Below are 93884 nucleotides of genomic sequence, written 5' to 3'. Positions count from 1 at the left end.
TCGCCGCCGCCGGCAGGGACCGGCGCACCGCCGGACGGCGGCTCGCCTCGGCCAGCCGCTCCTTCGTGGAACCGGCGACCCGCGCGGTGGTCTCACCGGCCGCGGCGAGCCGGCGCCGGGCCTGCACCGCGGTCTCGCTGACCGCCTGCTTCGCCCGCCCGGTGACGTCGGTCCGGGCGGCCGCTTCCGTCACGGTGTCACCGAGATCGGCGCGGGTCCGCTGGATGTCGTCGGCCAGGTGCTCCCGGCCGGTGGGCCTGCTCACTGCAGTCATGATCGCCGTCCTCGGTGTGCTGCGTTCGTCACGGTCTCGATGTCGGCCTCCAGGCTCGCGATGGCGCCTCGGGGTCGACCCGGCCGACTGTCTCCTGCCCGGCAGCGCGGCGCCGACGGGTCGGCTGTGGACCCGGCGGCCACGATTCGCACCTCCTTGCTGCCATGCAACTGTTCTGCCCGTCCCATGAACAGGCGAAACCCCCCCTTACGGCTGTCGTCGCAGGCGTATGGCCGCGAGTTTGAACATCGGCTGCTTCGACACCGGGTCCCAGGTGGTCAGGGTCAGTTCGTTGGCGGCCTGCCGTGCGAAGTGGAACGGGAGGAACACCGTCCCGGGCCGGATGTCCCGGATCCGGACCGGTGCCTCGACCGCGCCGCGCGCCGACTCGATGAGAGCCACCGAACCGTCGGCCAGCGCGTACTCCGTGGCGTCGGCCTGGCTCACCTCGACCCACACGTGCGGGGCGGCCGCGTTCAGTTCCCGGACCCGGCCGGTCTTCGTGCGGGTGTGGAACTGGCTGAGCGTGCGCCCGGTGATCAGCCGCAACGGGTAGTCGGCGCTGGGCTCCTCCGGCGCGGGCTCGTACGGGGTGGCGAGCAGGAACGCCCGCCCGTCCGGGTGCTGCGCCCGGTGCTCGCCGGCGGTGCGCGGCGCACCCGTCACGAGGTCGTGGCCGTAGGTCTCGCAGTACCCGGTGCCGGTGTTGAACACCCCGCCGGTGTAGAGCCGTTCGCCACCCCACTGGACGCCCGACTCGCCGCGCAGGTCGTCGTACCCGATGGTCGTGTAGTCGCACGGGCGCCCGGCGGAGCAGCGCTGCCAGGCGGCGTACGCCGAAGGGGGGTCCGTCCAGGAGATCAAGGGTGACCCGTCCCGGTCGCGGAAGTCCCGGCGGGCGGCGTAGTCGAGGAAGATGTCCAGGTCGGGGCGGGCCTCACCGGGCGGGTCGACGGCCTTCTCGGACAGGTGCACGGTCCGGTCGGCGTTGGTGAACGTGCCGGTCTTCTCACCCCAGGTGGCGGCGGGCAGCACCACGTCGGCGAACTCGGCGGTCTCGGTACGGAAGATGTCCTGCACGACCACGAACAGGTCCGGCCGTGCCAGGGTGCGGCGGACACGGGCCAGGTCCGGCAAGGAGACCGCCGGGTTGGTGCCACTGATCCACAGGAAGGTGATCGCGCCCTTGCCGGCGAGCTCCCAGATCGTCATGGCCGGAGTCGGGTCCGTGTCGTGCGGGATCGTGGCCTCGTCGACGTTCCACAGGGCGGCGAGGTCGCGTACATGCGCGGGGTTCGCCCGGTTGCGGAAACCCGGAAGGTCGCCGTCGGCGCCGGTCTCGCGGGTGTTCTGCGCGGTCGGCTGGCCGTTCATCTGCAGCACCCCGGCGCCGGGCCGCCCGATCATGCCGCGCAGCAGGTGCAGGTCGTTGACGGCGACGGCCGAGGCCGTCGCCTGATGCGACTGATAGAAGCCCTGGAGTACGGTCGACAGCAGCCGCCCGGCGGTGCCCACCAGTTCGCCGGCCCGTTCGATGTCGGCCGGCCGCAGGTCGCAGATCTCGGCGACCCGCCGCACCGGGTAGGCGTCGACCACCTTCGCCAGCTCCTCGAACCCGACGGTGTGCGCCGCGAGGTACGCCTCGTCGGTCCACCCGTGGTCGATGACCAGCCGGAGCAGCCCGTTCATCAGCGCCAGGTTGGTGCCCGGCCGGATCGGCAGATGCACGTCGGCCTCGCGGGCGACCGGGGTGCGGCGCGGGTCGACGGCGAGCATGGCCGGCGGGTTCGTGCCGTGCCGGCGGTCGAGCATCCGCATCCACAGCACGGTCTGCGTCTCGGCGACGTTGTGGCCCCACAGCGCGATCGCGTCGCAGTGGTCGACGTCGGTGTAGGAGCCGGGCTGCCCGTCGGTGCCGAAGCTGGCCTTGAGCGCCGCCGCCGACGTCGCGGTGCACAGCCGGGTGTTGCCGTCCAGATGCGGAGTGCCGATCCCGGCCTTCGCGATCACGGCCAGCGTGTAGTACTCCTCGAGGAACAGCTGCCCGGAGGTGTAGAAGCCGGTCTGCTCCGGCGTCCGGGCCCGGGAGGCGCCGACGACCCGCCGCATCGCGTCGTCCCAGGTCGTCGGGGTCAGTTCGCCGTCCACCCGGACGAGTGGCCTGGTCAGCCGGTCGGGGTGCGCGCCGGCCCGCCAGCCGTAGACGTCCTTCGGGTCGAGCCGGCCGTGGTTGACCCGGTCACCGGCCCGCCCACGGACGCCGACGATCCGCCCGTCGCGGACCCCGATGTCGATCGCGTCGCCGTTGGAGTGCAGCAGCGACGCCGACCGTACCCAATGATCGGGGGTTTCGATGGTGTGCTCGTCGACCCGGACCGGCCACGCCCCGCCGGGGGAGTAGGGGGTGCGATCTCCCCACGGGTCGGTGATCCGGTCACGCATCGTAGGGGCTCGCCGACAGCAGCCGGGCCAGGTGAGCGGTGTTCGCGGCGAGCGCCGCGGTGGCCTTGCCGGTGGTGTCCGGTTTCGGGCCGGCGTCCCGGTAGTCGACCTTGCCCATCGCCTCGCCGACCCAGTAGGTGGCGCCCGCCGCCGCGACGCTGAACCCGACGTCGTTGAGTGCCTGGAGAACCTCGGCGGTGACGTGGTGGGCACCGTCCTCGTTGCCGACCACCGCCACCGCGGCGACCTTGCCGTACATCGACGGCCGGCCCCGCTCGTCGGTCTCCGACAGTTCCGCGTCGAGGCGTTCCAGGACCATCTTGCACACACTGGACGGCTGGCCCATCCAGATCGGCGTCGCGATCACCAGGATCTGCGCGGCCAGGACCTTCTCCCGGATGCCCGGCCAGGCGTCACCGTCACCCTCGTCGGTGGAGACCCCGAAACGAACCTCATGATCGACCACGCGTACGAGCTCCCCGTCGACGTCGTGGTCGGCGAGGGCCGCGAGGATCTCACGGCCGAGCAGTTCCGAACTCGACGGGGCCGGGGACTTCTTCAGCGAACAGCCGAGGACCAGCGCCTTCAGTGTCGTCACCGTCATTCTCCCGATCCGGGCTCGGCCATCCGGCGGTGCATCTCGGCGTTGACGCGGTCCGGCATGACCTTGCCGGCCATCGCCTTGGCGCGGGTGGCGACCGATCCGGCGAGGACCTTCTCGTCACCGGCGAACAGTGCCCGGACGCCCTGCGCGGCGACCTGCGCCGGGTCGTCCTTGCGGCTCGCACCGACGCGGGTGTCGTCCATCCCGGCACGGTGGAAGAAGTTCGTGTCGGTCGGCCCGGGCATCAACGCGGTCACCGTGACACCGGTGTCCTTCAATTCGGCCCGTATCGCCTCGGCGAACGACTGGGTGAACGACTTGGACGCGTTGTAGATCGCCTGGTAGGTGCCGGGCATCATCGACGCGATCGACGAGGTGACCAGCACCCGCCCCGACCCGCGCCCGACCATGCCCGGCAGGGCCCGCTTGGCCAGGTGCACCGTCGACGTCACGTTCACCGCGATCACATTCAGCTCGTCGGCCAGATCGGTGCCGCCGACGAACGCCCCACCGATCCCGCGTCCGGCGTTGAGCACGAGGACGTCGACGTCGCGGCCGGTCGCCGCGATCGCGGCCCAGGCCTGCTCCACCCCGCTGTAGACGGCCAGGTCGGCGCGCACCGCCGTCACCTGGTTGACGCCGTCCCGCCGGAGATCGCCGGCGGCCTCCTCGATGCCCTCGTCCTCGGCGATCAGCAGCAGGTCGTGCCCGCGTCCGGCCAGCTCCCGGGCCAGTTCGTAGCCGATGCCACTGGACGCGCCGGTGACCACGGCCAAGGGGTTCCCGGTAGTAGATGTCGTCATGCTCCGCTGCATGCCCCCGTCCGGGCGGTTCAATCGCGTGAGGACACCCACGCCAGGGCGACCGCCGCGGCGTCCTCGGCCACCGCACCCGGGACCGCGAAGTCGTGTGCCTCGGCGTACGCCCGCCACCGGGCCCCGGCGTAGCTGGCCCCGGCCGCGGCGAGCCCCGCGGCGATCGCCGGCCCGGCGATTCCCGCGCCGCGGCGGCGGGCGAACGTCGCCCCGGCCACGGCGCCGAGCACGACCCGTCCGGCCAGCGGGCCGGGCTTCAGGCGGCTCGGCGCCCGGCGCGACTTGTCGAAGGCCATCTCACCGAGCGCCGCGGCACCCGCGGCCACCCGGATCCAGCCGCGCCTGCGCAGCGCCAGCCTCGCCAGCGGAGTCATGCTGCGCGCCCCGGCCGAGGCGCCGAGGATCGCGGAACGAACCAGAACTCTGTCGGTCATGGCCGGCGAATGCCCGCCGGACCGCGGGTCAAACAGCGGCCTCCCGTTCCAGGGCCGGGCCGGCTGGTGACGGCTGTCCATGCTGACGGCGACGTCACCGTCGTCCTGCCTCCATCCACGCGGCTACGTCGCGACCGGTCCGACGGGCCGGGTGGGCCGGACGGCGGTGACGGGGTGCACCGTCTCGAAAAAAGCGGTGACAAGAGGTTTAAACGTCACACATCGGGAATCACATGACTCTGGTATGAACCGGGGCGTTCCGGACGTCGAAGTGGCGGATCCTCGAAAGAGTGAGGTCTAAAGTCCCGACTTCCACGGTTCATCGTGACGGTGAACGGCCGGGTGTGATCAGCTAACGCACGTCGCGGCGCGGCGGTTCCGGTTGGTTGCTTGATCCGCCAGTGAGAGCGCTCAGATGGTGCTCGCCGTGACCACCGCGAGGCGGTGTCGGCAGGGGGCGGGAAGGGAAGATCCGCCCAAGCCGGCACCGCCTCCCCACGTTTCCGATTCGGTCGCGGTGCGGGCTGGGCGCTGTCCCGGGCTGCGATGATCGTGTTTGTGACCTTCACCGATGACGAGGCGGCCGCGCTCACGGCTGTGGATGAGCGGGCCGTCGCCCGGGAACTCCTGGAACTGCTCACTGTCCCCAGCGTCACCGGGAGTGCGGCCGAGAGCGAACTCCAGCATCTGCTGGCCGGGCGGCTCGAGCGGCTCGGGCTCGACGTCGACCTGTGGTCCATGGATCTGCCCGCCCTGCGTGCCCACCCGGACTTTCCCGGCACCGAGGCTCCGCGTGACGACGCTTGGGGACTGGTCGGGACGACCACGGGCGGCGACGGGCCGGCCGTCATCCTGCAGGGGCACGTGGACGTCGTACCGCCGGGGGATCGGAGGCAGTGGGGGAGCGACCCGTTCGCCCCGCGGGTCGACGGTGACGTCATCCATGCCCGCGGCGCCTGCGACATGAAAGCGGGACTCGCCGCCAACCTGGCCGCCCTCGCGGCGATCCGCGCTGCCGGGATCCGGCTGCCGGGGCGGGTCGCCGCCCACTTCGTCGTCAGCGAGGAGGACGGCGGCCTCGGCGCCTTCGGGACGCTCCGGCGCGGGCACACCGGTGACGCCTGCATCATCACCGAACCGACCGGCGGCACGGTCATCACCGCCAACGGCGGGGCGCTGACCTTCCGGATCGAGGTGCCCGGGAAGGCCACGCACGCCAGCACCCGTTACAGCGGTGTCAGCGCCATCGACGCCTACCTTCCCCTGCACGCGGCGCTGGCCCGGCTGGAGACCGTCCGCAACGTCGGCCCGGATCCGCTGATGGCCGACTACCCGATTCCGTATCCGCTGGCCGTCGGGATCGTCCGCGCCGGTGACTGGGCCAGCACCGTCCCGGACCTGCTCGTCGCCGAAGGGCGGCTCGGTGTGCGGCTCGGCGAGGATCCGGCCGCCGCCCGCGCCGAACTCGAACGGTGTGTCGCCGACGCGGCGGCCGCCGATCCCTGGCTGCGTGACCACCCGCCGACGGTCGCCTGGACCGGTGGCCAGTTCGCCAGCGGGCGCCTGCCCGCCGGGCACCCGTTGCGGGACCTGGTCAGCGACGCCCACCGCGATGTCACCGGCGAACCCGGGCTGCGCGAGCGGGGTGCGCCGTACGGCAGCGACCTCCGGCTGTACGCGGGCGCCGGGGTGCCGACGCTCCAGTACGGGCCGGGTGACGTCCGGGTCGCGCACAGCCCGTACGAGAAGGTGTCGGTCAGTGAGACGGTCCGGGTCGCCCGCACGCTGGTCCTGGCCGTGCTCCGCGCGATGTCGTGAGCATCGTCAGGCCGCGGTCAGCTCGGCGGCCCCGAACGAGACGGCGAAACGCTTGCACCAGATGGTGACGCTGCGGAACGCCGCCGGGTCGGTGCCGGCGTCCAGCCGGTACACCTGATCGCCCCGGTTGCCTTTGAGTTTGCCCAGCTCGGTGAACTCGCCGTCGTCGAAGACCCGCCAGCCGGCGGTGCCGGTGCGCACCTCCTGATCGGTCAGCCAGACCCGCAGGTCGGGGCCGTCGCTGGTGTCGAGTCCGGCGATCTCCAGCTGGTGGCTGCCGTCGGGGTTGCGCACCATCCGGGCGGTGCCGCTGGTGTCGTGCTCGTGGGTGATGAAGGTGCCCTCGGCGACCACCACCGGCGAGGCCGGCGGCTGCCCGGTCGCGGACACGGCGGGGGCGCCGGACGGTACGGCCGGCAGCGGAACGGCCGACAGCGGCTCGGCCACGACGGTGTCGGTGAACAACCGCCACGGCGCGAACCAGTAGAGTGCGCCGGCGCCACCGATGCCGAGAACGGCGACGACGATCCAGGTGACAGGTTTACGGAGAAGGCGACGAATCACGGATTCGAGTCAAGCCGTCCCGTTCCATGATCACCAGGCCGGTCATCTTACGATCCGCTTATGCGTGCCAAGGCCGCGGCCAGGGCCGTCGCGACGTCGCCGGGACCCGGAGCCGAGGACGACCGTGACCACGGCAGGAGCGGTAGTGTGACTGCCGACACGCAGGGGGTGCTCGATGGCGCTGGTGAGTTTCAGCACGGCGGGGCTGCCGGCGGCGCAGCGGGTCGCGCTCTGGGAGGACCACAACACCAGTGCGCTGATCGGCTTGCGGTGTCGCATGCTCGGCGAGACGTCGTTCGACGGGACCGAGCTCAACCTCCAGCTCGACCGGATGCATCTGGCCCGGGTCCGTGGCAACGCGCACGTCGTCGAGCGGCCGGCGGAGGTGATCCGCCGGAGCCCGGCCGACGCGATCGCCGTCTACCTGGCCGTGGCCGGTGAGGCGTTCTTCTACCACGAGGACGGGGTGCTGACGCTGCGTCCGGGGCAGGCGCTGGTCTGCGACGCCGACCGGCCGTTCATGCGTGGGTTCTCCCGCGGTCTGGAGGAGCTGGCGATCAAGGTGCCGCGCGCGACGTTCCGGGAGATCACCGGGCTCGACGAGCTGCGGGCGCCGCTCGTGCGTGACTTCGCCCGGGGTGACGCGTCCGCCCGTACGCTGGCCAGGCTCGTCGATCGGGCCGTGCGCCCGGACGGCGGTGAGCCGATCGACGAGGAGACCGTCCTGCATCTTCTCGCCGGGATGACCGGGCGCTCCGCTGCCGATCCGGGCCGGGTGCATCTGGCCAACGCCCGCGCTTTCATCGAGGATCATCTGTCCGATCCGGGTCTCAACGCCGCCCGGGTGGCCGCCGGCATCGCGATCAGCGAGCGGCACCTGTCGCGGGCGTTCGCCGCCGCCGGGGCCAGCCTGCCGAGATATGTGCTGGTCCGCCGTCTGGAACGCGCCCGCGCCGTGCTCCTGGCCGAGGAACGGGTGACGGTCGCCGAGGCCGCCGCCCGCTGTGGGTTCGGCTCCACCAAGTACTTCGCGCAGACGTTCCGCGCCCACTTCGGTTTCCGCGCGAGCGACCTGCGACGCGCGAGCGACCCGCGACGCGCGAGCGACCTGCGACGCCCGAGCGACCTGCGACGCGCCGGCGACCTGCGACGCGCCTGACGGGCGCCGATTCCGCCACGCCGCCGCATTTCCGCCGTGTCACCGGCCGATGTCTTTCCGGCCGCGGGTCCCGTCGCGACACTGGCGGGCACCACACGGCAGGGAGCGAGGACACCCCATGGCGCAGATCAGCACCGACGTCGTCATCGTCGGGTCGGGGCCGGCGGGAGCGGCGGCGGCACTGCTGCTCTCCACCCTCGGCATCCCCAACATGATGATCACGAAGTACCGGTGGACGGCGAACACGCCACGGGCGCACATCACCAACCAGCGGGCCATGGAGGTGTTCCGGGACGCCGGCATCGAGGAGCAGGTCCTCGCCGACGCCACCCCGCACCATCTGATGGGCGACACCGTCTTCTGCACGTCGATCGCCGGTGAGGAGATCGGCCGGATCCTCACCTGGGGCACCCACCCGGGCCGGCACGGCGACTACGAGCTGGCCTCGCCCTGCCTTCCGGTCGACATCCCGCAGACCTATCTCGAGCCGATCCTGGTTCGCAACGCCACCGAACGCGGCACCCAGACCCGTTTCTCCACCGAGTACCTGTCGCACGTGCAGGACGCCGACGGCGTGGATGTCCTGGTCCGGGACCGGATCACCGGCCACGAGCACACGATCCGCGCGAAATACCTGATCGGTGCGGACGGTGCCCGGTCCCAGGTGGCCGAGGACCTGGGTCTGCCGATGGAAGGCGCCATGGACATCGCGGGGTCGATGAACATCACCTTCAGAGCAGACCTTTCGCCGTACGTCGGGAATCGCCCCTCGGTTCTGTATTGGGTGATCCAGCCCGGCTCGAACGTGGGCGGGATCGGCGCCGGTCTGGTCCGCATGGTCCGGCCGTGGAACGAATGGCTGATCGTCTGGGGCTACGACATCAGTCAGCCGGCCCCCGTGGTCGACGAGGCGGCGGCGGTCGCGATCGTGCGCAGCCTGCTCGGCCTGCCCGGCATCGACGTCGAGATCACCGGCACATCCCTCTGGGGCAACAACGAGATGTACGCGACCCGCCTGCACGACCGCCGTGTCTTCTGTGCCGGCGACGCCGTGCACCGGCACCCGCCGTCCAACGGGCTAGGCTCCAACACCTCGATCCAGGACTCCTACAACCTGGCCTGGAAGATCGCCGCCGTGCTCCGCGGGCAGGCCGGCCCGTCGCTGCTGGACACCTACACCACCGAGCGTGCCCCGGTCGCCCGGCAGATCGTGCTGCGGGCCAACCGGTCGAGCCGTGAGTTCGTCCAGTTCTTCGAGGTCCTCGGCCTGCTCGACGCGAAGGACGAGGCGGAGATGGCAGCCCGCATCGAGGAGCGCAAGGCCAACACACCGGCCGGCGCCGCGAAACGGGCCGCGCTGGTCACCGCGATGGAGCTCAAGCACTACGAGTTCAACGCGCACGGTGTCGAGCTGGGGCAGTTCTACGAGTCGGCGGCGATCGCCGGTGACGGCACCCGGCCCGTGAAGACGAAGGACCCGGAGCTCTACTACGAGCCCTCCACGGTTCCCGGCTCACGGCTGCCGCACGTGTGGGTCGGCACCACCGAGCAGCGCCTGTCCACCCTCGATCTGGCCCCGATGACCAGGTTCACCCTGTTCACCGGCATCACCGGCGAACCGTGGGCGGCCGCCGCCGGCAAGGTCGCCCAGGACCTCGGTGTGCCGCTGGAAACCGTGATCATCGGGCCCGGCCGGGCGGTCACCGACCTGTACTACGACTGGGCCCGGGTGCGGGAGGTCGCCGAGGACGGGGCGATCCTGGTCCGTCCGGACAAGCACATCGCCTGGCGGTCGGCGTCGCTTCCGGCGGATCCTGAGCAGATGTTGCATGACGCGCTGACGGCGGTGCTCGGACGATGAGCCTGACGTTCACCCACGAGACGCTGCCGCAGCGGGTGGTCTTCGCCGCCCACGAGATGCGCGAGCGCCTGCCGGCCGAGGTCGCCCGCCTCGGTTCACGGCCGATGGTGATCAGCACGCGGGACGACGTCCTGCCCGGGGCCGCGCACTTCCGGGAGGTGGTCATGCACGTACCCGCCGACGTCGCCGGACGGGCCCGTGGAGCGGCCGCCGCCGAGGACGTCGACGTGCTGGTCAGCGTGGGTGGCGGGTCGGCCACCGGGCTCGCCAAGGCGGTCGCTCTCACCACCGGGCTGCCGATCGTCGCGGTACCCACCACCTATGCCGGCTCCGAGGCCACCGACGTGTGGGGCATGACCGAGAACGGTCACAAGACCACCGGCTCCGACCGGCGAGTCCTGCCGCGCACCGTCGTCTACGACCCGAGCCTCACCCTCACCCTGCCGGTCGACCTGAGCGTGGCCTCCGGCCTCAACGCGCTCGCGCACTGCGTCGACTCGATGTGGGCGCCCCGGGCCGACCCCATCAACCAGGCCCTGGCCGTCGAGGGCGTGCGCGCCCTGAGCGGCGGACTTCCCGCGATCGTCCGGCAACCCCAGGACCTTCACGGGCGGGAGCTGACGCTGTACGGCGCACACCTGGCCGCCGTGGCCTTCGCGTCCGCGGGCTCCGGCCTTCACCACAAGATCTGTCACGTGCTCGGCGGCATGTTCGGCCTGCCTCATGCACAGACACATGCGGTCGTTCTGCCGTACGTCATGGAATTGAACGCCCGTGGTGTCCCGGACCGGCTCGCCGACGCTTTCGGGCCGGGCGGTCTGGCGCGCCTGCGCGCCGAGGTCGGTGCCCCGCGCGCCCTGCGTGACCACGGGTTCCGTGAGCAGGACATCCCGGCCGCCGTCGAGGCGATCCTGCCCGTCGTGCCGGCCGGCAACCCGGTCCCGGTGACCGCCGGCAATCTGACCGCACTGCTGCGCCGCGCCTGGGCGGGGGAGGAACCGAGATGAGCACCGAACAGGACGACCGCGAGCGGCAGCTCACCGACCGGGTCGTCGCGTCCTTCGACGACACCCCCGACCCGCGGCTGAAGGAGGTGATGCAGGCGCTCACCCGGCACCTGCACGCCTTCGTCCGCGAGGTGCGCCTGACCGAGAGCGAATGGCAGCGGGCGATCGCCTTCCTCACCGCCACCGGCCACGCCACCGACGACCGCAGGCAGGAGTTCATCCTGCTCTCCGACGTGCTCGGCGCCTCCATGCAGACCGTCACGGTGAACAACCGGGCCGACGCCGACGCGACCGAGGCGACCGTTTTCGGCCCGTTCTTCGTCGAGGGCTCACCGCGGATCGAGCACGGCGGCGACATCTCGTTCGGGGCGTCCGGCCGGCCGTGCTGGGTCGAGGGCACCGTCACCGGCACCGGTGGCCAGCCGGTGGCCGGCGCGCGCATCGAGGTGTGGGAGGCCGACGACGACGGCTTCTACGACGTCCAGTACGGCGACGACCGCACCGCCGCCCGTGGGCACCTGTTCAGCGACGACGACGGCCGGTACCGGTTCTGGGCGATCGAGCCGACCCCGTACCCGATCCCGCACGACGGACCCGTCGGCGAGCTGCTGCGAGCCACCGGGCGGTCCCCGATGCGCGCCTCCCACCTGCACTTCATGGTCGAGGCGCCCGGGTGGCGCACGCTGGTCACCCACATCTTCGTGCGCGGCGACGCACTGCTCGGCTCCGACAGCGTCTTCGGCGTACGCGACTCGCTGGTCAAGGATTTCGAGCCGCAGGCGCCCGGCACCGCCACACCGGACGGTCGCGACCTGTCCGGGCAGGCCTGGTCCCGGGTGCGGTTCGACATCGTGCTGGCGCCGGGGAGTTGAGGCGCTCCGCTACGGTGTGACCTCCGCAGGTCGTCGATGCGGACCGTCGAGGTGGGGGAGAGCATGTCGCGCCGTGCTTCCGGGATTCTGCTGTTCGTGCTGAGCGTTCCACTGCTCCTGCTCGGCATCACCGCCTGGAAGGACGCCGACCGCGAGACGGGTGTCCGTGACTGGCAGCTGTCGCAGGCCGCCACCGATCCGGACGCCGACGAGCGCGAGCGGTTCACCGACTATGCGGAGAGCACGCAGCGACGTATCGACGACGCCGAGTACAACCGGAACGCGCTGCTGGCGGCGGCCGCGGCCGGGGTGATCGGCGGCATCCTGGTGTTCGCCACCGGCGGGCGCTCCTCCTCCACGCCCGCCGCGGCGTCCCCGTTCACCACCTGTGCGGCCTGCCGGCGGCGGATCTCGGTGGCGGCGCACGCCTGCCCACAGTGCGGCCACCCGCACGAGCCGGTCGCCGCCCCGGCACCTCCGGTGCTGACCGCCGCCCCGCCCGGCCGCGCGCCGCGGGTCTTCTACGGCACGCTGATCACCCTGGGCCTCGGCTCGGCCGCGGTGATCTACACGGTCATGTTCGACAGCCTGTCCGAGACCGAGCTGGTCCGGGTCTCGCCGTTCTGGATCTTCCCGGTCGTGTTCGGCTACTACGGCCTGGTCGCCCAGCGGATGGAGGCACGGCTGCAGGAGAGCCACCTGGACACCGTCTCCGACCAGCTGCTGCAGGTCATCAAGGAGACCGGCGCGCTCGGGCAGGCGTTCGCGTTCCTGATCCACGCCCCGTTCCTGCTGGTCAAGAGCCGTCAGCCGTGGGTCACGGCCCTCGTCGGCTCACTGATCTGGGCGATCGCGCTGACCATCTTCTTCGGCGTGGTCTTCCCGACGCTGTGACCACCCGTCACCACCAGCCGGCCCGGCGCAGCGACCAGTGGAGGGCGGCCACGCTCATCACCATGAACAGGGCGACGCTCGGGCAGCCGTACCGCCAGTGCAGCTCCGGCATGTGCGCGAAGTTCCTCCCGTAGACACCGGCGACCGTGGTGACCAGTGCGGCGATCGCCGCCCAGGGACCCTTGTCCAGCCGCTGCGGGGCGGTGCTCAGAGCGCACGACGGTCCCTGACCTGCTCCGTACCGCGGCTTGCGCCGTCCTTGAGGTTCGCCGGTCAGGATCGTTCCCGTCCGCCGTGCTGTCCCTGAACCGGAAGGTACGTTTTGTCGAAAGTCTCCAAGGCCGCCGTCGCGCTGCTCCCGATGCTCACCGTGCCGCTGGTCGCGAGCGGGCCCGCCGCCGCTGCGGCCGCGTCCCCGCCGGTCTACTCCCTGGCGGCGACGGTGGCCCCGGCGCCGATGACCCTCGCCGAGTGCAACGCCCCGTCCTGCGTCGTCGCCCCGGCCCCGACCGGCGGCGACGACTGGGCGAACCTGACCGATGCCGTCACTGTCGCGACCGCGCGGGCCACACCGGCCCAGCCGGTCACGGTCCTGCTCGACCAGGGCACCTACCGCCTGGGCAAGAGCCTCAAGCTGCCACCGGACGTCAACCTGCGCGGCCGCGGGATCACCGCCACCACGGTCTCGATGATCACCGCGAACTGGGCCAACTTCAACTACGGCTTCCTGATCAGCTGGGACTTCCAGCACCGGGCCGCGGGCGCCAGCAGCAACCTGGTCTCCGACCTGACCGTCAACGGCAACTGCCGGGAGGGCGCCGGGCTGCCGACGCCGTCGGACATGCCGGGCCGCCCGGGCGAGTTCTGCGACTTCCGCGGGGCCGACGGCAAGCTCGCGCCGACGAACGCCGGCGGTGGCATCTCGGTCGGTGACAACTGGACCGTGCGGCAGGTGCGGTTCACCAACCTCGAATACTTCAAGATCTGGGCCGGTGACGCCGTCACGAACGTGCGGATCACCGACAACCGGTTCGACAACTGGGGCGGCGCCGAGTCGGGCGACGAGGACAACGTCGGCGGCGGGAGCAAGAACGACGGTGTGATCGTCGAGTACAACCAGTTCGACCGGACGATCCGCGGCAACAGCTTCGACTTCACCAACGCCATCCGCACCACGGTGCGCAACAACGTCGTCCGCTCCGACGGCACGATCGCCGCGGCGCGCAAGGAGAAGTCGCTCTACGGCAACATGTACCTGGAGGGCATCCAGCAGGCCGTCGTCGCCGACAACGTGCTGTGGGGCGCACAGATCACCCTCAAGACCAACAGTGGGTACGCCCACAGCGGCGAGAACAAGGACATCACCAACCCGCGCGACTCGATCGTGTCCGGCAACCGGGTCAGCTACTCCGGTGAGACCGGCATCAGCATCAACTACGACGACTACAAGGAGGGCGGCAGTCTCGGCCGTCCGGGCGTCTGGGGCGTCGACAGCGCGGCCGGCGAGGTCCACTACGTTCGCGCGGGTGGCAACAACGTGATCCGTGACAACGTGGTCGAGTACTCGGGCCGCTCCGGGATCCTCGTCTACGGCACGTACGCCGCCGCCAAGACCGCCGGCGACGTCATCTCCGGCAACACCGTCACCAACTCCGGCTGGGGCGGCTCGACCGTATACGACACCGGCGCGGGTCTCTTCGACACCGCCGGCATCGGCCTGTCCATCGGCACCGGCGACCAGATCTACGGCAACACGATCGCCGACGACCCGGCGAAGAAGACCACGTGGTACGGCATCGACCTCGGCGCCCGGCGCGCGTCCACCAGCCCGTCGGCCTACTCCCTGACCGGCCCGGCGGGCGAGGTCAACACCGTCACGAACGTCATCGGTACGGCGTACCACGAGCAGACCAAGATCTCCGAGCCGGTCACCGGTCTCGTGGCCACCGGGAAGACCCTGACCTGGGACGAGGCGTACGCCTTGGAGAACCGTGCGATCCGTGGCTACCGGATCTACCGGGACGGCAACGTCGTCGGTGACCTGTCGGTCGGCAGTGTCTCCGTTCCCGGCAACCTGCTGACCGCCGACGAGTCGAGCTTCGAGAACGCGGCCGCCGGCACCACCGGCTGGACCGCCGGCAACCGGACCACCCTGGCCCGGGTCACCGGCAACGGCTCCCGCGGCACCGCCTCGATGACCCTGACCTCCAGCGGTACGGGCGAGGTCAGCGTCGCCGGCCGCAAGATCAACGCTACGCCCGGTCAGGTCTACACCTCGGTCATCTCGGCCCGGGCGATGGCCGCCGCGGGGTCCGGCCGGCAGGTCCGGGCCGGTCTGAAGATCACCACCGCCAGTGGTCAGGTCCTCAACCTGGCGACGAACAACCGGTCCACCGTCGACGCCACCAACAGCTGGATCACCAGCAGCTACTCGTACACGGCGCCGGCCGACGCGGTGTCGGTGCAGGCGTGGTACCTGATCGAGGGCACGGTCGCGGGGGAGGCCCACATGGTCGACCGTCTCGGCCTGGTCGCCGGCACCCGCACCGAGCAGTTCACCGAGACCGGCGCCCCGGCCAACGCGGTCTACCACGTCGTCTCCTACACGGCGAACGACAACTCGATGCCGCAGTCGGTCATCGTCCCCTGACCCGCACGTCCTTACGTCTCCTGCCGAAGCCGGCCGGGTCTCGTGTTCCGGGACCCGGCCGGCGTCACCTATGGTGGATCCGTCAACTTTCGCAGCGCCGGTCGGTGGTGGAGCGCGCTGGTCGACCCCGGACCTCACGGGGCCTGCCCCGCGTCGTCCTGATCCGGAAGGACCACCACCATGAGTGACGCCACCACGGCGTTCGACCCGACCCACTGGACCCCGATCATCGAGGGGGCCTTCTTCGCCCGCCTGCGGGAGACCACCGACCGGCCCGTCGAGGAGCTGGTCCGCGACCGGCTCGCCGCCGTCGACACCCGGTTCGCACCGCTGGTCGCCAACCCGATGGACGCCGCCAACGCCCGGTTCACGGCCCTGGCCGTCGCGGCGTACGACGTCCTCAAACCCGGGCACGGCCCCACCGCCGCGGCCGCCATCGTCGAGGACTGCCTCAACAGCCCGCTGCGCGCCGACATCCTGGCCGGCACCCGGGGCATGCTCGACCACGCCGGCGACGCCTTCACCGCCCTGGTCGACGCCAGCCGGGACCGCGAACGGTCCTACTTCGGCCCGTCGTTCCACTTCGAGCGTCCGCTCGACGACCAGCAGACCTACATCCTGGACGTACGCCGCTGCCTGTTCCACGAACTCCTGGTCGCGGCCGGGCGTGCCCACCTGCAGCCGATCCTGTGCCGATTCGACCTCAACTGGGCCGACGCCATCGACCCGGCCCGCCACCACCTCAGGTTCGTCCGCCCGGTCACCTACGCGACCGGGCCCACCTGCCGCATGCTGTTCACCCGCGAGGAACCTTCGAGCTGATGTTGGCGGGCGGCTGACGCGGGTATCAGTCGCCCATGTTCGAGGGATTCACCGACGAGCGGGTCGACGTCGGGGAGGTGGAGCTCCGTGTCCGGCACGCCGGGACGGGGCTTCCCGTCCTGCTCGTCCACGGCCATCCGCGTACCGGAGCGACGTGGCACCGGGTCGCACCGCAACTGGTCGACCGCGGCTTCACCGTGGTCTGCCCGGACATGCGCGGCTACGGCGCGTCCGGCAAGGCCGCGATCCGTCCGGACCACTCCCAGCAGTCCAAGCGGGCGGTGGCGGGTGACCTGGTGCGGCTGATGGCGACGCTGGGCCATCCGGCGTTCGCGGTGGCCGGGCACGACCGCGGTTCGTACGTCGCCCTGCGCCTGGCGCTCGATCACCCCGATCTGGTGAACCGGCTGGTGGTCATGGACGGCGTGCCCATCAGCGAAGCCCTCGCCCGGTGCGGGGCGACGTTCGCCCACGACTGGTATCACTGGTTCTTCTTCGCCCAGCCGGACAAGCCGGAGCGTGCCATCAACGCCGATCCGGACGCCTGGTACGACGGCGCGCGCCCGGACAGCATGGGAGTGGAGAACCACCGGGAGTTCCGGCAGGCCGTCCACGACCCGGCCACCGTCCGGGCGATGCTGGAGGACTATCGCGCCGGCCTCGGCGTCGACCGTGACCATGAGGAGGCCGATCGCCGGGCCGGCCGGACCGTGCGGTGCCCGACCCTGGTGCTGTGGTCCACCCGCGACGACATGGAGAAGCTCTACGGCGACCCGGTGTCGGTGTGGCGGCCGTGGGCCCCCGACCTCCGGGGCCGGCCGATCGACTCGGGCCACCACATCGCCGAGGAGAACCCCGGCGACCTGGTGACGGCCTTGCACGACTTCCTCGGCACCTCTCTCGGGCCCGGCTGAGCGGATCAGACCGGCTCGGCCATCGGGAACGGGACGTTCAGCAGGCCCGCCTTGGTCTGCACCTGGTATCGGGACCGGCCCCGTTTCACGATGGTGCCGTCCAGGCCGCCGTATTTGCCGCGGCCCTTCAGCCGGATCCGGGCGCCGACCGCGAACTCGACCACGGGCGCGACCGTGGACGGGCCGGACCCGAGCCGGGCCAGCTCCTGCGCGTACCGCGGATGCATCGGGGCGGCCGCGCCGTTCAGCGTCCAGGAGAAGAGCGCGGACCGGCTGAACGACGGCGAGCAGCGCGAGCACGACCGGACCCGGATCGGCCGGCGGTGCACCGTCGTCCGGTGGCCGGCCGGGCAGACGCCCTCCCAGGCGCCCTGCACCCGGGGCACGTCCTCCGGCACACATCGGGTGCCGGAGCAGCCTATGCGCACCGCGATCGCCCGCCACACCCGGTCGTGGCCGTGCCCGGGGCCGGCCAGGGCATGCGCGATCTCGTGCAGCACCGTCTCGGTCACCTGTTCCGGCGAATACAGCCGGATCAGAGGGCGGGACAGCCCGATCTCCTTGACCTCCAGCCGGCAGATCCCCGCCCTGGTCTTCGCGTCGTCGAAGACCAGGCGCCAGTCCGAAACGCCGTGTCGGGTCATCAGGTCGTCCGCGAGTTCTCGCGCCTCGATCAGGTCCACGGCGCGTCGCTCCTCGTCGTCACCCTCCTATCATGACGTGCCGGGCCGGAGGCCGCTCTCATGGCTTCCCGATCTCCCTCACCCTGGTCGATCCCGCTGCGACGATGCCCAGCAGACACGCCCGGTCGATACCGGTGGTAGCCGTCGGGCAGGTCCTCGGCCTCGATCATCCCGCGACAGCGGTTTCGCCGGTGTCGGTACCGGCGCCCCAGCACTGCCAGGAGTACGGGTTGTGGAAGTCCGCGACCCGGTCGATGACGTCGGCCGTGCCGTACTGCCATCGGCAGGCGTCAGTCATCGAGATGTGGTCGCGCTCGTTCTCGTCGGCCTCGCACCGCCAGTCGTAGGCGGTGTCGCCCTGGAGTACCTCCCGCTCGTAGCCCTTCGCCACGCAGTACGCCCGGAGGTCGACCCCGCCGAGCAGCCTGGTCCCGGGCGAGCCGCCGGTGGCCGCGCCGCGTACGTTCACCACGGCGATCCGGATGTTGTCGTCCTCGTCGGACTCTGCGACGTGCCCGTCGGCATCCACGGTGAATTCGACATAGTGCAGTCCGGGAGAGTCGAACGTCCACGCGAACCGGCTGTTCCCGTCCATCATGACCGCGTTGCGGGGTACGCCCTCGTGGCTGCCGTAAGCGCCGACCTCACGCGAATCGACGCGCCACTTGACGTTGAAGCCGCCGGTGGCGGTGTCGCCGTCGTTCGTCACGCCGGAGTCGAATTCGACGCGATGGCCGACCGTGGCCGCGCTCGCGTCGAAGGTGATCGCGGTGGGGGCCAGATCGGGGCCGGGGTTGCCGGCCGGTGACGGTGTCAGGGCCAGGGCGGCCGCCGCGACGCCGGATACACGAGTTGGCATCATGACATCGCAGGATATGCGGGCGAAACGGATTTGGTTGCTCATTCAGCCGGGTTGAGCATGGGGGCCAGGAAGCGGCGGGCGATGTCGCGTAGCTGGGCGTCGTCGTCGAGGTCGACGATCTGGCTCGGGACAGCCAGGAACGAGGCGGACAGCCGGGTCCACACCTCGGCCACCAGGTCGACGTCGACCGACGGGGAGATGTGGCCGTCCTGCTGGTCGAGGCGCAGGCGGCCGGCCACGAACTGCTGGACCACGGCCATCGTCTGGCCGCCGTCGTTGATCAGGGACGGGACGAGCAGGTCGGGCTCGGCGGTCATCAGGCCGCCGATCAGCGGATTGTCGCGGAAGGCGCGCAGCGACGTGGCGAAGCCGACGATCACCCGGTCGGCGGCGGTGCGGGCCTCGGCGATGTCCACGACGAACCGGTCGAAGTAGCGCCGGAACTCGCGGCGGACCACATGCTCGACCAGGGCGTCCTTGGTGGCGAACCGGCGGTAGGCGGTGATCCGGGAGACGCCGGCGCGGCGGGCCACATCCTCCATCGTGGTGCGGCGGATACCCATGCGGCAGAACTGTTCGTAGGCGGCGTCGAGCAGGCGCGTGGTGACCTCGTCGGCCGGGCCGTCGGGTGTGAACGCGTCGGCGAGTGCCCGGCCCAGCAGCGACGAGCCGGGTGAAGCGGGTCCGGTCATGGTGCCCCCGAGATGTGTTTACGCCATCTGTATCAGCGTACCAATCTGCCCTTCCCGACCTGGGTCGACGCTTGTGTCGTATCGATGTCCGTAGAAATTCATGCTTGTGAACGGCGACGTGTCGTGCTCTCATCGCTGATACACGGAAGCACTTCGTGTTTCACCGTATCAGCGGAGGAGCGAAGCGTGGAACCAGTCAGCAGACGCAACATTCTCAAAGCAGGCGCGATCGGAGCGGCCGCGGCGTGGACCTGGCCGGCCAGCGCCTCGGTCGCCGGCACCGGCGCCGGCGCCGACCCGCGCTGGGTGTGGGACCCGGAGGCCGACCCGCTGGTCGCCGACCTCATCGAGCGCGGCGACGTCCCCCAGGTCAACGCGCTCCTGCGCACCTGGAAGAAGAACGGCCAGGCGCTGCCCGCCGGCCTGCCGTCCGACCTGCGTGACTTCATCGAGTACGCCCGGCAGCTCCCGTCCTGGGCCGACCCCGCCAAACTCGACCTGGCCGTCGAGTTCAACGAGAAACGCGGCCTCTACCTGGGCGTCCTCTACGGCCTGGCCAGCGGCATGATGAGCACCGTCATCCCCAAGGAGGCCCTGGCCGTCTACTACTCCCAGGGCGGCGCGGACATGAAGGACCGCATCTCCAAGACCGCCAAACTGGGGTACGACATCGGCTCGACCAACGCCTACAAGCCCGACGGCGAGATGATCGTGACGGCGGTGAAGACCCGCCTGGTGCACGCCGCGGTCCGGCACCTGCTGCCCCAGTCGCCGTACTGGACCCAGGTCGCCGACGAGGACATCCCGATCAGCCAGCGCGACATCATGGTCACCTGGCACAGCCTGCCGACCACGGTGATGCGCAAACTCACCGACTGGAAGGTGCCGATCCCGGCCGCCGAGTCCGCCGCGTTCCTGCACTCGTGGCAGGTGGGCGCGCACATGCTGGGCGTGAAGGACGAGTACATCCCGAACTCGTGGGCCGAGGCGGACGCGCAGGCCGACCAGGTCCTCGACCCGGTGCTGCGGGCCACCCCGGAGGGCGTCAAGCTGGCCGACATCCTGCTCAACCTCGGGTCGAGCGTGGACGCCGGGATCCTCAGCAAGCCGATCCTCGGCGCGTTCACCCGGTTCATGCTCGGCGACGAGATCGCGGGATGGCTGAAGATCCCGCGCGAGATCGTCTGGGACCCGCTGCTCCGGACGGCGTGGGGACCCTTTGTGGCCGTACGCGAAGGATTGTTGCCCTTCCCTCTGGCGCCGAAGGCGTATTGGCTCTTCGACGAGTTCCTGCGCAAGGCCGCCCTGCTGTTCCTGTCGGAGGCCCGGCCGATCAGCATCGAGATCCCCGTCACCAACCGGCCGACCTGAGAGGAGGCACCCGATCATGGCGGAACTGAGCAGACGCGACATGCTGCGAGCGAGCGCGGCGGCCGCGGCGATCTTCGCCGTCCCCTCCGCGAAGGCGCAGGCGGCGGCCCTGCCGTGGAGTACCCAGTGGGACCCGGAGGCCGACCCGGTCTCGGCCGAGCTGCTGGACAGCGGTGTGGTTCCCGAGGTGAACCGGCTGCTGTGGAACTGGACCCGCAACGACCAGCCGCTGCCCGACGGGCTGCCCGGTTATCTGCACGACTTCATCGAGAAGGCGCGGCAGGTGCCGGCGTGGGCGGACACCGCGAAACTGGAGCGGGCGGCCCAGTTCAACAAGTCCCGCGGCCTCTATCTGAACCTGCTCAACGGTGTCGGCGGCGGCATGCTGAGCACGGCGATCCCGAAGGAGGCGTGGTCGGTCTACTACTCCAAGGGCGGCGCCGACATGGAGGACCGGGTCGCCAAGACCAGCCTCCTCGGCTTCTCGGTCGGCTCGCTGAAGGCGTACCGGCCGGACGGCGACTGCATCGTGCAGGCGGTCAAGACGCGACTGGTCCACGCAGCGGTGCGGCACCTGCTGCAGCAGTCGCCGCACTGGAAGTGGAGTGTCCCGATCACCCAGGAGGACATCCTGGTCACGTGGCACACCCTGCCCACGTACGCGATGCGCAAGCTGCGGGAGTGGCAGGTCCCGATCAGCGCCGCCGACTCGCAGGCCTACCTGCACGTGTGGCAGGTGACCGCGCACATGCTCGGCGTCCGTGACGAGTACATCCCGCAGACCTGGGCGGCCGCGAACACGCAGTCCGACCAGGTGCTGCCGCCGAACATGGGCCCGACCCGGGAGGGCGTCGAGCTCACCGACATCCTGCTCGGGCAGCTCGCCGAGCAGACCAGCCCGGCCAGTGTGAGCCGGCCGCTGGTCAACGCGCTGGCCCGATACCTGGTCGGCGATCAGGTGTCGGACTGGGACCAGATCAGGCGGGAACCGCTGTGGGAGCCGCTGATCGCGACCGCCTGGCCGCTGCTGGTGCGTTTCCGGGAGGGGCTGATCCCGCTGCCGCTAGTGCCGGAGATCGCCTGGACTCTGGACGAGGCGGCCCGCCAGTACATCCTGCTGTTCCTCACCAAGGCACGGGAGACCAGGATCGAGATCCCGGTGACCAACCGGCCCGAGACGTCATGACGGTGCCCGTCCGCCGGCGGACGCTGCTCGGATTCGTGCTGGCAGCCCCCGTCCTGGTGGCTGCCGCCGATCCGGCGGCGTCGGCCGACATCACGTCACTGCTCGACCTCAACGACATCATGACGGCGGCGGCGCTGCCCACGTCCGGCCTCATCTCGGTCGAGATCAACACGGACGGTACGGTCTCCTTCGCGCTGCCCCGGGCCGAGGTCGGTCAGGGGATCACCACGTCGACGGCCATGCTGATCGCCGAGGAACTGGGCGTACCGGTGCGGAAGGTCCGGGTCGGTCTGGCCGACGCCCGCCCGGAACTGCTGTTCAACCAGCTCACCGGCGCCTCCAACACGACCGTCGCCACGTTCACGCCGATCCGGGTCGCGGCGGCCGTCGCCCGGCGGCGGCTGCTGGACGCGGCCGCGGCGAGACTGGGCGTGCCCGCCGGCGACCTGACGATCAGGGACGGGATGGTGGGCGGCATCGGCATCGGCGAGCTGTCGGCCGCCGCGGCCAGCCCCCGCACCCTGGCCGTCCCGGTGGAACTCACCGCCCGCGAGGACTTCACCGTCATCGGCAGGCCGCAACGCCGGATCGACGCGCTCGACGCGGTCACTGGCCGCAAGAGGTTCACGATGGACCTCGCCGTGCCGGACGCCTGGCCGACGATGCTGTGCCGCCCGCCGACCATCAACGGCAGACCCGGGCCGGTCGCCAACCTGGCCCGGGTGCTGGCCATGCCCGGCGTCAGCGACGTGGTGACGATCTCGACCGGCGTCGCCGTGCGGGCACGGACGTTCGGCCAGTGCATCGACGCGGTCCGGGCCCTCGAGGTGTCCTGGAAACCGGGGACCGCCGAGGGCCAGTCCGACGACACGGTCCTGCGGCAGCTCGCCGGCGCCGAGCTGCCGCTCGGGCCACGGCCGATCACCCCGTTCGTCGAGGGCCGGTTCACGTTCCACTTCCGCAGCAACAGTGCCCTGGAGACCAACTGCGCGATTGCGGATGTACGGCCGGACCGCGCCGAGATCTGGTCGGCGCTGAAGTCGCCGATCGTGGCGCAGCAGACCATCGCCGCCCGGCTGGGCCTGCCGGTCACCCGGGTCACGGTGCACGTCACCGAGGGCGGCGGCTCGTTCGGCCGCAAACTGTTCTTCGACGCCGCGCTGGAAGCCGCCGAGGTGTCGCAGAAGATCGGCAAACCGGTGAAACTGATGTGGCACCGGGCCGACGACTCCCGGCAGGGCCGCACCCATCCGATGGCCACGTCCCGGGTCCGGATCGCCTACGCCGGGGGACTCGTGCTCGGCTTCGAGCAGCGGCACACCAGCGTCAAGACCGATCTCGGGCACGGGCTGGGGGAGCTGCTCACCGCGATGGCCGCGCAACTGCCGATCGGGGATGCCGCGTTCGCGCAGACGTTCTTCCAGTTCAGCCACACCTCGCCGTACCGTTTCGGGATCCACAGCCGGCTCCTCAACGAGACCGGCGACGGATTCAACACCGGCAGCATGCGCAACGTCTACTCACCGGACACCACCTGCGCACGGGAGCTGATGGTCGACCAGCTCGGGTCACGGATGGGGCTCGACCCGTACCGGATCAGGGAGAACCTGCTGACCGACGACCGTGCCCGCGCCGTCCTGCGCAAGGCCGGAGAGGTAGGCGGATGGGGCCGGCGGATGCCGGCCGGCACCGCGCAGGGCATCGCGTTCCACTCCGAGTACAAAGGTTTCAGCGCCTGCCTCGTCGAGATCGACTGCCGGCCGGAGACGGTGAACCGGCCGATCCGCGACGGTGTCGGCGGCCCGCGGGTCACCAGGGTGGTCTTCGTCGTCGACGTCGGTCTCGCGGTCAACCCGCTCGGGCTGCAGGCGCAGATGATGGGCTGCGTGATGGACGGCATCGCGCTGGCCCTGACGTCGAGCCTGCACCTGCGCGACGGCTACTTCCTCGAGGCGAGCTGGGACAACTACTTCTACACCCGGCAGTGGAACACCCCGCCGGACCTGCGGATCGTCGTCATGCCGAGCACGTCGGACCAGCCCGGCGGCGCCGGTGAGCTGGGTGTGGCGGCGGCGACGGCGGCGGTCGCCTGCGCCTACGGCCGCGCGACCGGCACGATGCCGACCCGGTTCCCGATCAACCACGGCACCCTGTCGTTCACCCCCAAGCCGACGATTCCGCCGGTCCCGGCTTCACCCATGATCGGAGGTACGGGTGCCTGAGCACACTTTCCGGGTCAACGGGGCGCCGGTGACCGTGGACGTCGAGAGTGACGTGCGGCTGCTGTGGGTGCTGCGTGACCTGCTCGGCGTCACCGGCCCGAAGTACGGCTGCGGCATCAACGTCTGCAAGGCCTGCACCAGCCACCTCAACGGGGCGGCGTTCAACCCGTGCGCGGTGGCGGTCGGTGCGCTCGGGCCGGACGACGAGGTGGTGACCATCGAGGGGCTGGCCGCGACCGTGGGGGCCGACCTGCACCCGATGCAGCAGGCGTGGCTCGATGCCGACGTGGTGCAGTGCGGCTACTGCCAGCCCGGTCAGATCATGGCGGCGGTCGATCTGGTGCGGCGGGTGGCCGCCGAGGGGCGCGCGATCATCGACGACGACCTGGACGGGCTGCGCAACATCTGCCGCTGCGGGACCTACTTCCGTATCCGGGAGGCGATCCGGGTCGCGGCCGAGAACATGTAATTTGCCCTTATGGGGCGCACCTTCCGCGATGACGAGGGCGCGATCGTGATCATCGCGGCCATGATGAGCGCCGTGCTCATCCTCGGGATGGGGGCCATCGTCATCGACGTCGGCCTGCTCTACGGCGAGAAGGAGCAGCTGCAGAGCGGCGCCGACTTCGCGTCCTGGAAGGTGGCGCAGGCCTGCATCGCCGCGCCCGCCGCGTGCACCAGCGCCGGGCAGGCCGACAACGCCCGCGTCTACGCCGAGAAGAACGCCAAGGACACCCGGGCCGACGCCCAGGTCTGCGTCAACAACCTCAACTGCCCGGTCTGGGGGACGACGGCGACCTGCCCGGCGCCGCCGGCGATCACCGGCAACTACGACACCGCGGAGGTACGCACCAGCACCCGCAACACCGACAACACCCGGCTCATGCCCCCGGTGTTCGGCAGGGCCCTCACCAACGGTGTCTACCAGGGCAAACAGGTCGGCGCGTGTGCCCGTGTGGTGTGGGGGGTGCCGGTCGCCGAGAACGCCCTGGCGATGGGCGTCTCCAAGTGCGACTGGGACCGGATGACCAACGGCGGCAAGAAGTTCTACGCACTACCGGGCCTCGACCCGCTGATGCAGCAGACCGGCCTCTACTCGCTGCTCGGCCTGGAGGCGCCGGTCGACAACGCGATCGCGATCAGCAATCCGCTGCTGTCGTTCTGCAACAACCCACTCGACCACACGTCGTCCAGTGGCTACGCCTGGCTGACCTCGGCGTCCAACTGCCACATCGACGTGACCACCTCGACCACCGGCGTGCAGACCTGGGTGACCGCGCCAGCGCTCAACCTGCTCGCGGCCATCAACTGCACCAGCGAACTGGCGGCCGCCCGCGCCTCCGGCAAGCCGGTGCTCGTGCCGATCTACGACAGCGCGGTGGGCGCCACGAACATCCTGCCGGCCGCCTACCGGATCATCGGGTTCGCGCCGTTCGTGGTCACCGGCTACACCACGCTGCTGGGCACCCTGACCAACGTCCCGTCGATCCTGACGAACACCGTTCCAGGCATCGCCTCGACCCTGTGTGGCCTGCAACGATGCGTCTACGGGTACTTCACCAAGTCGATCATCCCGGAGCACCTGCCGACGAAGTTCGGCACCACCCAGAACTTCGGCCTGACGGTGATCGGCCGCACCGGCTGAGTGCCCGGCCGTGTGGTGGGCCGTGCCGGACTGTCGCTCATGATTCCTCCGCGAGCGTGTGCAGGAAGAAGCCGATGCGCTCGGTGAGCTGATCGGCCAGCCGGTCGAAGTCGGGACGCTCGACCGGCTCGGGGATGCTCCAGTGCGCCCGGCGTGGGCCGTCGAACGCGGGACACGCCTCCTTCGCCCGGTCGCACAGCGTGATCACGTGGTCGAAGGTGGCGCCGGACAACTGGGACACATGGGTGGGACCGGTCACCGGAGGATCGATCCCTCGTGCGGTGAGAGCACGTACGGCGTACCGATGCAGGGGTTTGGGGTTGATCCCCGCACTGCGGACCTCGGCCGTCGCGGCGCTGTGGCGCCGCAGGATGGCCTCGGCCATCGGTGATCGCGCGCTGTTGCCGGTGCACAGGAAGAGCACTCGGGCCCGGCCGGGACGCGCGGAGGAGGGTGGGCGCAGGCGCAGTGCCGGGTGCAGGGCCGCGCCGGCGTCGGTCAGCAGCGCCGAGCAGCGGGACAGGTGCAGCGAGTAGTAGGTGTCGCGGCCGTCGGCACTGCTGCGCCGCGCGGTGACCAGGCCGGCCCGGCGGAGTCTGCCCAGGTGGTAGGAGACCAGGTTCTGTGGCTGGCCGAGCCGGGCGGTCAGCTCGTGGACGGCCAGGTCGCTGCCGGTGAGCTCGCTCAGCAGCCGCCAGCGCACCGGATGCCCGGCCGCGGCGAAAAGCTCAGGAGGGCCCATGCCCGCACGATACATCAAATCCATTTGATGTATCGTGCGGGAGTGTCATTGGTGAGGTCGGCGGGCCTGCAGGGGTTCCGGCGGACCGTGGAGTCGCTCGGCGGTGACGCGGATCTGTTCGCCCGCCAGGCCGGGCTGCCGCCGGAGGCGCTCGACGCCGACGATCTGCTGGTGGAGGACACCGCGATCGCCGCCGTCCTGGAGACAGCGGCGGCCGCGCTGCGCTGCCCCGACCTGGGCCTGCGGGTCGCCTCGGTGCAGGAGATGAGCCTGCTCGGGCCGCTGGCCGTGGCGATCCAGAATTCGCCGTCGGTGGCCGACGCGATCGAGTGCACGTCGCGCTACATGTTCGTGCACGCCCGTGACCTCTACCTGTCGGTGGTGCCCGATCCGGACCGGGTGGCCGGGGTGACCGGGCTGCGCTACACGTTCGGCGCGTGGGACCGGCCGTTGCCGCAGGCCACCGAGATGACCATGCTGTTCCTGCACCGGGCCGTCGGGTTCCTGGTCGGCGGCGGCTACGGGCTGCGGTCGGTGGACCTGCCGCACCGGCCGGTCGCATCGACGGCCCTCTACCGGGAGGCGTTCGGGGCGGCCGTGCGGTTCGGCCGGCCGGCGGCGGTGCTGCGGGTGCCGACCAGTCTGATGCGGCAGCCGCTTGCCGGTGTCGACGCGACCCTGCGCGGGCTGGCGCTGGCCTTCCTGTCCCGGCAGTCGCCGGGTCCGCGGACCGGGCCGGCCGCCCGGGTCCGCGCGGTCGTGTCGCAGTCGCTGGGCACCGGGCCGACCGAGCTGGCCGACGTGGCCCGGGCGCTGGCCGTGCACCCGCGGACCCTGCAGCGGCAGCTCGTCGAGGAGGGGCAGGGGTTCACCGAGATCCTCGACGACGTGCGACGGGTGCGGGCCCGCGCCTATCTGACCACCACCGACATGCCGTTGACGCAGGTCAGCCGGCTGCTCGGGTTCGCCGAGCAGGCCGTGCTGAGCCGGTGTGCCCGTCGCTGGTGGGGGATGAGCCCGACCGCGTTGCGCAGGCAGGCCGCTCAGCGGTAGGTGAGCAGGCGCCGGTCGGCCTCGACGTGGGTGTGCTCGTTGAAGGTGGACAGCGACAGGCCGCGGCTCCCGGCGATCACCTTCGTGACGCCGGTGTTGACCGAGACCCGGTTGAGGGCCGCCCAGGCCGCCGCCGATCCGGTGGTGAGCAGGCTGGCCGCCATCGCGATCGGGCCGCCCGAGCTGACCACCGCGATGTCCTGTCCGGTGTCCAGCCGGTCCAGCGCCGCCGTGACACGCTCCCGGAAGGTGGTGAACGACTCGGCGTACTCGGCGTCGTGCTCGCCGGAGAACCAGCGGGCCGTGGCCGCCTCGAAGATCTCCTGGAACGCCCGGGGCGTCGTCGCGGTCCTCGCGGTCCCGAAATCGGGCTGGTGGACCGCCACGACGTGCTGGAAGTCGAACTCGTTCCACCCCGCGTCGACGACCGTCCCGACCGGCTCCTTCAGGCCCTCGACGATGCCGGCCGCGGTCTCGTCGTGGCGGCGCATGTCGCCGCGCACGATCAGAGCGGGCCGGATGCCACGCTCCGCGAAGGACCTTCCGAGGGTACGGGCCTGCTCGTGCCCGATCTCCGACAGCGCGTCGTAGTCGTCGGCACCGAACGACGCCTGGCCGTGCCGGATCAGCAGGAGACGGGCCACCTCAGTCCTTTCCGCGGATGATCTTCAGGCAGCGGCGTTCCAGCATCAGGCTGGCGATCCAGAAGTGCCGGAACGCCGGGTTGCGGGTCTGCCGGTGGTGGTAGCGGTAATAGATCTGCTGCACGATACCGGCCAGCCGGAACAGCCCGAACACCTCGTGGAACGCGGTCATCCGCAGCCCCGTCCGCGCGTGGTAGTGCTCGACCACCTCGCGGCGCGTCAGCATGCCCGGTGTGTGCGTCGGCTGGCGGCGGAAAGCCCTGAACACCGGGCCGTCGTCGGCCTGCACCCAGTAGGCCAGCGCGCTGCCCAGGTCCATCAGCGGATCACCGAGCGTGGCCATCTCCCAGTCGAGCAGCGCCACCGGCCGGGCCGGGTCGTCCGGGTCGAAGACCACGTTGTCGAACCGGAAGTCGTTGTGGATCAGGCAGATCCGCTGTTCGGCGGGCTGGTTGGCCTCCAGCCAGGCGATGACCTCCGCAAAAGAGCCGACATTCCGGGTACGGGCCGCCCGGTAACGCTCCGACCATCCGGCCACCTGCCGCCCCACATAGCCGGTGCCCTTGCCCAGGTCGTCCAGACCGGCCGCGGCCGGGTCGATGCCGTGCAGGCCGACGAGCAGGTCGATCACGCCGGTGCAGAGCCGGCGGACCTGCTCCGGCGGCAGGTCCACGCCGAGTTCCCGGCGCGGGATGTGACCGTGCACCCGCTCCATCACGTAGAACGGGGAACCGATCACCGACTCGTCCTCGCAGAGCGCGACCATCGCCGGCACGTACGGGAAGACCGGGGCCAGGGCGGACTGGATCCGGTACTCCCGCGACATGTCGTGGGCGGTCGCGGCCTTCCGGCCCTTCGGCGGGCGGCGCAGGATCAGGTCCCTGCCGTCCACGCTGAGGAGATAGGTCAGGTTCGACGCACCGCCGGAGAACTGTCGTACCTCCGGCGTGGTTTCCAGACCGAGCCAGGCGGCCACCGCACCGACGTCGAAGGCGTCCTCCGCGCGGACCGGCCCGGTCACACCATCCGCCGCACGACGGAGAGGGGGAGCAGCCGCATCGCCGCGCCGATCGGCACCCACGGCCACGCCGGGACGTAGGCCTTGGCCTTACGTTTCTCGATCGCCGCGACCATCGCCCGGACACCCGTGGCGGTGTCCACCATGAAGGGGGTCTGCTGTTGCACGTGCTCGTTCATCTCCGACCGGATGTAACCGGGGTAGATCACCGACACGTCGACTCCGGGGATCCGCTCCGACCGCAGTCCCTCGGCCATCGCCGCGACACCGGCCTTGGTGGCGGCGTAGGTGGTCATCGACCTCCGCATGCCACGCAGCGCCGACATCGACGAGATGATCACCAGGTGGCCGCGTCCCTGGGCGCGGAAGATCTCCAGCGCCGCCTCGGCCTGGGCCAGCGCCCCGAGGAAGTTGACCCGTGCGGTGGCCCGGTTGGCGTCGGGCCGCCCGGTGCCGAGCGGGGCGCCCTTGCCCAGCCCGGCGTTGACGATCACCCGGTCGATCCGGCCGAAATCGGCGGCGAAGTCGTGGAACACCGTGAAAACGGCGTCGTCGTCGGTCACGTCGAGCTGCTTCACGATCACCTTCACCGGCAGCTCGGCGGCCAGCTTCGCCAGCCGGTCCACACGGCGGGCACACAGCGCCAGGTCGTAACCGAGGGCCGCGAACTGCCGGGCCATCTCCTCACCCAGGCCCGCGCTGGCCCCGGTGATCAGGACGACACCCTTACTCATGCGGGACCTCGGCTCGCTCGTCCCGGCGGATCTTCGCGCCCAGGGCGAACATCTTCCGGTCGTAGAGGAACCGGGCGAACCGCTTGGCCCGGTAGGCGACCCGTCCGTCCGAGTCCGGCAGGATCAGGAACCTACGGGCGTCCACGTCGCGTACCACCCGGGCGGCGATCTCGTCGGCACCCCGGCGGGCCCCGTTGATCAGCCGGACCGCGCCCTGCTCCATCTGCGGGTCGTCACCGGAAAGCGACTGCGCCAGGTTGGTGCGGAAGAAGGACGGGCACACCACCGACACCGCCACACCCCAGGCGCCCAGCTCGTAACGCAGCGACTCGGACAGCGCGACCACCGCCGCCTTGCTCGCGTTGTAGCTGCTCATCGACGGCGGGTGCATCAGGCCGGCGGCCGACGCCACGTTCACGATGTGACCGGAGCCCTGCTCCTTGAACAGGGGAGTGAAGGTGCGGCACCCGGTGACCGCACCCAGCACGTTCACCGTCAGCACCCGCTGCCAGTGCTCGGCGCTGAGCCGGTCGATGCGCCCACCGGCGGCGATGCCCGCGTTGTTGACCAGGATGTCCAGGCCGCCCAGCTCGTCACGGACCCGTTCCAGGGCGGCCGCCCAGTCGGATTCGGAGGTGATGTCGAGCCGGTCCGGCGCCTGCAGGTTCACGTCGGTGACGAGCACCCGGTCGCCGCGGGCGGTGAAGCGGGCGGCCAGCGCGGCACCCAGGCCGGAGGCGCCGCCAGTGATCAGGACACGTTTCATCGGGATGCTCCATGGTGGGCGAGTTCGAGTCGGGCTATCAGACCACGGTGCACCTCGTCCGGGCCGTCCGCGATCCGCACCGCGCGGGCCGCCGTCCACGCCGAGGCGAGCGGGAAGTCACTGGACAGGCCGGCGCCGCCGTGGATCTGCATGGCGAAGTCGATCACCTGCTGTGCGACGTTCGGCGCGGCCACCTTGATCTGGCTGACCTCCGACAGCGCGGCCATCGGACCACCGGTGTCCAGTTTCCAGGCCGCGTGCTGGATCAGCAGCCGCGTCGAGTTGATCGCGATCCGGGCGTCGGCGACGCGTTCCCGGTTACCGCCCAGATTCATGATCGGCTTGCCGAAGGCGTTACGGGCCAGGCCACGCTCGCACGCCAGGTGCAGGGCCCGCTCGGCCAGCCCGATCATCCGCATCGCGTGATGCACCCGCCCCGGCCCGAGCCGGCCCTGCGCGATCGCGAACGCCTGCCCCGGACCGGCGATGATGTTCGCCGCCGGGACGCGGACGCCGGTGAACGACACCTCGCCGTGCCCGAACGGCTCGTCCAGGAAACCCATGGTGTCCAGCATCCGCTCGACCTTCACCCCCGGCGTGCCGATCGGCACCAGGACCATCGAGTGCCGGGCGTGGCGGTGCGCGCCCGGATCGGTCAGGCCCATCACGATCAGCACCCGGCAGTCCGGGTGGCCGACACCGGTGGTCCACCACTTGCGGCCGTCCAGCACCACGTCGTCACCGTCGAGCACTGCGGTGAGCTGCATGTTCGTGGCGTCCGACGACGCGACGCCGGGCTCGGTCATGGCGAAACCGCTGCGGATCGTGCCGTCCAGCAGCGGGGCCAGCCAGCGTTCCCGCTGCTCCGGCGAGCCGTACTTCTCGAGGACCTCCATGTTCCCGGTGTCGGGCGCGTTGCAGTTGAACACGTACGGCGCCAGGAACGACCAGCCGGTGGCCTCGGCGATCGGCGCGTAGTCGACGTTGCTCAGCGCCGCGAACAGGTTCCACAGGCCACGCTCGCGGGCCCGTCGCTGCAGCTCCCGCACCTCGTCCGGCACGGCCCACGACACCGGCTCACCGGCCCGGCGCGCCCGCGCGGCACGTTCCTGCAGGTCCTGCTCGACCGGCGCGACCTCGGCGTCGATGAAGTCCCGCACCGCCCCGGTCAGTTCCGCGGCCCGCGCGGAGGGGGAGAAGTCCATGCCCACACGCTAAGACCCGGCCTCCGGCCGGACTTGATCCAAAGCGACAAACATTTGATGCTGTACGACACCAGGCGCCCCGTTCGCACGCAAGAGGCATCGTCGCGTCCCGTATCTCATGGACGGCGACCGATGAGGCGGCGCATCATCGGTCCCGTGACCGGCGCCGACCCTCCCGCCTCCTCGTTCACCGCGTCCTTCGCCGCCTACTTCCACGCGCCGTCGCCCTTTTCCGGCTCGGTCGGAGAGTCGCCTGCTGCTTCGGTCCTCATCTCGGCGTCTGCTTCGGTCTTCGACTCGTTGTTCGGCCCGGACGAGCGGGCGCTGCTGCGCTGGCTGGCCCCGCAGGTCGACGGGGCCGCGCTCGACGAGATCGCTGCCGGGGACTACGGCTTCCACACCTCGGAGTACCGGGAGGAATTGTCCGAGCTGACCCACAGCCCGTGGCTGCCGGACACACTCCCGTGGAATCCCGGCGAGGTCCTGACTCTGCGCCGGTCGAGGCAACCGGCTGACTCTCGCGATCACGTGATCCGGATGTTCGTGTGCATGTTCCTGGTCCGTGCGTCGACGGCCAACGCGGACCCGGCCGACTCCCTGGCCCCGTTGGTCGACTCGGCGTTCGCATTCGGCGAACCTGCCCACGATGTCACCGTCAGCTTCGTGGCCTGGTGCCGTCTGAACCTGCCGGGCGACTGGCCGGACGACCCGTCCTCGCCGATGTTCCTCACTCTGGCGCTGCTCCTGATGTCAGCCCCGACCGAGGCCGCCCCGGCGCTGGCGGCTGTCCTCCTGGCCGAACTCGACACGGTGCTGACCGACCCGGACCTGCCGTGGCGCCGCCGCCCCCGTTCACCCCTGTTCACCCGCCGAACCTCCGACGACAGCGCCACCCGCCGCCTGTGGTCCGACCTCGTCACCCGCCACCTGCTCGTCAACCCCGCGGTGACCGATCCGCGCTTGACGGAGGTGGGCCGTTACCTGTCCGGCGAGTCCACCACCCCGATCGCCGACCTGCGTGCCCTGTTCCCCGGAGCAGCCTCCGCCGTCTCGCCCGACGGCGAGAGCCTCCGACAGCCGTGACTGTCGACGTCTGCCGGGTCGCCCCGCCCGGATCTTGACCGTTTTGCCACCGTTTTCGGTGGTCAGGCGGTCAAGATCGGCCCGTGGTGCAGGCGTCCGTGACGATCGTGGTCCACACCTCGGGGTGGGCGGACCAGAAGTCGTGCGGCACGCCCGGGACCGTGGAGAACCGGCCGTTGCGGACCACCGCGGCGACCTGCGCCAGCGGCCACGACGGCCGGATGTCGTCGCCGGCGGCGATCAGGTGGATCGGGACCTCGCAGTCGGCCAGGCCACGCCACAGGCCCGGACCGTGGATCCAGTCACCGAACGAGGCACTCAGCGCCGCATGCACGTCCCGCGCACATTCGATGTCGACGCCCGGATCGACAGCGCGGCCCGCCTGGTACGCCTCCGACCAGGTGCGGTCCCGCTGCGGACCCCGCCCGGCCACCCCGACCAGCCCCGCCACCGACGATGGGTGCGAGACCGCATACCGCAGGCCCAGGTCGCTGCCCCACGAATGCCCCAGCACGATCCACCGGGCCACACCGGCCGCCACACGGATGCCCTCCAGATCGGCGATGGCCTGCTCCATCGTGTGCGGGCCGCCACCGGAACGGCCGACTCCCCGCGGCTCCGGGAACCAGGCACGATGGCCGCGTGGTGCGAGCTCGTCCCGCTCCAGGTACTGCACGCAGCCGGGCCCGCCGCTCAGGACGACCACATCGGGGCCACTGCCGGTCACACCGACGTGAAGCGACACCGTTCCGGCCGGGATCATGCGGGACTCCATCGTTGTCAACCTACGCCGTGCAACCTCGGTGGCGGGTGTTTCCGTCGTGCCCGCGGAGACCTGTGGGAGGAGGGCCGTGAAAGGGTCCGAGGAGGACGAGTTCCGGGAGTTCGTCGGCATCCGGATGGAACGGTGGCGGCGTGCCGCGTTCCTGCTGTGCCACGACTGGCATCTGGCCGACGACCTGGTCGGGACCGTCGTGGGCAAGCTCTACGAGAACTGGCGGCGGGTGTCGGCCGCCGACAACCCGGAGGCGTACGCCCAGCGCGTACTGACCCGGGCCTGGATCGACGAGCGCCGCCGGCCGTGGCGTCGTGAACACCCGGCCGAGGATGTGCCCGACCCGGGATGGACCCCACCGGACCAGGTCGGCGACCGGGAGCAGCTGATCGGTCTGCTGTCGCGGCTGGGCCGGAGGCAGCGGGCCGTCGTCGTCCTGCGCTTCTACCTCGACCGGTCGGTGGAGGAGACCGCGGAGCTGCTCGGAGTGTCCGCGGGAACGGTCAAGAGCCAGTCGGCGCGGGCTCTGGAGGCTCTGCGCGCGGTCAGTTACGCAACGGGGAGGCACCAGTGAACCAGGATCTGCTCGACCAGCTCATCGGCGCGGCACCACCGTCCACCGTCGACGTGGAGCGGGTCGTACGGCGTACCCGCAGGCGCCGTCGTCTCCGTCATCTGGCGGTCGGCGGGTCCACTGCGGTGGCCGTCGTCGCCACGATCGCCGTCGCCGCGAGCCTCCTGCCGGGCCCCGAGCCCGTGCCCGCACCGCCGGCTGCCGCCGCGTCGCCGTCGGTTCCGGTGTCGCCCAGTCCGTCGGTGATGGCGCTGGAGTCGGCGACCGAGGCCGGCCGGCAGCGGATCCTCGACCGGTTGCGGACCGTCCTGGAGCAGTCGGCGGCCGAACACGCCCCGGGCGTCCGGTGGATCTACATGCCGGACGAACCGGGGGAGAAGCGTGTCCCGGACGGGCATCCGGTGATGTTCGCGCTGGACGACGACACGTTCCGGGCCCGGTCGGGTGTCACCGCCGACGGGCGCAAAGGCGGGTTCTACCTGTCGCTGCGGGCCACCGGCTGTGCGGCGGGACAGTCGTGCGAGCCGTTCTACGAGTGTGCGCCACCGATCGTGGACTGCCGGGAGACCCGGACCGCGTCCGGTCTGCGACTGGTCCGGTACGTCGACGAGCCCGGCAAGGGCTGGCGGTTCTACGGCGTCGACGTCGAACTCGCCGACCGGAAACACGCCGTGCGGCTGAGCGCCGTCAACTACTTCGGTGGCGACGGCAGCGAACCGTCGGCCCCGGCGCCGGTGTTCACCCGCACGCAGCTGGACGCGATCGCCACCGCCATCGCCGAGACGATCACCGGCTGAGCGCGGTCAGGGATGGTGGTGCAGGCGGCGCAGGACCAGGGCCAGGTGGGCGCGGAACAGGCCCTCCGGGTCGCGCAGACTCCAGCCGATCAGGTGCTCGGCCTGCACGACCCGGTCCTGCAGCGTCGAATGGTGCAGCCGTAGCCGGGCGGCGGCGGCACGGAGGCTCGGCGCGGACGTGACCGCGTGCAGGGTCGCCAGCAGCCACGGGGCGGCCGCCTGCTCCAGGACCCGGACGTCTGGTACAGCACCGGGTTCGGGAATCCGCGTCAACGCCGCCAGCGAGCCCAGCCGATCGTACGAAATGGTGGGGTCTCCGGGGTCGTCGTCAGTGCCGGCGGCGGTGAACCGGACCGCGACGCGTGCCCTCTCGTGCGAGACCGGAAGGTCGAGGACCGGCAGGGCCGGGCCGATACCGGCCCGCAGCGGCGGCGGATCCGCGTCACCTTTCAGAACACGGATCCCACCGCCGAAGAGCGCCATCGCGTACGCCGTACCGTCCACCGCCAGACCGAGGAGCCGGGCGGCCCGCAGCCGGGCGTCCGCCGGAGCCGACGCGTCGACGAGCAGCTCGACCATCGCCGGCTGGTCGGCGGCCGGCGCGCGCCCCCGGGTCCGGTCGAGCACCGTCCGGGCGGCCGCCGCGGCCCGTTCCAGCACCATCGCGTCGACCGGCCCGGCCGCACCGGCACGCTCCAGCCGCAGCGTGGCCGTGCCCGCCTCGGCGCCCGGCCAGCCGTCGTCGACGCGCCCGTCGGGTTCGGCGGCACCGTCCGGCAGCATCCGGATGTGCACCCGCCGGGCCGTGTCGTCGAGCCGGGCCGGACAGCCGGCCAGCACCGCCGCGCCGCGCACGATGCTCGGCAGCCCGGCGCCGGCCTCGACCAGCCCGTCGAAGTAGGCGATCACCCGGACGGCCGCGCTGGCGTCGGCGTCCAGCGCGGCCAGACGTACCGCCAGGTCCTTCATGCCGCAACGCTAGGCGTTCAGCAGGCGGTTCAGCCACCGGAACCGGGCCTGGCGCGCGTCCTGGGAGAGCACCGCGGCCGGCGCCATCATGTCGAACCCGTGGAACGCGCCCGGCCACACGTGCAGTTCGGCGCGCCCACCGGCCTGCCAGATCCGGCTCGCATACGCCACGTCCTCGTCCCGGAACGTCTCCGCGCTACCCACGTCGATGAACGCGGGCGGCAGGTTCCCCAGGTCCGCGGCCCGCGCCGGCGCCGCGTACGGCGACACGTCCGGACCACCCGCCGCCGCACCGAGCAGCGCACCCCATCCGGTCCGATTCGCCGTGCGGTCCCACACCCCCAGACCCTCCATCTGTACGGCGGACAGGCTCTCGTTCCGGTCGTCGAGCATCGGGCAGATCAGCAGCTGTCCGAGCAGCTCCGGCCCACCCCGATCGCGCGCCATCAGTGCCAGTGCCGCCGCGAGCCCGCCGCCGGCACTGCCACCCGCGACGATCAGCCGTGCCGGGTCGAAGCCGAGTTCCGCGGCGTGCTCCGCGGTCCACAGCAGGCCCGCGTAGCAGTCGTCCACCGGGCCGGGGTGCGGGGTCTCGGGGGCGAGCCGGTACTCCACCGACACCACGACCAGGGCGAACTGTTCGGCGAAGTCCAGCATCAGGTCGATGCCGGCCCGGTTGTCGCCGAGGATCATCCCGCCGCCGTGGGTGTGGTACAGGCACCCGGTGATCGGGGTGGCCGCCGCCGGCCGGCAGATCAGCAGCGAGACGTCCGGGTCACCGCCGAGGCCGGGAACCGACCGTTCCTCGACCGTGAACTTCCCGTCGCGCCGCAGGTCGTCGTCGGTGATGGTGCCCATGACGGCGGAGCCCTGCCGCATCAGCGGGATCATCTCCGGGGTCAGCGAGGGCGGCAGCTGCTCCCCGAGGACGGCCAGGGCAGCGCCGAGCTCGGCATCGAACGGGGGAGGAGAGGGCACGACAGCGGTCACGAACGGCCTCCTTGATGAACAACCGGTCACCACCGTGTGACCGGTGTCACCAGCATGGTCCGCACCCGGGCCCCGATCGAGCGCCATCCGGCGGATTCGCCCCGCCATCCGGCGGGTCGAATTTTCCGCGCCGCGCCACCCATGGGGGTCGTCCGAGTGGTTGAGGCATTGGTCCCGAACAACCACTACTGTCTATCTGATTCCTCACTCATGATCCTTGACCGAATTGGTGCGATCTATGGAACCGGCAACGATTGATGTGCGGATCGTCTGTTCGGACACCGACGACGAAGACATTCACGAGCTCGCGCAGAACCTCCGTGAGGCCCTTCTCGACACCGACGTCGACGACGTCCGCCAGGGCACATCCGGCCCGGCACCGGCCGGCGCCAAGTCCGGTGAGGTCCTCGCCGTCGGCGCCCTCCTGGTGACGCTGGCCCCGCCCGTGGTCGAGAACCTGATGGTCGTCATCGCGTCGTGGCTCAGCCGCCAGCCCAACGATGTCGAACTCGAGATCGACGGCCAGCGCTTCCGCGGGCAGGTCACCCGACCACAGAGAGACCAGCTGGTCTCCGCCTACCTGCGGCGCCTCGAACGCGAGTCGTGACCGGCTCCTCCCCGCGGCGGCGAGCTCTCCTCCTCGGATGCGGCACCTTCGCCGACCCGACGCTGGCCCCGCTGCGCTCGCCGCGACAGGACGTGAACGAGCTGGCCGGAGTGCTGCGTGACCCCGACCGGTGCCGCTACGCCGTGACCGCCAGGGTCGACTGCACGAGTCAGGACGCTCGGCGCGAGATCGAGGGGTTCTTCGCCGCCGCCCGGCCCACGGACACCATGAGCCTGCTTTACCTGTCCTGCCACGGTGTGCAGGACCGGCAGGGCCGGCTCTACTTCGCCTTCACCGACACCGAACGCGACCTCCTCGGGTCGACCGCGGTGTCGGCCGAGTGGGTCCGCGACTGCATCCACTCCAGCCGGTCGAAAGCGACGCTCGTCCTCGTCGACTGCTGCTTCAGCGGCGGTTTCATCAAAGGCATGCGCAGCCGGTCGTCCGGTGCCAACGTCGAGTCGCTTGTGCAGGAGGTGCCGCCCGGCACCGGCGTCGCGGTCCTCACCGCGTCGGGCGACACCGAGGCGAGCTTCGAGGACGCGCAGTCGCCGGTCGTCGGCCCGTCCTACTTCACCGGGGCGCTGATCAGCGGCATCACCTCCGGGCAGGCCGACCGCAACCGTGACGGGCGGATCACCGCCGACGAACTCTATGACTACGTGTACGACGAGATCCGTCGCGGGCCGTCACCGCAGCGGCCACGCCGCCTCGGGTCGGGCGAGGGCGCTCTCGTCGTAGCCGACGCCGCCTTGTCCACGCCGCCGCCCGTCCCGGTCACGACCGCCGTGCCTCGGGCACGCACCCTGATCGCGCAGGGGGTCCTGGGCTGGGTCTCGTTCGACGGTCAGTGGCTGGTACTCGGCAAGAACGGCGTCGGCCACATCTACAAGGGTGAGCGCCGTTACCACGTCCGCGAGCTGTCCGGGGTGGCGATGAAGGCCGCCACCCGGCTGCACCACGGATACCTCCAGGCGATCCTTCCCGGGGTCACACCCGCGCCGGTCGTCCGCTTCGGCCCGAACGCGGGCCGGCCTCCCCTGACCGACGACGACACGATCTCGTTCGCCCACTCCGCCAACGACGCGATCATCAAGATCCGCGACGCGCTGCAGGACGCCATCAGTGGCGTCACCCGGCCACCCCCGGTGAGCTTTTCCCGGGGCCCGTCGGCGGACGTCAGCCGATCCACGCCGGCCCGGGCGGACACCGACCCGGGCCACGTCGGCCGCGAGGCCGACCACCACCGTGGGACCCGCGAGGGTGCCCGCATGGCCGCCACACTGCCGTTGGCGGCGCTCGCTGATCTGAGCCTGCGCCATTTCGACGTCGTCCTGTGGCTCACGCCGTGGCGGCAGCGGTCCTCCGGCCCTGTGCCGCCCTGGCTCGTCGAACTCGCCGGATACCTCGGCGGCCACGCCGCGCCGGCCGGTTCGACGAACTCGGGCTTCACCCCGAGCCCCGCCTACCTCAGCGGCTTCTGCGCGGGGCTGCGCGACACGTGGAACGACGCGGTCTCGGGCGGCCTGCTTCCGGCGGACCGGACCGCCCTGAGCTGGTGGATGGCCCAACCCGCCGGGTGGCTGCGAGCGGGATCGGTCAACGCCGACGCCACCATCGCGGACCTGACCAGGGCCCGCCGCGGGGCGAAGCGGATCGCGGCCACCAAGCAGGCAGCACGAATCGTCCTGTGGGTGACCACCGGCATCTTCGCGCTCATGGAGATCGCCGCCATCGCCATCAGCATCGAGGGAGGCTGGACCGACGAGACCGGCAACGTCGCGGCCGACCAGCGGACGAACACGATCGGCGCCAACCTCGCCTGCTCGATCCCGCTGCTCATCCTGTGCACGATGGTGGTCGTCGACCTGCGACGCTCCCGCCGGACCGTACCGCCGCCGGCCGATCAGTAACGGATCAGTCCAGGACGACCACGCCGTCGTCGTCGCTGAAGACCTGGGCGCCCGGGGTGAACGTGCAGTTGCCGAACTGCAGGGGCACGTCGCGCTCGCCGGAGCCGGTCTTGCCGCTCTTGCGCGGGTTGGAGCCGAGCGCCTTGATGCCGACCGGCAGCTCCCGCAGCGCGGCCACGTCACGGACCGCGCCGTTGATGATCACGCCGGACCAGCCGTTGGCGACGGCCAGCCCGGCGATGATGTCGCCCATCAGTGCCGTGTGCACCGAACCGCCGCCGTCGACGACCAGCACCCGGCCGTCGCCCGGCTCGGACAGCACCGACTTGAGCAGGGCGTTGTCCTGGAAGCAGTACACGGTCACGGCCCGGCCACTGAACACGGCCACCCCGCCGTACTGCCGGAACTGGGTGTCGCAGGAGCCGAGCTTGTCGCCGTGCTCGTCGTACAGGTCCGCGGTGCTCGTCATGGTTTGTCCTTTCCGGTGTGGCTTCGTAAGGAGCATAGGTACCGTGACGCACCGAGGCGGTCGCGGCCGGGCCCGGTCCGGACGTCAGAGGTTGTTGATCCGGGCCAGGAGCTCCGCCTCGGTCAGGTTCTCCAGGACGGCGTCCTGCTTGCGGCCCAGGACCGCCAGCAGCTTCTCCTTCTCCAGCTTCTTGGCCGCCGCCGCCTTCGCCGCCTCGTCCTCGGCGAGCCGGAAGGCGATGACGTGCTTGACGACTTCCAGCTTGGTCTCCAGGGTCGTCTTGGCCGGATTGGTCTCGGTGGCCACGAACGACTCGGTGTCGATGGCCTTGAGCTCGGCGTTCACCGCCTTGGCCACGTCGTCGAGGCTGAAGCCGGACTTGGCGGTGAGCGGAAGCTCCCAGAGCTGTTCGGTGTTCAGCAGGCCCTTGGCCGACGGGTAGCGGAACTTCTCCCGCGTGGCCTTCTCGAAAATGGTCACGATCGCCTCTCGGATGTCGGGTCGGGAATCAGAACTGGATGCTGACGAGGCGGCGCCGCCCGCCGGTCATGGTCACCTTGGCGACCACCGAGTTGCGGACCGTGGAGCTGAAGCCGAGGCCGGACAGCTGATCCGGGGACGGCTCGCACTTGGTGCGGTCGCCGAGAACCTCGAACACCTTGCGGTGGGGCTGCAGGTCGCCGCGGAGGAACTCGTTGTAGATCCCCCGGGCCGGCTGGTCGTTCTCGCAGCCTTTGAGCATGAAGAAGTAGTGCCGGTTGCCGACCTCGTTGTCGTCGAAATGGTTCGGCGAGTACATGACGGTGGACACCGGCACGAACTGTTCGGTGGTGACACCCCACACGTCCTTGGCCGCGTTGCCGTGCCGCATGTCGGTTCCCGGCCGGAAAGCGGTGATCACCTCGCCGGCGACCGTCATCCTGCCCACCTCGACGGTCTCCTTCTGGCCGACCGCACGGTCGTGGCGGTAATGCTCGATCCGCCCGTTGCTCTCGGTCTCGATCACGAAGCCGCCGTCGCCGGTGTCCCGCTTGCGGAACTGGTTCACCTCGATCCGGTACTCGCCGTCGGCGATCCGGCCGGCCCAGGTGACGTTCTCCACCGGCTCGCGGGACAGGGGCGAGGACGCGTTCATGTCGACGTCCAGCTTGTCGCGCTTGTCCTGGTACCAGATGTGGGTGCCGTCGGGCTCGTACACGTGCAGGTCGAGGTCGTCGTGGTTGAACCAGGACAGGCTCACCCGCACCTTGCCGGTCACGTTGCCGCCGGCACGCTTGACCCGCTCCCTGATCGAGTCGGTGACGTTGCCGCCGTACGACCAGCCGAAGTCGTTGTTCCAGCGGAACAGTCGCGGGGCATCCGGGTTCCGGCCGGTGGTGAGACTGACGAAGTGCGGTTCGTGGCTGTTGGCGACCCACAGGTCGATGCTCGCGGCCCCGGGCAGGATGTCCTTCATGAAGGTGATCACCGGGATCTCCTCCGGCTTCGCGTCCCGGAGGCGCGCACCGGGCGACGTGGTGGCAGCCTGCATGAGCAGCCCTTCGAGGCCGTCCTTCATCCGCGACTGGGTGTCGTTGTCGACCCACAGCACGTTGGTGACCGACACGTCGGACAGCCGGGCGAACCGCCGCTGCAGCGACTCCTCGATGCCCAGCTCGTCGATGGTCCGCATGGCCGCCTTGACCATGGCCGGGGTGATCAGCGCCGTGGGGCGCTGGTAGTTCTGCGGCGCCACCTTCGTCTCGAACGCGCGGACCGCCTGCTCCAGGTCGACGCCCGCGGAGAGGTCCTGAACGAGGGTGCCGATGACCGTGTTGCGGAACCGGGCCGCCGGGTTCACGGCGTTGGCGAACACGAAGGCCCGCCCGTCGGCCGCCTCCGTCCACCGGTTCCGCAGCGACCGGAACTCGGTCACCGCCCGGTGGTGCTCCTCGCCGCGGTAGAGGGCGTTGTCGTCGATCAGGTCGATGACGGTGTCCAGAGCGTCCAGGGTCAGCTCGGCCAGACCGCGCTGGAACACCTGCACCGCGGCGTCGAAGGTGCCCCGTGCCGCGCCGACGTCCGGGGTGCGGTACCGCTTCTCCACCTGTCCGTGCAGGTGGTCCCACACCTCGACCTTGCCGTCGCGCAGCGCCCGGGTCGTCTTCGCGCCGTACTGCGCCTCGGCGGAGCGGAAAATACCGGACAACGGAAGCGTGCCCACGAATTCGTCCATTGCCGCGGCGACGACGGAGAAGACCGGATCAGAGGCGGAGACCCCCGACCAGACGGTACGCACGTGCCCGTCGCGGATCTCGACGACGTTTCCGAGGTTCTTCACGAATCCGCGGCAGGTCGAGCAGTCGTACGCGGACCGCTCACGGAACCGCGGATTCGTGCCGGCGGGAAAGGATTCGAGAAAGGTGAGCCAGAGCGAATCCCGGTCGAGCCCGTCGCCGACGACGTACAACTCGCCCTTGGACATCGCGGACAGACGCGACGCCACGTCCGCCGTGAACTGCTGGAAATCGTCCACCGTGTCACCCTCCTGGATCACCGGAGATCCTATGGACCCCCGGCGATCGGAGAAACGCATTTTGATCGGCCGGCCGTCACCGCCCCGCGGGAACAGCTCCCCGGAAGACCAGACCGTCGTCGTCGTGGTCGACGACGACTGTCTGGCCCGGGCGCAGCTCGTTGAACAGGATCTGCTCCGACAGGGCGTCCTCCAGCTCCCGCTGGATGGTCCGGCGCAGCGGCCGCGCCCCCAGCAGCGGGTCGAAACCCTTCGCCGCCAGGTGCCGGCGGGCCGCATCGGTGAGTTCCAGGGTGATGTCCCGGTTCCTCAGCTGTGCCTGGATGCGGGCGGTGAACACGTCGACGATGGTGAGGATCTCCGGCTCGCGCAGCTGGTGGAAGACGATCGTGTCGTCGATGCGGTTGAGGAACTCGGGCCGGAAGTGCTGCTTCAGCTCGTCGGTGACCCGCGCCTTCATCACCTCGTAGGCCGACTCGGGTGCCGAGGCCTGGAAGCCCAGGGTCCGGCCCACCTGCCGGGTGCCGAGGTTGCTGGTCAGGATGATCACGGTGTTCTTGAAGTCGACGATCCGGCCCTGACCGTCGGTGAGGCGCCCGTCCTCGAGGATCTGCAGCAGCGTGTTGAACACGTCCGGATGAGCCTTCTCGATCTCGTCGAACAGCACCACCGAGAACGGCTTGCGGCGGACCTTCTCGGTGACCTGACCGCCCTCGTCGTAGCCGACGTACCCGGGCGGGGCGCCGACCAGCCGCGACATCGTGTGCCGGTCGTGGAATTCGGACATGTCGAGCTGGATCAGCGCGTCCTCGGAGCCGAACAGGAACTCCGCGAGCGCACGGCACAGTTCGGTCTTCCCGACGCCCGACGGGCCGGCGAAGATGAACGACCCGGCCGGTCGTTTCGGATCCTTCAACCCCGCGCGGGTACGCCGGATCGCGCGCGCCACCCCACGAACGGCATCGTCCTGCGCGACGACCCGGCGATGCAGCTCGTCCTCCATGTGCAGCAGCCGGGCCGTCTCCTCCTCGGTGAGCCGGTGCACCGGGATCCCCGTCCAGTGGCCCAGCACCTCGGCGATCTGCTCGTCACCGATCTCCTCCGGTGGCGTGTCCCCGCCGCCGGGGCGCAGCTGTGTCCGCGCACCGGCCTCGTCGATCAGGTCGATCGCCTTGTCCGGCAGGAACCGGTCGGCGATGTACCGGTCGGCCAGTGTCGCCGCCGCCACGAGTGCCGCGTCGGTGTAGGTGACCCGGTGGTGCGCCTCGTAGTGGTCGCGCAGCCCGCGCAGGATCTCGATGGTGTGCGCCAGCGTCGGCTCGCCGACCTCGATCGGCTGGAGACGACGTTCCAGTGGCTTGTCCTTGGCGACGAACTTGCGGTACTCGTCCACGGTGGTCGCGCCGACCAGCTGGAACTCGGAACGGGCCAGCGGCGGTTTGAGGATGCTGGCGGCGTCGACGGCCCCCTCGGCGGCACCGGCCCCGACCAGGGTGTGCACCTCGTCGACGAACAGGATCACGTCGCCTCTGGTCCGTACCTCCTTGAGAATCTTCTTCAGACGCTCCTCGAAGTCGCCGCGGTAGCGGGAGCCGGCGACCAGCGAACTCATGTCGAGGGTGTAGAGCTCCTTGCCCCGCAGCGTGTCCGGGACGGCGCCGCTGACGATCGCCTGCGCCAGGCCTTCGACGGCGGCGGTCTTGCCGACGCCCGGCTCACCGATCAGGACCGGGTTGTTCTTGCGGCGGCGCGACAGCACCTGCACCACCCGTTCGATCTCCAGGTCCCGGCCGATCACCGGGTCGAGCCGGCCCTCACGGGCGTCCTGGGTGAGGTTGCGGCCGTACTGGTCGAGGACGGTGTCCCGGACCGGGGCCGGCGGGGGTGCCGCCGCGGGGCTTCCGGCGAGCAGCTGGATCACCTGCCGGCGCACCCTGTCGCGGTCGGCGCCCAGCTTGACCAGGACCTGCGCGGCGACACCCTCGCCTTCGCGGAGCAGGCCGAGCAGGATGTGCTCGGTGCCGATGTAGTCGTGGCCCAGCCGGAGGGCTTCCCGCAGCGACAGTTCGAGGACCTTCTTGGCCCGCGGGGTGAACGGGATGTGGCCGCCGGCGACCTCCGGGCCCTGGCCGATGATCTCCTCGACCTGCCGGCGGACGGCCTCCAGCGAGGCTCCCAGGGCCTCCAGCGACTTCGCGGCCACCCCCTCGCCCTCGTGGATCAGGCCGAGCAGCAGGTGTTCCGTACCGATGTAGTGGTGGTTGAGCGTCCGGGCCTCTTCCTGGGCCAGGACGACGACACGGCGGGCGCGGTCGGTGAAGCGTTCGAACACGGCACTCACGTCCTCAACGCGAAGCCCCACGCACTCCGCCGGAGAAGACAGGCTGAAGTCGTGTGCGCTGAGTCTGAGCCTCTTGGCGTGGGGCGGCGCCCGCGTGGGGGGCATCGCTACGCTCGTGCAGGCGCGCTGCTCCCCGAGAGTACAACGGAATCAGACCCACGAAGAGTCAGGGAGGCCACCCATGACCGGTACCCGCACCCGCCGGCCCGTTCCTGACCGCGCCCGCAAAAGGGCCATCCGGGCGCTCGCCGCCCAGCTCGGCGTGTCCTACTCGGTGGCCGCCCGGCTGATCGCCGACGAGCATCGCGCCTGGATTTTCGCTGCTCGCGAACAACGCACCTTCCACGCCCGGGTGACCGACACCCGACTCGCGGTGGATCTTCCGCTCGGCCGGGCTGCGCACCTGGTCCGCCGGTTCCCTCCGATGCGGGCGTTCGGCCCGCTCTACACCGGCGAGGCCCGCGAGACCGTCCTCGGCGTGCTGTTCGCGGTGATCCTGCACGAGTCGCCCGAGCTGCTGCCACCCGCCGATGAGCTGGCGTGGGCGGCCGAGCTGGGGGAGGAGTCGGCCGTCGACATCACCTGCGCGGCCGTCGACCGGGCCGCTCGGCTGCTGCTCGACGGCGACCGGTGGCGGCTGTGGGCCCGCGTCGACGCCGCCCTCGCCTCCTGGGAGTCCGGCAGCGACCGGCGGCTGCGCGACGCGGCGATCACGCTCGGCCGGGTGCTGCGGTCGACCAGCCTGCGCGCCTCGGTCGACGGGGCACGGCAGATCCTCGACGCGGTGCTCGTCGAGCCCTACGAGGGGGATCCGCCCGGCGCCCGCATCGTCGTCGACGACCGCACCCGCACGGTAACCGGGGTCCGCTGGGAGCACACCGGCCCGCCCACCGGTTACGACGTGCGCTAGGCCAGACCCGCGTCGTGGGCCAGCAGGGCGATCTGGGTGCGGTTGTCCAGGTCCAGCTTGGTCAGGATGTGCGACACGTGGCTCTTCACCGTGGCCAGGGTCATGTCCAGCGCGGCGCCGATCTCCGCGTTGCCGTGGCCCTGCCCGATCGCCACGACCACATCCCGCTCGCGGGGACTGAGCGCCGCCAGCGTGGCACGGGCCTCCGCATACGCCCCCGCCTGCACCGCGACCCGGTCCATCAGGCGCCGGGCGACCCGTGGGGACAGGATCGGCTCACCGGCCGCGACCTGCCGCACCGCCTCGGCGATCCGGGCCGGTGGGGTGTCCTTCAGCAGGAAGCCGCTGGCCCCGGCGCGCAGCGCGTGCAGGATGTTCTCGTCGGTGTCGAAGGTCGTCAGCATGATCACCTCCGGTGGCCGCGGCCGGGCCCGGAGCCGTCTCGTCGCGGTGATCCCGTCGACCCGGGGCATCCGCACATCCATCAGCACCACGTCCGGCGCGTGCGCGTCGGCGGCGGCCTGCACCTGGTCGCCGTCGGACGCCTCACCCACCACCACGATGCCGGGAGCGCCGTCGAGCATCATCGTCAGCCCGGCACGGACCAGCGCGTCGTCGTCGACGACGAGCACCCGCACCGGCCGGTCGGTCACGCCGGCCATGGTATCGACGCGTGCAGCCGGAACTCGCCGCCGGTCTCCTGATGGTCGAGGGTGCCGCCGGCCAGGTGCACCCGCTCGGTCAGCCCGACCAGTCCGGCCCCACCCGGCGGCAGGTCACCCTTCACCGCCAGCGGATTGCGCACGTCGACCTGCAGGCCCACTCCCGGCCCGCCACTGACCGTCACCCGGACCGTCTGCCCGGCGGCGTGCTTACGGGCGTTCGTCAGACCCTCCTGCACCACCCGGTACGCGGTCCGCGCCACCGCCGGTGGGGCCTGCGCCGGATCGTCCACCGTCTCCCGCAGCAGCACCTCGGCGCCCGCCTCCCGCGACTCCGCCACCAGCCGCGGCACGTCGGCCAGCACCGGCTGCGGATGCCGCCCGTCCCCGGTGTCGTCCTCCCGCAGCAGGCTGATCACCTCGCGCAGCTCCTCCAGGGCCTGGTGGACACCGCCGCGCACCACACCGGCCGCCCGCGACATCTGCTCCGGCGGCGCGTCCGGGCGGAACTCCATCGCCCCCGCGAACGTCGCCAGCAGCGACAGCCGGTGCGCCAGCACGTCGTGCATCTCCCGGGCGATCCGGCGGCGCTCCGACATGCGCGCCTCGGCGACCCGGCGGCCCTGCTCGGCCTCGGCACGCTGCGCCCGCTCCTCCAGCGAGCGGATCAGCGCCTCCCGGGCCCGCGCCCACAGGCCCCAGCCGAGCAGCGCGCCGTAGGCGATCGTCACCAGGGCCAGCCACCAGCCGTACGACATCCCGCCGTTGACCCGCCAGGCACCTTGAACCGCATGCGCGGCGATCCCGCCGGCCGAGACGGCGATCGCGGCCGTCCGGTCCCGTTGCCGGGCCACCTGGAGCGCGCCCATCGTCGCCGGCGGGGTCGCCGCGGGCGACAGCACGGCCAGGACGGTCAGCGCCGCCGTCGCCCCGATCGGCCGCCACACCAGCAGCGGCGTCAGCAGCCAGGCCAGCACACCGACGGCGACGTCGAGCCCCAGCAGCGGATCCGCCGGGTCGCTGCTCCACCGCCCGGCGACGGTGGCCACGATCAACAGGCCGGATCCGCCCAGCAGGCCCGCGAATCCCCATGTCCTTCTCACCGCCCGAGGCTAACCAGCGGACCACCGAAGCCGACACCATCCAAAGTCGGTGGTGCACCGACTCCGGCCGGATGTGGCCGGCCGCCACCGGCCGCCACGCTGACGGGCATGACGAACACCCGAACCACCGGCCGCGCGGTCACCGTCGTGATCGGCGCCGCCGGCGCCCTGCTCCTCTGGGCCGTCGACACCTGGAGCGGCACCGTACCGGCCGTCCGCCAGGGCGACACGGTCCAGCACATCGGCCCGGCCGCCGTGCTCACCGCCGCCCTCGTCGCCGGCGCCGCCGCCTGGGCGCTGCTCGCCCTGCTGGAACGCGGAACCCGCCACCCGGTCCGCAACTTCCGGATCATCGCGGCGGCGGCACTGCTGATCTCGCTCGCCGGCCCGATGGCCGGCATCGGCCTCGGCAGCCGCCTCGCCCTGCTCGGCCTGCACCTGACCGTCGGCGCCGCGTTGATCCTCGGCTTGCCGGGCCGGCACCGCTGCTGATCCCGCGACGGTACGGCCACCTGCCCCGCATCCCCGCAAAAGGTGTCGTCGGTCGACGTCTCCCGCGGCATTCCGCTGCGTCGCGTCAGGTGACGCTCACGGCCACATCTCCTTGACCAGCGTGGCGGCCTGGGCCTCGGTCAGCGGGATGAGGAAGACCGAGTCACCACCGGGTGACTCCTCGACCTGTGGCGCCGACACCACCCGGTCGCCGACCCGGTAGGCGATCCGGCTCCCGACGGCAGCGTCCATCCACGTGGCGAGCATGACCGCATCCTCCGGCACCAGCTTCACGTTCACGGCGAAGTCGCCGCTCGCGTCGAGGCCCATCTCCACCTTCTCGGCCCGGGTCACGTGGAAGCCGGGCCCGAGCAGGTAACACTCCGGCCCGCGGAGAGCCGGCACCCCCGCCGAGCCGACGCCGCACGCCGTCTCGTCGATCCCCTCGACCACGTGCACCGACACCGGAGTGTTGAGATCCCGCGCCTCGGACAGGGACTCCGGCACGCCGGACCTCGAACTCGAACGGATCGCCGCGATCGACACCGCCGCAGCCAGCACCACCACCAGGCCGATGCCGGCACCGACCGTCCAACCCCGGTGCATTACTGCCATGTTTCGTCCCATCGAAAGATGTCGCCGGATCCGCAGGAATCCGATCATGCCATCCGCCCGCACCCGACGGCCGGACGGCGACCTCCGCCAGGTACTCCGCCTCGGCGACCGAGCCGGCCTCGGTGAGAGGCGCATCCGCCACGCCAGAACCCGATCGAGGGCGAACTCCGTCAGCTCCGGTCCATCGAGGCCACGCCGGCGCGGGACTCCGCGACCTGCTCGCGGTGGTACGCCACCCCTTGGTCCACGGTGTCGCTCTCGCCGGTCAGCATGTCGGCGTCGCGGGGTTCGGTCGTGACGGCCGGCCAGTTCTCCGGGAGTTCACGCCCGCGTCGCCGGGACCGTCGAGGGTCAGAAGCTGTCTTTGATCCCGTTTTTCCAGCTCAGAAGGTGTCCGGGGTGATCTTCATGGTGACGCCCGTACGAACGGCGGCCTGTAGACGGATATGGCCGGCGCCGAAGACGGCCGCGGGTGCCGACGCGAGTGAGGGCTTGCCCCGGGCCCTGCAGGCGCCGGTGCGGTACTTCGCGGAGCAGCACCGAGCGTCCGTGCGATGCAGTATCGGCATGGAGCGACCACAGAGCTCGCGTCGGCGGATCATGGAGGCGTGGATCGGGAGGATTTCGATCGGCTGTGCCGGCGGGTGTACAGCGAGGTGCGCGCCGGAGCCCCGGAATATTCGGACACGTTCGACCTGGCTACCGCGGTGCTGGAGGTCAAGCCGTCGGACCGCGACGCCGCCGAACTGGCGGCGCTGAGTGTCGACGGCGTGGCGGCGAACTGGCCGCGGATGATGGAACTCGCCGACGCCGTGCTGGCCACCGCCTGTTTCGAGCTGGGCCTGTCGGAGGAACCGGCGCGGATGGCCGGCCTCGACGATGCCATGCGGCTGGTCAACCGCGACCTCTCCGCGACCGGTCTGCCCGGATGCCGTCTGCGGTTCATGGATTTCGATCCTGGTCTCGACGAGAACCGCTTCGTGGAGACCTGGGACGGAGAGTTCGGCACGGGTTCGGGGGTTCCCTCGCGTGCCGGGGCCGACCCGGTGTCGGCGCTGGTGGCGGTCGCCGATGACGCGCAGGACGCGGTGGCACACACGATCTGGACGGCCTGGCCGGTGTGCCCCGCGCACCGGCTCGGCGCCCGCGCCCGCCGGTACCGCGAGGCCGCCGTCTGGTGGTGCTCCGGCGACGGCGGCCATGTCGCGGCGGCCGTCGGTCACCTCCCGAGTCTGATCACCGCACCTGGGCCGGAACGAGGAAGGTGACGGGGGCCGCGGCGACGGGTCCGTCAGGCGACGCCCGGCAGCCGGGGATCTCGGCCGGCGTGGGGCCATCTCGAGGTGGAGAGACAGGCTCTCGGGATCAAGCCCTCACGCTGGTAGTCGAGGAAGCCTCCCAGCGCCTCCCGCTCGGAGGAGTGCGTGCGCCTCGCCGCCCACAAAGTCAGACACCCCGCGGATGCTGACAGCGGCCGGCGTCGCGGGCCGCCCGCATCGCGGCGGCGGTCCGGCGGGGATCGTAGCCGGGGGCGACGCCTTCGGCGATGACGACGTCGCCGGTGATGTGGGCGGTGCGCAGCGGCAGGATCTCCTGGTACGCGGGGGACGCATACCAGGCGTGAACGGCGTCCCGGTCCGGGAACGCGACCACGACCAGCGCGCCGGGCCATGCGCCCTCGACGACCTCGACAGCGCTGCCGTGTACGAGGAACCGTCCGCCGTACGGATCCATCGTCTCCTGGATCCTCTCGATGTAGGTGAGGACGTCGTCGTGGTCGGACGGGTCGTGCAGGTGCGCGACGGCATAGGTGGTCATGCGGTGAATCGTCTCGCCGGCGCCCCGTATCGTCGATTACCCGCGAGGTAAAGGACAGGTCATGAGCACGATCATCCGGTTCTTCGTCGCGCCGGACGACGACACGGCTGCCGCCGCCCGGGAGCACGGGCCCGGCAAGGGCGCCGACACGGTGACGTTCGGCAACTTCGACGTCTATCTGGCGCTCGAGGACTGGGAGTGCATTCTCACCGGGCGGGACCTCGGCGACGTGCAGGGCCCGGACGTGCTGGGCGACGACGGCCCGATGGTGCTGGTGGTCCCGTCGGCCCTGACCGAGGCGCTGGCCGGTGACGTCACCGGGGTCGCCGCCCGCTGGAGCGAGCTGCAGGCGGACGAGGGCGAGACGATCGACGAGGAACTGGCCGCGGAGATCGTCGCCGGGGTCGCCGCCCTCGCGGTCCGGGCGCGGCGCATCGGGTCCGGCCTCTACTGCTGGTGGTGCTGAGCGGTGATCAGGACGGTGTGCTTGCGGACGTGGAACGTGCCGTCGGCCGCGATCCGGGCCCGGATCAGATCGCGGGCGGCGGACTCCTGGGCCGCGGTCAACGGCTCGGTCGCGATGCTGGCCAGAAACGCCAGGACCGGCTCGGGACCGGGGACCTCCAGGTCACTGCGGTAACGCTCGGCGGTGACACTGCCGAAACGGCGGGCCAGCATGCCGGGGACGGTCTCGGCGGTGATGCCGTTGTGGACCGCCGACAGGGTCAGGTCGGGGCGGCCGATCGCCGGGCCCAGAGCGGTGATCTCGGTATGGTGCTCGCGGCCGTTCACGGCGACGAACACCCGGCCGCCCGGCCGCAGCACGCGGGCGAACTCGCGCAGCGCCGCCCGCGGATCGTCCAGGTGGTAGAGCATGTGGTTGCCGATCACCGTGTCGAACACGCCGTCACCGAACGGCAGCCGGGCAGCGTCGCACCGGCGGACCACGGCGTCCTCGACCTCGCGCAGCCGGGCGCACATCGCGGGCGAGAAGTCGGTCAGCGTCAGCCGCATCCCACGGCGGGCCACATGCGACCACAGGGCACCCGTGCCGGCGCCGACCTCGAGGACGTCACCGCCGCTCGGCAGCCGCTCGGCCACGAACGCGAACCAGTCCTGCGGGTTCGTGTTGTAGGCGTGCAGGGCCATCCGTGCGGTCAGATTCCCGGTGGTCGCCCCATACTGCTGGACGGCCCGCGCCGACGAGGAGGTCACCACGGGAGGCTATCGGGTGAGGGGCCGCTTCAGCCCGGCGGTCGCTGCAAAGGCCTCGGGGGTACGGAAACCGCGCGCTGACTCACGGGGGCGGCGAAGGTGCGGTTCAGGACTGTTCCGAGCGTACGAGATCAAGGAAGACATCGATCTTCGCCCCGATGTCGGTCAGGACGCCGGTGTAGGCGCCGATCGGGCCCGGCACGCGCATGCTGTGGTCGGCGCCGGGGATCTCCAGGACCGTCTTGCCGGTGGCGTGGGCCGCGGCGGTGTCCCAGAAACGGTCGGCGGTGCCACCGATGAGCAGCGCGGGCGCCGGGTTGGCGGTGATCGCCTTCGCGACGGCCGGGTCGATCAGCAGCGGGGTCAGCCAGATCGCCGGCAGCTGCCGCTCGGCGGCCAGGGCGGCGGCGCGGGTACCGAGCGACTTGGCGATCAGAATCGGACGCGCCGACGGGCCGATGCGGTGCAGGGCGGCCTCGGTGTGCACCCGCACGAACGGTTCCGGGTCGATGTCGAGCAGACCGTCCGGAGCCAGCCAGGTGACCCGCTCGACGGCGTCGCCGTGCCCGGTCAGGACGGCGTCGGCCAGGTCGAACAGGGTGCCCGCGGTGGTGTACAGCCGGCCGGGGACGAGGACAGCGGTGAGTCTCATGTGCGGGGCCAGTCCTTCAGACGGTTGCGGAGGGCGGTGATCGCGGCCCGGTCCAGACCGTAGAGCGCGAACCGGGCGTCGTCGAGACGGTCCAGATAGCGGCCGGCGTCGGCGATGTCCTCCGGGTCGAGTGCCGGGTCGGCGGCGTGCGCCAGCTCCAGGACACGATCCAGGGGATAGCGTTCGAGCGCCGCGGCGACGTCGATGTAGTCCCGAACCTCGCGGCGGTTGACCAGGGCGGCGACCTTCGTGGCGACCAGGTCGTCGAGGTGCATGACCGGGCCCACGTCCATCACCACCGGCGCACGGTGCCGGTCCAGGCGGCACAGGGTGAGGCGCAGAGCCCGGTGCTCGCCCGCCACCAGGAACTCCTGGATGTCGGCGTCCATCCCGGCGAACAGCTCGTCGGCGTCCTCACGGACCACGCGGTAACCGGCGCCGGTCAGTGCCGAGGTGACCTCGCCGGCCGCCGCCTCGACGCCGCCGGCCGTGTCGGTGAACAGGTCGATGTCCTCGGTGGGGCGGGCGACCAGGCCATTGACCAGCCAGGCCACACCGCCGCCGAGAACGAAGCCGTGCTTGTCGGCGACGGCCAGGGCGATGCGGGCCACGTCCCGGTAAAAGTCGTCGACGGTCACCGGGCAAGGTTGGCACACTGCGCGGATGTCCGATGCGAGTGACACCCTGCGATGGCTGAGCGAGGCCGGGATCACCTCACTCGGACCCGGGCGGTGGCACTCCGCCGAAAACGATGGGGAAATGTCGGACAGTGACCTGGCCCATTCGTGGACGGAGGAGATCCTCGGCGATGACGGACTGTCCGCGGTGGACCAGGTCCGGTTGGCGCTGGGACTGCTCGATCTGATCGACGAGTTCGGTGTCGCCATGTGGCTGGCTTTCCACCTGAGTCCCTGGTACCTCGGTTCCACCGATGATCCGGCGGCCGCTGACGCGTTCTGGGCCGGCATGCGGCGGCGACTGGAGGCGCCCGAGGTGGGGTCGCAGTTGCTGTACTCGCTGTGGGTCGAATGGTTCGAGAGCCGGGTCACCGACGCTTGGGCGTTCGCGGAGGTGCTCGGAGGGGATGCGGACCGTCTGCCCGGGGCAGGGCCGGAGTTGCTGCGTCGTGCCGATCGGGTTCTGCGGCATTCGGGGCCGGTGCCGTGGCCGGTGAAACGGCACACCTATGCGACGGCCGCGGCGGTGCCGGCACTGGTTCCGGGGGTGTTCCGGGGGATTCTGGCGAGCTATCACGACTACTACGGTGACCTGGATCCGGGTGAGGCTCTCGCACTCCTCGACCGGCTCGATCTGCCGCCGGACACCGAGCATCTGGCGTCGCTGCGAGCGGTCCTGTCGGTGGGTGCCCGCAACCATTACCGGAATCCCGAGTTGTGGTCGTGAGGCCCTCCCGCGGTTCCTGCGGTGCTCACCCCGGGTCGGACCGCCGGAAATCCCGAGTTGTGGTCGGGAGGCTTTCCCACGAACCGCGGTTCGTGAGGCCCTCCCGCGGCCGGCGGTTCGTGCGGTGCTCACGCCAGGTCGGACCGCCGGAATCCCGTATGGCCGCCCTGAACTGTATTCGTGTCGCCGTCCGGACGGCCGGACGGCGGGCCGGGTGCCGGCGTCGCGGGTTTGTCAGGCGGCGGTGCGGCGGCGGAGGCGGGGATGGCGTGCCTCCCACGCGGCACGGACACCACGGGGCAGGTTGAGCTCCGGCCAGACCCGCACCAGCGTCGCGCCGTCGAGGTGATTGCGCAGCTCGTCGACACGGATCGCCTCGCGGAGCACGTTCTCATACATCCACAGCAGCATCGTGTGCTGGCTCAGATCGAAGGCACGCTGCGGCTGCCACCAGAGGCGCAGGGGCAGCTCGGCGAACCCGGCGGTAGGCCCGCACAACTCGCCGAGAGTCCCCGCCACGACCACCGGCCGGTGCGGCCGGGCGAGGTGTGTAACGGGGGCGGCACTCACAGACATGCCATCAGCGTAAACCGGCACACCGTACGGAAGGCAAACGCCTAGAGTCCTAGGATGCCTAAGAGGGTGTGATCTTGGCGTCACACTTACGCTCGAGGTATCCACGTAGCCCGATTCGCGGCCGTGAAATGGGGTCGTCGACCCCTCGTGAGGACCGCGAAATGGGTCATCGCCGCTTCTGTCGCCGCTTCCAGCCTCGGAAAGCGCTGACAGCTTCAGGGGGCGTGCCGCAACCCGCGGCGCTCGGGTGCAGCGAGACTTGCCGAACTGATATGAAGTGGCGCCCCTTTCGCGTCGTTCCAGATATTGGAGATGGCGTCCCTTTCGTGTCGTTCGGCGTTTGAAGTGGTGTCCGTTGTGCGTCGTTCGGCGTTTGAAGTGGTGCCCTTTGTGTGTCGTTCGGCGTTTTGAACTGGCGTCCATTTCATATGGTGACGGGCAATAGTGACCCTTTCGTATTTCTTTGCCACCAACGCCGACTGGCGTACATATTCGCTGGCCGTGTGCATGTATCGTCGTGATCACGAGGATCAATGCACGCAATCCACGAATCGTTTGCATTCATCCTCGTGACAGCACAATGCCGCGCATCAGGGGTTCCGGGGATCGGCTGGACCGGATCGGGTGATCGATATCAAACACGAACGGACGCATAGGCTGAAGGGCCGTCTTGATCCGTCAGGCTGAGCGACATCCCTGTATCCAAAGGGTCATGGGATGCCTGCTTGTGCGGTGACCGTCGACGTTTGCCGGGTCGGTCTTGGCCGATCTTGACCGGCTCACCACCGGAAACGGTGGCAAAACGGTCAAGATCCGGGCGGGGTGACCCGGAAACGGTCGACAGTCACCGCACTGGGGGCGATCGACTGCCATCCGGACCCGCTACTTCGGGCGTTCACTGACCGGCCCACGAAACCGTGATTCGCGTCGTACCGGCAGCGCGTCGTACCGGCGCTGCGTCGGCCGAGCATCATGTCGGTCGGGCGCTGCGTCGGTCGGGCATTGCGTCGTTCCGGTGCTGCGCTGGTCCAGCAAGGCGCCGTAACAGCGACATGCTGAATTGGGCACCGCCTGGTCGTGACTGCGTGCGGTGTGATGACCGCGGGTGGTCACGGCCGGCGACGGTGGGCGAGGGTCAGTTGCCGAAGGCGATGATCGGGTGGTCGTAGGAGGCTGGGCATTGCATGATGTTCAGGTCCCAGCCCCGGCCGATGCAGATGTCGGTGATGTAGCAGTCGGTGCCCGGGGGATCCTGGGGCGGCCGCCAGCTCTCGCCGTCTCCCCACTCGCCGCTGGCGACGGCGAGCAGTAGCCGCATCTCGGCGCCGCACTCCGTGCACTCCCACTCCCAGACGTCGGGCACCGAGCAGTCCGCGAAACCGCCGACCTTCCACCCGGGGGCCAGCGACAGGTCGGATTCGTAGGAGAAATCCTCGTCGAGGTCCTCCTCCCACTCGTTGATCCGTTCGCACAGGTCGGGTGGCAGCACGTCCGGTGGTGGGTACTCCACGATGTGCTCGGGGTGCACTGCACAGGCCGTCGGCAGGTAGTCGTCTCGGACCACCGGTGGGTCGGGTGGCACGGTGAGCGGGCCGATGATGTCGGTGGTCCGGCGCCAGAGCACCCGCACCCGTGGGTTGTAGCCGTCGTCGGGATGGTCGAGCGGGCACCACAGGACCTGGAGCAGGTCACGGTCGTCCGGACCGATGAAGTCGGGGATGTCGCGCCGGTAGAGCTGGGCGACCGGAATCAGCGGGATCGGCTGGGCGACCAGCTCGTGGGGCTCGGAGAAGTCCCACCCGGACATCTCGTCACGCTCTGCGGCGGTCAGATTACGCCCCCGGGCTGCCGCCTGGATCTCCCGGTCGCGGCGGACCGTCGCCGGTTTGTGGAGCTGGTGCACGTAATGCTTGTCGCCGTCCTGGCAGAACGGCCACGGCTCGTCGGCCGGCCACAGCAGCGGCCCGCCGACCGAACTGTCGGCCACCGTCGGCGCACCCGGCCGCGGATGCAGCCGGGTCGTCGTCATCGCGAGCGCCCGCAGCTCGGGAAAGTGCGCCGCGATGTCGAAAGGCCGCGGCGGAGTGGTACGGGATCCGCCGGGCGCCGGAGTGCTGAAGGGCGCCGGAGTGATGAAGGACGCCGGAGCGCTGGTGGATGGCCCGGTGCTGGAGGACGCCGGAGCGCTGGTGGATGGCCCGGTGCTGGAGGACGCCGGAGCGCTGGTGGATGGCCCGGTGGTGAAGGGCGCCGGAGTGCTGGAGGGTGGCGCGGTGCTGGAGGACGGCGGAGTGTCGGCGTGGCCGTCCGGTGGTGAGACGGTGAACGGCTGCGGATCGCGGGCGTCGCCGGACGGTGGTGGCGGGGAGGCCGGGGATGTGGGGGACATCAGGCGTCCCGGATCTGCAAGCCGAGCGCCATCGCCAGCACCACCGCCTGGTCGGCGGTGATCACCGCGTCGCGTAGCTCCAGGTTGCGTGGGTCGAAAGCGTGCAGGTCGGTGCCGCGCAGGTCGCAGCCGGTGAAGTCGGCGCCGGTCAGCTGGGCGGCGGACAGGTCGAGGTTGCGCATCGTGCCGTTGCGGCAGCGGACGGCGGTCAGGTCGGCCTCGCGCATCCGCACCCCGGTGAAGGTGGCGCTGCCCAGGTCGGCGCGGGGCATGACGATGAACGACCAGTCACCGCCGTCGACGGTGGTCAGGTCGAAGACGCACCCCTCGAAGCTGCTCCCGACCGCCTTGCAGTTGGTGAACGTGGCGTCGAAGAAGTTGCAGTTGACGAAGCGACAGTTCAGGAAGGCCATGTCGACGGCCTGCGCGCAGTTGAACCGGGCGTCGCGGAACACGCACTCGGAGAACTCGACGCCCTCCAGGTCGGTCTCGCACAGGTCCAGCCCGGAGAACTGGACCTGCTCGTGCCGGCGCAACTTGCCGGCCCCGGCATCCCAGTCGGCGGTGGTGATGGTCTTCACGAGCGGCAGCCTAAACCCGGCGTACGACAGAAATCAGCGACGCCGCGGTGACCTGGCCAGATAAGCGTGCGGGTAGGGGAGTGGCTGTGCGCCGGCGGCGGTCAGTTGTTCCATGTGCTTCTCGTCGAGGCTCCAGCCGGTCGCGCCCAGGTTGTCGGCGAGCTGGTCGACGGTGCGGGCGCCGACGATCGGGGCGGTCACCCCGGGCCGCTGGGACAGCCAGCGCAACGCCACCTGGGCGGGGCTGCGGCCGAGCGTGGAGGCCACGTCGATGAGGGCGTCGGTGACGGCCCAGACGCGCTCGTCGACGCTGTCCTGCCAGTTGCCGAGCCACGGCTGCTTGTCGCCGTCCCACCGGCTGCCGGCCGGCGCCGACGTCATGCCGCGCCGGTATTTGCCGGTCAGCCAGCCGCCGCGCATCGGCGACCACGGGATGATGCCGACGCCCTCGTTGCGGCAGACCGGGACCAGCTCGGTCTCGATCTCCCGGTCGATCATGTTGTAGAGGGGCTGGGCGGCCACGAACGGTTCCCAGCCGCGGAACCGGGCGACGTCGACCGACTTCTGCAGCTGCCACGCGGCATAGTTGGACACCCCGAGATGCCGGACCTTCCCGGTACGCACGAGCGTGTCCAGCGTCGACAGGGTCTCCTCGACGGGTGTCGTCTCGTCGAAGCAGTGCAGCTGGTACAGGTCGATGTAGTCGGTTCCGAGCCGTCGCAGGCTGGCGTGCACCGCGGAGATCAGATGTTTGCGCCCGCCGCCGTGGTCGTTGCCGGCGTCCCCGGTCGCCCAGAACGCCTTGGTCGCGATCACCAGCGAGTCCCGCCGCTGCCGTGCCAGCCAGCGTCCGATGATCTCCTCGGAGGCGCCGCCCGCGTACACGTCGGCGGTGTCGATGAAGTCACCGCCCGCCGAGACGTAGTGGTCGAGGATCGCGTGGGAGGCGGTCTGGTCCGCCTCGTTGCCGAATGTCATCGTCCCGAGGCACAGCTCGCTGACCCGAAGTCCGCTGCCCCCGACGTACCGGTACTCCATGTCCCCGATCCTTGCAGCGCACCCGTAGATTCACCACCGTGACACGGATGTTGCGGGCCATCGGGGAGTGGGCCGAGCCGCTGGCCGAGAGCTGGCCCGACGTGTGCGCTTTCGTCACCGGCGAGGGGCCGGACCCGGAGACGGTCGCCTATCTGCGGTCGGGCACCGTGTTCGTGGTGCGGATGACCCCGTGGCGGTGCGATCTGTGTGGTACAGCCAACGGTCAGGCGGTGCTGACCGACGGCGTGGACTACACGTGGCCGGAGGGGCTGGCCCACTACGTCGAGGCGCACGGTGTCCGGTTGCCGGTGCGGCTGCGGGGCACGGTGCCGCCGGTCGATGTCGGCTGGTTCGAGAACGCGCCTGCTCAACACCGGCGAGGTGACGATCGACGGAACCTGGTGGCAGGCTCGGCGGCGCGAGCCGGCGCGGCACCTTCCGGGCTGCTTCCGCAGCTCGGAGCGGTGCTGGTGGAACCTGCCGGCACATGCTGACATCTGGGTCGACGGGGTGGCGGACGTCGCGACGATGGCGCGGTTGCGGCGGCACTTCGGGGCGGACTGGCCGTTCGACGGGCTGCGCGACCGGATCGCCGCGCAGCCGTTCCTCGTCGAGCGTGCCGGCCGCCCGGGCGAGCTGAACCGGGTGGAGGGTCTGCGCGACTTCCTGTTCTACGCGACGCCGGACGGGCTGCTGCCGGTGGTCACCGAGGCGTGACCCAGGCGGGTGCGCACGACGAGGTCGTTCAGTGCGTCCACGGCCGCCGGGTCGGCGTACCCCGGAAGCTTGCTGTTGTCCCTCGCCTCTTCGAGCTCGGCGCGCAGCGCGGGTATGTCGGCCGCGAGATGTGCCGCCGCCCGCGCCGGTAACGGGCCGTGTTCGGCCTCGCGCTTGATGGCGATGAGTTCCGGCACGTAGGCGAACCGTTCACCGAGGATGCCGAGGTCGCATTGCAGTTCTCCGGTGCGCATCAGGTGGATGCCGGTGAGGAGCACGCGAAGGGTGTAGAGAGCGGGCTTGAGCTGCCCGATCTTGTGGTAGAGCCGTTCCTGCGTGGCCGCGAACCCGAGGTAGTGGTGCGCGTGGTTGCTGGTGATCAGCCCGGGTGCCAGCTCCCGTAACGAGGCGTGGACGTCGGAGGTGACGACCACGAGCGGTGACAGCAGCTGTTCCAGAACGTATCCGTTGCGGCTGTTCAGGAGTTTTGCGAACTTCAGCAGGTCGTGGCTGACGATGTCCAGTTCGACGCCGTCGCGGATGCCGGAGTGCTCGATCGTGTCGGGGCCGGTGCGCAGCCCGACGACCTCGGCCGGCGGCAGCACGTGCGAGGCGCGCAGGTCCAGGTCCGAGTCGACGGAGGCGAACCCGTACAGGTGTGCGCCGCTCACGGTGGCGAAGAGCAGGGGATACGGCAGTCCGGCGGCGGCGTCGGCGGCCCACTGCGGCACGACGGTGGTCATTCAGAGATTCCTTTCCCGTACGGCTACCAGCACCCGGTCCACGGCGGCACGGTCCGGGGCCGGGGGGAGCGACGTCGAGGCGGCCGCGTCGGCGAGTTCCTCCTGGAGTCGCCCGGCCCACGCGGACACCTCGTGCCAGGGCCGCTCCCCGTGCTTGATCGCCAGCAGTTCCGCGCGGCGGTCCGACACGTCGACGAGCACTTCGCCGGTACGCAGCACGTGTATCCCGGCCATCAGCAGCCGGACCATGTGCATGGCCTGCTTGAAGTTGATCTCCCCGGTCCGTTCGTACCGGTTGGCGACCTTGGCCAGCTGGTCGCGCGCGTAGCTGCCGTAGGTCTCGGCCAGCCGGGTCGAGAGGAACGCGCCCCGGACGCCGGTGAGGGCGTCGCCGTCGGCGTTGTGGAAGGTGACCAGCGGCGACCACAGCACTTCCAGGACGGTCGGGTTGGCCTGGAGCGCGAGCGTGCAGAACCGCTCGATCTCCCACGAGAACTGCTCCTCGGCGGGCCCGTCCAGGTGGGTGGGCGGCTTGTCGAGGGTCCAGAAGTCGCGGGTCGGCGCCACGAACACACCCCGGCGGTCGTGGTCGGAGTCCGGGCCGTCCAGGCCGTACGCGCGGGACCCGACCACGACCGCGAGGGCCGTGTGCCGTTCGACGAGCTCGATCATGAGCCCGGAGGATACGGTCAGAGTTCAAGGACCGTCGCGTCGATTTCGTCCAGCTCACTCTGGTCGAGCGCCGGGTTGCCGAGCGCGGCCACGTTGTTCTCCAGCTGCTGCACGCTGGACGCGCCGATGATCAGGCTGGTCATCCGCTCGTCGCGCAGCGCCCATACCAGCGCCAGCTGGGCGAGTGTCTGCCCGCGCCGCTTGGCGATGTCGTTGAGCGCGTGCAGCCGGCCCAGGGTCTTGTCGTCCAGGGCGCTCTCGTTGAGGAACACGCTGGTCCGGATCCGCGAGTCGTCGGGGATGCCGGTCAGGTAGCGGTCGGTGAGCAGCCCCTGCTGGAGCGGGCTGAACGCGATGCAGCCGGCCCCGACGTCGGCCAGCGTGTCGAGCAGCCGGTCGTGCTCGATCCACCGGTTGAGGATCGAGTAGGACGGCTGGTGGATCAGCAGCGGCGTGCCCAGTTCGCGCAGGATCTCGGCGGCCTTGGCGGCCTGGGCGCTCTTGTAGTTGCTGATGCCGACGTAGAGGGCTTTGCCGGAGCGGACGATCGCGTCGAGCGCGGTCATCGTCTCCTCCAGCGGCGTCTCCGGGTCGGGCCGGTGGTGGTAGAACACGTCGACGTAGTCGAGGCCGAGCCGGGCCAGCGACTGGTCGAGGGACGACACCAGGTACTTGCGGGAGCCCCAGTCGCCGTACGGCCCGTCCCACATGGTGTATCCGGCCTTCGTCGAGATGATCATCTCGTCGCGGTGGGCGCGGAAGTCGGCGTCCAGGATGCGGCCGAAGTTGGTCTCGGCGCTGCCGGGCGGCGGTCCGTAGTTGTTGGCCAGGTCGAAGTGCGTCACCCCGAGGTCGAAGGCACGGCGGACGATGTCGCGCTGGCGGTCGGCGGGACGGCCGTCACCGAAGTTGTGCCAGAGGCCCAGGCTGATGGCGGGGAGCTTGAGGCCGCTGCGACCAGCACGCCGGTAGATCATGTCGGCGTAGCGGTCGGCGGCAGGGAAGTACGTCACATCGCACACCCTAGGACTCCCGATCTTCCCCATGCCCGCTGGTAGGTTGGTCGCAGCGCGGGAGAGTCCGTTCACACGGCGCCGAAGAGGCAAATCCTCCCCGGAAACTTTCAGGCAAAAGGACCGCGCGGGTTGGCAACTCTGAAATGCCCGCAATCGGGGTATGACAGAGGGGGAGGTTGCTTCTCGACCTTCTCACGCCAGGAGTCGCCCATGACGTCCCCGTTCGTTTCCCGGCACATCGGCCCGGACCCCGACGAGCAGACCCAGATGCTCAAGGCGATCGGGTACGGCTCGGTCGAGCAACTGATGGACGCGGCGATCCCGGAGTCGATCCGCTTCCACGGTGACCTCGATCTGCCGGCCGGGGCCTCCGAGGAGCAGACGATCGCCGAGCTCCGGTCGATCGCCGCCCGCAACGTGCTGGCCACCCCGATGATCGGGCTCGGCTACTACAACACCGTCACGCCCGCGGTGATCAAGCGGAACGTGCTGGAGAACCCGGCGTGGTATACGGCGTACACGCCGTACCAGCCGGAGATCAGCCAGGGCCGTCTGGAGGCGCTGCTCAACTTCCAGACCATGGTCACCGACCTGACCGGTCTGACCACCGCCAACGCGTCGATGCTCGACGAGGCCACCGCGGTCGCCGAGGCCATGACGCTCGCGCGGCGCGCGTCCAGGAGCCGGAGCAGTGTGTACGCGGTGGACGCCGACACGTTCCCGCAGACGTTGTCGGTGCTGCGCACCCGGGCCGAACCGCTCGGCATCTCCGTGGTGATCGTCGACGTCGACCACGACGAGCTGCCGGAGGACTACTTCGGCCTGCACCTGCAGTACCCCGGCGCCTCGGGTGCGGTGCGGGACCACGCCGCCCTGGTCGAGGCCGCCCACGCCAAGGGCGCCCTGGTCACGGTCGCGGCCGACCTGCTGGCCCTCACGCTGCTGCGGTCCCCGGGCGAGATCGGCGTCGACATCGCCGCCGGGACCACGCAGCGGTTCGGCGTACCGCTGGGCTTCGGTGGCCCGCACGCCGGATATCTGGCCGTGCGCGCCGGCCTGGAGCGGTCGCTGCCCGGGCGTCTGGTCGGTGTCTCCAAGGACGCCGACGGCAACCAGGCCTACCGTCTCGCCCTGCAGACCCGTGAGCAGCACATCCGCCGGGAGAAGGCGACGTCGAACATCTGTACCGCGCAGGTGCTGCTGGCCGTGATGGCCAGCATGTACGCGGTGTATCACGGACCGGCCGGTCTGCGTGGCATCGCCGAGCGCACCCACCGCCTGACCGCTCGCCTGGCCGCCGGTCTGCGGATCGTCGAGGGTGTGACGGTCGTGCACGACGGTTTCTTCGACACTGTGCTGGCCCACGTGCCGGGCAAGGCGTCGGCCGTGGTGCAGAACGCCGCGAAGTACGGCATCGACCTGCGCCTGGTCGACGCCGACCACGTGTCGGTGTCCTGCGACGAGACGACCACCGCCGCCGAGCTCCAGCGGGTGTGGGACGCGTTCGCTCTGGCCGTCGCCGGTAACTACCTCTGTGTGAGCAGCGATGCTCTCGACGCGGCCGCCGGCACGCCGATCCCGGCCGGGCTGGAGCGCGGCACCGGTTACCTTTCGCACCCGGTGTTCAACACCCACCACTCCGAGACGAGCATGCTGCGCTACCTGCGCAGGCTCTCCGACCGTGACTACGCGCTGGACCGGGGCATGATCCCGCTGGGCTCGTGCACGATGAAGCTGAACGCCACCACCGAGATGGAGGCCGTCACCTGGCCGGAGTTCGCGAACATCCACCCGTTCGCGCCGCGCAACCAGGTCGAGGGCTACGAGCACCTGGTCGCGCAGCTGGAGGCGTGGCTGGCCGAGATCACCGGTTACGACGCGGTCAGTGTGCAGCCGAACGCGGGTTCGCAGGGTGAGCTGGCCGGTCTGCTGGCGATCCGCGGCTACCACCGGTCGCGGGGTGACGAGCACCGTGACGTCTGCCTGATCCCGTCCAGCGCGCACGGCACCAACGCGGCGAGCGCGGTGATGGCCGGCATGCGGGTCGTGGTGGTCGCGTGTGACGCCGACGGCAACGTGGACCTCGCAGACCTGGACGCGAAGATCGAGAAGCACCGTGACCAGCTGTCGGCGATCATGGTGACCTACCCGTCGACCCACGGCGTCTACGAGACGTCGATCGCCGACCTGTGCGCGAAGGTGCACGAGGCCGGCGGCCAGGTGTATGTGGACGGCGCGAACCTGAACGCGCTGGTCGGCTACGCCCGGCCGGGGAAGTTCGGCGCCGACGTGTCGCATCTGAACCTGCACAAGACGTTCTGCATCCCGCACGGCGGCGGCGGTCCCGGTGTGGGCCCGGTCGCGGTGGGCGCGCATCTGGCCGAGTTCCTGCCGGGTGACCCACTGGAGCAGGGCGATCACCACGCGGTGTCGGCTGCGGCGCACGGGTCGGCGGGCATCCTGCCGATCTCGTGGGCGTACATCCGGATGATGGGCCCGGACGGTCTGGCGGCGGCGACGGCGTCGGCGGTGCTGGCGGCCAACTATGTGGCGGCGCGGCTGCGCGAGTACTACCCGGTGCTCTACGCGGGGGAGAACGGTCTGGTCGCGCACGAGTGCATCCTGGACCTGCGGCCGATCACCAAGGCCACCGGCGTCAGTGTGGACGACGTGGCGAAGCGGCTGATCGACTACGGCTTCCACGCGCCGACGATGTCGTTCCCGGTTGCCGGCACCCTGATGGTGGAGCCGACCGAGAGTGAGGACCTCGCGGAGCTGGACCGCTTCATCGCCGCGATGATCGCCATCAAGGGCGAGATCGACCGGGTCGAGGCGGGGGAGTGGCCGTCGGGCGACAACCCGCTGGCGAACGCGCCGCACACGGCGTCGGCGGTGACGGCTGACGAGTGGACCCACCCGTACTCACGCTCCGTGGCCGGTTTCCCGGAGGGCGTGGACCGGACGGCGAAGTACTGGCCGCCGGTTCGGCGTATCGACGGGGCCTTCGGCGACCGGAATCTGGTGTGTTCCTGTCCGTCGCCGGAAGCTTTCGAGGACTGACCCGCTCAGGGCTCAGTTTTTCCCGTTGCGCAGGTCGCGGTCGTCGGTGATCGCGGCCTGCGCTGCTTCCGTGGTCCTCGATTGACTACGCTGCGTCGCGTGTCGTGGGGTGTCTCAGGCAGCCAGGGCGTGCACGGCCGGTCCGCGGTGCGGCTCGATCGTGGTGCCGTCCGGCAGCAGCTCACCGGTGTCCTCGAAGACGATGACGCCGTTGCAGAGCAGGCTCCAGCCCTGCTCCTGGAAGGTCGCGATGATGCGGGCGGCCTCACGGTCGGTGGCGTCGGCTGGGGGGCAGGTGATCAGGTGCTGGCACATCGGTTAACTCCGGTTGGGGGCTGTGTGAAGGTTCACATTTGCGGTGACGAACGTTACCTCACATCGAACGACACTGGTTCAACCCGGTGACGGCGTCGGCTCGCGGATCCTCGACTCCCATGCTCCACGCCGGAGCGGTCGTCGACCACTGTCCGCTACCTCCGATGGGCCGTCCGCCGGGCGCTCCGGTGGGCTGCCACGCACGTCACCACGCGTTAAGCGCCTTTCGATGGCACCGGGGTGATCCCGGTGACCCCGCCGAGCTTGTGGCCGGGTTCCTCGCCGACAACGGACTACCGGTGCGTAACCTCGGCCGAACGGGTGACAAATACCAGACGATCGGCGCTGGCGAGATCTGCGGGGCATCACTCTACGTGTCCGCCGATGCCGGGGCCGTGATGGCAGGCGGTGTCATCGGATCGCGCTCTCCTGTGCCCTGCATTCCCGATGTATACGCCGTCGTTTACCGACATGCCCGGGATGTCACACCGTCCGGTGACATGTCGGGCCAGCCGTGGACTCCCGTTCCGGCCGGCCCCGCACCGGACCGCCCCGCGTCCTGGAGCCTCGGGCCGTGGCGGGAGAGCTGGACCCGGGCCGGGCACTCCCGGGCCGTCGAGCAGGTCCGCGAGGCCATCGGCCGCGGCGACGTCTACCAGGTCAACATCGTCGGGCACGCGTCGGCGGCGTACACCGGGGACCCCGGGCCGGCGCTGCGCCGTGTCGCGGGACTGGCCGGCGCCCGGTACGGCGGGGTCCTGACCGGCGACGGGTGGGCCATCGCCACCGCCTCCCCGGAGACCCTCATCGAGGTCCGCGACGGGCGGGTCGTCACCCGGCCGATCAAGGGCACCCGCCCGGCCACCGCCGCCGGCCGCCGGGAACTGCTCGGCTCGGCCAAGGAACGCGCCGAGCACGTGATGATCGTCGACCTGGAACGCAACGATCTCGCCCGTCTCCCGGGGACCGGGCCGGTGCGGGTGGAGGAGCTCTTCGCCGTACGCGAATGGTCGGGTCTGTGGCAGGCGGAGTCGGTCGTGACCGCGGACCTGGACCCCGACGTCGGCCTCGCCGAACTGCTCCGGGCCGTCTGCCCCGGTGGCAGCGTCACCGGCGCCCCCAAACTCGCCGCCCTGGACCGCATCGCCGCGCTCGAACCGGTCGGCCGGGGCGTCAGCATGGGCGGCCTCGGCTGGATCGGCCACGACCACCTCGACCTGGGCCTGACCATCCGCACCGTGGCCGTCGACGGCTCCCGCGCCCACGTCTGGGCCGGCGGCGGCATCACCATCGACAGCGTCGCCGTCGCTGAAGTGGAGGAGGCCGCCGCCAAGACCGGACCGGTACGAGCCGCGCTGCGCGGCCGCTGACCTGCACAGCCTGCTCATAGCGATCTCCGAGCCGTCTCTACCGATTGCGTGCCACTGTCGGCATCCGCCCCCACGAGTGGGGGTTGAGCGCGTACTTTGTGTCCGCGCGGCACCGAGACGGTCCACAGTGGCACCCTGCGTGCCCGGTGGCTGGCAGAGAGACGAGATCGCGGACATGCTTGAGCTCCTCGACCACCCGGTCGCCCCCATCAGGGTCACCATCGGGCCTGTGCGGGCCGATTTCGCGGGCTTCGCCCACGACACCCGCGCCCGCCTGCACAGCACCGCCTTCCAGCTCTGCCGCGACTGGCACCTCGCCCAGGACCTCACCCAGACCGCCCTGGCCAAGCTGTTCCTGAGCTGGGAACGCGCCGTCGACAGCGACAACCTGGTGGCGTACGCCCAGAAGGTCCTGCTGCGCGTCTATCTGGACCATCGGCGCCGCCGCAGCTCCACCGAGAGCCTCACCGGGCAGTTGCGCGAACCGGCCTACTCGATCAGCCCCGAGCTGCGGATCACCCTGCTGGACGCGCTGTCCCGGCTACCCGTGCGGGACCGGGCCATCGTCATGCTCCGCTACTTCGCCGACCACAGTGTGGAACAGGTCGCCCAGGAGCTGGACGTGCCGATCACCGTGGTCAAGTCGCAGACCCGCCGGTCACTGATCAAGTTGCGGCACATGCTCCTGACCGAACGCCCGGCGCTCTTCGCCGCGTAACGACCGGATAGCCTGGCAGGCATGACAGTTCGGCCCATCCGGCTTTACGGCGACCCGGTTCTGCGCACCCCCGCCGACGAGGTCACCACATTCGACGCGAGTCTGCGTGAGCTGGTCCGCGACCTGGAGGACACCGTCCGCGAGCCGGGGCGCGCCGGTGTCGCCGCCCCGCAGATCGGCGTCAGCCTGCGGGTCTTCTCCTACAACGTCGAGGGTGTCGTCGGGCACCTGGTCAACCCGGTGCTCGGCGACTTCGACGGTGAGCAGACCGATGAGGAGGGCTGCCTGTCGCTGCCCGGCCTGGGCTATTCGACGACGCGGTCGCTGTCGGTGGTCGCCCGTGGCTTCGACCAGCACGGGGAACCGCTCGTCATCGAGGGGACGGGGTTCCTGGCGCGGGCCCTGCAACACGAGACCGACCACCTGGACGGGCGTCTCTACGTCGACACCCTGACCGGGGACGTGCGGCGGCAGGCGCTGCGCGAGATGCGCCGGGTCCTGCCCCGATGACCTCGCCATCCGGGGCCTCCTCCTCGGCGGGCGACGCGCGACGGCTGGCCGCGGCCTCCCTCGCGGCCGGTGACCCGACCGGGTGGTTCGAGGACCTCTACGCCGAGTCGCGGGCCGGCCGCGCCGAGGTGCCGTGGGACGTGCCCGCGCCCAGTGCCCACCTGCGGGCACTCGATCTCCCCGCGGGTGACGGGCGGCGGGCGCTCGTGGTGGGTTGCGGTCCCGGCCGCGACGCCGAGTACGTGGCGGCCCTCGGCTACCGGGTCACCGCCTTCGACATCTCGGCCACCGCGATCGGCCTGGCCCGCGAGCGGCATCCCGGTACGACGGTCGACTACGTGGTCGCCGACCTGCTCGACCCGCCGCCGCCGTGGGGGCAGGCGTTCGACCTGGTCCTGGAGAGCAACAACGTCCAGGCCCTGCCGGCATCGATCCGGGCCACCGCGATCGCCGCCGTCGGCACGTTCGTCGCGCCCGGCGGCACCCTGATCGTGCTGGCCGCCGCCACCACCCGTATCGACAGCGACGGTGACGGGCCGCCGTGGCCGCTGACCCGCGCCGAGGTCGACGCCTTCGCCACCGGTGACCTGCGCCCGGTCTCGGTGACCCGGGTCGACGCCGTGGGGACGACGCTGCCGACCCGCTGGAGTGCCCTCTTCCGGCGCTGACGGGAGCAGCCGCGTGAGGGGCGGGACGGGCCCGGGAACCTCATCCGGATCGGTGGGCGGGTGGCCGTATCCCTGCCCGGTCCTGAGGCGCGGCTGGGCCGCCTGCCGGGAGAGAACCGGAAAGTTTCGGGCCGCAGGCGTTCAATCGGCCGGATCGCGGTCGATAGGGAGTCGGAGGGGTCTCGGCCGGGCGGGCCCGCGGATCGGGAGTGATCATGGTGAACAGCGTCGACGTGCGCAGCGTCGGGCAGGGCAGCAGCACGCACGACGACCCGCGGACCGCGGCGCGCAACTGTGTGGGCGCCGCCCTGGCCGGGCGGGCCCCCGCGCCGGAGGACCTGGTGATCGTGCATCCGACGATCGAGTACGAGCCGCTGGCCTTCTTCGAGGCGGCGGCCGAGGCGGCGGCACCGGCCCAGCTGGTCGGATGCACCGCCTACGGCGGCTTCACCGCGGCCGAGAACGTCGCCCGCGGGGCCGTCGCGCTCTACGTTCCGGCGGCCGACCTCACCTTCGGGATCGCCGCCGTCGACTCGATCAGCGGTGACCTGCGGGGTGCCGCCCGGCGCGTCACCGAGGCCGCCCGCGAACAGGCCGGCGGCGACGCCGAGCACTCGGTGCTGGTGATGCTCTCCGACGGGCTCGCCGGCGACCAGCGTGAGGTGGTGCGCGGCAGCTACGCCGTCACCGGTGCGACGGTGCCGATGGTCGGCGGGGCGGCCGCCGAGAACGTGACGATGAGCCCCACCTACCAGTTCGCCCACGGCAAGCTGATGTCCAACGGTCTCGTCGCCGTCTGGATCGACTCCCCGCGACCGCTGGGCATCGGGGTCGCCCACGGCTGGCACCCGATCGGCGACCCGATGACGGTCACCCGCGCCGAGGGCAACATCATCCACGAGATCGACGGCCGGCCGGCGGTCGACGTCTACCTCACCCAGCGCGGCGGTGTGGCCGACGCCGGGGACGCCAGCTTCGCGCGGCTCACCTACGACCACCCGCTCGGGCTGGCCAACACCTCGGGCGCCTTCGACGGACGGCACATCCTCGGGCGCACCGACGACGGCGCCCTGATCATGTTCGGACACGTCAGTGAGCAGTCGGTGGTCCAGGTCCTCGGCGGCGACCACCACGACCTGGTCGACGCCGCCGGCACGGCCGCCACCACCGCGGCCGGGATGCTCGACGGCCCACCCCGGGGAGCGCTCGTGTTCAGCTGCACCGGCCGGGTCGCGCCGCTCGGCGAGGCCCTCCGCGAGGAGCCGGCCGCGATCGACGCGCGGCTGGGCGGTGTGCCGTTCGCCGGGTTCTTCACCTACGGCGAGTTCGCCCGGGTGACCGGGTCGACCGGGTTCCACAACGCCACCGTCGTCGTCCTCGCCTTCTGATCATGGGGGGAACGCCCGACGACGAGATCCGCAAGCTCCGCGCCGAACTGGCCACCTCCCGGGCGGTGTCGGCCCGCGCGCTGGCCCGCGCCACCCGGCTGGCGCAGCTCGTCACCGCCCTCGGCAAGGTCACCGAGGTCGAGGACGTCCTGGAATGCGCGGTGTGCGAGGTCGCCGAACTGTTCGACGCCGACGTCGCGGCCGTGCTCACCCCGTCCGGCGGCGGCCTGACCCTCGGCGCGCAGTGGGGGATCGCGTCCCGGCACGTGCCCCGCGGCACCGTCGAACCGCCCGCCCCCCTGCAGGGGCTCACCCCGGCCGTGCCGGTGTCCGCCGCCGCGGCCGCCGACACCGTCCTGCCGGAGTGGCTCGCCGCCAGCGGGCCCCGGCAGGTCGCCTGCGGTCTGCTGACGTCACGGGGCGAGGCCCACGGCTACCTGATCCTGGCCCGCCGGGAGGACCGGCCCTTCGACACCGCCGACATCCAGGAGCTGATCGCGGTGGTCAGCCGGATCGCCGTCGCCATCGACAACGGCCTGCTCTACCGGCGCACCCAGGACCAGTTGCTGCGGCTGCAGCGGCTCAACACCGTGACCGCCAGCCTGGCCGGCATGGTCGACGTGTCGACCGCCGCCCGCAACATCATCGAGACGATGATCGAGCACGTCCCGGTCGCCGGTGCGGCGATCTACGTCAGCGACGCGTACGGCGAGGAGCTCGCGGCCGGCGCCGGCGCCGACTGGCCGCGGGTGCTCGACGACGAGATGACCGGCGTTCCCGGCGGTACCCTGTCGATCGACCTGTGCATCCAGAACCCGAACGCGGGCCGTCTGCTGCTCACCGGCATCCCCGCCGACGGCACCGACGCCCGGTCCTTCCTCGATCACCTGGCCGACGTCGGTGGCCTGGTGCTGGAGAAGGCGCTGCTGTTCGGCCGGATCCGGATGCAGGCGGAGACCGACGTGCTCACCGGCATGCCGAACCGTGCCTACTTCATGGAGACGCTGGCGGCCTCACTGACCCGGCTGCGGCAGTCCGGCGGCGACATGGCGGTGCTGTTCATCGACATGGACGGTTTCAAGGCGGTCAACGACACGTACGGCCACGACGCCGGCGACCAGCTGCTCATCGCCACGTCCCAGCGCCTCAACGACACCACCGGGCTGCGGGGTGTCGCCGCGCGGCTCGGCGGGGACGAGTTCGTGATCGCGTGCACCGACGTCACCAAGCCGGAGGCCGAACTGCTGGCCGGACACATCCAGGAGGCCATCGACCGGCCGTTCCTGCTGCCGCTGCCGGGCCGCACGGTCGAGGTCACCGCCGGATGCAGCATCGGCCTGGGACTGGCCGCCGAGCACGGTTACGACGCGTCGTTGCTGCTCAGCGCGGCGGACGCGGCCATGTACACGGCGAAACAGCTGCGCCGGGCCGCCCGCCGGGCCCAGGTTCCGGCACGCTGAGGGACCACGCGGCGATGCCCGTACGGGCGATCGCCCCGATGCCCGACATCTGCCAGACTCGTCCCCCGTGCGATGGTCGGTCAAGGTCGGGACGTTCGTCGCCGTCTGCACCGTTCTTGTCGGCGCCGGCGGCCTGTGGATGCTGTTCGGCCCGGCCGCCGACGCGGGGATCGTCGGCAACGCGAACGTGCTGGCAGCCGTCCTCGGAGCGGCCGCCCTGGTGGTGGCCCTGACCACGACCCGATGGTGGCCCAGCTCCGACGACCGGCCGGCACATCTGAGCGCCGAGCAGGAGCAGGCGTCCACCGCCCGCCTTGCGCGCGAGGTCCTCTGGGTGTGGCGCGAACAGGCACGGGTGCGCGGCATCCACCGCGGGATCGCCCCCGTCGAGGTCCGCTGGCGCTGGTCCGACGCCGACATCGCGGCCCCGGCCGCCGACTTCCGGCGATCAGCGCCGGGCCTGACCACCGAGGGCGGCGTCGGCGAGCTGCGAACGGGCCTGTTCGAGACCCTCCCCGACGGTACGGTCCTGGTCATCCTCGGCGAATCCGGCGCGGGTAAGACCGCGACCGTGATCAGTCTCATGATCGACGTCCTGGAGGCGTGGACGCCGGACTCGGCCGGGCCGGTGCCGGTCCTGCTGCCCCTGGCTGCTCTGCCGCCGGGCACGTCGCTGCTGCGGTGGGCCGCCGCGGCGGTGGCGCGTGACTTCCGTACCGCGGTCCCCGGCGCGGCGGGACCACAGGTCGTCGCCGAGCTGATCCGCCGGGGCCGGATCGTGCTCCTGCTCGACGGCCTCGACGAGTTGCCGCCCGGCGAACGCGCCGCCGCCCTGTCGGCTGTCGACGCCGCGGCGATCGGTGTGAAGATCGTGGTCACCAGCCGGAAGCCGGAGTACACGGCGGCCCTCGCCGAGGCCACGCTGGCCTATGCGGCGGTCGTCGAGCTCCGGCCGCCCGACCCCGCCTCCATCCACGACTACCTGATCACCGGGCTGGTCGGGGAACGCCGCACCCGATGGGCCGCGGTCGTCGACACCCTGCGGGTCCGGCCCGAGGCGCCGCTGGCGACGGCCTTCGGGTCACCGCTGATCCTGACTCTCGCGCGGCAGACGTACGCCGTCGACGGCGACCCGGCCGAACTGCTCGACGAGCAACGCTTCCCCTCCCGGGCCGCCCTGCTGCGGGAGCTGACGGTACGGCTACTGGTACAGGCCTACCCTGAGCGGGAAGTCCGGGACCGGGAACTGTACTGGCTGAGCTGGCTCGCCCGCCGGTCCCGCGACCGGACGGACATCGCCTGGTGGCGGATCCCCGACCTGGTTCCGGCCTGGGCCTACGCGGTCCTCTGCGGACTGTCCGGAGGGCTGGCCGCCGGCCTGGCCGCCGCCGTCACCGCCGCGGTGTGGCTGCGCGTCCCCTTCGGTACGGCGGCGGCGCTCGGCGCTATGGCCGGACTCGTCGTCACCGTCCCGACCGCCGTCACCGCCGGTTTCACCCGGCGGATCGTCGCCGGCCGTGGCACCTCGCCGGTCGCGCCGCTGCGCGGGGGTGTCCCGCGGATGCCGGCCGCCGCCTGGCGCAGACGGCCCGGCCGGCTGGTGTCGCCCGAGACGATGCAGCCGCTGAGCCTGCTCTGGGAGTCCGCCGTCGTCGCCGGGCTGACCAGCCTCGGCGTCTTCGGCGCTGCCGGTTTCGGCCACGACTGGACCACCAGGGCCCTCCTTGCGGTCGCCACGGCCGTGAGCGCGGCTGTGGCTGCCTTTGTGGTCGGCGGGACCGCCGTCGTAGCCACGTCGCTGTGGTCGCAGCCGCTGAGCGACGAGGGCGCTACCACACCCACCCGCACCTATGCCGGTGAGCGGGTGGTCGGGCGGACGTTCCTGCTCGCCGTGGTGCTGGGCTGCGCCCTGACGGGGTGGTGGTACACGGACCTGGAATGGCCGTCCGGGGTCATCGTCGCGCCCGGCGAGCCCGACGGCGAGAGGCTGCTGATCTGGCTGTGGATCACGCTCGGGGGCGGCGCCGGGGTGATGTCGGCACTCGCCGCGGGACTGCTGTACCGGCCGGTCCTGACCATCCGGGTCGCCGAGCTGCTCCTGTCGGGTTGGTACGGGCACCGGATCCGGTTCGCTCGGCTGCTGGCCACCGCGCACGACCGGCACGTGCTGCGACCGGCCGGTGGGGTGTACCAGTTCCGCCATGCCGCGATTCGGGAGTACCTGGCCGAACTGCCGGCCGCCCCGGCCAAGGGCCTCGGCGCGATCGGCCGGCGCGACGTCCTGATCGCCGTTGCCGTGTCGGCCGTCCTGGTCACGACACCGCTGATGGTGATCCGTGACACGGCGGTGCCCGGCATCCCGAAGCTCACCGACCAGGCCCAGGTCGTCGCGTTCACCGAGGACGGTGCGACGCTGGCGGTCGGCGACACCGACGGCGGTATCTCCCTGGTCGACGTGCGATCCGGCGTGCGCAGCGCCGTCGCGGACCGGCACACCGCCGCCATCACCTCGCTGTCGTGGGCTCCGGACGGCACCACCCTGGCCAGCACCTCCGACGACGACACGGTTCGGGTGTGGGACAGCAGCGGCACCATGCGCTGGCAACGGTCGCTGCACGAGAGCGGGGGACATGCCGTCCGGTACTCGCCCGACGGGACTCTGCTCGCAGTGACCGACGGAGCCGAGGTCCGGCTCTGGGACGTGGCGACCGACCGGGAGCGCTCCTTCACGCTCGGCCACCAGCCGGGTTTCCGTCTGCGGTTCGCCCTCGGCGGTGGCCTGCTGATCACCGAGAACCGTGCCGCCTTCGTCCCGGCAGGTCAGAAGGCCGAAGTGTTCGTCGCGGCGTCGGACGTCAGGTCCGGCCAGGAGGTGTTCCGCCTCGACGACGTCTCGGACTTCGTGACCACCGGCGACGGATCCCGGATCGCGGTGCTGCGCAAGGGCCGGTTCTCCCTCGTCGACGCGATGACACGCGTGGAGAGTGAGCCCGTGCCGGTGCCCGACTTCCAGGGGCGCATGGCGCTGTCCGGTGACGGGTCCCGGTTCGCTGTCGACACCGGACACCACCTGGAAGTCTTCGAGGCTGCCACCGGCGCGTTGCAGGTGACGGTCCCGAAGACCGCGATCGGAGCGTCCACGTTCGCGTTCTCCCCGGCTGGCGAGCTGGCATCCGTGGAGGGCCAGCAGCTGACCGTGGGACGCCCCGAGGCATGGTCCTTGTCCAGGACGGTGTGCACCGGCGTCTCCTACCTGTCGGACCCGCACTACGCGGACTGCCCCTAGCGGTTCAGACGGCCGGTTCGAAGATCAGGGCGCTGTGGCGGGGGACGGCGCGCCACAGGTCGTACAGATGCGGGGTCCCGGGGATCGTGGCCCGGATCGCCGCCAGCGCGGCCGCCCGCGCCGGGCCCGGTGGGGTGACGTCGAAGCCGGTGCCGCCGGTGGCGAGGGTGTGGAAGCCGGGGAACCGCATGTCCAGGCTGACCTGCCAGAGGACCGGGCCGCCGGGGCCCGGCAGGGTGAACTGGCGGGTGAAACACAGCGTGGCGGTACGGTCGGACCACGAGTAGCGGCCCCACTGGACCCGGAAACGGTCGTCGTCGAGGCCGTCGAACTCGTTCTGGCAGAACTCGGTGAACGCCAGCCACGCCGACTCCACGTCGGTGACGCACTCCGGGTCGACGTGGTAGTCGAGCAGGCGGCGCTCGAAGATCTCACCGGGAGTCTCGGAACGCACCGTCGCGGCCGCCACCCGGAAGGTGTCGCGGCCCCGACGGTCGGTGGCGCCGTGCCGCAGCCGGATGAGGACGGTGTCGTCGTCGCGGCCGATCACGTCGCAGCGCAGGCCGAGCGGGGCGGGCAGGGCGGAGCCACGGACCTCACCGATGTCCAGCAGCGGGGCGTGGCCGAGGATGACGGCGGCGCTCCCGTCGGACTCGGCGAGGTGCACCTCGACCCGGACAGGCCAGTTACCGGTCACATCGATCGCTGTCGCCGTCACGTAGTGCACCTCACCGATCGTGCCTCATCGGTGCATCCCGGGGGTCACCAGGGGCGACCCCCGGGATGTCGGTCAGAGGACGGAGCAGGCGGTCCCGTTCAGGGTGAAGGCGGCCGGAACCGGGTTGGTGCCGGTCCAGCTGCCGAGGAACCCGAACGAGGTGGATCCGCCGGCGGCGATGCTCGCGTTCCAGGAGGCGTTGCCGACCGTCACCGCGGCGCCCGACTGGGTGTGGGTGCCGCCCCACAGCTGGGTGATCTGCTGGCCGCCGGTGAACTGCCAGGCCAGTTTCCAGGAGGTGAGCGCGGTGGTGCCGGTGTTGGCGACCTTGACGTCACCCTGGAAGCCGCCCGGCCAGCTGCCGGTGACCCGGTAGGTGACGGCGCAGGAGCCGGTGCCGGGGTTCGTGCTGGAACTCGGGCTCACGCTCACGCTGGGCGAAACGCTCGCGCTCGCGCTCGCGCCGATCTTCGACGGGTCGGCCACACCCCAGTACGCCGACTTGGCCTGCAACGTCGTGTCGAACAGCAGCGGCGCGTCCTTGCGGGCCACCGGGTAGGTGTCCAGCCACGTGTTGTCGTCGGCCAGGCCCCACAGGGTGACCGAGGTGATCTCCCCGGGGTACTGGCGGAACAGGGCGAACATGTCGCGGTAGACGTACGCCTGCTTGAGCAGCCGGTCGGCCGGCGGCGTCGGGAAGCTCTCGCTGCTGCTGGTGTAGATGCTGACGTCCATCTCGGTGACCTGCTGATCGATGCCGAGCGGCACGAACTTGTCGATCATCGCCTTGGTCTCGGCGACGGTGGGCCAGTTGATGTTGATGTGCACCTGGTGGCCGACCCCGTCGATCGGCACCCCCTCGGCCTTCAGCTGCTGCACCAGGCCGAACAGGAAGTCCCGCTTGGCGGGCACGTTGGTGTTGTAGTCGTTGATGTACAGCTTGGCGTGCGGCGCGACCTCACGGGCCACCCGGAACGCGGTCCGGATGTAGTCCAGGCCGGCCACGTTGTACCAGTTGCTGCGGCGCAGGCCGTCGGACTGGCTCTCGTCGATCACCTCGTTGACGACGTCCCACACCCCGATGTCGGTGCCGTAATGGGCGGCCACGTTGCGGATGTGGTTCTCCAGGCGGGCCAGCAGCAGTGCCTTGTCATCGGCGGTCGCCGTCATCGCCTGCCCGTCGGCGCCGAGGAACACCCAGGACGGTGTCTGGTTGTGCCACACCAGGGTGTGGCCGCGTACGGCGAGACCGTTCGTTTTCGCGAACGCCATCAGCGGGTCGGCCTGGGCGTACGTGAAGGTGTTCTCGGTCGGCTCGGTGGCGTCCCACTTGAGAGCATTGCCGGGGGTCACCGAGTCGAAGTGCCTGGTGAGCAGTTGGCCGTGCTGGGTGACGGTCTCCGCGCCGGTGATCGCGGCGCCGACCGGGAACTCGGTGATCACGTCCTTGACCGCGGGGATGTCGGTCTGGATCGGCAATGCCGGTACGTAGCTGGCGGTGACGTCGTCGATGTAGAGGTCGCCGGTGGTCGAGGCGGTCTCGACGTAGACGCGCAGGAACTCCACATCGGTGGCCACGGTGTAGCGGCCGGTCAGGTTGACCCAGGAGCCGCTGGTGACGGCGGTGTTGCCGACGACCTGGTCGTAGGAGGCGACCCCGCCGGTACGGCGTTCCACGCTCAGTCGGGCGTTGTCGGAGCCGGAGGACATCCGTACCCAGGCGGAGACGGTGTAGGCGGTGCCCTTCTCGAAGGTGCCGAGGACGTCGAGGGACGGGCCCTGCCACGTGGCGGTGCGGCCGCTGGTGAGCAGGCTGCCGGTGCCACCGTGTGCGACGGCGGTGCTGTGGGCGATCGTCTCGGCGGAGCGCCCGGACCAGCCCTGGGTGGTTCCGTCCTCGAAGTCGCTGGTCAGGACGGTGATGGGGGTGGGTTCGGCGGCGGCGTCGGCGGTCGCGCTGACGACGGCGACGGTTGCCGCGGCGGTCAGGACGGCCAGCGCCAGTCGGGGGAGAGCGCGCATTCGCGGGCTCCTTCGGGGGAGAGTAGAGGGAGATTGAGCGACATCGTTACATGGGAGCGCTCCCATTACAACGGTGTTGCCGGGGCGTGTCCGCGTCGGCGTTCTCCGACGGCGCAAAACGGAAATATGAGGTTTTGTCGTGGCTAGGCTGCGGGCATGCTGTTTCGACGAATCATGGTCGCCGTCGGCGCGGCCGCCCTCGTGGCGACTCCCGGCGCCGCTCAGGCCGCCCCTGGCCAGGTCTCCGCTGATCAGGGGACCTTTGCCGCGGCGCCGTCCGCATCGGACGCCGCTTTCCTGAGAGCCGCCAACGAGGTCAACCTCGCGGGCATCGCGCACGGCCGGATCGCGTTCACCAAGACCAGGAACGCCGAGGTCAAGGAGATCGCCGGCCGGTTCATGGTGGACCACATCCGGCTGAACGCCGAGATCACCGAGGCCGCCCGCAAGCTGAAGGTCCGGCTGGACTTCGTTCCCGCCGCCGACCAGCGGGCACTGTCCGACCGCTACGAGGCCGCGTCGGCGTCGGCGTTCGACGCGCTCTACCTCTCCACCCAGCTCGAACTCCAGCGGGAGGCGCAACGGATCGCCGACGCGCAGGCTGCCGGGGGCGACGACGCGGCCCTCAAGCGGGTCGCCGCCGACGCCGCCCCCATCCTGGCCGAACACCAGAAGATGCTGCGGGAAGCCACCAACTGAACCGATGGTCGCCGGTGGTGCGGGGGCGGTCCCCGTACCACCGGCTTCTTTTCCGCTCTTTCGGCGCGGTCCTACCATGCCCGGCATGACGCTGTACGGGATCAAGGTGACGCGCATCTTCCTGGTGTCGTGTCTGTTCCAGACCTGGGCCGCGGTGCAACTGTTCCGGCACGACGGGCCGTGGTGGCTGCCGGTCCTGCTGTGGTTCCTGCTGGCGTGGAGCCTCGGGCAGTGGAGACGGGCCACCGACGACAGCAATCAGCTCTCCAGCGGTGCCTTCTTCACCATGCTGCTGGTGCCGCCGGTCAGCGCCGGCCTGGCGGTGTGGGGTGTGGTGCTCGCGCTGTGAGCCGCATCCGGCAGTTCCGGTGGGACGACTACGACCTGGTCACCGACGTGTGGCGCCAGGCCGGTGCGGAGGTGATCACCCGCGCCGAACTCGAGGCGAAACTGGAGCGCGATCCGGAACTGTTCCTGGTCGCCGACGCGGAGGACGCCATCGCCGGGGTGGTGATGGGCACCTACGACGGGCGGCGCGGCTGGATCTTCCGGCTCGCGGTGCATCCGGCGTATCGCCGCCAGGGCCTGGCCACCCGCCTGGTCGCCGAACTCGAGGATCGCCTGCGGGCCCTCGGCTGCCCGCGGATCAACCTGCTGGTGCTGCCGGACAACGATGCCGGCCTGCGTTTCTGGCAGAGCCTCGGCTATCTGCCCTGCCCGGACGTCCTGTGCACCAAGCCGCTCACCACTCCCTGACCACTTTCAGCCTATTATCCTAGGATGCCTTAGGGGAGGTGCGGCAGAGCGCAAACCAGAAGGACGGCTTCGCCGACAAGATCAAGAGCTTTCGGAGGTACGGCACCAGGCGTCCGCGTCAACAAGTCGGCCCGGTCGGCAGTGGGGTGGAGCCGGAACCGGTAACCGCGCTCCACGCCCTCAACCATCCGCAAAGGATGGAACATCTGTACGAATGCCTGCGCGTCGGGGTCGGCGTCCTGACGCTGACCCGCCCAGATGGCGAATCGGCAATCCCTGCCCTGCACTGCGTTTCCTCCCCGGCATGAAGACCGGAACATCCACTGAAGGAATCTGATGACCGAGGATCTGGTTTCGACGGCACGACGAATCATCGACTCCAACAGCTACCTCACGATGGCCACCGCCGATCCTGAGGGCAGGCCGTGGGCGGCGCCGGTGTGGTTCGCGTGCGAGGGTTACACCGACTTCTTCTGGCTGTCGAGGGTGACGACGCGGCACTCGGTCAACGTCGCCGGGCGTCCTGAGGTGGGCATCGTGGTGTTCGACTCGACGGTCCCGATGGGGCAGGGGCAGGCCGTGTATGTCGAGGCGGTGGCCGGGCCGGTTCCGGATGACGAGGTGGAGTCTGCACTGGCGGTCTATTCCGCCCGGTCGGTGGCCTCCGGCGGCCGTCCGTGGCAGATGGCCGATGTGGCCCCGCCGGCCGAGTTCCGTCTCTACCGGGCCCGCGCGACGGCGCACTACGTCCTTGACGACCATGACTCCCGCGTCGAGGTGTATCCCGCGCACCGATAGGTGGCCGGAGGCCGTCTGCCGCCGGGCGTCACGGGGTCCCGGGCGCGGTGCCCTGGAGCGGCGGAGTCCTCACCATGATCACTGTGGTCGGGAGCAGCCGGAGCACGAATGCGGGGTAGAGCGCGAAGCTGAGTGGGGCGCCGGGGACAGCGGGCCGTCGGGCGTTGCGGTGGCGGTCCACAGGAGTGCCTTCGCGGTGACAGCGGTCGCGGCCGGCCATGTCGGCGCGGGAGGCCCGAGCCGACATTCATCCTAGGATGCCTTAGGAGTAGTGCGGCAAGCCGCACCTCAAAACAAAGAAAGACGGCTTCGCCGACAGACACATCTTCATTTCGTGGCTGAGCCGGGCCGAGTGGTGACCACCTGCGGGTCGACGTCGATCGGCATCACCTCGTGGCGCGGTGTGGGCCGGGTGGCGGCGCTGGTTCGTTCGCAAAAGGGGCAGCGCCGCGAGCATGAGCAGGCCGGTCAGTGGCATGAGGTTGAGGCCGGCGACCGGCGGGAGTACGGCGACGAGCATGGTGGCGGGGCTCGACCAGGGGCTGGTCAGAGGGTGATGAAGGTGGGTGGGTCGTGGCGGAGGAAGTCGTGGTGGGAGATGTCCCAGCCGTAGGCGCCGGCGCGGGCGTACAGGAGGATGTCGCCGGTGCGTAGGTGGGTGACGTGCTGGTTGCGGGTGAGGACGTCGCGGGGGGTGCAGAGTTCGCCGACGGCGTCGACGGGGGTGTCGTGGACGGTGAGGCGGGGGTAGGGGTGGGGCCAGTCGTCGACGGGGATGACGGTGAAGGGGTGGGAGTAGCCCCAGGCGGCGGGTAGCCGGAAGTGGTGGGTGCCGCCGCGGAGGACGGCGAAGGTGCGGCCGTGGGTGGTTTTGAGGTCGAGGACTTCGGCGGCGTACCAGCCGGCGTCGGCGGTGAGGTAGCGGCCGGGTTCGAGGATGAGTTCGAGGTCGTCGGGGACGTCGACGGTGGACAGTGGTGTCAGGTCGATGCTGTCGTGGGTGAGGTAGTCGATGCCGAGGCCGCCGCCGGCGTTGACGATTCTCAGGTCGATGCCGTGGGTGCGTGCGGTTCGGCGGGACCAGTCGATGGCTTCGGTGAGGAAGCGGGCGTGGGCGGTGCCGTCGAGGTTGTTGGAGACGGCGTGCAGGTGGAAGCCGATGACGCGCAGGCCGGTGGGGATGTCGGGGAGGACGTGGGGCAGGTGGTTCTCGTCGATGCCGAAGGGTGTGGGTGTGCCGGTCATGGTGTGGCTGCCGGTGAGGGGGCTGCCGGGGCGGTTGATGCGCAGGCAGATGTCGGCGTTCACCCCCAGGGCGGCGAGGCGGCGTAGTTCGTGGGTGCTCTCGACGTTGAGCAGGGCGCCGGCGGTGAGGGCGGCGGCGAGTTCGGTGTCGGTCTTGGCGGGGCCGCCGAAGACGATGCGGCGGGCGCGGGCTTGGACGGCGAGGGCGAGTTCTCCTCCGGAGGCGACCTCCAGGCCGTCGCATGCGGAGGCGAGGGTGTGGATGACGTCGGGGTGGCCGTTGGCTTTCACCGCGTACAGCATCGTGGTTCTGGGGGGTAGGGCTGCTCGGAGGGTCGCGGCTCGGGTGCGTAGTGCGGTGGTGTCGTAGAGGTAGGCGCATCGGGGTGCCGGTAGGTGGTGCAGTGCGGCGGTGATCGGGTCAGTCATGGAGGGGGTTGCTGACCGGGATGTGGATGTCGCCGGTGCCGGCCAGGCGCATGCGGACGAGGGCTTTGTGGGGGATGGTTTCGGCGGTGAGCCAGGTGTGGTCGTCGGTGGTGAGGCCGGGGGTGTCGTCGATGACGGTGCGGATGAGGTGCCAGGCGTGTCGTTCGTCGAGGTTGTGGGTGTGGCCGAGTTGGATGACGAGTTCGCCGAGGTGGGCTTGGAGTGCGGTGTAGGCGAGTTTGGCGCGCAGGGTTTCGGTGTCGTTGGTGGTGATGACGGAGCCGGGCCAGAGGTCGAGGGTGTGTCCGGCTTGGTGGAGGCGGCCGGGGTGCAGGCGTAGGCCGGCGAGGTCGCGGAGGGCGAGGCGGTGGGGGTGGCCGTTGCGGAAGGTGGGCAGGCAGTTCTGCAGGTGGGCTTCGAGGGCGATGCCGTGGCCGAGTAGGCGTAGTAGTGGTGGTAGCAGGAGGCGGGTGTAGTCGGTGAGCCAGGTGGCGGGGTTGCCGCCGGTCTGGTCGACGAGGTCGCCGATGAGGTGGGGTAGTGCGCCGCCGGGGATGGCTTGTTCGGTGGGTTGGAGGCGTCCGGTGAGGCCGGTGCGGGCGATGGCGGACAGGTCGCGGCCGGTTCCGGCGGGGACGGCGGCGCCGGCGGGTTCGGTCATGAGGAGGAGGCGGTGGCCGTCGGGGTCGTCGTCGATGAGGCGGTTGAGTAGTGCGGAGAGGGCGGGGCCGTTGCGGGTGGAGGCGATGCTGATGCTGCGGCGGGTGGAGGTGACCTGGATGTCGAGGCTGAGTTTGAGGTAGCGGCCGCCGGGGAGCAGGAGGGTGCGTAGGGCGGCGGTGGGGATGGCGTCGAGGTGTCCGTCGATGTGGCGGAGGGTGCCGTCGGTGAACAGGTCGGTGTGGCGGGTGCGGACGGTGTCGAGTTGCCAGGCGTGGACGGGCTGGATGCGGTAGCCGGGTTTGCCGGGGTCGATGCCGAGTAGGTAGCCGAGGTCGTCGCCGAGGTGGGTGTCGTCGCGGACGGCGATGAAGTGGATGCGGGTGTGGCCGGCTTCGAGGTCGTGGGCGAGGACGTCGGTGGTGTCCCAGCCGAGGCGGGTGCGGCCGCAGGGGTGCAGGTTGTGGCCGGCGACGGCGAGGCGTTCGAGGCGTACGGCGGTGGTGTCGGGGTCGTCGGCGGTGGGGAGGTTGTGGTCGGCGCGGGCGAGGGCGATGGCGAGGTTGATGACGGCGTTGCGGATTTCGGTGGCGAAGGTGCCGGTGGTGTCGATGCCGGTGAGGAGTTCGACGGGGTCGGCGACGCCGGCGTCGTGGTATTCGATGCGGTGGAAGGCGTGTCGTCGGCCGCCTGGGGTTTCGGGTGTGAGGTTTTCGCGGACGAGGGCGGCGCGGAGGCGGCGGCCGATGGTGTCGGCGGCGGTGGGGAGGTTGCCGGTGAACGCGTCGGTGAGGTGGGGGGCGTGGACGGTGAGGGCGGCTTCGGTGTGGGCGGCTGCTGTGGCGAGGCGGCCGGTGGTGGCGAGGCGGATCATCGGTGGGGGTCCTTCCGCGGGTGGCTCATGCGTGCGCCGCCATGGGGTTGGGCAGGTGGGTCCAGCGGTCGTGGAGGGGGTTGTCGGCCAGTCGCATGGCGGTGGTGGCTTTGACCGGGAGTGGTTCGGTGAGCAGGGCGGGGTGGTCGCGTAGGGCGTGGGCGGTGATCTGCCAGAGGTGGTCGGGGTCGGTGCCGGCGTTGGTGATGATTTGGCGGGCGACGGTGGCGAGGGCTGCGGCGGCGAGTTTGGTGCGGAGTTCGGTGTCGTCGTCGGTGGGTAGGTCGCCGTGCAGGGGTGGCAGGGTGTGGCCGGCGGCGCGGAGGCGGGTGGGGTGGACGCGGACGCCGCCGAGGTCGCGGTAGAGGGCGCGGACGATGCGGCCGTGGCGGATGAGGACGAGGCTGTTCTGGCCGTGGGCTTCGAGGGCGATGCCGCGGTTGAGGAGCCGGGCGAGGGGTTCGAAGAACACGACCCCGAGATCTTTGATGATTCGGTACGGGTCACCGAAGCGCTGTGGGTTGTCGGCGAGGATGCCGAGGGGGATGGCGTCGGCGGGGGGTGCCTGGCGGATGAGGTGGGCCAGGCGGCGGTCGGGTCCGTGGTCGGTGATGACGGCGCCGGCGGTGGTTTCGGCGAGGACGTCGAGCGGCATGTCCCGGGTGAGGTCCTGGAGCAGGGCGGACAGTAGTGGCCCGTTGTGGACGGCGGCGGGGGAGACGGTGCGGACGGCGGAGGTCATCTGGATGTCGACGGCGGTTTTGATGTGGGGTCCGCCGTCGAGGGGTGCGACGGTGCGTAGTGACATGAGGGGGCGGACGGGTGTGGTGTGGCCGTCGTCGGTGAGCCAGGGGTATTGCTCGCGGAGGCGTGTGGCTTGCCAGGGGTGGGCGAGGAGGACGGGTTCGCCGGTGCCGTGCCAGCGGGTGGTGGGGACGCGGAGGCGGTGCAGGGTGAAGGTGGGCCGGTGTTCGGGGGCGTAGGCGAGTTGGTCGGCGACGGTCATGCCGGTGCGGGTGCGGCAGCAGGGGTGCAGGGGGTGGCCGTCGATGAGGGATTGTTCGATCTGGCCGGGTTCGGGGTTGTCGGGCCAGGTGGGTGGGGTGGGGTTGGCGGCGCGGGCGAGGGCGAGGTTGGCGACGCTGCCGGCGAGTTCGGTGGTGAGGGTGGAGGTGGGCCAGAGGGTGGCGGCGAGGGTGGCGGGGTCGTCGACGGTGTGGCCGCGGACGGTGACGGTGAGGCCGGGTGGGGGTTGGTGGAAGGGTGTGGCGGCGCTGGTGGGGTAGGACAGGACGGTGTCGTTGAAGCGGACGTGGGTGCGGCCGTCGTGGTGGTGGCGGCTGGTGATGCCGGGTAGGGGTTCGGTTTCGGTGGCGATGAGCAGGCGGGCGAGGATGGCGGCGCGGGCTGCGGGTAGTGCGGTGTCGTAGCCGTCGAGGAGTCCGGGGCGGATCGCGGCGATCTGGGTGCGGGTTCCGGCGGGGTCGGCGGTGGGGTGTGGCACTCCACCATTGTTGCGGTCGGGGTGGGTGGTGCGTGGCAGGGGCGTGGGTGGGCGGTGCCTGTCACATCGGTGGGGCTGGTCGTATTTCCCCGGCGCGTCAGATCCGATAAATTCTCGTATTCGATCTGAGGGGAGTGGCCGTGGACGTCGACGTCATCGTGGTCGGTGCGGGGCTGGCCGGGTTGGCTGCCGCGCGCGAGATCACCCGTGCGGGTAAGACGGTGGCTCTGCTCGATCAGGAGAATGCGGCGAATCTGGGCGGGCAGGCGTTCTGGTCGTTCGGTGGGTTGTTCTTCGTCGGCAGTCCGGAGCAGCGGCGTGCCCGGATCAGGGACAGTGTCGAGCTGGCGTGGCAGGACTGGAGCAACAGTGCCGGGTTCGACCGTCTGGGTGGCGAGGATGCGTGGGCGGTCAAGTGGGCGCGGGCGTATGTGGAGTTCGCTGCGGGGGAGAAGCGGTCGTGGCTGTCGTCGATGGGGTTGAGCTGGCTGCCGTTCGCGGGTTGGGCCGAGCGTGGTGACCTGTCGGCGGGTGGGCACGGTAATTCGGTGCCGCGGTTCCACATCACGTGGGGTACGGGTACGGGGGTGGTGGCGCCGTTCGTGGCGGCGGCGGTGACCGCGTCGGAGAACGGGCTGCTGCGTTTCTGTCATCGGCACCGGGTCGACGAGCTGATCGTGGAGAACGGGGCGGCGGTCGGCGTACGCGGGACGTTGTTGGCTGCTGATGATTCTGCGCGGGGTGTGTCGTCGAACCGTGAGGTCGTCGGGGATTTCGAGATGCGGGCGCAGGCGGTGGTGGTGACGACCGGTGGGATCGGTGCGAACCATGATCTGGTCCGGCAGTACTGGCCGGCGCGGCTGGGGGTGGCGCCGTCGACGATGGTGACCGGGGTGCCGGCGTATGTGGACGGGCGGATGTTGGGGATCGCCGAGGATGCCGGGGTGCGGCTGGTCAACCGGGACCGGATGTGGCATTACACCGAGGGTGTGCAGAACTGGGATCCGATCTGGCCCGGGCACGGTATCCGGATCCTGTCGGCGCCGTCACCGTTGTGGCTGGATGCGCTGGGCCGGCGGTTGCCGTCACCGTATTTCCCGAGTTACGACACGCTCGGCACGTTGCGGTATCTGCGGACCACTCCGGAGATCGCCGGGTATGACCATTCGTGGTTCGTGTTGACGCAGCGGATCATCGAGAAGGAGTTCGCGTTGTCGGGGTCGGAGCAGAACCCGGACATCACGGCGTCGGATCGCCGGGGGTTCCTCAGGCAGCGGTTGTTCGGTAAGGGTGCGCCGGCTCCGGTGGAGGCGTTCAAGCAGCACGGTGCCGATTTCGTGGTGGCGGCGGGGCTGGACGAGCTGGTCGCGGGGATGAACGAGCTGACCGAGGCGCCGTTGCTGGATGTGGCGTCGGTGCGGGCGCAGGTGGAGGCGCGGGATTCGCAGATTGCGAACGCGGTCACCAAGGACGCGCAGATTCAGGGGATCCACAATTCGCGTCGCTATCTGGGGGATCGGATCGGGCGTACGTCGGCGCCGCATCGTCTGCTGGATGCGGCGGCGGGGCCGTTGATCGCGGTGAAGTTGCACATTCTGACCCGTAAGACGCTCGGTGGTATTCAGACCGACCTGGATTCGCGGGCGCTGGGTGGGGACGGGTCGCCGATTGCGGGCCTGTATGCGGCGGGGGAGGTCGCCGGGTTCGGTGGTGGTGGGGTGCACGGTTACAACGCTCTGGAGGGTACGTTCCTGGGTGGGTGCCTGTTTTCGGGGCGGGCCGCCGGGCGGCATGCCGCGGCGGCCCTGTAGGGGGTCAGTTTTCGGCGAGGAACGTCTCGATGGCCTCGACGACAAGGGCGTGGTCGTCGGCCTGCGGCAGGCCGGACACGGTGACCACGCCGATGACTCCGGCGCCGGGTACCCGGACGGGGAAGGCGCCGCCGTGTGCGGCGTAGAGGGCCGGGTCGGCGCCCTGGGAGGCGTCGAGTTCCCGGCCCTTGGCGGCGAGCCGGCGTCCGACCAGGTATGACGATGCCGCGTAGCGGTAGACGACGCGGACCTTGCGGTCGATCCAGGTGTCGTTGTCGGCGGTGGAGCCGGGTAGCCCGGCGTGGAACAGTTGCTGCTGTCCGCGGCGGATGTCGACGGCGACCGGTAGTTGCCGGTCGGTCGCCAGGTTCACCAGCAGGCAGCCGAGGGCGAACGCGTCGGCTTCGGTGAACACCGGGAACACCAGTCGTCGTTCCTGGTCCTCGACGGTGGCGATCAGCTTCTGGAGGTCCTCGCTCATGGGCCCATTGTGCTCATGTGCCGGTGGTGCCGCTGGTCAGGTCTGGGTCCAGTGCTGGTAGCCGAGGCGGGCGATCAGGGCCAGCACGACCACCAGCAGCACGATCCGGACGAATCCGGCGCCTTTGCGCAGGGCCATCCGGGCGCCGATGACCGCGCCGATGATGTTGCAGACGGCCATGGCGGCGCCCAGTGTCCAGGCGACGTGGCCGGTGGCGGCGAACACGATCAGGGCGCCCAGGTTGGTGGCGGTGTTGACGATCTTCGCCATGGCCGAGCCGTGGACGAAGTCGGCGCCGACGATGGCGGTGAATGCCAGTACCAGGAACGTGCCGGTGCCGGGCCCGATGAGGCCGTCGTAGGCGGCGATCAGGCCGCCGGCGACGGCGACGGCGGCGCCGCGGCGTGCGGTGGTGCGTTTCTCGGCGTGTTCGGTCAGGCCCATCTGGGGGCGCACGGTCACGAACACGGCGACCGCGACCAGCACCGCGATGATGACCGGCCGGTAGGCCGACGCGGGGATCGACCCGGCCAGGGCGGCGCCGCAGCCGGCGCAGAGCAGTGCCAGTGCGGCTGACGGTGCGGCGACACCCCAGTCTATTTTGGTACGCCGTGCGTAGGCGGCCGCCGCGGTGGAGGTGCCGCAGATCGCGGCGAGTTTGTTGGTGCCCAGCGCGGTGGCGGTGCCCAGTTGTGGTGCCACGACCAGCAGGGCCGGTAGCAGCAGCAGGCCTCCGCCGCCGACGACCGCGTCGATCCAGCCGGCCGCCAGGGCCGCGACCAGCAGGGTTGCGATCATTTGCGGCGTTGTTTCTGCAGCCAGAGCCCGAACAGGGCGCCGGCGACGAACAGCAACGCCATGCACATCACTGCCTTGAAGAACATCCCACTCATCTCGTTGGCTAGGGTCGGCACGTGCGTTTGGCCACCTTCAACCTGTTGCACGGCAGATCACTGTCGGACGGCACCGTACACGCCGACCGTGTTCATGCGGCCGTTGCCGACCTCGACGCCGACGTTCTGGGTTTGCAGGAGGTCGATCGGGCGCAGCCACGGTCGGGGCTGCTGGATCTGACGGCGGTGGCCGCCGACGCGCTGGGCGCGAGCACGCACCGGTTCGCGGCGGCGGTGGTGGGTACGCCGGGGCAGGCGTGGGAGCCGTGGCATTCGGGGGCCGACATCGGTCACCCGCAGTACGGGATCGCGCTGGTCAGCCGGTTCCCGGTGGTGCGGTGGCAGGTCACGTCGTTGCCGGCTGCGCCGGTCCGGTCGCCGGTGTATGTGCCCGACGGCGGGTTGCTGCTGCTGCGTGACGAGCCGCGGGTGCTGCTGGCGGCGGTGCTGGACACCCCGGGCGGGCCGTTGACGGTGGCGACCACGCATCTGTCGTTCGTGCCGGGGTGGAACGTGCGGCAGTTGCGGGCGGCGGTGCGGGCGTTGCGGGGGCTGCCGGGGCCGCGGGTGCTGCTGGGTGATCTGAACATGCCGGGCGGGCCGGTGCGGGCGTTCACCGGGTGGCGGCCGCTGGCGCGGGCGGCGACGTTTCCCAGCCCGGCGCCGAAGACTCAGCTGGATCATGTGCTGGCCGACCCGCGTGGGGTGGCGGCGCTGGGCCGGGTCGTGCAGGTGCGGACCCCGCACGTCGCCGTGTCCGATCATCGGCCTCTGGTGGTACGTCTGGATCGCTGACCCCCCACCGTTTCGATATGGGAGGAACACCCGTGTTCACCGGCCTGAGCGCTTTCCCGCTCACCCCGCTCGACGACGACCGCCTCGACGAACACGCTTACACGAGACTGATCGGCCGGCTGGCGTCGTCCGGTGTCGACAGTATCGGTGTGCTCGGTTCGACCGGTTCGTACGCCTATCTGACGCGGGCGGAACGGTCCCGGGCCGCGGCGCTGGCGGTGCAGCATGCCGGGGGCACGCCGGTGATCGCCGGGATCGGGGCGTTACGGGCCCGGCACGTGCTCGAGCATGCCGACGACGTGCAGCAGGCCGGGGTGGCGGCGGTGCTGCTGGCGCCGGTCTCCTACCAGCCGTTGTCCGACGACGAGGTGTATCACCTGTATGAGCGGGTGACGGCGCATCTGTCGGTGCCGCTGGTGGTGTATGACAATCCGCGGACCACCGGGTTCACGTTCACCGACGACCTGTATGCGGCGGTCGCGAAACTCCCCGGGGTCGCGTCGGTGAAGGTGCCGCCGCTGCCGGCGGACCCGGCGATCGCCCGGGACCGGGTGGCCGCGTTGCGGGGGCTGCTGCCGGCCGGGGTGACCATCGGGGTGTCCGGTGACCAGGTGGCGGCGGTGTCGTTGCGGGCCGGCTGCGACGCCTGGTATTCGGTGATCGCCGGGACCCTGCCGGATCTGGCGCTGACGATCACCCGGGCGGGGTCGCCGCGGCAGGCGCGGGCGGCGTCGGACCGGCTGCGGCCGCTGTTCGAACTGTTCGCCGCGTACGGCAGCCTGCGGGTGGTGGCCACGATCGCCGCGCATCTGGGCCTGACCGCCGCCGGCTGCCTGCCGTCGCCGTTGCGGCCGCTGGACACCGCGGCCCGGGCGGCGGTGCTGCAGGCGTTGGCGGTGATCGATGCGACGCCGCTGCCGCGGGAGTGACGGTGTGGCGCCCCGTGCCGGACACCGTCACTCCCGCGGCGGGTCAGGCGGTGCCGGGGATGATCCGGCCGCGGAGCTGGGTCTGTGCGGTGGTGGCCCGGCGGTGCAGCCGTTGCGCCTCGGCGGCCAGGGTGGTGGCGCCGGTGTCGGTGAGCCGGTAGTAGCGGCGTAGCCGGCCGTCGACGGCCTCCTGCCGGTCGACGGCGATCAGGGCCTGCTCGGCGAGCCGGTCGAGGGCGCCGTAGAGGGTGCCGGGCCGTAACGTCACCTCACCGTCGGCGAGGGTGCCGACGGCCTGGATGATGGCGTAGCCGTGCAGGGGCCGGGCCGCCAGGGCGGTCAGGATCAGGAACGTCGGCTCGTGCATCAGGCGGTCACCTGGCGCGGCGGGGTGGGGCGGTGCGGGAACCGCAGCGACAGGACCACCGCGGTGGCCGCCAGGAGCAGCCCGGCTCCGGTGAGGGCGGCGTTGATCCCGCTGGTCCCGGCCCACAGTGGGGCCAGCCAGGCGGGGCCGGCCTGCTGGTGGCCGGACGGGGCGAGGATGCCGTGTACGGCCTGGACGCCGATGCCGGGCCGGCCGGCCGTCTGCCAGGCGGCCACCGTCTGGTCGTAGAGCGACCAGACGGGTGCGAACAGCACCGCGAATGCCGGTATCGCGGCGGCGGTGGCGGGCCGGGACCGGCGGCGGGCCACTGCGGCGGCGGTCAGCCAGCCGGTCAGGGCGCCCAGGGTGAGCCCGGCGGCGATCATCGGGAGCAGTTGTCCCGGGTCGTGGGGGGCCAGGTCGGTGACGACGGCTGCGCCTTCGCCGGTGACGGTGAGGGTCAGGCCGTCGCGGGTCGCCGCGAAGCCGTGTTCGGGGGCCTGGCTGCTGGTGGCGAACCGGTCGGTGGCGGTCAGTGGGCCGGTCTGCCAGCCGTCGGCGGTGAGCCGGGCGCGGGCCTGCTCGCCGTCCCAGATCCGGTCGGTGGAGCTGATGCTCCACCACAGCGGCACCCCGGCCGCGTCGGTGTACATCGGGTTGGTGTCGGCGGCGGTGGTGCCGGTGACCTGGCGGTGCAGGGCGTCGGCCTGGGCGGGTGCCGGCAGGCCGGCGAAGGTCTGCACGGCCGCCCACGAGCCGGCGGCGGCACCGAGGGCGCCGCCGGCGAGCAGGGCCAGGATCGCCGCGATCCGGGTCAGGGGCCGGCCGGCCGGTAGGCGTAGCCGCTGGCGTAGGCCGCTGGCCAGCAGATGCCAGGCGTCGGCTGGTTTCGGGTGGCGCTGGCCGGGCTCGGCCATCTCCAGCAGGGTGGTGACGATCTCCGTGCCGTACCGGTGGCGGTAGGCGCGCGGGTAGGCGTGCAGCAGCCGCCGGTAGAAGCGTTCCAGCGCGGGTTCGGCCCGCGGCCATTCGGTGACAGACATGACCCACACCGTACGGCCACCACTATATAACGTCAACCGAGCAGTAGTCGTGTGACGTTCGGGAATCCGGGTTGCGGACCGGCGTGCACCGGAGCAGAGTGGGAACTCCTGCACCCGCAAGACCGAGGAGCACGTCGCGGTGAAGTGAGACGACATCCGAAGAGTCCCGTGTCGGTGTCACCTCCCTGGAGTCGCTCGTGCATGTCAAAGCGGTAGACCTCTCCCACGCCCACGACGGCGACCCGCTGTTCTCCGGTGTCGACCTGGTGCTGCGCCCCGGCGACCGGATCGGCGTCGTCGGGCCCAACGGGGCCGGCAAGACCACCCTGCTGCGGGTGCTGGCCGGGCTTCTCCCGCCGACCGGCGGACACCTCACCGTCGCACCCGGCACGCGGGTGGCGTACGTCGCGCAGAGGATGCCCGACCCCGACGGCACGGTCGGCGCGTTGCTCACCGCGGGCCTCGGTGACCTCGCGGCCGTCACCGCGACGATGCGCGAGCTGGAGCGACGCCTGGCCGACGGCGACGACGTCCTGGACGCCTACGCCGACGTGCAGGAACGCTGGACCGCCCGGCAAGGGTGGCGGGCCGAGGCCCGGCTCACCGAGATCCGCCAGCGGCTGGACATCGACCACCTCGACGACGACCTGCCGCTGCGGGCGGTCAGCGGCGGCGAACAGGCCAGGCTGATGCTGGCCGCCGCGCTGCTGTGCGACCCGGACCTGCTGCTGCTCGACGAACCCACCAACCACCTCGACGCCGAGGGTGCCGCCTGGCTGCGGCAGTGGCTGCACGGCTTCGGCGGCGGAGTCCTGGCGGTCAGCCACGACCGGGCGTTCCTCGACGAGGTCGTCACCCGCATCATCGAGCTCGACGGCATCGACGAACGGCCGCAGGACTATCCCGGCGGCGGCTACACCGCCTACCGGCAGGAGAAACAACGCCGCTGGGAGAAACTGCTGCTCGACTTCGAAGCCCAGGAGAAGGACCGGATCCGCTGGGAGGCCGACATCGCCGCGACGAAAGGCTACGCCCGCACCACCGAGCTGACCACCGTCTCCAGCGCCGCCGCCCCGCACATCAAACGGGTCGCCCGGCTGGTCGCCCGCAAGGCCAAGGTCCGTGAGCGGCGCCTGCGCCGGCAGATGGCGTCGGTGGCCTGGATCGCCCGCCCGCGGACGCGGCCGCCGCTGACCCTCGCGTTCCCCGGCGACACCGGCGATCCGGGCGAGACGGTCCTCACGATCAGGGACCTGACGGTACGGGACCTGCTGCGCCACATCGACCTGGACGTGGCCCGCGGTGACCGGATCCTGATCACCGGCCGTAACGGGGCCGGCAAGACGACCCTGCTCAACGCCATCGCCGCACAGCATCCCGACGTGGCGGTCCTGCCGCAGACCGACGACGGGCTCCGCGACGACACGCCGGTCATCGACTTCTTCCGCGCCCGCGTGCCCGTCTACGTCGACGACGCCGAGACCCTGCTCACCGGCCACCAGTTCGACGCCGACCAGTGGACCCAGCCGGTGCGCGACCTGTCGGCCGGCGAACTGCGGCGGCTGCTGCTGGCCGTGCTGGTCAACAGCCCGTCGAGGATCCTGCTGCTCGACGAACCCACCAACTTCCTCGACTTCGCCGCCCTCGACGTCATCGAGGAAGCCCTGCGCCGCTACCGGGGCACCCTGCTGATCGTCAGCCACGACCGGTACTTCGCCGACGCCGTCGGACACCACCGCCACTGGCACGTGGCCGCCGGACAGGTGATCGAGAAGTGACCGGCCGACCCACCGCCCGCCGCAACAACGCGTGACCATGCCCCCTATGCTCTGAACCCGGCAACAGAGAGCGGGCGGGGTTTTGAGCACGGAAATGAGCATCGTCGAGGCCGTCATCCTCGGCGCGATCGAAGGTGTCACGGAGTTCCTCCCGGTGTCGAGCACCGGGCACCTGACGATCCTGGAGAAACTGTTCGGTCACACCATCGACGACCCGGACATCACCGCCTTCACGGTGATCATCCAGTCGGGTGCGGTGCTGGCCACCATCCTGTTCCTGCGCAAGGACATCCTGCGGGTCGTGCCGGCCTTCTTCAAAGGCCTGTTCAACAAGGAACACCGCGACCACGAGGACTTCCGGTTCGGCTGGGCGGTGCTGCTCGGCTCCATCCCGATCGTCATCGCCGCCCTGCTGTTCAAGGACCAGATCGAAGGGACCCTGCGCAGCCTCTGGTTCGTCGCCGGCGCCCTGATCCTGTGGTCCGGGGTGATGGCGTTCGCCGACCACGCCGCCACCCAGGTCCGCCACCAGGAGGACGTCGGCTGGAAGGACACCCTCATCATCGGTGTCGTGCAGTGCATGGCCCTGATCCCCGGCATCTCCCGCTCCGGGGCCACCATGTCGGCCGGCCTGCTGCGCGACCTCGACCGGGTCACCGTCACGAAACTGTCGTTCTTCCTGTCGATCCCCGCCCTCACCGGCGCGTCGATCCTGCAAGGCGTCGAACAGGCCGACCTGATCTCCAGCGGCGTCGGCTGGACCAACACCATCGTCGCGACCGTCGTCAGTTTCGTGGTCGCCTACGCGTCGGTGACCTGGCTGCTCAAGTTCGTGTCCAAACACTCCTACAGCATCTTCATCTTCTACCGCGTCGCGCTCGGCTCGCTGCTGCTGGTGCTGCTGGCCACCGGCACCATCGAAGCGAAATGACACCCGCGGAGAAAGCGCTCGCCCACGTGCGGGCGCTCTCTCCGGCCACCGGGCCGGCCGTCACCGCCCCCATCACCGTCAACTTCCACCCCGACCGGCTGCTGGCCGACGGCCGCACCGTCGCCTGGCATCTCGCCGCCGACGGCACGTACCGGACCCAGTACGAGACCGGGATCTCCAACGGCGGTCTCGGCGGTGACCGGCCCGCCTGGGAACAGCGCATGTTCGCCGGCAGCGGCAGCCGGCCCGTCTACGGCGCCCTCAACCTGGCCGGGCACCCCGACGGGGCCGCACCCCGCTTCGGTAGCTGCCACCTGCAGCTACGGGCACACGTCACCGGCCGGGCCACCTTCAGCCTCGGCGACAGCCACACCCTTCCGCAGATCCTCGGCACGGCCACGACCTTCGGCGCCGTCTGGGACGGACTGCTCGCGCAGGTCACCCGTACCGGGCAGGCCCTGGCAGTGACCGCAGCCGACGCACCCCGGTGGGTGGCCGCACTCGCCGGACCCCGCACCGGCGCCGGCCGTGCCCTCGACGACTACGTCGAAGCCCACGTCCACGGTGGCGTCACCATCGGCGACGACGTCGCCGCCCTGATCGCCGACCCGTCGTTCCAGGGCACCACCACCGAGACCGCACTGCGGGCCCTGGGCGTGCCGATCCGCTGGCACCACGGATTCCAGCTGGAAGCGGCCGCGTTCGGCGCCGACCTGCGCGGCCCGCAGATCCCGCCACTGGCCGCCGCGATCGCCGCCCGCTACCGGCGGCCCGTCCTGGACGCCGC

The 93884-nt window shown here is 70.8% G+C and carries 93 protein-coding genes and 1 riboswitch; of the genes, 46 read left to right on the top strand and 47 right to left on the bottom strand.

The annotated features are described in order from the left end of the window. The 5 genes from ACFO0C_RS27000 to ACFO0C_RS26980 form a co-directional block, all read right to left on the bottom strand. Positions 1-265, bottom strand: a 265-nt coding sequence (locus ACFO0C_RS27000) for a DUF3618 domain-containing protein (protein WP_378069487.1), incomplete at its 3' end; no start/stop codon positions are given. Between the two features lie 216 nt (positions 266-481). Then, on the bottom strand, positions 482-2716 hold the full coding sequence (locus ACFO0C_RS26995) for a molybdopterin oxidoreductase family protein (RefSeq protein WP_378069486.1): 2235 nt from the start codon (positions 2714-2716) through the stop codon (positions 482-484). After that, positions 2709-3314 (bottom strand): flavodoxin family protein, encoded by a 606-nt coding sequence (locus tag ACFO0C_RS26990; protein WP_378069485.1) that lies wholly within the window; start codon positions 3312-3314, stop codon positions 2709-2711. The genes ACFO0C_RS26995 and ACFO0C_RS26990 overlap by 8 nt, the downstream gene beginning before the upstream one ends. Positions 3315-3316: 2 nt before the next feature. Then, positions 3317-4123: an SDR family NAD(P)-dependent oxidoreductase gene (locus ACFO0C_RS26985; RefSeq protein WP_378069484.1), complete on the bottom strand. Its 807-nt coding sequence runs from the start codon at positions 4121-4123 to the stop codon at positions 3317-3319. Between the two features lie 29 nt (positions 4124-4152). Further along, complete coding sequence (locus ACFO0C_RS26980) at positions 4153-4569, bottom strand: hypothetical protein (RefSeq protein ID WP_378069483.1); 417 nt, start codon at positions 4567-4569, stop codon at positions 4153-4155. A gap of 558 nt (positions 4570-5127) precedes the next feature. Between ACFO0C_RS26980 and ACFO0C_RS26975 the strand changes: the two genes are divergently transcribed. Further along, positions 5128-6387 (top strand): ArgE/DapE family deacylase, encoded by a 1260-nt coding sequence (locus tag ACFO0C_RS26975; protein WP_378069482.1) that lies wholly within the window; start codon positions 5128-5130, stop codon positions 6385-6387. Between the two features lie 6 nt (positions 6388-6393). On the opposite strand, the gene ACFO0C_RS26970 is transcribed toward ACFO0C_RS26975, so the two are convergent. Beyond that, the gene (locus ACFO0C_RS26970; RefSeq protein ID WP_378069481.1) at positions 6394-6951 is read right to left on the bottom strand and encodes a DM13 domain-containing protein; all 558 of its coding nucleotides are present in this window, start codon (positions 6949-6951) and stop codon (positions 6394-6396) included. A gap of 175 nt (positions 6952-7126) precedes the next feature. On the opposite strand from ACFO0C_RS26970, the gene ACFO0C_RS26965 reads away from it, so the two are divergent. From ACFO0C_RS26965 to ACFO0C_RS26945, 5 genes are all read left to right on the top strand, one after another. After that, complete coding sequence (locus ACFO0C_RS26965; RefSeq protein ID WP_378069480.1) at positions 7127-8110, top strand: helix-turn-helix domain-containing protein; 984 nt, start codon at positions 7127-7129, stop codon at positions 8108-8110. Positions 8111-8228: 118 nt separating this feature from the next. After that, positions 8229-9971: an FAD-dependent oxidoreductase gene (locus tag ACFO0C_RS26960; protein WP_378069479.1), complete on the top strand. Its 1743-nt coding sequence runs from the start codon at positions 8229-8231 to the stop codon at positions 9969-9971. Continuing rightward, positions 9968-10978: a maleylacetate reductase gene (locus tag ACFO0C_RS26955; protein ID WP_378069478.1), complete on the top strand. Its 1011-nt coding sequence runs from the start codon at positions 9968-9970 to the stop codon at positions 10976-10978. Before ACFO0C_RS26960 ends, ACFO0C_RS26955 begins: the two co-directional genes overlap by 4 nt. Further along, on the top strand, positions 10975-11850 hold the full coding sequence (locus ACFO0C_RS26950; RefSeq protein ID WP_378069477.1) for an intradiol ring-cleavage dioxygenase: 876 nt from the start codon (positions 10975-10977) through the stop codon (positions 11848-11850). Before ACFO0C_RS26955 ends, ACFO0C_RS26950 begins: the two co-directional genes overlap by 4 nt. Positions 11851-11886: 36 nt before the next feature. After that, positions 11887-12744, top strand: a complete 858-nt coding sequence (locus ACFO0C_RS26945; protein WP_378069476.1) for a hypothetical protein — start codon at positions 11887-11889, stop codon at positions 12742-12744. Between the two features lie 7 nt (positions 12745-12751). On the opposite strand, the gene ACFO0C_RS26940 is transcribed toward ACFO0C_RS26945, so the two are convergent. Then, a complete protein-coding gene (locus ACFO0C_RS26940) occupies positions 12752-12910 on the bottom strand; it encodes a CorA family divalent cation transporter (RefSeq protein ID WP_378069914.1) in 159 nt (52 codons plus the stop codon). Positions 12911-13066: 156 nt separating this feature from the next. Between ACFO0C_RS26940 and ACFO0C_RS26935 the strand changes: the two genes are divergently transcribed. The 3 genes from ACFO0C_RS26935 (at position 13067) to ACFO0C_RS26925 (ending at position 17130) form a co-directional block, all read left to right on the top strand. Beyond that, complete coding sequence (locus ACFO0C_RS26935) at positions 13067-15394, top strand: carbohydrate binding domain-containing protein (RefSeq protein ID WP_378069475.1); 2328 nt, start codon at positions 13067-13069, stop codon at positions 15392-15394. A 180-nt stretch (positions 15395-15574) separates the two neighbouring features. Beyond that, the gene (locus tag ACFO0C_RS26930; RefSeq protein ID WP_378069474.1) at positions 15575-16216 is read left to right on the top strand and encodes an L-2-amino-thiazoline-4-carboxylic acid hydrolase; all 642 of its coding nucleotides are present in this window, start codon (positions 15575-15577) and stop codon (positions 16214-16216) included. Between the two features lie 35 nt (positions 16217-16251). After that, positions 16252-17130 carry an alpha/beta fold hydrolase gene (locus tag ACFO0C_RS26925; RefSeq protein WP_378069473.1) on the top strand — a complete coding sequence of 293 codons (879 nt, stop codon included), beginning with the start codon at positions 16252-16254 and terminating at the stop codon, positions 17128-17130. A 5-nt stretch (positions 17131-17135) separates the two neighbouring features. On the opposite strand, the gene ACFO0C_RS26920 is transcribed toward ACFO0C_RS26925, so the two are convergent. The 3 genes from ACFO0C_RS26920 to ACFO0C_RS26910 all read right to left on the bottom strand — a co-directional run bounded on the left by ACFO0C_RS26920 (position 17136) and on the right by ACFO0C_RS26910 (position 19367). Further along, on the bottom strand, positions 17136-17813 hold the full coding sequence (locus tag ACFO0C_RS26920) for a SprT-like domain-containing protein (protein ID WP_378069472.1): 678 nt from the start codon (positions 17811-17813) through the stop codon (positions 17136-17138). 166 nt (positions 17814-17979) lie between these two features. After that, positions 17980-18672: a CARDB domain-containing protein gene (locus ACFO0C_RS26915; RefSeq protein ID WP_378069471.1), complete on the bottom strand. Its 693-nt coding sequence runs from the start codon at positions 18670-18672 to the stop codon at positions 17980-17982. Positions 18673-18713: 41 nt separating this feature from the next. Next, positions 18714-19367, bottom strand: coding sequence for a TetR/AcrR family transcriptional regulator (locus tag ACFO0C_RS26910; protein WP_378069470.1), 654 nt, complete (start codon positions 19365-19367; stop codon positions 18714-18716). A 186-nt stretch (positions 19368-19553) separates the two neighbouring features. Between ACFO0C_RS26910 and ACFO0C_RS26905 the strand changes: the two genes are divergently transcribed. From ACFO0C_RS26905 to ACFO0C_RS26885, 5 genes are read left to right on the top strand one after another with little or no spacing between them, the layout of a single operon-like run. Then, positions 19554-20738: an oxygenase MpaB family protein gene (locus ACFO0C_RS26905; protein WP_378069469.1), complete on the top strand. Its 1185-nt coding sequence runs from the start codon at positions 19554-19556 to the stop codon at positions 20736-20738. Between the two features lie 16 nt (positions 20739-20754). Next, complete coding sequence (locus ACFO0C_RS26900) at positions 20755-21924, top strand: oxygenase MpaB family protein (protein ID WP_378069468.1); 1170 nt, start codon at positions 20755-20757, stop codon at positions 21922-21924. Beyond that, positions 21921-24146: a molybdopterin cofactor-binding domain-containing protein gene (locus tag ACFO0C_RS26895; protein ID WP_378069467.1), complete on the top strand. Its 2226-nt coding sequence runs from the start codon at positions 21921-21923 to the stop codon at positions 24144-24146. The genes ACFO0C_RS26900 and ACFO0C_RS26895 overlap by 4 nt, the downstream gene beginning before the upstream one ends. Continuing rightward, entirely contained in the window at positions 24139-24615 is a 477-nt protein-coding gene (locus ACFO0C_RS26890) for a (2Fe-2S)-binding protein (protein WP_378069466.1), read from the top strand. Before ACFO0C_RS26895 ends, ACFO0C_RS26890 begins: the two co-directional genes overlap by 8 nt. Positions 24616-24624: 9 nt before the next feature. After that, entirely contained in the window at positions 24625-25791 is a 1167-nt protein-coding gene (locus tag ACFO0C_RS26885; RefSeq protein WP_378069465.1) for a TadE/TadG family type IV pilus assembly protein, read from the top strand. Positions 25792-25828: 37 nt separating this feature from the next. Here the strand turns inward: ACFO0C_RS26885 and ACFO0C_RS26880 are convergent, their stop codons facing one another. Beyond that, positions 25829-26533, bottom strand: a complete 705-nt coding sequence (locus tag ACFO0C_RS26880; protein ID WP_378069464.1) for a metalloregulator ArsR/SmtB family transcription factor — start codon at positions 26531-26533, stop codon at positions 25829-25831. A 42-nt stretch (positions 26534-26575) separates the two neighbouring features. On the opposite strand from ACFO0C_RS26880, the gene ACFO0C_RS26875 reads away from it, so the two are divergent. Next, a complete protein-coding gene (locus ACFO0C_RS26875; RefSeq protein ID WP_378069463.1) occupies positions 26576-27586 on the top strand; it encodes an AraC family transcriptional regulator in 1011 nt (336 codons plus the stop codon). Here ACFO0C_RS26875 and ACFO0C_RS26870 read toward each other — a convergent pair. From ACFO0C_RS26870 to ACFO0C_RS26850, 5 genes are read right to left on the bottom strand one after another with little or no spacing between them, the layout of a single operon-like run. After that, positions 27577-28230: a histidine phosphatase family protein gene (locus ACFO0C_RS26870; RefSeq protein WP_378069462.1), complete on the bottom strand. Its 654-nt coding sequence runs from the start codon at positions 28228-28230 to the stop codon at positions 27577-27579. The genes ACFO0C_RS26875 and ACFO0C_RS26870 overlap by 10 nt on opposite strands. A 1-nt stretch (position 28231) precedes the next feature. After that, positions 28232-29251 (bottom strand): phosphotransferase family protein, encoded by a 1020-nt coding sequence (locus ACFO0C_RS26865; protein ID WP_378069461.1) that lies wholly within the window; start codon positions 29249-29251, stop codon positions 28232-28234. Further along, positions 29248-29982 (bottom strand): SDR family oxidoreductase, encoded by a 735-nt coding sequence (locus ACFO0C_RS26860; protein WP_378069460.1) that lies wholly within the window; start codon positions 29980-29982, stop codon positions 29248-29250. Before ACFO0C_RS26860 ends, ACFO0C_RS26865 begins: the two co-directional genes overlap by 4 nt. Next, positions 29975-30748, bottom strand: coding sequence for an SDR family NAD(P)-dependent oxidoreductase (locus ACFO0C_RS26855; protein WP_378069459.1), 774 nt, complete (start codon positions 30746-30748; stop codon positions 29975-29977). The genes ACFO0C_RS26860 and ACFO0C_RS26855 overlap by 8 nt, the downstream gene beginning before the upstream one ends. Beyond that, complete coding sequence (locus tag ACFO0C_RS26850) at positions 30745-31953, bottom strand: acyl-CoA dehydrogenase family protein (RefSeq protein WP_378069458.1); 1209 nt, start codon at positions 31951-31953, stop codon at positions 30745-30747. Before ACFO0C_RS26850 ends, ACFO0C_RS26855 begins: the two co-directional genes overlap by 4 nt. Positions 31954-32109: 156 nt before the next feature. Between ACFO0C_RS26850 and ACFO0C_RS26845 the strand changes: the two genes are divergently transcribed. Then, a complete protein-coding gene (locus ACFO0C_RS26845; protein WP_378069457.1) occupies positions 32110-33036 on the top strand; it encodes a hypothetical protein in 927 nt (308 codons plus the stop codon). Between the two features lie 70 nt (positions 33037-33106). On the opposite strand, the gene ACFO0C_RS26840 is transcribed toward ACFO0C_RS26845, so the two are convergent. Beyond that, entirely contained in the window at positions 33107-33811 is a 705-nt protein-coding gene (locus tag ACFO0C_RS26840) for an alpha/beta fold hydrolase (protein WP_378069456.1), read from the bottom strand. A gap of 76 nt (positions 33812-33887) precedes the next feature. On the opposite strand from ACFO0C_RS26840, the gene ACFO0C_RS26835 reads away from it, so the two are divergent. Together ACFO0C_RS26835 and ACFO0C_RS26830 are read left to right on the top strand one after the other, a co-directional pair. Beyond that, complete coding sequence (locus ACFO0C_RS26835) at positions 33888-34385, top strand: SigE family RNA polymerase sigma factor (RefSeq protein WP_378069455.1); 498 nt, start codon at positions 33888-33890, stop codon at positions 34383-34385. Continuing rightward, the gene (locus ACFO0C_RS26830; protein ID WP_378069454.1) at positions 34382-35182 is read left to right on the top strand and encodes a hypothetical protein; all 801 of its coding nucleotides are present in this window, start codon (positions 34382-34384) and stop codon (positions 35180-35182) included. The genes ACFO0C_RS26835 and ACFO0C_RS26830 overlap by 4 nt, the downstream gene beginning before the upstream one ends. 6 nt (positions 35183-35188) lie before the next feature. Here ACFO0C_RS26830 and ACFO0C_RS26825 read toward each other — a convergent pair whose 3' ends face one another. Together ACFO0C_RS26825 and ACFO0C_RS26820 are read right to left on the bottom strand one after the other, a co-directional pair. After that, entirely contained in the window at positions 35189-36151 is a 963-nt protein-coding gene (locus ACFO0C_RS26825) for a helix-turn-helix domain-containing protein (RefSeq protein WP_378069453.1), read from the bottom strand. A 9-nt stretch (positions 36152-36160) separates the two neighbouring features. Then, entirely contained in the window at positions 36161-37141 is a 981-nt protein-coding gene (locus tag ACFO0C_RS26820) for an alpha/beta hydrolase (RefSeq protein ID WP_378069452.1), read from the bottom strand. A gap of 238 nt (positions 37142-37379) precedes the next feature. On the opposite strand from ACFO0C_RS26820, the gene ACFO0C_RS26815 reads away from it, so the two are divergent. Both ACFO0C_RS26815 and ACFO0C_RS26810 read left to right on the top strand, forming a co-directional pair. Beyond that, positions 37380-37748, top strand: a complete 369-nt coding sequence (locus ACFO0C_RS26815; RefSeq protein ID WP_378069451.1) for a hypothetical protein — start codon at positions 37380-37382, stop codon at positions 37746-37748. Beyond that, the gene (locus ACFO0C_RS26810) at positions 37745-39661 is read left to right on the top strand and encodes a caspase family protein (RefSeq protein ID WP_378069450.1); all 1917 of its coding nucleotides are present in this window, start codon (positions 37745-37747) and stop codon (positions 39659-39661) included. The genes ACFO0C_RS26815 and ACFO0C_RS26810 overlap by 4 nt, the downstream gene beginning before the upstream one ends. Positions 39662-39665: 4 nt before the next feature. Here ACFO0C_RS26810 and rraA read toward each other — a convergent pair whose 3' ends face one another. The 4 genes from rraA to ACFO0C_RS26790 all read right to left on the bottom strand — a co-directional run bounded on the left by rraA (position 39666) and on the right by ACFO0C_RS26790 (position 44977). Further along, positions 39666-40130, bottom strand: a complete 465-nt coding sequence (gene rraA / locus ACFO0C_RS26805) for a ribonuclease E activity regulator RraA (RefSeq protein WP_378069449.1) — start codon at positions 40128-40130, stop codon at positions 39666-39668. An 84-nt stretch (positions 40131-40214) separates the two neighbouring features. Continuing rightward, positions 40215-40610: a hypothetical protein gene (locus ACFO0C_RS26800; RefSeq protein ID WP_378069448.1), complete on the bottom strand. Its 396-nt coding sequence runs from the start codon at positions 40608-40610 to the stop codon at positions 40215-40217. 28 nt (positions 40611-40638) lie between these two features. Beyond that, on the bottom strand, positions 40639-42645 hold the full coding sequence (locus tag ACFO0C_RS26795) for a hypothetical protein (RefSeq protein WP_378069913.1): 2007 nt from the start codon (positions 42643-42645) through the stop codon (positions 40639-40641). A gap of 76 nt (positions 42646-42721) precedes the next feature. Beyond that, positions 42722-44977 (bottom strand): ATP-dependent Clp protease ATP-binding subunit, encoded by a 2256-nt coding sequence (locus ACFO0C_RS26790; protein WP_378069912.1) that lies wholly within the window; start codon positions 44975-44977, stop codon positions 42722-42724. Between the two features lie 190 nt (positions 44978-45167). Here ACFO0C_RS26790 and ACFO0C_RS26785 point away from each other — a divergent pair, with 190 nt between their 5' ends. After that, positions 45168-45896 carry a hypothetical protein gene (locus tag ACFO0C_RS26785; protein ID WP_378069447.1) on the top strand — a complete coding sequence of 243 codons (729 nt, stop codon included), beginning with the start codon at positions 45168-45170 and terminating at the stop codon, positions 45894-45896. Here the strand turns inward: ACFO0C_RS26785 and ACFO0C_RS26780 are convergent. Beyond that, complete coding sequence (locus tag ACFO0C_RS26780) at positions 45893-46558, bottom strand: response regulator (RefSeq protein ID WP_378069446.1); 666 nt, start codon at positions 46556-46558, stop codon at positions 45893-45895. The genes ACFO0C_RS26785 and ACFO0C_RS26780 overlap by 4 nt on opposite strands. Then, positions 46546-47661, bottom strand: coding sequence for a sensor histidine kinase (locus tag ACFO0C_RS26775; RefSeq protein WP_378069445.1), 1116 nt, complete (start codon positions 47659-47661; stop codon positions 46546-46548). The genes ACFO0C_RS26780 and ACFO0C_RS26775 overlap by 13 nt, the downstream gene beginning before the upstream one ends. A 108-nt stretch (positions 47662-47769) precedes the next feature. Between ACFO0C_RS26775 and ACFO0C_RS26770 the strand changes: the two genes are divergently transcribed. Then, positions 47770-48153, top strand: coding sequence for a DUF6069 family protein (locus tag ACFO0C_RS26770; RefSeq protein WP_378069444.1), 384 nt, complete (start codon positions 47770-47772; stop codon positions 48151-48153). 96 nt (positions 48154-48249) lie between these two features. Here the strand turns inward: ACFO0C_RS26770 and ACFO0C_RS26765 are convergent, their stop codons facing one another. Beyond that, positions 48250-48768: a hypothetical protein gene (locus tag ACFO0C_RS26765; protein ID WP_378069443.1), complete on the bottom strand. Its 519-nt coding sequence runs from the start codon at positions 48766-48768 to the stop codon at positions 48250-48252. Positions 48769-49376: 608 nt separating this feature from the next. Here ACFO0C_RS26765 and ACFO0C_RS26760 point away from each other — a divergent pair. Beyond that, a complete protein-coding gene (locus ACFO0C_RS26760; protein ID WP_378069442.1) occupies positions 49377-50036 on the top strand; it encodes a hypothetical protein in 660 nt (219 codons plus the stop codon). A gap of 178 nt (positions 50037-50214) precedes the next feature. On the opposite strand, the gene ACFO0C_RS26755 is transcribed toward ACFO0C_RS26760, so the two are convergent. Beyond that, entirely contained in the window at positions 50215-50586 is a 372-nt protein-coding gene (locus ACFO0C_RS26755; protein ID WP_378069441.1) for a DUF1330 domain-containing protein, read from the bottom strand. Between the two features lie 61 nt (positions 50587-50647). On the opposite strand from ACFO0C_RS26755, the gene ACFO0C_RS26750 reads away from it, so the two are divergent. Next, positions 50648-51052 carry a hypothetical protein gene (locus ACFO0C_RS26750; protein ID WP_378069440.1) on the top strand — a complete coding sequence of 135 codons (405 nt, stop codon included), beginning with the start codon at positions 50648-50650 and terminating at the stop codon, positions 51050-51052. Here the strand turns inward: ACFO0C_RS26750 and ACFO0C_RS26745 are convergent. The 3 genes from ACFO0C_RS26745 to ACFO0C_RS26735 form a co-directional block, all read right to left on the bottom strand. Next, a complete protein-coding gene (locus ACFO0C_RS26745; RefSeq protein ID WP_378069439.1) occupies positions 51034-51801 on the bottom strand; it encodes a class I SAM-dependent methyltransferase in 768 nt (255 codons plus the stop codon). The two genes, ACFO0C_RS26750 and ACFO0C_RS26745, sit on opposite strands and share 19 nt — an antisense overlap. Before the next feature lie 106 nt (positions 51802-51907). Further along, the gene (locus ACFO0C_RS26740) at positions 51908-52453 is read right to left on the bottom strand and encodes an alpha/beta hydrolase (protein WP_378069438.1); all 546 of its coding nucleotides are present in this window, start codon (positions 52451-52453) and stop codon (positions 51908-51910) included. Then, entirely contained in the window at positions 52450-53091 is a 642-nt protein-coding gene (locus ACFO0C_RS26735) for a nucleotidyl transferase AbiEii/AbiGii toxin family protein (RefSeq protein WP_378069437.1), read from the bottom strand. Before ACFO0C_RS26735 ends, ACFO0C_RS26740 begins: the two co-directional genes overlap by 4 nt. Positions 53092-53212: 121 nt before the next feature. On the opposite strand from ACFO0C_RS26735, the gene ACFO0C_RS26730 reads away from it, so the two are divergent. After that, positions 53213-53857 (top strand): hypothetical protein, encoded by a 645-nt coding sequence (locus ACFO0C_RS26730; protein WP_378069436.1) that lies wholly within the window; start codon positions 53213-53215, stop codon positions 53855-53857. 234 nt (positions 53858-54091) lie between these two features. Here the strand turns inward: ACFO0C_RS26730 and ACFO0C_RS26725 are convergent, their stop codons facing one another. The 4 genes from ACFO0C_RS26725 to ACFO0C_RS26710 all read right to left on the bottom strand — a co-directional run bounded on the left by ACFO0C_RS26725 (position 54092) and on the right by ACFO0C_RS26710 (position 58441). Beyond that, positions 54092-54433 carry a hypothetical protein gene (locus ACFO0C_RS26725; RefSeq protein ID WP_378069435.1) on the bottom strand — a complete coding sequence of 114 codons (342 nt, stop codon included), beginning with the start codon at positions 54431-54433 and terminating at the stop codon, positions 54092-54094. Positions 54434-55568: 1135 nt separating this feature from the next. Further along, the gene (locus ACFO0C_RS26720; RefSeq protein WP_378069434.1) at positions 55569-56822 is read right to left on the bottom strand and encodes a hypothetical protein; all 1254 of its coding nucleotides are present in this window, start codon (positions 56820-56822) and stop codon (positions 55569-55571) included. Continuing rightward, entirely contained in the window at positions 56822-57403 is a 582-nt protein-coding gene (locus tag ACFO0C_RS26715) for a pentapeptide repeat-containing protein (protein WP_378069433.1), read from the bottom strand. Before ACFO0C_RS26715 ends, ACFO0C_RS26720 begins: the two co-directional genes overlap by 1 nt. Positions 57404-57436: 33 nt before the next feature. Then, positions 57437-58441, bottom strand: a complete 1005-nt coding sequence (locus tag ACFO0C_RS26710; RefSeq protein ID WP_378069432.1) for an aldo/keto reductase — start codon at positions 58439-58441, stop codon at positions 57437-57439. Between the two features lie 38 nt (positions 58442-58479). Between ACFO0C_RS26710 and ACFO0C_RS26705 the strand changes: the two genes are divergently transcribed. Both ACFO0C_RS26705 and ACFO0C_RS26700 read left to right on the top strand, forming a co-directional pair. After that, the gene (locus ACFO0C_RS26705) at positions 58480-58935 is read left to right on the top strand and encodes a hypothetical protein (protein WP_378069431.1); all 456 of its coding nucleotides are present in this window, start codon (positions 58480-58482) and stop codon (positions 58933-58935) included. 16 nt (positions 58936-58951) lie between these two features. After that, complete coding sequence (locus ACFO0C_RS26700; protein WP_378069430.1) at positions 58952-59158, top strand: hypothetical protein; 207 nt, start codon at positions 58952-58954, stop codon at positions 59156-59158. Here ACFO0C_RS26700 and ACFO0C_RS26695 read toward each other — a convergent pair. The 3 genes from ACFO0C_RS26695 to mgrA are packed head-to-tail and all read right to left on the bottom strand — an operon-like array spanning position 59113 to position 61619. Further along, complete coding sequence (locus ACFO0C_RS26695) at positions 59113-59901, bottom strand: nucleotidyltransferase domain-containing protein (RefSeq protein WP_378069429.1); 789 nt, start codon at positions 59899-59901, stop codon at positions 59113-59115. The two genes, ACFO0C_RS26700 and ACFO0C_RS26695, sit on opposite strands and share 46 nt — an antisense overlap. Then, complete coding sequence (locus tag ACFO0C_RS26690) at positions 59902-60573, bottom strand: nucleotidyltransferase domain-containing protein (RefSeq protein ID WP_378069428.1); 672 nt, start codon at positions 60571-60573, stop codon at positions 59902-59904. 17 nt (positions 60574-60590) lie between these two features. Beyond that, on the bottom strand, positions 60591-61619 hold the full coding sequence (gene mgrA, locus ACFO0C_RS26685) for an L-glyceraldehyde 3-phosphate reductase (RefSeq protein WP_378069427.1): 1029 nt from the start codon (positions 61617-61619) through the stop codon (positions 60591-60593). Between the two features lie 15 nt (positions 61620-61634). Further along, positions 61635-61722, top strand: a riboswitch (glycine riboswitch). Positions 61723-61799: 77 nt separating this feature from the next. Between mgrA and gcvP the strand changes: the two genes are divergently transcribed. After that, on the top strand, positions 61800-64649 hold the full coding sequence (gene gcvP / locus ACFO0C_RS26680) for an aminomethyl-transferring glycine dehydrogenase (protein ID WP_378069426.1): 2850 nt from the start codon (positions 61800-61802) through the stop codon (positions 64647-64649). 114 nt (positions 64650-64763) lie between these two features. Here the strand turns inward: gcvP and ACFO0C_RS26675 are convergent, their stop codons facing one another. Next, positions 64764-64964, bottom strand: a complete 201-nt coding sequence (locus ACFO0C_RS26675) for a DUF5999 family protein (RefSeq protein WP_093621362.1) — start codon at positions 64962-64964, stop codon at positions 64764-64766. Positions 64965-65083: 119 nt separating this feature from the next. Between ACFO0C_RS26675 and ACFO0C_RS26670 the strand changes: the two genes are divergently transcribed. The 7 genes from ACFO0C_RS26670 (at position 65084) to ACFO0C_RS26640 (ending at position 74364) form a co-directional block, all read left to right on the top strand. Further along, complete coding sequence (locus ACFO0C_RS26670; RefSeq protein ID WP_378069425.1) at positions 65084-66334, top strand: chorismate-binding protein; 1251 nt, start codon at positions 65084-65086, stop codon at positions 66332-66334. A gap of 175 nt (positions 66335-66509) precedes the next feature. Further along, on the top strand, positions 66510-67052 hold the full coding sequence (locus ACFO0C_RS26665; protein WP_378069424.1) for a sigma-70 family RNA polymerase sigma factor: 543 nt from the start codon (positions 66510-66512) through the stop codon (positions 67050-67052). A 21-nt stretch (positions 67053-67073) separates the two neighbouring features. Further along, a complete protein-coding gene (gene def / locus ACFO0C_RS26660; protein WP_378069423.1) occupies positions 67074-67562 on the top strand; it encodes a peptide deformylase in 489 nt (162 codons plus the stop codon). After that, positions 67559-68230 (top strand): class I SAM-dependent methyltransferase, encoded by a 672-nt coding sequence (locus tag ACFO0C_RS26655; protein WP_378069422.1) that lies wholly within the window; start codon positions 67559-67561, stop codon positions 68228-68230. Before def ends, ACFO0C_RS26655 begins: the two co-directional genes overlap by 4 nt. Positions 68231-68445: 215 nt before the next feature. Next, positions 68446-69618: an FIST signal transduction protein gene (locus ACFO0C_RS26650; protein ID WP_378069421.1), complete on the top strand. Its 1173-nt coding sequence runs from the start codon at positions 68446-68448 to the stop codon at positions 69616-69618. A 2-nt stretch (positions 69619-69620) separates the two neighbouring features. Then, positions 69621-71078 (top strand): diguanylate cyclase domain-containing protein, encoded by a 1458-nt coding sequence (locus ACFO0C_RS26645; protein WP_378069420.1) that lies wholly within the window; start codon positions 69621-69623, stop codon positions 71076-71078. Between the two features lie 67 nt (positions 71079-71145). Further along, positions 71146-74364 (top strand): hypothetical protein, encoded by a 3219-nt coding sequence (locus tag ACFO0C_RS26640; protein WP_378069419.1) that lies wholly within the window; start codon positions 71146-71148, stop codon positions 74362-74364. 4 nt (positions 74365-74368) lie between these two features. Here ACFO0C_RS26640 and ACFO0C_RS26635 read toward each other — a convergent pair whose 3' ends face one another. Both ACFO0C_RS26635 and ACFO0C_RS26630 read right to left on the bottom strand, forming a co-directional pair. Beyond that, complete coding sequence (locus ACFO0C_RS26635; RefSeq protein ID WP_378069418.1) at positions 74369-75091, bottom strand: hypothetical protein; 723 nt, start codon at positions 75089-75091, stop codon at positions 74369-74371. A 63-nt stretch (positions 75092-75154) separates the two neighbouring features. Further along, positions 75155-77104: an endo-1,4-beta-xylanase gene (locus tag ACFO0C_RS26630; RefSeq protein WP_378069417.1), complete on the bottom strand. Its 1950-nt coding sequence runs from the start codon at positions 77102-77104 to the stop codon at positions 75155-75157. Between the two features lie 156 nt (positions 77105-77260). Here ACFO0C_RS26630 and ACFO0C_RS26625 point away from each other — a divergent pair, with 156 nt between their 5' ends. From ACFO0C_RS26625 to ACFO0C_RS26605, 5 genes are all read left to right on the top strand, one after another. Further along, positions 77261-77803 carry a DUF4142 domain-containing protein gene (locus tag ACFO0C_RS26625; protein ID WP_378069416.1) on the top strand — a complete coding sequence of 181 codons (543 nt, stop codon included), beginning with the start codon at positions 77261-77263 and terminating at the stop codon, positions 77801-77803. 85 nt (positions 77804-77888) lie between these two features. Beyond that, complete coding sequence (locus ACFO0C_RS26620; protein ID WP_378069415.1) at positions 77889-78152, top strand: hypothetical protein; 264 nt, start codon at positions 77889-77891, stop codon at positions 78150-78152. Further along, positions 78149-78559: a GNAT family acetyltransferase gene (locus ACFO0C_RS26615; protein WP_378069414.1), complete on the top strand. Its 411-nt coding sequence runs from the start codon at positions 78149-78151 to the stop codon at positions 78557-78559. Before ACFO0C_RS26620 ends, ACFO0C_RS26615 begins: the two co-directional genes overlap by 4 nt. Positions 78560-78597: 38 nt before the next feature. Then, positions 78598-78867 carry a hypothetical protein gene (locus ACFO0C_RS26610; protein WP_378069413.1) on the top strand — a complete coding sequence of 90 codons (270 nt, stop codon included), beginning with the start codon at positions 78598-78600 and terminating at the stop codon, positions 78865-78867. A 28-nt stretch (positions 78868-78895) separates the two neighbouring features. Next, the gene (locus ACFO0C_RS26605) at positions 78896-79357 is read left to right on the top strand and encodes a pyridoxamine 5'-phosphate oxidase family protein (RefSeq protein ID WP_378069412.1); all 462 of its coding nucleotides are present in this window, start codon (positions 78896-78898) and stop codon (positions 79355-79357) included. Between the two features lie 546 nt (positions 79358-79903). Here ACFO0C_RS26605 and ACFO0C_RS26600 read toward each other — a convergent pair. The 3 genes from ACFO0C_RS26600 to ACFO0C_RS26590 are packed head-to-tail and all read right to left on the bottom strand — an operon-like array spanning position 79904 to position 84069. Continuing rightward, entirely contained in the window at positions 79904-81031 is a 1128-nt protein-coding gene (locus ACFO0C_RS26600; protein ID WP_378069411.1) for a type III PLP-dependent enzyme, read from the bottom strand. Further along, positions 81024-82565, bottom strand: coding sequence for an IucA/IucC family protein (locus ACFO0C_RS26595; protein WP_378069410.1), 1542 nt, complete (start codon positions 82563-82565; stop codon positions 81024-81026). The genes ACFO0C_RS26600 and ACFO0C_RS26595 overlap by 8 nt, the downstream gene beginning before the upstream one ends. Positions 82566-82590: 25 nt before the next feature. Further along, positions 82591-84069, bottom strand: coding sequence for an IucA/IucC family protein (locus ACFO0C_RS26590; RefSeq protein ID WP_378069409.1), 1479 nt, complete (start codon positions 84067-84069; stop codon positions 82591-82593). A 140-nt stretch (positions 84070-84209) separates the two neighbouring features. Here ACFO0C_RS26590 and ACFO0C_RS26585 point away from each other — a divergent pair, with 140 nt between their 5' ends. After that, positions 84210-85880, top strand: coding sequence for an FAD-binding dehydrogenase (locus ACFO0C_RS26585; RefSeq protein WP_378069408.1), 1671 nt, complete (start codon positions 84210-84212; stop codon positions 85878-85880). Positions 85881-85884: 4 nt separating this feature from the next. On the opposite strand, the gene ACFO0C_RS26580 is transcribed toward ACFO0C_RS26585, so the two are convergent. Together ACFO0C_RS26580 and ACFO0C_RS26575 are read right to left on the bottom strand one after the other, a co-directional pair. After that, the gene (locus tag ACFO0C_RS26580; RefSeq protein ID WP_378069407.1) at positions 85885-86361 is read right to left on the bottom strand and encodes a heme-degrading domain-containing protein; all 477 of its coding nucleotides are present in this window, start codon (positions 86359-86361) and stop codon (positions 85885-85887) included. A gap of 36 nt (positions 86362-86397) precedes the next feature. Beyond that, positions 86398-87159, bottom strand: coding sequence for a sulfite exporter TauE/SafE family protein (locus tag ACFO0C_RS26575; protein ID WP_378069406.1), 762 nt, complete (start codon positions 87157-87159; stop codon positions 86398-86400). 116 nt (positions 87160-87275) lie between these two features. Between ACFO0C_RS26575 and ACFO0C_RS26570 the strand changes: the two genes are divergently transcribed. Together ACFO0C_RS26570 and ACFO0C_RS26565 are read left to right on the top strand one after the other, a co-directional pair. Continuing rightward, positions 87276-88049: an endonuclease/exonuclease/phosphatase family protein gene (locus tag ACFO0C_RS26570; protein ID WP_378069405.1), complete on the top strand. Its 774-nt coding sequence runs from the start codon at positions 87276-87278 to the stop codon at positions 88047-88049. 17 nt (positions 88050-88066) lie between these two features. Continuing rightward, positions 88067-88978: a dihydrodipicolinate synthase family protein gene (locus ACFO0C_RS26565; protein ID WP_378069404.1), complete on the top strand. Its 912-nt coding sequence runs from the start codon at positions 88067-88069 to the stop codon at positions 88976-88978. Positions 88979-89021: 43 nt separating this feature from the next. Here the strand turns inward: ACFO0C_RS26565 and ACFO0C_RS26560 are convergent, their stop codons facing one another. Further along, on the bottom strand, positions 89022-89345 hold the full coding sequence (locus tag ACFO0C_RS26560) for a PadR family transcriptional regulator (RefSeq protein ID WP_378069403.1): 324 nt from the start codon (positions 89343-89345) through the stop codon (positions 89022-89024). Further along, entirely contained in the window at positions 89345-90388 is a 1044-nt protein-coding gene (locus tag ACFO0C_RS26555) for a hypothetical protein (protein WP_378069402.1), read from the bottom strand. The genes ACFO0C_RS26560 and ACFO0C_RS26555 overlap by 1 nt, the downstream gene beginning before the upstream one ends. Before the next feature lie 197 nt (positions 90389-90585). Between ACFO0C_RS26555 and ACFO0C_RS26550 the strand changes: the two genes are divergently transcribed. The 3 genes from ACFO0C_RS26550 to ACFO0C_RS26540 form a co-directional block, all read left to right on the top strand. After that, the gene (locus tag ACFO0C_RS26550; RefSeq protein ID WP_378069401.1) at positions 90586-92166 is read left to right on the top strand and encodes an ABC-F family ATP-binding cassette domain-containing protein; all 1581 of its coding nucleotides are present in this window, start codon (positions 90586-90588) and stop codon (positions 92164-92166) included. A 94-nt stretch (positions 92167-92260) separates the two neighbouring features. Continuing rightward, positions 92261-93097: an undecaprenyl-diphosphate phosphatase gene (locus tag ACFO0C_RS26545; protein WP_378069400.1), complete on the top strand. Its 837-nt coding sequence runs from the start codon at positions 92261-92263 to the stop codon at positions 93095-93097. Then, a partial coding sequence (locus ACFO0C_RS26540) for a DUF3626 domain-containing protein (RefSeq protein WP_378069399.1) occupies positions 93094-93884 on the top strand: 791 nt, incomplete at its 3' end. The genes ACFO0C_RS26545 and ACFO0C_RS26540, both read left to right, overlap by 4 nt.

The sequence above is a fragment of the Actinoplanes subglobosus genome (genome assembly GCF_042650585.1).
GTDB classification, from domain to species: domain Bacteria; phylum Actinomycetota; class Actinomycetes; order Mycobacteriales; family Micromonosporaceae; genus Actinoplanes; species Actinoplanes subglobosus.
This window is presented reverse-complemented; position numbering and strand designations above follow the sequence as displayed.

Excerpts from the sequence above, each read along its gene's own strand:
- ACFO0C_RS26995 (WP_378069486.1), bottom strand. The coding sequence starts at position 2,716 with ATGCGTGACCGGATCACCGACCCGTGGGGAGATCGCACCCCCTACTCC.
- ACFO0C_RS26985 (WP_378069484.1), bottom strand. The coding sequence starts at position 4,123 with ATGACGACATCTACTACCGGGAACCCCTTGGCCGTGGTCACCGGCGCG.
- ACFO0C_RS26980 (WP_378069483.1), bottom strand. The coding sequence starts at position 4,569 with ATGACCGACAGAGTTCTGGTTCGTTCCGCGATCCTCGGCGCCTCGGCC.
- ACFO0C_RS26965 (WP_378069480.1), top strand. The coding sequence starts at position 7,127 with ATGGCGCTGGTGAGTTTCAGCACGGCGGGGCTGCCGGCGGCGCAGCGG.
- ACFO0C_RS26960 (WP_378069479.1), top strand. The coding sequence starts at position 8,229 with ATGGCGCAGATCAGCACCGACGTCGTCATCGTCGGGTCGGGGCCGGCG.
- ACFO0C_RS26955 (WP_378069478.1), top strand. The coding sequence starts at position 9,968 with ATGAGCCTGACGTTCACCCACGAGACGCTGCCGCAGCGGGTGGTCTTC.
- ACFO0C_RS26950 (WP_378069477.1), top strand. The coding sequence starts at position 10,975 with ATGAGCACCGAACAGGACGACCGCGAGCGGCAGCTCACCGACCGGGTC.
- ACFO0C_RS26945 (WP_378069476.1), top strand. The coding sequence starts at position 11,887 with ATGCGGACCGTCGAGGTGGGGGAGAGCATGTCGCGCCGTGCTTCCGGG.
- ACFO0C_RS26930 (WP_378069474.1), top strand. The coding sequence starts at position 15,575 with ATGAGTGACGCCACCACGGCGTTCGACCCGACCCACTGGACCCCGATC.
- ACFO0C_RS26925 (WP_378069473.1), top strand. The coding sequence starts at position 16,252 with ATGTTCGAGGGATTCACCGACGAGCGGGTCGACGTCGGGGAGGTGGAG.
- ACFO0C_RS26915 (WP_378069471.1), bottom strand. The coding sequence starts at position 18,672 with ATGCCAACTCGTGTATCCGGCGTCGCGGCGGCCGCCCTGGCCCTGACA.
- ACFO0C_RS26910 (WP_378069470.1), bottom strand. The coding sequence starts at position 19,367 with ATGACCGGACCCGCTTCACCCGGCTCGTCGCTGCTGGGCCGGGCACTC.
- ACFO0C_RS26900 (WP_378069468.1), top strand. The coding sequence starts at position 20,755 with ATGGCGGAACTGAGCAGACGCGACATGCTGCGAGCGAGCGCGGCGGCC.
- ACFO0C_RS26895 (WP_378069467.1), top strand. The coding sequence starts at position 21,921 with ATGACGGTGCCCGTCCGCCGGCGGACGCTGCTCGGATTCGTGCTGGCA.
- ACFO0C_RS26885 (WP_378069465.1), top strand. The coding sequence starts at position 24,625 with ATGGGGCGCACCTTCCGCGATGACGAGGGCGCGATCGTGATCATCGCG.
- ACFO0C_RS26880 (WP_378069464.1), bottom strand. The coding sequence starts at position 26,533 with ATGGGCCCTCCTGAGCTTTTCGCCGCGGCCGGGCATCCGGTGCGCTGG.
- ACFO0C_RS26860 (WP_378069460.1), bottom strand. The coding sequence starts at position 29,982 with ATGAGTAAGGGTGTCGTCCTGATCACCGGGGCCAGCGCGGGCCTGGGT.
- ACFO0C_RS26855 (WP_378069459.1), bottom strand. The coding sequence starts at position 30,748 with ATGAAACGTGTCCTGATCACTGGCGGCGCCTCCGGCCTGGGTGCCGCG.
- ACFO0C_RS26850 (WP_378069458.1), bottom strand. The coding sequence starts at position 31,953 with ATGGACTTCTCCCCCTCCGCGCGGGCCGCGGAACTGACCGGGGCGGTG.
- ACFO0C_RS26840 (WP_378069456.1), bottom strand. The coding sequence starts at position 33,811 with ATGGAGTCCCGCATGATCCCGGCCGGAACGGTGTCGCTTCACGTCGGT.
- ACFO0C_RS26825 (WP_378069453.1), bottom strand. The coding sequence starts at position 36,151 with ATGAAGGACCTGGCGGTACGTCTGGCCGCGCTGGACGCCGACGCCAGC.
- ACFO0C_RS26815 (WP_378069451.1), top strand. The coding sequence starts at position 37,380 with ATGGAACCGGCAACGATTGATGTGCGGATCGTCTGTTCGGACACCGAC.
- rraA (WP_378069449.1), bottom strand. The coding sequence starts at position 40,130 with ATGACGAGCACCGCGGACCTGTACGACGAGCACGGCGACAAGCTCGGC.
- ACFO0C_RS26785 (WP_378069447.1), top strand. The coding sequence starts at position 45,168 with ATGACCGGTACCCGCACCCGCCGGCCCGTTCCTGACCGCGCCCGCAAA.
- ACFO0C_RS26780 (WP_378069446.1), bottom strand. The coding sequence starts at position 46,558 with ATGGCCGGCGTGACCGACCGGCCGGTGCGGGTGCTCGTCGTCGACGAC.
- ACFO0C_RS26770 (WP_378069444.1), top strand. The coding sequence starts at position 47,770 with ATGACGAACACCCGAACCACCGGCCGCGCGGTCACCGTCGTGATCGGC.
- ACFO0C_RS26765 (WP_378069443.1), bottom strand. The coding sequence starts at position 48,768 with ATGGCAGTAATGCACCGGGGTTGGACGGTCGGTGCCGGCATCGGCCTG.
- ACFO0C_RS26755 (WP_378069441.1), bottom strand. The coding sequence starts at position 50,586 with ATGACCACCTATGCCGTCGCGCACCTGCACGACCCGTCCGACCACGAC.
- ACFO0C_RS26750 (WP_378069440.1), top strand. The coding sequence starts at position 50,648 with ATGAGCACGATCATCCGGTTCTTCGTCGCGCCGGACGACGACACGGCT.
- ACFO0C_RS26740 (WP_378069438.1), bottom strand. The coding sequence starts at position 52,453 with ATGAGACTCACCGCTGTCCTCGTCCCCGGCCGGCTGTACACCACCGCG.
- ACFO0C_RS26730 (WP_378069436.1), top strand. The coding sequence starts at position 53,213 with ATGTCGGACAGTGACCTGGCCCATTCGTGGACGGAGGAGATCCTCGGC.
- ACFO0C_RS26725 (WP_378069435.1), bottom strand. The coding sequence starts at position 54,433 with ATGTCTGTGAGTGCCGCCCCCGTTACACACCTCGCCCGGCCGCACCGG.
- ACFO0C_RS26720 (WP_378069434.1), bottom strand. The coding sequence starts at position 56,822 with ATGTCCCCCACATCCCCGGCCTCCCCGCCACCACCGTCCGGCGACGCC.
- ACFO0C_RS26710 (WP_378069432.1), bottom strand. The coding sequence starts at position 58,441 with ATGGAGTACCGGTACGTCGGGGGCAGCGGACTTCGGGTCAGCGAGCTG.
- ACFO0C_RS26695 (WP_378069429.1), bottom strand. The coding sequence starts at position 59,901 with ATGACCACCGTCGTGCCGCAGTGGGCCGCCGACGCCGCCGCCGGACTG.
- ACFO0C_RS26690 (WP_378069428.1), bottom strand. The coding sequence starts at position 60,573 with ATGATCGAGCTCGTCGAACGGCACACGGCCCTCGCGGTCGTGGTCGGG.
- mgrA (WP_378069427.1), bottom strand. The coding sequence starts at position 61,619 with ATGGGGAAGATCGGGAGTCCTAGGGTGTGCGATGTGACGTACTTCCCT.
- gcvP (WP_378069426.1), top strand. The coding sequence starts at position 61,800 with ATGACGTCCCCGTTCGTTTCCCGGCACATCGGCCCGGACCCCGACGAG.
- ACFO0C_RS26675 (WP_093621362.1), bottom strand. The coding sequence starts at position 64,964 with ATGTGCCAGCACCTGATCACCTGCCCCCCAGCCGACGCCACCGACCGT.
- ACFO0C_RS26670 (WP_378069425.1), top strand. The coding sequence starts at position 65,084 with ATGCTCCACGCCGGAGCGGTCGTCGACCACTGTCCGCTACCTCCGATG.
- ACFO0C_RS26665 (WP_378069424.1), top strand. The coding sequence starts at position 66,510 with ATGCTTGAGCTCCTCGACCACCCGGTCGCCCCCATCAGGGTCACCATC.
- def (WP_378069423.1), top strand. The coding sequence starts at position 67,074 with ATGACAGTTCGGCCCATCCGGCTTTACGGCGACCCGGTTCTGCGCACC.
- ACFO0C_RS26655 (WP_378069422.1), top strand. The coding sequence starts at position 67,559 with ATGACCTCGCCATCCGGGGCCTCCTCCTCGGCGGGCGACGCGCGACGG.
- ACFO0C_RS26650 (WP_378069421.1), top strand. The coding sequence starts at position 68,446 with ATGGTGAACAGCGTCGACGTGCGCAGCGTCGGGCAGGGCAGCAGCACG.
- ACFO0C_RS26645 (WP_378069420.1), top strand. The coding sequence starts at position 69,621 with ATGGGGGGAACGCCCGACGACGAGATCCGCAAGCTCCGCGCCGAACTG.
- ACFO0C_RS26630 (WP_378069417.1), bottom strand. The coding sequence starts at position 77,104 with ATGCGCGCTCTCCCCCGACTGGCGCTGGCCGTCCTGACCGCCGCGGCA.
- ACFO0C_RS26625 (WP_378069416.1), top strand. The coding sequence starts at position 77,261 with ATGCTGTTTCGACGAATCATGGTCGCCGTCGGCGCGGCCGCCCTCGTG.
- ACFO0C_RS26620 (WP_378069415.1), top strand. The coding sequence starts at position 77,889 with ATGACGCTGTACGGGATCAAGGTGACGCGCATCTTCCTGGTGTCGTGT.
- ACFO0C_RS26605 (WP_378069412.1), top strand. The coding sequence starts at position 78,896 with ATGACCGAGGATCTGGTTTCGACGGCACGACGAATCATCGACTCCAAC.
- ACFO0C_RS26600 (WP_378069411.1), bottom strand. The coding sequence starts at position 81,031 with ATGACTGACCCGATCACCGCCGCACTGCACCACCTACCGGCACCCCGA.
- ACFO0C_RS26595 (WP_378069410.1), bottom strand. The coding sequence starts at position 82,565 with ATGATCCGCCTCGCCACCACCGGCCGCCTCGCCACAGCAGCCGCCCAC.
- ACFO0C_RS26580 (WP_378069407.1), bottom strand. The coding sequence starts at position 86,361 with ATGAGCGAGGACCTCCAGAAGCTGATCGCCACCGTCGAGGACCAGGAA.
- ACFO0C_RS26575 (WP_378069406.1), bottom strand. The coding sequence starts at position 87,159 with ATGATCGCAACCCTGCTGGTCGCGGCCCTGGCGGCCGGCTGGATCGAC.
- ACFO0C_RS26565 (WP_378069404.1), top strand. The coding sequence starts at position 88,067 with ATGGGAGGAACACCCGTGTTCACCGGCCTGAGCGCTTTCCCGCTCACC.
- ACFO0C_RS26560 (WP_378069403.1), bottom strand. The coding sequence starts at position 89,345 with ATGCACGAGCCGACGTTCCTGATCCTGACCGCCCTGGCGGCCCGGCCC.
- ACFO0C_RS26555 (WP_378069402.1), bottom strand. The coding sequence starts at position 90,388 with ATGTCTGTCACCGAATGGCCGCGGGCCGAACCCGCGCTGGAACGCTTC.
- ACFO0C_RS26545 (WP_378069400.1), top strand. The coding sequence starts at position 92,261 with ATGAGCATCGTCGAGGCCGTCATCCTCGGCGCGATCGAAGGTGTCACG.